The organism is Streptomyces sp. NBC_01296 (assembly GCF_035984415.1).
GTDB lineage: Bacteria > Actinomycetota > Actinomycetes > Streptomycetales > Streptomycetaceae > Streptomyces.
The window spans coordinates 344,846-455,478 of record NZ_CP130721.1 but is presented as its reverse complement, the minus strand read 5'-3'; the positions used below and the strand labels follow the sequence as shown (position 1 = coordinate 455,478).

115 protein-coding genes and 7 pseudogenes (1 of these 122 cut by a window edge) are annotated in these 110,633 nt (G+C 69.6%); 70 read left to right on the top strand and 52 right to left on the bottom strand.

Annotated elements, in window-relative coordinates:
- Positions 1-339: the 3' portion of an HNH endonuclease family protein gene (locus OG299_RS42185; RefSeq protein WP_442817618.1), read on the top strand. The gene continues 378 nt to the left of window position 1, outside the view; 339 of the gene's 717 nt are visible here — the last part of the coding sequence; its start codon lies off the left edge, out of view; the stop codon is at positions 337-339.
- 11 nt (positions 340-350) lie between these two features.
- Here the strand turns inward: OG299_RS42185 and OG299_RS42180 are convergent, their stop codons facing one another.
- Positions 351-542 (bottom strand): hypothetical protein, encoded by a 192-nt coding sequence (locus OG299_RS42180; protein ID WP_327364952.1) that lies wholly within the window; start codon positions 540-542, stop codon positions 351-353.
- A 347-nt stretch (positions 543-889) separates the two neighbouring features.
- Here OG299_RS42180 and OG299_RS42175 point away from each other — a divergent pair, with 347 nt between their 5' ends.
- Positions 890-1,522, top strand: a complete 633-nt coding sequence (locus tag OG299_RS42175) for a DUF2461 family protein (protein WP_327364951.1) — start codon at positions 890-892, stop codon at positions 1,520-1,522.
- 132 nt (positions 1,523-1,654) lie between these two features.
- On the opposite strand, the gene OG299_RS42170 is transcribed toward OG299_RS42175, so the two are convergent.
- The 3 genes from OG299_RS42170 to OG299_RS42160 form a co-directional block, all read right to left on the bottom strand.
- Positions 1,655-2,269, bottom strand: coding sequence for a cysteine peptidase family C39 domain-containing protein (locus OG299_RS42170; protein ID WP_327364950.1), 615 nt, complete (start codon positions 2,267-2,269; stop codon positions 1,655-1,657).
- Positions 2,262-2,738, bottom strand: a complete 477-nt coding sequence (locus OG299_RS42165; protein WP_327364949.1) for a pyridoxal-phosphate dependent enzyme — start codon at positions 2,736-2,738, stop codon at positions 2,262-2,264. Before OG299_RS42165 ends, OG299_RS42170 begins: the two co-directional genes overlap by 8 nt.
- Positions 2,739-2,950: 212 nt before the next feature.
- On the bottom strand, positions 2,951-4,285 hold the full coding sequence (locus tag OG299_RS42160) for an NsdA family TPR-like regulatory protein (protein ID WP_327364948.1): 1,335 nt from the start codon (positions 4,283-4,285) through the stop codon (positions 2,951-2,953).
- Positions 4,286-4,601: 316 nt separating this feature from the next.
- Between OG299_RS42160 and OG299_RS42155 the strand changes: the two genes are divergently transcribed.
- From OG299_RS42155 to OG299_RS42120, 8 genes are all read left to right on the top strand, one after another.
- Entirely contained in the window at positions 4,602-5,720 is a 1,119-nt protein-coding gene (locus tag OG299_RS42155; RefSeq protein ID WP_327364947.1) for a radical SAM/SPASM domain-containing protein, read from the top strand.
- 8 nt (positions 5,721-5,728) lie between these two features.
- Positions 5,729-6,688: a hypothetical protein gene (locus OG299_RS42150; protein WP_327364946.1), complete on the top strand. Its 960-nt coding sequence runs from the start codon at positions 5,729-5,731 to the stop codon at positions 6,686-6,688.
- A 39-nt stretch (positions 6,689-6,727) separates the two neighbouring features.
- The gene (locus OG299_RS42145) at positions 6,728-7,489 is read left to right on the top strand and encodes a creatininase family protein (protein WP_327364945.1); all 762 of its coding nucleotides are present in this window, start codon (positions 6,728-6,730) and stop codon (positions 7,487-7,489) included.
- A 41-nt stretch (positions 7,490-7,530) separates the two neighbouring features.
- Positions 7,531-8,733, top strand: a complete 1,203-nt coding sequence (locus OG299_RS42140; protein ID WP_327364944.1) for an arylsulfotransferase family protein — start codon at positions 7,531-7,533, stop codon at positions 8,731-8,733.
- A 5-nt stretch (positions 8,734-8,738) separates the two neighbouring features.
- Positions 8,739-9,695, top strand: coding sequence for a glycosyltransferase family 2 protein (locus tag OG299_RS42135; protein WP_327364943.1), 957 nt, complete (start codon positions 8,739-8,741; stop codon positions 9,693-9,695).
- Entirely contained in the window at positions 9,682-10,392 is a 711-nt protein-coding gene (locus OG299_RS42130) for a class I SAM-dependent methyltransferase (protein WP_327364942.1), read from the top strand. The genes OG299_RS42135 and OG299_RS42130 overlap by 14 nt, the downstream gene beginning before the upstream one ends.
- Positions 10,393-10,434: 42 nt before the next feature.
- Positions 10,435-10,989 carry an AAA family ATPase gene (locus OG299_RS42125; protein ID WP_327364941.1) on the top strand — a complete coding sequence of 185 codons (555 nt, stop codon included), beginning with the start codon at positions 10,435-10,437 and terminating at the stop codon, positions 10,987-10,989.
- A 139-nt stretch (positions 10,990-11,128) separates the two neighbouring features.
- Positions 11,129-11,428, top strand: coding sequence for a hypothetical protein (locus OG299_RS42120; protein WP_327364940.1), 300 nt, complete (start codon positions 11,129-11,131; stop codon positions 11,426-11,428).
- 522 nt (positions 11,429-11,950) lie between these two features.
- Here OG299_RS42120 and OG299_RS42115 read toward each other — a convergent pair.
- Positions 11,951-12,421, bottom strand: a complete 471-nt coding sequence (locus OG299_RS42115; RefSeq protein WP_327364939.1) for a hypothetical protein — start codon at positions 12,419-12,421, stop codon at positions 11,951-11,953.
- 311 nt (positions 12,422-12,732) lie between these two features.
- On the opposite strand from OG299_RS42115, the gene OG299_RS42110 reads away from it, so the two are divergent.
- From OG299_RS42110 to OG299_RS42100, 3 genes are read left to right on the top strand one after another with little or no spacing between them, the layout of a single operon-like run.
- A complete protein-coding gene (locus OG299_RS42110) occupies positions 12,733-13,626 on the top strand; it encodes an IS982 family transposase (RefSeq protein ID WP_327364938.1) in 894 nt (297 codons plus the stop codon).
- A gap of 10 nt (positions 13,627-13,636) precedes the next feature.
- Positions 13,637-13,807 carry a hypothetical protein gene (locus tag OG299_RS42105; protein WP_327364937.1) on the top strand — a complete coding sequence of 57 codons (171 nt, stop codon included), beginning with the start codon at positions 13,637-13,639 and terminating at the stop codon, positions 13,805-13,807.
- Complete coding sequence (locus tag OG299_RS42100) at positions 13,788-14,354, top strand: NUDIX domain-containing protein (protein ID WP_327364936.1); 567 nt, start codon at positions 13,788-13,790, stop codon at positions 14,352-14,354. Before OG299_RS42105 ends, OG299_RS42100 begins: the two co-directional genes overlap by 20 nt.
- A 13-nt stretch (positions 14,355-14,367) precedes the next feature.
- Here the strand turns inward: OG299_RS42100 and OG299_RS42095 are convergent, their stop codons facing one another.
- On the bottom strand, positions 14,368-17,538 hold the full coding sequence (locus OG299_RS42095) for a tetratricopeptide repeat protein (protein WP_327364935.1): 3,171 nt from the start codon (positions 17,536-17,538) through the stop codon (positions 14,368-14,370).
- Between the two features lie 48 nt (positions 17,539-17,586).
- Positions 17,587-17,940, bottom strand: a complete 354-nt coding sequence (locus OG299_RS42090; protein ID WP_327364934.1) for a hypothetical protein — start codon at positions 17,938-17,940, stop codon at positions 17,587-17,589.
- A gap of 320 nt (positions 17,941-18,260) precedes the next feature.
- Between OG299_RS42090 and OG299_RS42085 the strand changes: the two genes are divergently transcribed.
- The 7 genes and pseudogenes from OG299_RS42085 (at position 18,261) to OG299_RS42060 (ending at position 21,600) form a co-directional block, all read left to right on the top strand.
- Complete coding sequence (locus tag OG299_RS42085; RefSeq protein ID WP_327364933.1) at positions 18,261-18,452, top strand: hypothetical protein; 192 nt, start codon at positions 18,261-18,263, stop codon at positions 18,450-18,452.
- Between the two features lie 8 nt (positions 18,453-18,460).
- A complete protein-coding gene (locus OG299_RS42080; RefSeq protein WP_327364932.1) occupies positions 18,461-19,267 on the top strand; it encodes a phosphotransferase in 807 nt (268 codons plus the stop codon).
- A gap of 30 nt (positions 19,268-19,297) precedes the next feature.
- Positions 19,298-19,393: pseudogene (locus OG299_RS43000) on the top strand (DUF6233 domain-containing protein); the annotation flags it as partial.
- A gap of 549 nt (positions 19,394-19,942) precedes the next feature.
- Positions 19,943-20,326, top strand: coding sequence for a hypothetical protein (locus OG299_RS42075; protein ID WP_327364931.1), 384 nt, complete (start codon positions 19,943-19,945; stop codon positions 20,324-20,326).
- Positions 20,327-20,338: 12 nt separating this feature from the next.
- The gene (locus OG299_RS42070) at positions 20,339-20,548 is read left to right on the top strand and encodes a hypothetical protein (RefSeq protein WP_327364930.1); all 210 of its coding nucleotides are present in this window, start codon (positions 20,339-20,341) and stop codon (positions 20,546-20,548) included.
- 39 nt (positions 20,549-20,587) lie between these two features.
- The gene (locus tag OG299_RS42065; protein WP_327364929.1) at positions 20,588-21,205 is read left to right on the top strand and encodes a hypothetical protein; all 618 of its coding nucleotides are present in this window, start codon (positions 20,588-20,590) and stop codon (positions 21,203-21,205) included.
- Between the two features lie 230 nt (positions 21,206-21,435).
- A complete protein-coding gene (locus OG299_RS42060; RefSeq protein ID WP_327364928.1) occupies positions 21,436-21,600 on the top strand; it encodes a hypothetical protein in 165 nt (54 codons plus the stop codon).
- A gap of 483 nt (positions 21,601-22,083) precedes the next feature.
- On the opposite strand, the gene OG299_RS42055 is transcribed toward OG299_RS42060, so the two are convergent.
- Both OG299_RS42055 and OG299_RS42050 read right to left on the bottom strand, forming a co-directional pair.
- Positions 22,084-22,425 (bottom strand): hypothetical protein, encoded by a 342-nt coding sequence (locus OG299_RS42055; RefSeq protein WP_327364927.1) that lies wholly within the window; start codon positions 22,423-22,425, stop codon positions 22,084-22,086.
- An 83-nt stretch (positions 22,426-22,508) separates the two neighbouring features.
- Positions 22,509-24,140: an ISAzo13 family transposase gene (locus tag OG299_RS42050; RefSeq protein ID WP_327364926.1), complete on the bottom strand. Its 1,632-nt coding sequence runs from the start codon at positions 24,138-24,140 to the stop codon at positions 22,509-22,511.
- 271 nt (positions 24,141-24,411) lie between these two features.
- Here OG299_RS42050 and OG299_RS42045 point away from each other — a divergent pair, with 271 nt between their 5' ends.
- On the top strand, positions 24,412-25,560 hold the full coding sequence (locus OG299_RS42045; RefSeq protein WP_327364925.1) for a pentapeptide repeat-containing protein: 1,149 nt from the start codon (positions 24,412-24,414) through the stop codon (positions 25,558-25,560).
- 86 nt (positions 25,561-25,646) lie between these two features.
- Here OG299_RS42045 and OG299_RS42040 read toward each other — a convergent pair whose 3' ends face one another.
- The gene (locus tag OG299_RS42040) at positions 25,647-26,345 is read right to left on the bottom strand and encodes a hypothetical protein (protein WP_327364924.1); all 699 of its coding nucleotides are present in this window, start codon (positions 26,343-26,345) and stop codon (positions 25,647-25,649) included.
- A 450-nt stretch (positions 26,346-26,795) separates the two neighbouring features.
- On the opposite strand from OG299_RS42040, the gene mobF reads away from it, so the two are divergent.
- Entirely contained in the window at positions 26,796-27,992 is a 1,197-nt protein-coding gene (gene mobF / locus OG299_RS42035; RefSeq protein ID WP_327364923.1) for a MobF family relaxase, read from the top strand.
- Here the strand turns inward: mobF and OG299_RS42030 are convergent.
- Complete coding sequence (locus OG299_RS42030; protein ID WP_327364922.1) at positions 27,913-28,731, bottom strand: AfsR/SARP family transcriptional regulator; 819 nt, start codon at positions 28,729-28,731, stop codon at positions 27,913-27,915. The two genes, mobF and OG299_RS42030, sit on opposite strands and share 80 nt — an antisense overlap.
- Positions 28,732-29,046: 315 nt before the next feature.
- Between OG299_RS42030 and OG299_RS42025 the strand changes: the two genes are divergently transcribed.
- The 6 genes from OG299_RS42025 to OG299_RS42000 all read left to right on the top strand — a co-directional run bounded on the left by OG299_RS42025 (position 29,047) and on the right by OG299_RS42000 (position 34,711).
- On the top strand, positions 29,047-29,913 hold the full coding sequence (locus OG299_RS42025) for an alpha/beta fold hydrolase (RefSeq protein ID WP_030301088.1): 867 nt from the start codon (positions 29,047-29,049) through the stop codon (positions 29,911-29,913).
- Positions 29,910-31,178, top strand: coding sequence for an NAD(P)/FAD-dependent oxidoreductase (locus OG299_RS42020; RefSeq protein WP_327364921.1), 1,269 nt, complete (start codon positions 29,910-29,912; stop codon positions 31,176-31,178). Before OG299_RS42025 ends, OG299_RS42020 begins: the two co-directional genes overlap by 4 nt.
- Before the next feature lie 65 nt (positions 31,179-31,243).
- Entirely contained in the window at positions 31,244-31,522 is a 279-nt protein-coding gene (locus tag OG299_RS42015; RefSeq protein WP_030301092.1) for an acyl carrier protein, read from the top strand.
- The gene (locus tag OG299_RS42010; RefSeq protein ID WP_030301093.1) at positions 31,515-32,738 is read left to right on the top strand and encodes a beta-ketoacyl-[acyl-carrier-protein] synthase family protein; all 1,224 of its coding nucleotides are present in this window, start codon (positions 31,515-31,517) and stop codon (positions 32,736-32,738) included. The genes OG299_RS42015 and OG299_RS42010 overlap by 8 nt, the downstream gene beginning before the upstream one ends.
- Positions 32,735-33,928, top strand: coding sequence for a beta-ketoacyl synthase N-terminal-like domain-containing protein (locus OG299_RS42005; RefSeq protein ID WP_327364920.1), 1,194 nt, complete (start codon positions 32,735-32,737; stop codon positions 33,926-33,928). Before OG299_RS42010 ends, OG299_RS42005 begins: the two co-directional genes overlap by 4 nt.
- 90 nt (positions 33,929-34,018) lie before the next feature.
- Positions 34,019-34,711 (top strand): RNA polymerase sigma factor, encoded by a 693-nt coding sequence (locus OG299_RS42000; RefSeq protein ID WP_327364919.1) that lies wholly within the window; start codon positions 34,019-34,021, stop codon positions 34,709-34,711.
- A 137-nt stretch (positions 34,712-34,848) separates the two neighbouring features.
- Here OG299_RS42000 and OG299_RS41995 read toward each other — a convergent pair whose 3' ends face one another.
- The 5 genes from OG299_RS41995 to OG299_RS41975 all read right to left on the bottom strand — a co-directional run bounded on the left by OG299_RS41995 (position 34,849) and on the right by OG299_RS41975 (position 39,035).
- Positions 34,849-35,583, bottom strand: a complete 735-nt coding sequence (locus tag OG299_RS41995) for a 4'-phosphopantetheinyl transferase family protein (RefSeq protein WP_327364918.1) — start codon at positions 35,581-35,583, stop codon at positions 34,849-34,851.
- Positions 35,580-36,326, bottom strand: a complete 747-nt coding sequence (gene fabG / locus OG299_RS41990; protein WP_327364917.1) for a 3-oxoacyl-[acyl-carrier-protein] reductase — start codon at positions 36,324-36,326, stop codon at positions 35,580-35,582. The genes OG299_RS41995 and fabG overlap by 4 nt, the downstream gene beginning before the upstream one ends.
- Positions 36,327-36,397: 71 nt before the next feature.
- Positions 36,398-36,865 (bottom strand): ester cyclase, encoded by a 468-nt coding sequence (locus tag OG299_RS41985; protein WP_051833123.1) that lies wholly within the window; start codon positions 36,863-36,865, stop codon positions 36,398-36,400.
- A gap of 215 nt (positions 36,866-37,080) precedes the next feature.
- Positions 37,081-38,517 carry a DHA2 family efflux MFS transporter permease subunit gene (locus tag OG299_RS41980; RefSeq protein ID WP_327364916.1) on the bottom strand — a complete coding sequence of 479 codons (1,437 nt, stop codon included), beginning with the start codon at positions 38,515-38,517 and terminating at the stop codon, positions 37,081-37,083.
- A 44-nt stretch (positions 38,518-38,561) separates the two neighbouring features.
- Entirely contained in the window at positions 38,562-39,035 is a 474-nt protein-coding gene (locus OG299_RS41975; RefSeq protein ID WP_030301103.1) for an ester cyclase, read from the bottom strand.
- A gap of 229 nt (positions 39,036-39,264) precedes the next feature.
- Between OG299_RS41975 and OG299_RS41970 the strand changes: the two genes are divergently transcribed.
- Positions 39,265-39,816 (top strand): TetR/AcrR family transcriptional regulator, encoded by a 552-nt coding sequence (locus OG299_RS41970; RefSeq protein WP_327364915.1) that lies wholly within the window; start codon positions 39,265-39,267, stop codon positions 39,814-39,816.
- 336 nt (positions 39,817-40,152) lie between these two features.
- Positions 40,153-41,364 (top strand): IS110 family RNA-guided transposase, encoded by a 1,212-nt coding sequence (locus tag OG299_RS41965; protein ID WP_327365012.1) that lies wholly within the window; start codon positions 40,153-40,155, stop codon positions 41,362-41,364.
- A 27-nt stretch (positions 41,365-41,391) separates the two neighbouring features.
- On the opposite strand, the gene OG299_RS41960 is transcribed toward OG299_RS41965, so the two are convergent.
- Positions 41,392-41,685, bottom strand: coding sequence for a hypothetical protein (locus tag OG299_RS41960; protein WP_327364914.1), 294 nt, complete (start codon positions 41,683-41,685; stop codon positions 41,392-41,394).
- Between the two features lie 677 nt (positions 41,686-42,362).
- On the opposite strand from OG299_RS41960, the gene OG299_RS41955 reads away from it, so the two are divergent.
- From OG299_RS41955 to OG299_RS41940, 4 genes are all read left to right on the top strand, one after another.
- Positions 42,363-42,941: a hypothetical protein gene (locus OG299_RS41955; RefSeq protein ID WP_030301110.1), complete on the top strand. Its 579-nt coding sequence runs from the start codon at positions 42,363-42,365 to the stop codon at positions 42,939-42,941.
- Entirely contained in the window at positions 42,938-44,509 is a 1,572-nt protein-coding gene (locus tag OG299_RS41950; RefSeq protein ID WP_030301112.1) for an acyl-CoA carboxylase subunit beta, read from the top strand. The genes OG299_RS41955 and OG299_RS41950 overlap by 4 nt, the downstream gene beginning before the upstream one ends.
- 13 nt (positions 44,510-44,522) lie before the next feature.
- Positions 44,523-44,732 (top strand): acyl-CoA carboxylase subunit epsilon, encoded by a 210-nt coding sequence (locus OG299_RS41945; RefSeq protein ID WP_327364913.1) that lies wholly within the window; start codon positions 44,523-44,525, stop codon positions 44,730-44,732.
- Positions 44,733-44,897: 165 nt separating this feature from the next.
- Positions 44,898-45,893 carry a beta-ketoacyl-[acyl-carrier-protein] synthase family protein gene (locus OG299_RS41940; protein WP_327364912.1) on the top strand — a complete coding sequence of 332 codons (996 nt, stop codon included), beginning with the start codon at positions 44,898-44,900 and terminating at the stop codon, positions 45,891-45,893.
- 8 nt (positions 45,894-45,901) lie between these two features.
- Here OG299_RS41940 and OG299_RS41935 read toward each other — a convergent pair whose 3' ends face one another.
- Complete coding sequence (locus OG299_RS41935; RefSeq protein WP_327364911.1) at positions 45,902-46,876, bottom strand: GlxA family transcriptional regulator; 975 nt, start codon at positions 46,874-46,876, stop codon at positions 45,902-45,904.
- A gap of 125 nt (positions 46,877-47,001) precedes the next feature.
- Between OG299_RS41935 and OG299_RS41930 the strand changes: the two genes are divergently transcribed.
- Positions 47,002-47,325, top strand: a complete 324-nt coding sequence (locus tag OG299_RS41930) for a putative quinol monooxygenase (protein ID WP_136227353.1) — start codon at positions 47,002-47,004, stop codon at positions 47,323-47,325.
- Between the two features lie 24 nt (positions 47,326-47,349).
- On the opposite strand, the gene OG299_RS41925 is transcribed toward OG299_RS41930, so the two are convergent.
- Together OG299_RS41925 and OG299_RS41920 are read right to left on the bottom strand one after the other, a co-directional pair.
- Complete coding sequence (locus tag OG299_RS41925) at positions 47,350-47,496, bottom strand: hypothetical protein (protein WP_327364910.1); 147 nt, start codon at positions 47,494-47,496, stop codon at positions 47,350-47,352.
- Positions 47,497-47,681: 185 nt separating this feature from the next.
- Positions 47,682-48,677 carry a hypothetical protein gene (locus OG299_RS41920; RefSeq protein WP_327364909.1) on the bottom strand — a complete coding sequence of 332 codons (996 nt, stop codon included), beginning with the start codon at positions 48,675-48,677 and terminating at the stop codon, positions 47,682-47,684.
- Between the two features lie 838 nt (positions 48,678-49,515).
- Here OG299_RS41920 and OG299_RS41915 point away from each other — a divergent pair.
- The 3 genes and pseudogenes from OG299_RS41915 to OG299_RS41905 form a co-directional block, all read left to right on the top strand.
- The gene (locus OG299_RS41915; protein WP_327364908.1) at positions 49,516-50,082 is read left to right on the top strand and encodes a hypothetical protein; all 567 of its coding nucleotides are present in this window, start codon (positions 49,516-49,518) and stop codon (positions 50,080-50,082) included.
- Between the two features lie 58 nt (positions 50,083-50,140).
- A complete protein-coding gene (locus tag OG299_RS41910; RefSeq protein ID WP_327364907.1) occupies positions 50,141-50,314 on the top strand; it encodes a hypothetical protein in 174 nt (57 codons plus the stop codon).
- Between the two features lie 5 nt (positions 50,315-50,319).
- Positions 50,320-50,436, top strand: a pseudogene (locus OG299_RS41905) (WhiB family transcriptional regulator); the annotation flags it as partial.
- Between the two features lie 110 nt (positions 50,437-50,546).
- Here the strand turns inward: OG299_RS41905 and OG299_RS41900 are convergent.
- Complete coding sequence (locus OG299_RS41900; RefSeq protein ID WP_327365011.1) at positions 50,547-51,014, bottom strand: DUF6194 family protein; 468 nt, start codon at positions 51,012-51,014, stop codon at positions 50,547-50,549.
- A gap of 59 nt (positions 51,015-51,073) precedes the next feature.
- On the opposite strand from OG299_RS41900, the gene OG299_RS41895 reads away from it, so the two are divergent.
- A complete protein-coding gene (locus OG299_RS41895) occupies positions 51,074-51,814 on the top strand; it encodes a MerR family transcriptional regulator (protein WP_327365010.1) in 741 nt (246 codons plus the stop codon).
- Between the two features lie 35 nt (positions 51,815-51,849).
- Positions 51,850-52,431 carry an NADAR family protein gene (locus tag OG299_RS41890; protein ID WP_327364906.1) on the top strand — a complete coding sequence of 194 codons (582 nt, stop codon included), beginning with the start codon at positions 51,850-51,852 and terminating at the stop codon, positions 52,429-52,431.
- A 70-nt stretch (positions 52,432-52,501) separates the two neighbouring features.
- Here OG299_RS41890 and OG299_RS41885 read toward each other — a convergent pair whose 3' ends face one another.
- From OG299_RS41885 to OG299_RS41875, 3 genes and pseudogenes are all read right to left on the bottom strand, one after another.
- On the bottom strand, positions 52,502-52,693 hold the full coding sequence (locus OG299_RS41885; protein ID WP_327364905.1) for a hypothetical protein: 192 nt from the start codon (positions 52,691-52,693) through the stop codon (positions 52,502-52,504).
- Positions 52,694-53,269: 576 nt separating this feature from the next.
- Positions 53,270-54,103, bottom strand: a complete 834-nt coding sequence (locus tag OG299_RS41880; RefSeq protein WP_327364904.1) for a PIG-L family deacetylase — start codon at positions 54,101-54,103, stop codon at positions 53,270-53,272.
- A gap of 558 nt (positions 54,104-54,661) precedes the next feature.
- Positions 54,662-54,883 (bottom strand): annotated as a pseudogene (locus tag OG299_RS41875) (helix-turn-helix domain-containing protein); the annotation flags it as partial.
- A gap of 190 nt (positions 54,884-55,073) precedes the next feature.
- Here OG299_RS41875 and OG299_RS41870 point away from each other — a divergent pair.
- On the top strand, positions 55,074-55,322 hold the full coding sequence (locus OG299_RS41870; RefSeq protein WP_327364903.1) for a hypothetical protein: 249 nt from the start codon (positions 55,074-55,076) through the stop codon (positions 55,320-55,322).
- A 273-nt stretch (positions 55,323-55,595) separates the two neighbouring features.
- Positions 55,596-55,967, top strand: a complete 372-nt coding sequence (locus tag OG299_RS41865; protein WP_327364902.1) for a hypothetical protein — start codon at positions 55,596-55,598, stop codon at positions 55,965-55,967.
- A gap of 319 nt (positions 55,968-56,286) precedes the next feature.
- Here the strand turns inward: OG299_RS41865 and OG299_RS41860 are convergent, their stop codons facing one another.
- The gene (locus tag OG299_RS41860; protein ID WP_327364901.1) at positions 56,287-57,417 is read right to left on the bottom strand and encodes an NADH:flavin oxidoreductase; all 1,131 of its coding nucleotides are present in this window, start codon (positions 57,415-57,417) and stop codon (positions 56,287-56,289) included.
- Positions 57,418-57,606: 189 nt separating this feature from the next.
- On the opposite strand from OG299_RS41860, the gene OG299_RS41855 reads away from it, so the two are divergent.
- Positions 57,607-58,110 (top strand): MarR family winged helix-turn-helix transcriptional regulator, encoded by a 504-nt coding sequence (locus tag OG299_RS41855; protein WP_266637135.1) that lies wholly within the window; start codon positions 57,607-57,609, stop codon positions 58,108-58,110.
- 231 nt (positions 58,111-58,341) lie between these two features.
- On the opposite strand, the gene ligA is transcribed toward OG299_RS41855, so the two are convergent.
- The gene (gene ligA / locus OG299_RS41850) at positions 58,342-60,408 is read right to left on the bottom strand and encodes an NAD-dependent DNA ligase LigA (protein ID WP_327364900.1); all 2,067 of its coding nucleotides are present in this window, start codon (positions 60,406-60,408) and stop codon (positions 58,342-58,344) included.
- 276 nt (positions 60,409-60,684) lie between these two features.
- Here ligA and OG299_RS41845 point away from each other — a divergent pair, with 276 nt between their 5' ends.
- Entirely contained in the window at positions 60,685-61,026 is a 342-nt protein-coding gene (locus OG299_RS41845) for a HopJ type III effector protein (RefSeq protein ID WP_327364899.1), read from the top strand.
- Positions 61,027-61,264: 238 nt separating this feature from the next.
- Here OG299_RS41845 and OG299_RS41840 read toward each other — a convergent pair whose 3' ends face one another.
- The 3 genes from OG299_RS41840 to OG299_RS41830 form a co-directional block, all read right to left on the bottom strand.
- Positions 61,265-61,849, bottom strand: coding sequence for a hypothetical protein (locus tag OG299_RS41840; protein WP_327364898.1), 585 nt, complete (start codon positions 61,847-61,849; stop codon positions 61,265-61,267).
- A 17-nt stretch (positions 61,850-61,866) separates the two neighbouring features.
- A complete protein-coding gene (locus OG299_RS41835) occupies positions 61,867-62,055 on the bottom strand; it encodes a hypothetical protein (RefSeq protein ID WP_327364897.1) in 189 nt (62 codons plus the stop codon).
- Between the two features lie 167 nt (positions 62,056-62,222).
- A complete protein-coding gene (locus OG299_RS41830; RefSeq protein WP_327365015.1) occupies positions 62,223-62,441 on the bottom strand; it encodes a hypothetical protein in 219 nt (72 codons plus the stop codon).
- Here OG299_RS41830 and OG299_RS41825 point away from each other — a divergent pair.
- Both OG299_RS41825 and OG299_RS41820 read left to right on the top strand, forming a co-directional pair.
- Positions 62,392-63,069 (top strand): annotated as a pseudogene (locus OG299_RS41825) (DUF6207 family protein); the annotation flags it as partial. The gene OG299_RS41830 and the pseudogene OG299_RS41825 sit on opposite strands and share 50 nt — an antisense overlap.
- A 66-nt stretch (positions 63,070-63,135) precedes the next feature.
- Positions 63,136-63,597 carry a PPOX class F420-dependent oxidoreductase gene (locus tag OG299_RS41820; RefSeq protein ID WP_266637169.1) on the top strand — a complete coding sequence of 154 codons (462 nt, stop codon included), beginning with the start codon at positions 63,136-63,138 and terminating at the stop codon, positions 63,595-63,597.
- A 91-nt stretch (positions 63,598-63,688) separates the two neighbouring features.
- Here OG299_RS41820 and OG299_RS41815 read toward each other — a convergent pair whose 3' ends face one another.
- Positions 63,689-64,897 (bottom strand): FAD-dependent oxidoreductase, encoded by a 1,209-nt coding sequence (locus tag OG299_RS41815; RefSeq protein WP_327364896.1) that lies wholly within the window; start codon positions 64,895-64,897, stop codon positions 63,689-63,691.
- Entirely contained in the window at positions 64,894-65,355 is a 462-nt protein-coding gene (locus OG299_RS41810) for a hypothetical protein (protein WP_327364895.1), read from the bottom strand. The genes OG299_RS41815 and OG299_RS41810 overlap by 4 nt, the downstream gene beginning before the upstream one ends.
- Before the next feature lie 100 nt (positions 65,356-65,455).
- On the opposite strand from OG299_RS41810, the gene OG299_RS41805 reads away from it, so the two are divergent.
- A complete protein-coding gene (locus OG299_RS41805) occupies positions 65,456-66,070 on the top strand; it encodes a PadR family transcriptional regulator (RefSeq protein WP_327364894.1) in 615 nt (204 codons plus the stop codon).
- Positions 66,071-66,289: 219 nt separating this feature from the next.
- Here OG299_RS41805 and OG299_RS41800 read toward each other — a convergent pair whose 3' ends face one another.
- The gene (locus OG299_RS41800; RefSeq protein WP_266637120.1) at positions 66,290-67,282 is read right to left on the bottom strand and encodes a helix-turn-helix transcriptional regulator; all 993 of its coding nucleotides are present in this window, start codon (positions 67,280-67,282) and stop codon (positions 66,290-66,292) included.
- A gap of 312 nt (positions 67,283-67,594) precedes the next feature.
- Here OG299_RS41800 and OG299_RS41795 point away from each other — a divergent pair, with 312 nt between their 5' ends.
- The 4 genes from OG299_RS41795 (at position 67,595) to OG299_RS41780 (ending at position 71,182) form a co-directional block, all read left to right on the top strand.
- Complete coding sequence (locus tag OG299_RS41795) at positions 67,595-67,849, top strand: hypothetical protein (protein WP_327364893.1); 255 nt, start codon at positions 67,595-67,597, stop codon at positions 67,847-67,849.
- Positions 67,850-67,860: 11 nt separating this feature from the next.
- Positions 67,861-68,130, top strand: a complete 270-nt coding sequence (locus tag OG299_RS41790) for a hypothetical protein (protein WP_266637116.1) — start codon at positions 67,861-67,863, stop codon at positions 68,128-68,130.
- Between the two features lie 208 nt (positions 68,131-68,338).
- Positions 68,339-69,877: a C40 family peptidase gene (locus OG299_RS41785; protein ID WP_327364892.1), complete on the top strand. Its 1,539-nt coding sequence runs from the start codon at positions 68,339-68,341 to the stop codon at positions 69,875-69,877.
- 99 nt (positions 69,878-69,976) lie between these two features.
- Positions 69,977-71,182, top strand: coding sequence for a transglycosylase family protein (locus tag OG299_RS41780; protein ID WP_327364891.1), 1,206 nt, complete (start codon positions 69,977-69,979; stop codon positions 71,180-71,182).
- A 348-nt stretch (positions 71,183-71,530) separates the two neighbouring features.
- Here the strand turns inward: OG299_RS41780 and OG299_RS41775 are convergent, their stop codons facing one another.
- The gene (locus OG299_RS41775) at positions 71,531-72,337 is read right to left on the bottom strand and encodes a hypothetical protein (protein WP_327364890.1); all 807 of its coding nucleotides are present in this window, start codon (positions 72,335-72,337) and stop codon (positions 71,531-71,533) included.
- 172 nt (positions 72,338-72,509) lie between these two features.
- On the bottom strand, positions 72,510-73,676 hold the full coding sequence (locus OG299_RS41770) for an RICIN domain-containing protein (protein ID WP_327364889.1): 1,167 nt from the start codon (positions 73,674-73,676) through the stop codon (positions 72,510-72,512).
- 233 nt (positions 73,677-73,909) lie between these two features.
- Here OG299_RS41770 and OG299_RS41765 point away from each other — a divergent pair, with 233 nt between their 5' ends.
- Positions 73,910-75,733, top strand: a complete 1,824-nt coding sequence (locus OG299_RS41765) for an RICIN domain-containing protein (protein WP_327364888.1) — start codon at positions 73,910-73,912, stop codon at positions 75,731-75,733.
- A gap of 216 nt (positions 75,734-75,949) precedes the next feature.
- A complete protein-coding gene (locus OG299_RS41760; protein WP_327364887.1) occupies positions 75,950-77,446 on the top strand; it encodes a phospholipase A2 in 1,497 nt (498 codons plus the stop codon).
- Positions 77,447-77,593: 147 nt separating this feature from the next.
- Here OG299_RS41760 and OG299_RS41755 read toward each other — a convergent pair whose 3' ends face one another.
- Positions 77,594-78,133 (bottom strand): serine integrase family protein, encoded by a 540-nt coding sequence (locus tag OG299_RS41755; RefSeq protein WP_327364886.1) that lies wholly within the window; start codon positions 78,131-78,133, stop codon positions 77,594-77,596.
- A 132-nt stretch (positions 78,134-78,265) separates the two neighbouring features.
- Between OG299_RS41755 and OG299_RS41750 the strand changes: the two genes are divergently transcribed.
- Positions 78,266-78,451, top strand: a complete 186-nt coding sequence (locus OG299_RS41750; RefSeq protein WP_327364885.1) for an MmyB family transcriptional regulator — start codon at positions 78,266-78,268, stop codon at positions 78,449-78,451.
- On the opposite strand, the gene OG299_RS41745 is transcribed toward OG299_RS41750, so the two are convergent.
- Positions 78,391-79,353, bottom strand: a complete 963-nt coding sequence (locus OG299_RS41745; protein ID WP_327364884.1) for a LysR family transcriptional regulator — start codon at positions 79,351-79,353, stop codon at positions 78,391-78,393. The two genes, OG299_RS41750 and OG299_RS41745, sit on opposite strands and share 61 nt — an antisense overlap.
- 178 nt (positions 79,354-79,531) lie before the next feature.
- Here OG299_RS41745 and OG299_RS41740 point away from each other — a divergent pair.
- The 4 genes and pseudogenes from OG299_RS41740 to OG299_RS41725 all read left to right on the top strand — a co-directional run.
- Positions 79,532-79,735 (top strand): annotated as a pseudogene (locus OG299_RS41740) (dihydrolipoyl dehydrogenase); the annotation flags it as partial.
- A 17-nt stretch (positions 79,736-79,752) separates the two neighbouring features.
- On the top strand, positions 79,753-80,646 hold the full coding sequence (gene nadC / locus OG299_RS41735) for a carboxylating nicotinate-nucleotide diphosphorylase (RefSeq protein WP_327364883.1): 894 nt from the start codon (positions 79,753-79,755) through the stop codon (positions 80,644-80,646).
- Positions 80,634-81,506, top strand: a complete 873-nt coding sequence (locus OG299_RS41730; RefSeq protein ID WP_327364882.1) for a PhzF family phenazine biosynthesis protein — start codon at positions 80,634-80,636, stop codon at positions 81,504-81,506. The genes nadC and OG299_RS41730 overlap by 13 nt, the downstream gene beginning before the upstream one ends.
- 106 nt (positions 81,507-81,612) lie before the next feature.
- Positions 81,613-81,906 carry a DUF1330 domain-containing protein gene (locus OG299_RS41725; RefSeq protein WP_266637094.1) on the top strand — a complete coding sequence of 98 codons (294 nt, stop codon included), beginning with the start codon at positions 81,613-81,615 and terminating at the stop codon, positions 81,904-81,906.
- Between the two features lie 94 nt (positions 81,907-82,000).
- Here OG299_RS41725 and OG299_RS42995 read toward each other — a convergent pair whose 3' ends face one another.
- From OG299_RS42995 to OG299_RS41710, 3 genes are all read right to left on the bottom strand, one after another.
- The gene (locus tag OG299_RS42995) at positions 82,001-82,183 is read right to left on the bottom strand and encodes a hypothetical protein (RefSeq protein ID WP_442817625.1); all 183 of its coding nucleotides are present in this window, start codon (positions 82,181-82,183) and stop codon (positions 82,001-82,003) included.
- Between the two features lie 244 nt (positions 82,184-82,427).
- A complete protein-coding gene (locus OG299_RS41715; RefSeq protein WP_327364880.1) occupies positions 82,428-83,288 on the bottom strand; it encodes a GNAT family N-acetyltransferase in 861 nt (286 codons plus the stop codon).
- Positions 83,289-83,451: 163 nt separating this feature from the next.
- Positions 83,452-83,670: a hypothetical protein gene (locus OG299_RS41710; RefSeq protein WP_327364879.1), complete on the bottom strand. Its 219-nt coding sequence runs from the start codon at positions 83,668-83,670 to the stop codon at positions 83,452-83,454.
- A 545-nt stretch (positions 83,671-84,215) separates the two neighbouring features.
- Between OG299_RS41710 and OG299_RS41705 the strand changes: the two genes are divergently transcribed.
- The gene (locus tag OG299_RS41705) at positions 84,216-84,413 is read left to right on the top strand and encodes a peptidoglycan-binding domain-containing protein (protein ID WP_327364878.1); all 198 of its coding nucleotides are present in this window, start codon (positions 84,216-84,218) and stop codon (positions 84,411-84,413) included.
- Positions 84,414-84,746: 333 nt separating this feature from the next.
- Here the strand turns inward: OG299_RS41705 and OG299_RS41700 are convergent, their stop codons facing one another.
- Positions 84,747-86,102 (bottom strand): MFS transporter, encoded by a 1,356-nt coding sequence (locus OG299_RS41700; RefSeq protein ID WP_327365008.1) that lies wholly within the window; start codon positions 86,100-86,102, stop codon positions 84,747-84,749.
- Positions 86,103-86,340: 238 nt separating this feature from the next.
- On the opposite strand from OG299_RS41700, the gene OG299_RS41695 reads away from it, so the two are divergent.
- From OG299_RS41695 to OG299_RS41680, 3 genes and pseudogenes are all read left to right on the top strand, one after another.
- Positions 86,341-86,820, top strand: a complete 480-nt coding sequence (locus tag OG299_RS41695; RefSeq protein WP_327364877.1) for a MarR family winged helix-turn-helix transcriptional regulator — start codon at positions 86,341-86,343, stop codon at positions 86,818-86,820.
- 373 nt (positions 86,821-87,193) lie between these two features.
- Positions 87,194-87,579: pseudogene (locus OG299_RS42990) on the top strand (Tn3 family transposase); the annotation flags it as partial.
- 326 nt (positions 87,580-87,905) lie between these two features.
- Positions 87,906-89,216 (top strand): PIG-L family deacetylase, encoded by a 1,311-nt coding sequence (locus OG299_RS41680; RefSeq protein ID WP_327364875.1) that lies wholly within the window; start codon positions 87,906-87,908, stop codon positions 89,214-89,216.
- Positions 89,217-89,352: 136 nt separating this feature from the next.
- On the opposite strand, the gene OG299_RS41675 is transcribed toward OG299_RS41680, so the two are convergent.
- Positions 89,353-90,603 carry an MFS transporter gene (locus tag OG299_RS41675; RefSeq protein WP_266637083.1) on the bottom strand — a complete coding sequence of 417 codons (1,251 nt, stop codon included), beginning with the start codon at positions 90,601-90,603 and terminating at the stop codon, positions 89,353-89,355.
- 347 nt (positions 90,604-90,950) lie between these two features.
- Between OG299_RS41675 and OG299_RS41670 the strand changes: the two genes are divergently transcribed.
- The 7 genes and pseudogenes from OG299_RS41670 to OG299_RS41640 all read left to right on the top strand — a co-directional run bounded on the left by OG299_RS41670 (position 90,951) and on the right by OG299_RS41640 (position 96,830).
- Positions 90,951-91,829 carry a hypothetical protein gene (locus OG299_RS41670; RefSeq protein ID WP_327364874.1) on the top strand — a complete coding sequence of 293 codons (879 nt, stop codon included), beginning with the start codon at positions 90,951-90,953 and terminating at the stop codon, positions 91,827-91,829.
- Positions 91,826-92,398 carry a hypothetical protein gene (locus OG299_RS41665; RefSeq protein ID WP_327364873.1) on the top strand — a complete coding sequence of 191 codons (573 nt, stop codon included), beginning with the start codon at positions 91,826-91,828 and terminating at the stop codon, positions 92,396-92,398. The genes OG299_RS41670 and OG299_RS41665 overlap by 4 nt, the downstream gene beginning before the upstream one ends.
- A 137-nt stretch (positions 92,399-92,535) precedes the next feature.
- Positions 92,536-93,237: a 4'-phosphopantetheinyl transferase family protein gene (locus OG299_RS41660; protein WP_327364872.1), complete on the top strand. Its 702-nt coding sequence runs from the start codon at positions 92,536-92,538 to the stop codon at positions 93,235-93,237.
- Positions 93,238-93,270: 33 nt separating this feature from the next.
- Positions 93,271-94,695 carry a 3-isopropylmalate dehydratase large subunit gene (gene leuC, locus OG299_RS41655; protein WP_327361551.1) on the top strand — a complete coding sequence of 475 codons (1,425 nt, stop codon included), beginning with the start codon at positions 93,271-93,273 and terminating at the stop codon, positions 94,693-94,695.
- A gap of 3 nt (positions 94,696-94,698) precedes the next feature.
- Positions 94,699-95,220: pseudogene (leuD, locus tag OG299_RS41650) on the top strand (3-isopropylmalate dehydratase small subunit); the annotation flags it as partial.
- An 81-nt stretch (positions 95,221-95,301) separates the two neighbouring features.
- Positions 95,302-96,330, top strand: coding sequence for a 3-isopropylmalate dehydrogenase (locus OG299_RS41645; RefSeq protein WP_327365007.1), 1,029 nt, complete (start codon positions 95,302-95,304; stop codon positions 96,328-96,330).
- 107 nt (positions 96,331-96,437) lie between these two features.
- Entirely contained in the window at positions 96,438-96,830 is a 393-nt protein-coding gene (locus tag OG299_RS41640) for a cupin domain-containing protein (protein ID WP_266636455.1), read from the top strand.
- Between the two features lie 81 nt (positions 96,831-96,911).
- Here OG299_RS41640 and OG299_RS41635 read toward each other — a convergent pair whose 3' ends face one another.
- The 11 genes from OG299_RS41635 to OG299_RS41585 all read right to left on the bottom strand — a co-directional run bounded on the left by OG299_RS41635 (position 96,912) and on the right by OG299_RS41585 (position 109,653).
- A complete protein-coding gene (locus OG299_RS41635) occupies positions 96,912-97,673 on the bottom strand; it encodes a thioesterase II family protein (protein WP_327365006.1) in 762 nt (253 codons plus the stop codon).
- A gap of 5 nt (positions 97,674-97,678) precedes the next feature.
- A complete protein-coding gene (locus tag OG299_RS41630; protein WP_266636457.1) occupies positions 97,679-98,932 on the bottom strand; it encodes an aminotransferase class I/II-fold pyridoxal phosphate-dependent enzyme in 1,254 nt (417 codons plus the stop codon).
- Positions 98,933-99,068: 136 nt separating this feature from the next.
- Positions 99,069-99,296 carry a phosphopantetheine-binding protein gene (locus tag OG299_RS41625; protein ID WP_266636459.1) on the bottom strand — a complete coding sequence of 76 codons (228 nt, stop codon included), beginning with the start codon at positions 99,294-99,296 and terminating at the stop codon, positions 99,069-99,071.
- Positions 99,297-99,337: 41 nt separating this feature from the next.
- Positions 99,338-100,291 (bottom strand): chlorinating enzyme, encoded by a 954-nt coding sequence (locus OG299_RS41620; protein WP_266636461.1) that lies wholly within the window; start codon positions 100,289-100,291, stop codon positions 99,338-99,340.
- A 109-nt stretch (positions 100,292-100,400) separates the two neighbouring features.
- Positions 100,401-101,960 (bottom strand): amino acid adenylation domain-containing protein, encoded by a 1,560-nt coding sequence (locus OG299_RS41615; RefSeq protein ID WP_266636463.1) that lies wholly within the window; start codon positions 101,958-101,960, stop codon positions 100,401-100,403.
- An 83-nt stretch (positions 101,961-102,043) separates the two neighbouring features.
- A complete protein-coding gene (locus OG299_RS41610; RefSeq protein ID WP_327364871.1) occupies positions 102,044-102,697 on the bottom strand; it encodes a hypothetical protein in 654 nt (217 codons plus the stop codon).
- A gap of 64 nt (positions 102,698-102,761) precedes the next feature.
- On the bottom strand, positions 102,762-104,552 hold the full coding sequence (locus OG299_RS41605; RefSeq protein ID WP_266636467.1) for a 2-isopropylmalate synthase: 1,791 nt from the start codon (positions 104,550-104,552) through the stop codon (positions 102,762-102,764).
- A 158-nt stretch (positions 104,553-104,710) separates the two neighbouring features.
- Positions 104,711-105,988: a cation:proton antiporter gene (locus OG299_RS41600; RefSeq protein WP_327364870.1), complete on the bottom strand. Its 1,278-nt coding sequence runs from the start codon at positions 105,986-105,988 to the stop codon at positions 104,711-104,713.
- Between the two features lie 59 nt (positions 105,989-106,047).
- Positions 106,048-107,889, bottom strand: coding sequence for an AfsR/SARP family transcriptional regulator (locus OG299_RS41595; protein WP_266636471.1), 1,842 nt, complete (start codon positions 107,887-107,889; stop codon positions 106,048-106,050).
- 248 nt (positions 107,890-108,137) lie between these two features.
- Positions 108,138-109,157: a DMT family transporter gene (locus OG299_RS41590; protein WP_327365005.1), complete on the bottom strand. Its 1,020-nt coding sequence runs from the start codon at positions 109,155-109,157 to the stop codon at positions 108,138-108,140.
- A 64-nt stretch (positions 109,158-109,221) separates the two neighbouring features.
- Positions 109,222-109,653 (bottom strand): DUF2000 domain-containing protein, encoded by a 432-nt coding sequence (locus tag OG299_RS41585; RefSeq protein ID WP_053789750.1) that lies wholly within the window; start codon positions 109,651-109,653, stop codon positions 109,222-109,224.
- Positions 109,654-109,702: 49 nt separating this feature from the next.
- On the opposite strand from OG299_RS41585, the gene OG299_RS41580 reads away from it, so the two are divergent.
- Positions 109,703-110,527: an AraC family transcriptional regulator gene (locus tag OG299_RS41580; RefSeq protein ID WP_266636477.1), complete on the top strand. Its 825-nt coding sequence runs from the start codon at positions 109,703-109,705 to the stop codon at positions 110,525-110,527.
- Positions 110,528-110,633 lie beyond the last annotated feature (106 nt).

The window sequence follows — 110,633 nt, the reverse complement described above, 5'->3', positions numbered from 1 at the left end:
GTGGACCACCTGGTCCCGCTCGCCGAGAGCTGGGACTCCGGGGCCTCGGCCTGGACCGCCAAGCGCCGCGAGGCCTACGCCAACGACCTCGCCACCCCGACCTCGCTGATCGCGGTCACCGCGAAGTCCAACCGCGCCAAGGCCGACAAAGACCCGGCCGAATGGCTGCCCCCGACCGCCACCTACCACTGCACGTACGTCACCAGCTGGGTCGAGACCAAGCTCCGCTGGTCCCTGACCGCCGACGACCGCGAGCGCGAGGCCCTCCTGGGCCTCGCCGAAGACTGCCCCGGCGCCACCGTCACCTACGAGACCGTCCCCTTCGACACGACGAAGTAGACGCACCCCTTCTACAGGGGCACGGCCAGGCGCGACCCGATGCGAAACCGCATCTCCCCGGCGGCATGACGGACCTCCTCGGGCTGCTCGTCATCGTCGAGCACTCCGAGGAGGACCATCAAGGCCCTCGCCTCGTCCTCGCTGATCAGCTTCAAGCGCGGCTCGGTGACCCCGTCGAGGAGCACGTCCAGCATCTCGTCCATGCCCAGAACAACGCTGAGCCGGCCGGTCCGTCACCAAGGGCGCCTGGAACCGGGCCAGCTACGGGTACTCGTGTGCGCACGAGCGGGCCGAGTGCGCCGCGTCATTCGCCGGGTACCGCCCCTCCGGGCGCGAGGATCAGCAGAGCCGAGGTCCTCACCTGGCCCGGACCCGGGCGTGCGACACACCTGGTCCAGCAGCCGCCGCACGTGCCGCGCAGCCCATCCGGAGGCCGCCACTGTCGACTGGCCGATGAACCCCACCGCAGCATCTCCCATCTTGTCTTGGGTCACGCCCCCTACCTGTCTCACTCTCCGTGCGCGGACTATGGGTGAGCTAACCTGCCCGCATGCGTGGACAGTTCACCGGCTGGCCTGAGCAGGCTATGGACGTGTTGTGGCAGCTCCAGGGCGAACCGACCCACGCGACCCGCGAGCGCTATCGCGCGGACCGCGAACGCTTGGTCCGACAGCCGATGATCGCTCTGCTCAACGAGGTCGCGGACGCCGACCCCCGATATGAGGACTTCTCCGTCTGGCACTACCGCACCGACTCCTGGTGGTGGCAGCACCAGAGCGCGGTGATCCGGCTCGACCGCAAGATCGAGATCGGTCTCCGGTTCGCCCTGGACGGCCTGCGGATCCAGGGCGCCTGGTGGTACCCCGATCCCGGCCAGGTGGACAGGTTCCGCAAGGCCGTGGCCTCCGAGGGAAGCGGCCGCGAACTGTCCGCCATCGTCGAGGACGTGCGGAAGAAGGGCTACATCATCTCCGGGGACGTGATGAAACGTCCCCCGCGTGGCTATCCGACGAACCACTCCCGTACGAACCTGCTGCGCCACCGTTCTCTGATCGCTGCCCGTCCCCTCGGCTGCGAGGAATGGCTGCACACCCCCGAGGCGGTCGACCGGGTCCTCTCGGCTGCCGCCGACCTGGACACCCTGCTGATGTGGCTGGTCCGCCACGTGAAGCACGCCGCCTGACACAACCGCGGATTGCGGGCAAGCTCGGTACCCACGGCGCTTGCGATGGACTCCCTTGCCCTGGCGGAGATCCACTAAAAGCGAATCTTGGGGCCGGCGCAGACACTGTCCCCAGCCAGTCCGCGGCTGCGTTCAGGCCAGCGATAGTCCACGGCCAGCGAAGAAGTTGATGAACTCGGCGAGAGGCAGGTTCGCGGTGCGGGCCGGCTCCGTGTGGCCGGACGGATTGCGGAAGTACACCGTGTCGCCTTGGCGGCCGGTGACGAGTACGAGGTGTCCGCCCTTGCCGGGTGCCGGGTTCTCGGGGCGGCGGATCTCCTTGTGTACCGAGGCCATCACCAGCCGGCCGGAGTCGAGCAGTGCCAGGAGGCCCGACTCCGTGATGGTGGGGTGAACCTCGCCGTGCAGGCGCTGGACGTCGTGCACGTACTGGGCGAACGGGGCGTAGATCAGGCCGCGGATCGCTCTGCTGTCCGCGTCCTCGGTGTAGGCCCCGTACTTTCGGGCGCCGTCGAGGAGTTCGAACAGGGTGGGTGCGTCACCGGTACGGGCGAGGAGGGCCATGCGCAGGCAGGCGATGCCGCACATGTGGCCGCACCAGGTGCGGCAGGTCTCCAGGTCGGGGGCGCCGCTCTCGGCCCAGCGGGGATCGTCTCCTCGGTCGTGGCCGTCGTAGACGATGGCGGCGATCAGGTCCGGGCTGGCGTACTGCGTGACGGTGGGGAACGGGAGGTCGAGGTCAGGCATGTGCGGGGTCCTTCCGGTGGGCGGGCTGGCTGATGAGCCGGTGGAAGGTGGGCCAGTCCACGCCGCCGCCGGAGATCACTACCCCGATCGTCCCCGACTCGTGGGGCACGCGACCGGCGAGCACGGCGGCCAGGGCGCAGGCGCCGCTGGGTTCGGCGACGACCTTCAGGTGCCGGAAGGCGAATGCCATGGCGGTGGTGATGTCCTGGTCGGTGACCGTCACGATGCCATCCAGGAGCCGGGAGTTCACGGCCCAGGTAAGTGGGGAGGGGCTGGCATGGCCGAGGCCGTCGGCGATGGTGGAGGGCGCCTCGGGCAGGGCGATGCGCTGGCCGCAGCGCATCGACAGCAGGGTGTCCGCGCCGTCTTCGGGTTCCACGCCGATGACTGTGATGCCGGGTTGGAGGTGCTTGGCGATGGTGGAGGATCCGGCGGCGAGTCCACTGCCGCCGACGGGGACGACGAGCATCTCGATCTCGGGGCCAGCTCGAGGAGAAGTGGGCCGCGATCCTGGCCCACCGCAGCGAAGCCGCCAAGAAGCGGCCCCTGCCCGGGATCCTGGCCCGCCTGCCGACAGAGGTACGGGAGTCGATCACCGGGACCGAGCACTACATCCGCCTCGGCGTCCAACCCTCCGAGCGGCCAGGGCGAGCTGACCACCTGGCCTAGAGTGCGGACGGTCTATGCGGCGGCAAGGTCCAGCAGCTCTTGAACGCCATTGGCCGAGCTGTAGGGCTGGAAGGCTAGGAGGAGTTCTCGGACAAGGTGCTCGCAGCGCGGTGCTCCGATGCGGCGGGAGAGGTTCAGGGCCTCGGTAGCAGCTTGGGCTGCGCGCTCGGGTTCCTTGAGCTGGAGGTGGCTGGCTGCCTGGTAGGTGAGGAAGACACCGCGGGTCTTGTCCCGGGTGGTGGGCAGGAGGGCCTGTCCGTCGGAGATGAGCTGATGGGCTTGCCGAGTTTCACCGAGGTCGAGGAGGGCTTGGCCGGAATCGACGGCGAGGTCGGCTTGGGACATCCAGGCACACCAGGCGGGCAGGGGGCGGCCGGTGGTGGCTCCGAGTTGGTGTTCTGCCGCCTTCAGCGCGCGGAGGGCGGGCCGTTTCTCCCCTTGGGAGGCGAGGGTTCGGGCGAGGCGGAGGTGGAGGAGGGACCGCGCGGCGGGGTGTTCGGTGCGGGTGAGGGCGTGATGGAGGAGGCTGGCTGCGGTGGTGTGGTCCTTGCGCCAGGCGGCCTGGTAGGCGAGGTCGCCGAGCATAGCGGCGCCGAGGTCGGGGTCGCCTGTGGCGTGGGCGCTGTGCAGGCCAGCGATCCAGAGTTTGGCGGCGGCGGTGTGGTGTCCGTGGTCGAAGCGGTGCCAGGCGACTGTCTGGGCCAGCGAGGCGGCTAGGGCGTGCAGGCGCAGGCCGGTGGCGCGGTCGTAGCGGCCGTTGGCGATGAGGTTAGCGACGGTCTCGAGGTGGGCGTCGAGCAGGGCGGTGACGTGCTGGCGCTGTTCGGTGACGAGGCCGTTGAGCTGTCGGCTGGTGTCCTCGAGCAGGGTGACCGTGTCATCGCCGACGCGCTTGTCGCCCTGCAGCTGCGCGGCGAGCGCGGTTCCTCCGCCGGCAGCCCAGGCCGCGGCCAGGGCTGTGAGTGCGGTGCCGGAGATGGTGAGGAAGGTGCGGCGTTCCAGGCGTTCCATGGCGGTACTGAGGGCCTCTCGCAGGGCGGTGACGGTGCTGCATGGTCCGAGGGGGACGACTCCTCCGTCGCTGCCGGGCAGCCAGTTCGGCCAGTCGTCGGGGGCGACCAGCTCGACGGGCAGTGCTAAGGCTTCGGCGATGTAGACCTGCGTTTCGGCCTCGGGGGTGACCCCGCAGACCTCCCACTTGCGGACCCGGTGTTTGTCGGTGCCCGAGCGCAGGCCGCGGCGCTTTGCCGCTTCGCCGATGAGGTTCGCCAGGTCGACCCGGGTGAGGCTCTTCAGCTCGCGGTGGTAGGCCAGCGGATGGGTGTGCTCGGTCACGTATTCAGTCAAGCACTCACCGTGTCCGCGCGGAGCGGGTTCGCCGGGGCGGGACCCCCGCGGGACCCCCGCGACCCTGTCGCCTAGGTCGTACGACTGCCCGACACTCGATCTTCCAAGCGACCGGCCTGTGTTGGCCCGAAGCCGCTTGTCCGCTCCCCTGCTCCTCGTTGCAAGAAAAGGGGCCCAGATGTCGCATTCCACGTTGGCCGTACCAAGCGCACTGCCGCTGGCGGGCACCAATTGCCCCGGCAGCGCCGGCAGGCTGGCCCGGCTGCAAACCTCGCCTTACCTCTCGACCGTTCAGCCTGGAGTTGAGCCGGTTCTGGTGTACCTGTCGGACACCACCGGGCCCGAGGCCCCGGCCGGTGGGCCGCCGCCGGAATCGGCGGCGTTCGGGCTCGTGGGCCTGGACCGGACGATCATCTGGCAGGACGACCCCGAAGTCCTCCGCCTCCTGCACCACGCCGCCACCCCGCAGACGTATGGCGAGCTGGCCGCCCGTTTCGGGGCCGTCCGGGTCGCCGCAGCCGTGCGCGAGGGATGGCTGCAGGATCCTGCGGTGCTGTGCCGGGAGTACCGGCTGGTGTCGGGGGAGATCGAGGTGACGGCCCATTGCAACTGGGGTTGTGCCTCGTGTCCGGTGGCCACTGACCCCAAGCCGCGCCGCACGATGCCGATGGGCCTCTTCAAGGAGGTCGTCGACAAACTCGCCGGGGTCGGCGCCGCGTACGTGACGTTCCAGTTCTTCAACGAGCCGACCCTGGACCGGCACTTCACCGACCGGCTGGAGGTTCTCGCCGGGTACGGGATGCCGCTGGCCTTGTACTCGAACGCCTCCGCGCTGACGCCAGCCAAGATCGCCGACCTCAAGCGGACCGGGGTACTCAAGCACCTCATCGTGAACATCCCGTCCGTCGACGAGGCCGAGTTCGCCGAGCTCACCGCCTCGCGCAGCTACCGGCACACCATCGGCAACACCGACGCGGCTCTCCGCGCCGGGCTGCCGGTCCAGGTGGTGGTCAACGGGGTCGGCGAACGCCTGGAGCGCAACCTCGGCGGAGTCCGGGAGCGCTTCGGCCCGCTGGGCGCCGAGGTGTACGCGAGCCTGACGTGCGACCGGGCCGGCGAGCTGGGCGGGGAGTACGCGCAGAACGTCTACGTGGACGGGCGGCTGACCGGCTGCGGCTGGCCCGTGCACCACGTCAACATCTCCGTGGCCGGCGACTTGTTCCTGTGCTGCAACGACTACTACCAGCGCGAGGTCTTCGGCCATATCGGCGACGGCACGATCGACGAGCTGATGTCCAGCAAGCGGGCGGTGGCCCTGCGTCGCAAGGTCTTCGGTATCGACGACGCCCCCGCCGACTTCCTGTGCCGACGCTGCCACAACCAGCAGCCCGACTTCCCCGGCCGGGACTTCCGGCCGATCGCTACGTTCGGCTAGGAGCGACGATGACCACCCCCGTCCCCCGTCCGGTGCGGATCTGGTACGTGGCCGGCCAGCGGTTCTGCAACCTGAACTGCCCTTCGTGCGTGTCCATCGGCGACTGGGCCAAGAGCCGCCGCTACGACTGGAAGAACCCCGAGGACCGGCACACGTACGAGCAGGTCGTGACCTGGATCGGCACCCGCCCGCACCCGGCGAAGGTCCGGCTCGGCACGCTCGGCGAGCCTTTCGCGAGCCTGTTCTTCCTGGAGAAGGCGGCGTGGCTGACGCTGCAGCCCGGCGTCGAGCACGTCGAGCTGCTCTCCAATGCGATCCTCGTCCCCCGGCGGCTGCGCAAGCTGGAGGCGCAGGCCAACCTGGGGAAGCTGTCCCTGTGGCTGACCTGGCACGACGGGCAGGCCGACCTCGACCGCGTCATCAAGGCCGCCGCCTTCGCGCAGGAGACTTACGGCTGCTTCGTCGTCGTCAACGCCCTGCTCTTCGAGGACAACGCCGCCGCGGTGGCCCGCGCCCGCGACGCCGCCCGCGCGGGCGGCCTGCGGTTCAACGTCGACCTCGGATACGACCCCACCGCCCCCACAGGGGTCGGAGCGGCGGCCGTCCCCGTCATGAAGGCCGAAGGCGCCCTGGACACCCTGGCCGAGCTCGGCGGGAACCGGGCGCTGGCCGAGACCGCCCTGCTCGGGCTGTCCTCCTGCCAGGGCATGCTCTGCCGGGCCGGTCACGACGCGTTCTTCATCGACATCCACGGCCAGGTCTTCCGCTGTTCCAACTACTCCGCACAGGACATGAAGCCCCTCGGCAGCGTCCTGGCCCCGGGGTTCGAGCTGCCGCTGCGCGCCGAGACGTGGGCGCCGTGCGCCGCCCGTGGCGGGTGCGGCAACAAGGAGGACTTCCTCAACCTCCAGATCGCCTCCCCCCTGCGCCCCGAGACCGTCCCCAGCCTCGGCTGGACCGACGCCTGAACCCCAGCCCACGCGCCCCTTCCGCAAAGGGAGACCCCCGTGCTCATCGGCGACATGACCTGGCCTGACCTGGCCCCGGCCCCCGACGACTTCGCCGTGGTGCCCGTCGGAGCCCTCGAACCGCACGGCCCGCACCTGCCGCTCGGCTCCGACACCATGATCAGCGAACACTTCGCCCGCCACCTCGCCGATGACCTCGGCGCGCACATCGCTCCCGCCGTCGGCTACGGCGTCGCCACCCCCGCGCAGCGGCTCGGCGGCACCTTCCCCGGCGTCATCAGCATCACCGGAACCACCTTCACCGCCCTGATCACCGAGATACTGACCTCCCTGGCCGGCCACGGATACCGGCGGCTGGTCCTGCTCAACTCGGCCATCGACAACATCAGCTTCCTGTGCGAGGCCGCCCGCGAGGTGACCGACCGCGTGCCCCGCAGCAGGGTGATGATCGTGAACTGGTGGGACGTCGTCGGCGAGGACTTCCGCGACGCCCTCGCCGCGGAAACGGGCACCGCCCGGAGCGACGACCACCACGCCGGGATGGTCGAGTCCAGCCTGGTGATGCACATCAGCCCGCACGCCGCCCAGCCCGACCGGCTGCCCGCCGACGGCGGCCAGGAGCACCCGCGCCGGATCCGCTACCACCTTTACCCGCCGCCGGCCGACACGGCCACCAGCGCCGGCATCGTCTACTCCGCCGCCCACGCCAGTAGCGACCTCGGCAAGTACATCGCCGAGCAGGTCGCCCGCGAGCTGACCGACGCCGTCCGCCGCGAGTTCAACGCGCCCCTGCCCAGCTGACCCATCCGTTCTCGCGCCACATCTACCTGAGGAGCACCCGCATGCCGTCTTCGGGCGAACGCCTGTTCCTGCTCTCCCCGTCTGCGTCCTACCCCCGGCCGTTCGCGTGCGTCATCGACGACCAGGCCCGCCTCGTCCACGCCTGGGCAAGCCCGATCGGACAGCCGGACATCGAGACCAGGCCGCCGTCCTACCTGCGCGGCTGGAACCACGTCGAGCTCGGCCCCGACGGGTCGCTGTACGCGATGGTGCCGCTGCACACCCTGCTCAAACTCGCCCCCGACTCCACCCTCACCTGGCGGGCCGACCTCCCCGTCCACCACGACCTCGACATCAGCCCCAACGGCGAGATCTACGTCCTGACCGAGGAGCCCCGACCCGTCCCCTGCACGGGCGGCCAGCACCTCCTACTGGACAACTCCATCACCGTCCTCGGACCGGACGGACAACTGCGCGACGCCCACTCCCTGTACGAGACCCTGACCACCGACCCTGCCCTGGCAGCCATGATCACCGAGGCGATCGACCACCATCGCGCCGCAGGCCGGATCGCCGACCCGGCCGCGCTCGCCCCGCGGCTGGAAGGACCGAACGGCTGGCTGCGCGGCCGTGAGATCTCCCGTTTCCTGCGGGCCCGGCCCGGCTCCCCCAGCGACATCCTCCACACCAACACCCTCGAGATCCTCACCACCGCGCACCCCGCCGGGCTATGGGCAGCCGGGGACGTACTGGTATCGCTGCGGAACCTGGACCTGATCGCCGTACTCGACCTGACCACCCGGACGGTGCGGTGGTGGTGGGGGCCCGGCGAGCTGTCCGGGCAGCACCAGCCCTCCGTCCAGCCGGATGCCACCATCCTCGTGTTCGACAACGGCCGCGCCCACGGCCGCTCCCGCATCCTGCAGGTCGAGCCGCGCACCCGTACCGTCCCGTGGCAGCACAACCTGGGCCTGTTCTGCGAGATGGCCGGCGGCTGCGAGCGCCTGCCAGACGGCAACATCCTCATCAGCGACGCCCAGGCAGGCCGCGGCCTGATCATCAACCACCAGGGCCAGGAGCAGTGGAGCGTGCAGGTGGCCACCAAGGCGACGGTCGAGGGCCGCTCGCGCGCCGAGTTCTACCGCCTCGCCGCCGTCCACCCTTCCGCCACGGCCCGCCTGGGCGAGGGCGACCTCCCCGCCCGCACCCTGGCCGAGGCGAAAGTGTCCTTCCGACTTGGCACCCCCGTGCGGAGCGCACTGTGATCAGCGTGATCATCCCGACCCGCGACCGCCCTGGCCCGCTCCATCGCGCCCTGCGCAGCCTCGCCCGCCAGACCTACCGCCACTTCGAGGTCATCGTCGCCCGTGACGGCGGAACCCCCGTTGACCAGGTCGTCGGCCGCTGGCAGCACGAGCTGCCCATCACTCTTCTCGACACCGCCCAACCGCGCGGCGTCTCTCACGCCCGCAACGCGGCCCTCATCTACGCCCAGGGCGAGCACGTCGCGTTCCTCGACGACGATGACGTCTTCCTGCCCCAGCACCTCGCGGACGCCGCCGACATCCTCCGCAGGGGTCAGGCAGACGCCGTCTACGGCCAGGCCCTCGTCAGCCCGACGTGGATCGAGGACCTGCCGCGCATCTCTCACGGCCTGCCCCGCAAGGACTACCCCTTCGACGCCGCCTTCCTCGCCGTGGCCAACACCATCCACACCGGCTCCCTCGTGATCCGCAACCCCTCCTCCGCCCCGGTCCGCTTTGACGAGACCATGACCCACTGCGAAGACTGGGACTTCCTCCTCGCCCTCCACCACACCGCCGGCTACCGCTTCACCCGCCTCAACACCCTGACCTGCATCTACCACCAGCTGCCCCGCCCCGGGGCCGTCGCCAGCGCGTACCAGACCAGCCCCACCCCCTTCACCCGTGCCCGAGCCACGGTCTATCAGCGGTGGCCAGCCCCGGACCGGCGCACGGAGGCGTACCGGCAGTGGTTCCGGGAGTTCGACCACCGGCTCGACACACGTGTCGCCGGGGGCCTGCCCGTCGCCCCGCACCTGTTCGAGCACGCCATCCGCAGCCTCCACGCCACGTTCAGCGCCGGGCGTGAACCGGACCGAACGCTCCTCGATCAGCTGCTCCCGTCCTTGGGGCAGTGGAGCCGGGAGAGCTCTCCCTTGCCGGCAGTCCCGACGCTGTCCGGAGGCACCCATGCCACGAAGTGAGGCCCCGTACGACGGGTTCGCGGACACCTTCGCCCGGGAGGCCGCCGACAGCCCGTACAACGCCCACTACGACCGCCCCACCGTCCTCGAACTCCTCGGCGACGTACAGGGGAAGCGCATCCTCGACGCCGGCTGCGGCCCTGGCCTCTACCTCGCCGAGCTCAAGGCCCGCAGTGCCAACGTGGTGGGGATCGACCAGAGCGCCGACATGGTCCGTCACACCCGCACCCGCCTCGGGCCCCACGTCGAAGTCCGGCAGCACGACCTCAACGAACCACTCACCTGGGCCGCCGACTCCCGCTTCGACATCGTCCTGCTCGCGCTCGTCCTCCACTACGTCGAGGACCGCGTCCGCACCCTGACCGAACTATCTCGCGTGCTGCACCCTGCTGGCCGGATCATCGTTTCCACCAGCCACCCCACCGCCGACTGGCTCACCAACGGCGGCAGCTACTTCGACGCCCGCCGAGCAGAGGAAACCTGGTCCAACGGCATGACGCACCGCTACTGGCGCCAGCCCCTCCAGGCGTGGGTGACCGAGTTCTCCGCAGCCGGGCTCACCATCGACCGCCTCGTCGAACACCGACCCGCCGCCTCAATGCCCCACGAGTACCCCGCCACGTACGAGAAACTGAACCGACAGCCCGGATTCATCGCCTTTCAGCTCATCAAGACTCCGGCCCGGCCCCTCGCCTGACCAGGCGCCGACGTACCGGCTCACCCCTCGGGAGCTCAGCGAATGCCAACACGGCCGACCCTCGCGGTGGTCAGCGGTCCCCCCGGCACCGGAAAGACCACCCTCGCGCACAGCCTCGCCAAGGAACTCGGCTGCCCCGCGATCATCCGTGACGAGATCAAGCAGGGCATGGTCATGAGCACCGCGGCCTATGAGCCTGGCGGGGACGACCCCCTCAACATCCCGGCCATGCACGCCTTCTTCGACACCCTCAGTGTGCTCCTTGAGGCCGGCGTCACCGTCGTCGCCGAGGCCGCTTACCAGGACCGGCTCTGGCGCCCCGGCCTCGAACCCCTCACGAAGATCGCCGACCTTCGCATCATCCGGTGCACCACTCCAACACCGACCATTATCGAGCGCATGACCGAACGTGCTGCCTCGGACAGGCATCGCGCGGCCCACGGTGACCGGCAGCTCCTCACCGACATCGCCGTCGGCGCCTACAGTCCCGAGGGGTTCGTCGACATCTCCCTCGACGCGCCCGCCCTGATCGTGGACACGTCCGACGGCTACCGGCCTGGGACAGCCGAGATCGGAGCCTTCATCCGAGCGCGTTGATTCCCAAAGAGGGGGCGGCCGCCTCCACGCGGCCGTTTCCCGGCATCTGAGGGACCAGGTCGCACCCCGCCTCGTCGACCCCGCCAGCGGTACGGGCGTCTTCGCGGCGGCTGCGGCCCTCACGGAGCCGGCCGGCTGGATGGCTCACGACTCCGCCCACGACGAGCTCGCCGTCAAACACCTCACCCGCGCACTTCCGCTCGCCCGCGTCTCCGGCGACGCCCCGCTCGCCGCCAACATCGCCGCGAGCGCCAGCCACCTCGCCCTGCACACCAACGACGTGCCCGGAGCGGCCCGCTGGGCCAAGACCGGTCTCCACCTCGCAGCCCAAGGCCCCCGCATCCCCGCCCTGACCGCCCGCTTGCACACCATGACCGCCCGCGCGCTGGCCGCAGCAGCCCAGCACTCCCCGCCCAGCGCGCTCTCGACCAAGCCCTAGCCGACATCGCGGGAACCTCAGACACCGTCCACCCCTGGCTCAGCCCCTTCGACACTGCCGCGCTGGCCAGCGAATCCGCACTGATCCTCAAAGACCTCGGCCGCTATGACCAAGCCCTCGCCCAGGCCGAGCAGGCCCTCACCCTGCGCGAGGCCGGCCGTGCCCGCTCCCTGGCCCTGACCCGGATCACCCTGGTCGACATCCACATCCGCCGCCGCGACCTCGACGCCGCAAGGTCGGCCACAACCTCCTCACCACCAGCCCCACCCTCAGCTCCGTACGCGTCATCCACCAGCTAGACGAGTCATTCCGAAGTGATCGTGCTCAGCTTGCCGATGGGCCAAGGGGCCGTTCGATGGCGTGCTGCTGGCCCGTGGACATGCATGCTGCCTGCGCCAAGGCGGGCTTTGCGTCCCTCGAGAAGCCGGCGAAGTAGATGACGCTCGCCGCACAATGGAGGCCGGAGCTGGTGCTGCTTGTCCCGGGCCGCTCACGGCAGCTGCCGAATCCCTCCCCGGGGCTTCAACCTAGCTGGTCGCGCACGAGATCAAGGAATGCCTGTCGGCTCGGATGGATGTGCGCCCAGACCTTCTCATCCTGTGGCTCTCCCGGGTCTTCGGGGCCCTTCCTGATCACCTCCTGTACTGCCCACGCGAGGCTGCGTGCCGCTTCGCTGACCTCGGACGCGCACAGTACGTGGATCGTCTTCTGCGTCACCCACACCCTGTCAAGGACCTGCCTTGCCCGGGCCTGCCACTGCTCGTCAGCCAGGTTGTGGTGATACCGATCCACCGCGACTCGTTCTGCTTCCTGCACCGCAGACAGAAATGCGATGAGGTGCGTGAGACGCTCGTTGCGGCGCGCCTCGGCAAGTTCACGGACACTGCGGCGCGCCTCGCCGCGTTCCAAGGCGCGTCCTGCCGAGCGTTGGGCCAGCATCGACATGAGCCCGCCGAGCAGGACGCCGATGAGCGGCGCAAGCGTTGTCCACACAACGTCCGATTATGACATCGATGGCATGAACACGGCCCGGGGTTCGGGCAATATCGGGCCGGGACCGGGACGCGCAGACGGCCAGGTTGTCGCAGCCTTCGACAACGGCGGGCAGCAGACGGCGGAAGATCTGAGATCTTCGCGCTGCCCTGGGCGCTCTTGGCCACAGCGCGGACCGGGAGGTCCGGTACTGGGCATGAGGTGGCGTCCGGTCTCCCGTGTCTTGTCGGCCTGCTCAAGCGTGAAGCTGGGCAATCGGGCAGCCCCCTGCCGGCGGCCGGAGAGACAGAAAGGGCGGCCAAGATCGTTCTGTGACGAATGACCTGGACGCCCTGCTCACCGCACTGTATGTGAAGATCGACGACGAGATCACGGACACCCGGTGGCTGGGACGCCCTCCCCGGCTGACCGATTCCGAGCTCGTCTGCCTCGCCGTCGCCCAGGCGATGCTGGGCTTCACCTCGGAGTCCAGGTGGCTGCGGTTCGTCCACTCCCGCCTCGGCAAGATGTTCCCCTTCGTGCCGAAGCAGCCGGGCTGGAACAAGCGGCTGCGGGCTGCGCTGCCGCTGGTCAAGCGGGCTGTACGGCTCCTTGCGACGGACACCGACTTCTGGTTCGACAACCACTGGATCATCGACTCCACCCCGGTCGAGTGCGGCCGGTCACGCCCCACCGTGAAGCGGTCGGACCTGGCCGGCTGGGCCGGATACGGGTACTGCGCCAGCCATTCCCGATTCTTCTGGGGCCTGCGGCTATACCTGGTGTGCACCCCAACCGGCATGCCGATCTTGTGGTCCCTTGCGAACCCGAAGCTGGACGAGCGCGAGGTGCTGACGGCGATGTTGGATCGTGAGCCGGACACAGACACCGACCGCCCCGGCCTGCTGGTGATCACGGACAAGGGCTTCGCCTCCAAGGAATTCGAGACCGATCTGGCCATGCGCGGGGCAGAGCTGCTGCGGCCCTCGTTCAAGCGGGAGAAGCGCCGCAAGGGCGAGTCACTGCTGAAATCGGTGCGGCAACTGATCGAGTCGGTGAACGACACCCTCAAAGGCCAGCTCGACCTGGAACAACACGGCGGCCGGACCTTTGAGGGCGTCACCGTCCGCGTCGCCCAACGCGTCCTCGCGCTGGCCGCAGCAATCTGGCACAACCACAAGACCAGACAGCCAATCACACGGTCCCTGATCGCCTACGACCACTGATCACTTCGGAATGACTCATCTAGACGACCTGCGCCGCCACCTCGAGCCCCACAAGGCCTACAGGCCGGTCGGCCAGTACCTGGTGCGGTTCGACGACGCACGCCGGGCCAGAATGCTCCTGATGGCCGACATCATCACCGCGCCCAGGAGAAGTCCCGCCCATGAGGCCCACGCCCAATGACCCCGATGCCTGGTACGCCTACCTCGCCGAGGGCAACCGCACCCAGGCCCGCAAACGCGTCGCGGCCGACGCCCTGATCCGCAACCGGGCCGGCCACGTACTCCTGGTCAAGCCCACCTACAAGCCCGGCTGGGACCTGCCCGGCGGAATGGCCGAGGCCAACGAGGCACCCGAAGCCGCTCTCATACGCGAACTGCGCGAGGAACTCGGCCTGAACGCAGCCCTCCGCCAGCTCCTCGTCGTCGACTGGGTACCGCCCCACGGCCCATGGGACGACCAGATCGCCTTCATCTTCGACGCCGGCACCCTGGACGACACCCAGGCCACAGCGCTCCGCCCGCACGACAACGAGCTCGCCGAGATCGCCTTCGTCCCCATCGACAAGGCCCCCGCGCTACTCCGCAGCCGGATATGCAACCGGCTCCACGCTGCAGTGCAGGCCTGTGAGACCGGGTGCCCCATGTACCTGCACGACGGTCATAGAAGCGGCCACCCGCATCCGAACCGAGCTGTCCCCCGTCCTGGACCTGCGGGAACGCCAGGTTAATCTTCGTGTCTCACTAACGATCGCTACCCGACACTCGGCCCGTCTCCGCCGTCTCCCCGCGCCAGTGGGCGAGGCTGCCTCGGGTGGCGCGGGTGCGGGGATGGTCGTCGCCCAGCACCCGCACTTGGTCGGCAAGTAGTTCGGTGAAAGCGGCAGCGGCGCCGGCCGCATCCCCCGCATTGCCCCGCCACAAGGCGGCTTTGCCTCGGGTGGCGAGGGTGCGGGGATGGTCGTCGCCCAGTACCCGCACCATGTGCTCCAGCAGTTCGGCGAGGTCGGCGGCGGCGCCGGCCGCATCCCCCGCCTCCCCCTGCCAGTGGGCGAGGTTGAGCCGGGCGACAAGGGTGTCGGGGTGGTCTTCCCCCTGCCTCCGTATGCGGTCGGCGAGTAGTTCGGCGAAAGCGGCAGCAGCGCTGGCCGCATCCCCCGCCTCCCCCTGCCAGTAGGCGAGGTTGTGCCGGGCGACGAGGATGTCGGGGTGGTCTTCCCCCAGCAGCTGTATGCGGTCGGCGAGCAGTTCGGCGAGGTCGGCGGCGGCGCCCGCTGCGTCCCCCGCCTCTCCTTGCCAGTGGGCGAGGTTGTGCCGGGCCGCGAGGGTGTCGGGGTGCTCTTCCCCCAGCAGCTGTATGCGGTCGGCGAGCAGTTCGGCGAAAGCGGCAGCAGCGCTGGCCGCATCCCCCGCCTCCCCCTGCCAGTAGGCGAGGTTGTGCCGGGCGACGAGGATGTCGGGGTGGTCTTCCCCCAGCAGCCGCGCTTGGGCGGCGAGCAGTTCGGCGAAAGCGGCAGCAGCGCCGGCCGCATCCCCCGCCTCCCCCCTCCACAAGGCGAGACTTCCCCGGGCAGCGAGGGTGCCAGGGTGGTCGTCGCCCAGTACCCGCGCCGTGTGCTCCAGCAGTTCGGCGAGGTCGGCGGCGGCGCCGGCCGCATCCCCCGCGTTGCCCCGCCGCAAGGCGAGGTGATGCCGGGCGACGAGGGTGCTGGGATGGTCTTCCCCCAGCAGCCGCACCTGGTCGGCGAGCAGTTCGGCGAGGTCGGCGACGACTCTGGCCGCGTCCCCCGCATCGCCCCGCCACATGGCGAGATTGCCCCGGGCGACGAGCGTGTCAGGGTGGTCGTCGCCCAATACCCGCACCATGTGCTCCAGCAGTTCGGCGAGGTCGGCGGCGGCGCCGGCCGCATCCCCCGCCTCCCCCTGCCAGTGGGCGAGATTGTGTCGGGCGACAAGGGTGCCGGGGTGGTCTTCCCCTTGCCACCGTACGCGGTCGGCGAGCAGTTCGGCGAAAGCGGCAGCAGCGCCAGCCGCATCCCCTGCCTTCCCCCGCCACATGGCGAGATTGCCCCGGGTAGCGAGGGTGCCAGGGTGGTCGTCGCCCAGTACCCGCGCCGTGTGCTCCAGCAGTTCGGCGAGGTCGGCGGCGGCGCCGGCCGCATCCCCCGCCTCCCCCCGCCAGTAAGCGAAGTTGTGCCGGGCAACGAGGGCGTCAGGGTGGTCGGCGGCGAGACGGTCTCGGGCGACGTCGGTAAGGTGTCGGAAATGGTCGCGGGCGGCGGTCACCTGGCCAGCCTGGCCGTAGCTGTTGCCGGTGCGGGACAGCACCGCATGTGGGTCGGGCTGATACAGGGCGTCCTCGGCGCAGGTGACGAGGGCTGTGCTGTTGACACGAAGAATCTGGGTAAGGGCGGCGTCGCGCTCGATTTTGGGCCAGGCTGCTATGAGGGCGTCGGCGGCGGTGCGGGCGGTTTGGTTGTAGTGGTGGGGTGTGAGCGTGTCTCGGATCGTGCGCTGGATGAGCTGATGGACGCGCACGGCTTGGTTCGGGGTGCCGGGTATGTGCTCGAAGAGGCTGAGCCGGTGCAGAGTCCGCAGGGCCCCCATCGCGTCCTCGCGCGTGGCCTGCGCAGCGAAGCGCTGCAATCTGCCCGGTCGCCACTTCAGCCATCGCGCGAGTCCAGGACTGGCCTGGGTGCGGTGGGCGGCCAGGTAGGTGAGGGCTGGGGAACTAGTCAGAACTTCGTGGGGGATGCCGTTGGCGTCGAGCATCGCGGCGAGTTGGAGCATGGGGCGGGCCAGGCCAGCGGGTCGCAGGGTGTCAGCGCGGTCGATGGACAAGGACCAGACGGCGGCCAAGGGGAGGGCTTGGTCGTCGGGCAGGCGATCGGGGGCGGTGTCGGCGAGTGTGGTGGTGCGGTCGGCCAGCAGCTGGCGGTAAGTGGCGATGTCGTCGCCGGAGTCGATGAGGTAGGCGACGGCCTGGGCGAGGGCCAGCGGCAGGCGCCCGAGATCGGCGACCAGGCCCGTGATCTCGTTGGCGGGCTCGACTCGGCCGTGTGCCGTCAGGGATGTGGTGACGTAGGTGCGGGCTTCGTCTTCGGTGAACAGGCCGATCTCGACCGTGTCGCGGCTGTCTGCGGCGAGGGCGGCGTCACGGCGGCGGGTGGTCACCAGGGTGCGGCCGTTGGGGCTGGCGGGCGGCCACAGGCGGTGCAGGTCCGCCGGGTCGGTGACGTCGTCCAGGACGATCAGCCACCGGCAGGGCATGGCTGCCGTTTTGGGGGTGAGCCAGGCCAGGAAGGAAGCGGCGGCCTTCTCCGGATCACTGGGATCGGCCCGGCACAACTCGATGCCGGCCTGAGCGTATCCGCTCACGAGGGCCTCCCGGCTGCTGGCGGTGAGCCAGACCAGAACGTCCAGGCCGCCCACCTGGCTGCCGTCCCCCCATGCGGTATGTGCGTAGTCGGCAGCGAGTTGGGTCTTGCCCACCCCGCCCATACCGGTCAGGATCTGGCCCAGCACCGCGGTGCCACCGCCGTCGACCGTCACCCGCAGCCGTTCTGCCTCGGCGCGGTGCTGGAAGGACCGTGCCCGGGGAGGGATGACCCCGACCTGGTGCGGCCACGGGGCCGGTTCCCGTGGCGCGCTGGGTTGCACCATGGTCAGCTTCTCGACGCTCACCTGGTGGATGTAGCCGGTGTTGGCAAGCCCGCCCTCGGACGCGGCCGCATCCCCCGTCCGGGATATCCGTACCGGAGCAGCGGGGGCGCCGCCGCTTCCCGGTACTGGTCCGCGGTAGCCGCTTACCGCTATGGCCCCCGACACGGCTGCAGCGTTCCCGGTATCGGTCACCGCGACATCAGCGCCGGCAGCGTCGATGGAGCCTTGCTGGTCCTTGTCTCCTGCGGTCACGCGACCGAATTCCCCCCGCCTTCTCTTTTCTGACTGGGCCGGGTGCTGTCAGGTGTAGTCGATGCCGCTGACGGCGTTGCTGCCGTCGCCGGTGGCGGTGGCGCCGCCGGTCCTTTCCGCCTGTGCCGAGCCACTACCCCGGCCCTGCGGGCGCCTGACCCCCGTCAGCGCTGTTCCACCATCGTCCGCACGGGCCGGCCCGGTCCGCACGGCCGTATCGTCCGCACGATTGCCCGGGTGCTGAAACAACGCCCAGACCAGAGCCGCGATACCAGCGGCGGCCTGAATGCAGGCTCCGGCCAGCTGTCCCGCATCGGGGCCGTCCAGCAACCAGACCAACGGCGTCGAGACGACCCCGGCGGCCCCCAACACGATGACCGTGATCTTCCACCCCTGCGACATGCCCGCTCCCCCTCGCCACGACACGGCCCCCCAGCTGACGGTCCGCCACTTCATAGTGCGGCAGGGCGGTTCGATCTGGAACAGGAACGCGACCCGCAGCATCCTGGTTCCAGCACACCCAGGCCCCTGGGAGGAAGGCGGCTCCGGGCCAGGATTCACACGGAATCACAGCATCTCGGAGTTCGCCGCCTACTTGGACGCCCGCGACCTCGGCCGCCCGCCCCTCCCTGCCGTACATCGGCGACGTCCCCGCCGCCCCCGGCCTGGTCCTAGCCCTCACCACCGCCCGGGCCGCGCTGGAGGGCGCCGACGAGGCCGTCGTGCTGCGCGCCGCCGGGCACGAATGGGAGCTCCACACCTCCGTCCGTCCCGCCTTGGAGGCCCTGGTCTCCGGCGCACGCCTCACCTTCGGGGACCTGGCCGAGCGCTCCGGCCTCACCGTGGAACAGGTCGCGGCGCTCGCCACCGAGCTGGTATCCAAGGACGCGGCCGCCGTCTCCCAACCGAGGTAGGACCCGCCATGTTCGAGGCCCCCGCCCCCACCCCCGTCGACCGGATGCTGGCCGCCCAGCGGCACGCTGCCGACCAGTTCGGCCTGCGTGCAACCGGCCGCCGGGCGTGGGGGTACCGGGGCCGAACCCTCTCCTCGGCCGCCGGCCCGCACTGGCTCCGCGTGGTCTGCGCCGAGGCCGGCGCCGAGGGCGGCAAGCTGTGGGACGGCCCGTCCACCTCCCGCGCCCTCCCCGCGTCGGTGCCGCGCCCCGACCTGTTCCGCATCCGGGACTGGACCACCGACGGCTACGCCTACCGGGCCGAGCTGTACGCCTTCGCCCCCGACCCGATTGTCTCCCCGCGCCCCGTCCTCGACCAGGACCCCGGCCTGCCCGAGACGTGGTGGAAGGAGATGACGACCGCCCTGGACGCTCTCGCCGACGTCCCGCCGCCGACGGACCGCGAGGCCGTACGCGAGGAATACCTGCGCCGCGTGATCCCCGAGTTCACCGGCCACCAGGTCGACCACGTCACCTGGACCACCGCCCACGGCGACCTCCACTACGGCAACATCACCCGCGGCCCACACATCCTCGACTGGGAAGGCTGGGGCCGCGCCCCGTACGGCTACGACGCGGCCACCCTGTACGTGTACGCCCTGCTGACACCCGAGACGGCCGCTGGCATCCGGGCCCAACTGGCCCCCGTCCTGGACCGGCCCGAGGCCCGCACCGGCATGCTGACCATCTGCGCCCAAGTCCTCCAAGCCCAGGACCGCGTCGACTTCTACGCCGAGCTGGCCAGCCCCGTACGCGAGTACCTGGCCCACCTGTAGCGCCGCGCTCGTTGGGCCACATGGCCCGCCACCCGCGCCCAGGCCCTCCACGCGCTGCGCCATCCCGCAGCTGAAGCATGTGCGGTCTGCGGCGCGGGTCGCGAGCTCGGCGTCACCGATCCCTGACCCGGCCTGGCGCTCGGCAGGAGGCCGCTGTGGACCTGCCAGTGGTCAGAGCCGCGAGAGGCTTCACCCCGGATTCGGGGAGCGCACGGGGTCGGCGGCGGGCTGAGCCCTTCCAGACACCATGCTGTGCGGCCGGAAGGCGGTGCATGGGGAGCGCGGCGGCCATGGTTCGCGAGGTTCGACCAGGACCCGGCGTGATGCTGATGACCCAGGTGGGGTCCCTGATTTACGTGTGATGAAGCACGGAATCTCTCCGCCGGAAACGCCGAGATTCGTATCTGATTATGTGCGGTCATTTAAGGAGAGTGCTGGCTTGAATCAAACATCGCTCTTGAGGTGAATCTGAGATTCCCGTGTGACCTGAGGCGCAGTCTGATGAAAAGGATTGATAGGTAAGCGTGAAGCCGTACAAGCTCTGAGGGACGGCAAGATCACCCGCCAGCGAATGTCGAGTACGAGGCGGGCGGATCTGAATTGAAGAGACCTGGGAGCGAAATGAAGCGCGTACATTTTTCACCTCACCGGCGTGGAATCGCCACGGTTCTGGCCATGGCGGGCGTGGCAGTCGCGCTGACCGCGACCACGGGTGCCGGAGTGTCCTATGCGGATGACGGCAAGCCGTTAGGCGTCCCCGAAAGCTCGCTGTCCGCGGACGGCAAGTTCTTCACGCCCGGACCCAACACGCTGGTCAAGCGGAACTCCAGCGCGGCCGAAAGCGGCGAACTGTCAACTGAAGCCCCGAGCTCCATATCCCCTGCGCCCGCAGGGACGACTGACTTCTACAGGATCAAGAACGCGCACTGGATCAGCCAGTCGTGCGGAACCGATGTGATCCAGGCGACCAGTGGCGGGGGCAAGACCACCCTCGTCCTGACGGTCGACAAGAGTGTCTCCGCCACCGTCACGAAGGAGATCAACGTCGACCTGAAGTAAATCTCGGCAGGCATGGGCTGGAGCGTCACCAGCACCTACGGCGTCAAGAACGAGACGCGCTTTGAGGTGCCCGACGGCAAGTTCGGGACCGTCCAGGCCTTCCCGCTCTACGACGTGTTCGAAGGAGAGGCCTGGTCAGGCGCCGGCGGCGAGTTCCCCACGGGGAAGAGGATATGGGCCTACAAGCCCGTGGGTGTCTGCTTCAACCAGTGGGTACAGTGATCACACACTGAAGATACGATCAGAATGAGGTGCAGCCCCATGGCCTGGAAAAAGAAGCCCTTAGTCTTTGGGGCTGCCTTCATTTTCTTACTTACCGGATGTGAAAGCGGAGCTGATTCGGACGCTGAACCCACTTCGACCGGCGTGCAGGTTACTGCTCTGAGTGAATTGGAAGCGATTAGCGTCGCCGACGATCCGCTTGCCGATGCAGAGAGCGCCTCCTCCGGTACTCTCAAAATCCTCGCCGAACTTCGGGATGGGCAGGATCGCATCATCATGTTCGCGAACGGCGACTCCTGCGGAATTCAGGTCGACGCAAAAGGAGACCAAAAGGCCAATCGGATTCACCTCGTGTCGAAGTGGCCGGCTGGCGGTGAGGGCAGTAACATCTACCCTGCCGGACCGTACAACAGCGCCTCCGGCAGCGGCCCCCAAAAATGGGTATCACTGCTCTGCAGCAAGAACGCCATGGTGATCGAATACGCCTCCGATAAATCCGAAGCACCAGTGAATCCGCGTGGCCATGTCACAGTCACACAGGTCTCCGACCGTCCAGTGACCTCACGGATCATCGTCGGAGAGCGGAAGGTACGCGAACAGATCGCGGACGGAGCGAAAGCACAGGGAACCCCGAACGCCAGCCCTCCTCCCCGATAGCGCACCATGCGCAGCGCGCTTCCGAACCAGACCCGGCGCAGGGCTGATTCAAGGCATGGGTGGTCACGACCATCGGCATCGCGGGCCTGTGGCTCCTGCCCGCAACTCTGTCCCCGCAGCTGCTCGACACCATCCGGAAGCCGCAGCCAGCGGACCCGTCCTGACGACACCCAAGGGAGATCGCGACGAGACTCGTCTGGCTGGCCGCGCTCGGTGTCCTCGCCGTCGTCATGGCGGTGTTCACGCCGCACGTGTTCCGCACCGAATCGACCTGGCAGTTCATCGCCTGGTCGGTCATGCTTCTCGGCACGGTCGGCTTCATCGCCGCGCTGGTCCGTGCCGAGCTGCTCATCCGCTCCCTGAACCGGCGGAACAGCGACATTTCCGAGACCTGATCGTCCCGCCAGCCTCGCTTCCGTGCCGATGCGGACCTGCCGACTGGTGCCGACGCTGCCGAGGCGGATCCGGTGGATGTACCAGCGGTCGATCAAGGTGTCCCGGTCCACGGGCACCGACACCCCCAGCACCGGCTCAAGGCCGTCCTCGTCCCGGCGCGACCGCCTGGTCCAGGTGCACGCGCAGCCCCCGCTCCTGGAACCGGATGGGGTCACCATGCGGCGGGCTCGCACCACAGACACCAACGAGTGATCAAGCGGGCAGTGTTGACGATGATGGCGGTCACGAGAGCGTCGGGCATCACCGCTCTGGATATAGGGATCAAGTCCCCGGACGACTCAAGGCGTCAGCCCGACGCCCACGTGACCGCCGTCGCGACCAACCTCTGCTGCTCGAACAGCCTGGGCGTACGTCTCTCAGGGCTGTCGCTACCACCGGATTAGGACGGCTCCGACGCCGTGATCACACCAGCCACGGGGAGATCATTCCACTGCTTCCCGCCCGTCCTGCTCGAACGCGGCGCGGCAGCGTGCGACCTGCTCGGCCACCTGCTCCATGAACCAGCGCATGATCTCGTAGGGGATGACGTGTTCATCATGGCTGTGGATGTGGACGGTCGGTTCCAGATCCGGATCCTCGTCCGGAACAAACGCCACCAAGAAGGCGACTCCAGGCAGGTGCCTCGCGGCGCTAGGGTTCTCGGCCCACACGGCCGGCGCAGGTACGGCCTCACTCAGCTCCACAGCCCAGGCATCGTCGGGCAAGGCGTAGTGGAACTGGATGGCGTAGTGACGCCCTGCATGTTCTCGCAACTCGGCTGGCATGACGGCAGGCTGCCACAGGCGCGAGGTCCGAGTTGCTGCGGCCCCACCAGATTTGCGGGACAGCCCTTAGGGATTGCAGATCATTAACCCGTTGTTTTGATCTTGTTTTCTTCGCCGGTCTGGGCCTGGATCCGGGCCTGGAGGGCGGCGAGGGTCGTGGGTGGGGTTGTCGCGGGTTGGATGGTGATGCCGTGTGTCTCGAGCAGTCGGCGGTTCTTCTGAAGGGTGCGGTGCATGGCGGTGCGGCTGGTGCCGAACAGCACGGCGAGGGGTTCCGCGGCCAGGGCGTCCCGTAGGTGGAGCACGGTGGCCAGGACCTGGTCGGGGAAGGTCAGCCGGGGCGGGCGGCCGCGCCGGGTATCCCCATCTGGGGCCAGGATCTCGGTGAGGTCGTTCAGTTGCCGGCGGGTCATTCCGGTAAGTGCGGGATCTGAGAGCAGGGCCTGGTGCCACTCCGGCTCCGGCTCCGGCGTCTGCGGGGCCCGGGCCGCCGGGATTACCGGGGATGGCTGGGGGTGCAGGGCGTAGTTCCAGTCGCCGTGGAAGGCGTGCCGGGTCAGTGGCAGGGCGGCCATGTCCGCGTCTTTGACGCGGACTCCGGTCGGGTAGGTGTTGGTGTCGAGTTCGGCCCTCACGTGCAGTCCGGTGCGGGTGGTGGTCGCGGCGATCGACTGCACGATGACTTCGTGGCTGGTCAGCGGGCGGCCGCTCCAGTTCATCGTGATGTGCGAGAAGAGCCGGTGCTCGATCTTGTTCCACTTCGATGTGCCCGGCGGCAGATGACACACGGTGATCGTCAGCCCGGTCTCAGCGGCGAGTTGGGCCAGCTCGAGCTTCCAGGCCCGGGTGCGGTAGCCGTTGGATCCGCCGGCGTCGGCGGTGATCAGCAGCCGTGTCGCCCGCGGGTAGGCAGCCCGGCCCTGGCCGAGCCACCAGCGGCGGATCGATTCCACGGCGAACGCGGCGGTGTCGTGATCGGTGCCGACGTTGACCCAGCCGGTGTTCGCGGACAGGTCGTAGATCCCGTAGGGGACGGCTTTACCCAACTGCGGATCGGCAAAGTCGTGGACGCCTACCGGGACAGGCTCACCGGCGGGACGCCACTGGCGGCCACTGTTCTTGAACTCGCCGACGAGTTCCTTCTTCTTGGTGTCCACGCTGATCACGGGTTGCCCGGTGTCCCGGTGCTCACGGGCCTGCTCGTTGAGGTAGCGGAACTGGGCGTCCCGGTCCGGGTGCTGACTGCCCTCGAGCGTCTTCGCGTTCGCCTGCAGACTGAAGCCTTCCTCCCGCAGCAGGTCGCCCACGGTATCGGCGCTGATCCGGTGCCCAGCCCGGGCCAGCTCCGCCGCGATCGTACGTGTCGATTTCACAGTCCACCGCAGCGGCGACATCGGGTCGCCCCTCTCATCGGGCTCGACCAGCGCCAGCAGTGCCGGCCGCACCCCCGGATCCAGATCGGCGACCCGTTTGCGTCCTCCGCCGGGACGCCGGACCCGTCCCAACGGCTCCTCTCCGGATTCCAGCTCGAACACACCATTGCGGACCGTCGTCTCGCTGACCTGGGCCGCCCGAGCGACAGCGCGGATGCCACCGTGCCCAAGCAGCCGGGCCTCGGTCCCCATCAGCAGCCGTCGCTGCCGCTCGTCCAGATGTGGGAACAACACCGCGAACTTCGCAGAGAGTTGGTCACGGGTCTCGTCCGGGATGCGCATACCAGACCAACGAGCCCCAGGTCGGGAAGCAACACCTTGATGATCTGCAAGCCCTTAGGTAAGAGAGCCGTCCGCGGAATACGCGGCTCCTGAACATGCGAGCTCACCCGTCCTGGGGCCGAAAGAGAGGAGGCTACGCGTGCATGTCACGGTGGGCGGTCCTTCCGATTGTGCCGTGTCCCGTCCATCCGTTCGCTCGGGCTCTCCCATGCGGGTGGTCTCGCGGTGTGGCTCCTCAGCCGCTTTCGCCGTGGGGTGTGGCATAGGTGGAGTGACCGGGACACGTGGCATCGGCTGGCTCCGCTGGATCGCACATCGGCGTGCCGCGAGGCGCAGGCACCAGCTGCGGAGGGGCCGGTTCGGGGCGCGTGCGGCCGCTGGAGGCAACCCGACGCAGGGGATCTCACTGCTGATCCTCAGCCTGCCAGGGCTGGCAGCCCTGGCGGCGCTGCTCTTCACGTGGATGCAGGTGAGCCAGACCGGCAAGGAACTGCGGATCAGCGAGCAGGGCCAAATCACCAGCAGGTTCAACGCAGCGATCGGCAACCTGGGGTCGACCTCGGTGGACGTGCGCCTGGGCGGCATCTACGCGCTGGAACGCATCATGCACGACTCCGCCCGGGACCAGCCGACGGTGGTCTCGGTGCTGTCCGCGTACGTACGGCGGCGCGCTCCACTGCCGACGGGCACCAAGTCGACCGAGGGGCCCCCGCCCGCCGAGATCGACGCGGTGATGAACGTCCTGGCCGGGCGCCGCCCCGAATACGATAAGGGGCTGTCGATCAACTTGAGTCACACCGACCTGAGCGGGTGGACACCTTGGTACGCGCATGGCGAGCGTGGCATCTCCCTGGTGGGTGCGGACCTCACCGGGACCGACCTCAGCGACACCAACTTCAGCGATGCGCAACTTCGCGGCGTCTACCTCTCCGAAGCCAACCTCCGCGGGGCGGACCTGAACGGCGCGGACCTGAGCGGCGCGGACCTGGGCATGACGAATCTTCGCGAAGCGAGTTTCCTCGACGCGAACCTCTCGGACGCGTCCTTCTGCGGCTATTCCGATCCCGTCCAGTGCGCGGACCTGACCGACGTGATGTTCGACAACGCGAACCTGACCGGTGCCGTACTCGCCAGCGCGGACCTGACCAAGGCGACTCTCTGTTCAGGCAATTTCTTCATTGATATTAGGACGGGAAGGAAACGCGGTGGGCATTGCGCTCGCCTGAGAGACGCAGACCTCGCCAATGCGAACCTCTCGAAAGTGGACCTTTCCGGGGTGGACTTGAACGGTGCAGACCTCTCGAAGGCCAACCTCAGCAAGGCCAACCTCACGGGCGCCGACCTCACCGGGGCGAAGCTGGATGGCGCCAGACTGGACGGAGTCCGTGGCCTCCCGCCGTCCCTCCGCCGAGCGCCCTAAATTAAGGGCTGCGGCAGCTCAGTGCTGGTAGCGAGGCCGGTTGTGGAGTTCTGGCGTGTATCGAGCTCAATGTCCGCCGGACTGTGTCAAGGCGGTGGCGGTCTCGAGGCTGACGCCCGGCGACAGGTGCCCGGACCGCAAGGCCGTTCGAACTGCACGGTGACGATGGTGGAGGCCAAGCGCCTTCGCGGCCTGCTCCTGTGAGCCTTCCATTCCAAGCGGGCTGGGAGTGGGCGCGTATTGTCGAGGCAGCCATCGAGTCGTACGAGAAGGCCGTAAGGCCGCTGACGACGCCTACGCATGACGGCGGCCAGCCGCGAGGCCAAAGCGATCTCGGCAGCCGCCGCGGTGACCGTCATGCCGCTCTCCAGGCAGGTGAGGAAGGCGTGGCGGCGCTCGGGGGTGAAGCGAGGCGCCCGGGCAGGGGCTGCCGCTGTGACCGACATGTCCTTCACTGCCTCGCAGGCCCGGGCGAACGCCGCGTTCTCCTGCCGCCAGTGGCCGGCCGTGCCCGCCCCGTCGAAGAGGATCTGCGCGGCCAGGCTGGGAGTGGCACCGAGGGCGAGCAGACGAAGGTAGTCCGCCCGCGCCACGACTCCGCCAGCGCCCATCTCATCGGGGTCGGTACCCGCCAACGCCAGCGCGAGGGCGGTATCGGTACGCGCCGCAGTGAACACGTTCTTCACTTCGACACCCGTGGCCTGCGCGGCGGCTGCGACATCGCGCCCGTTGCGCAGGTGGCCGAGCAAGGCCGACCGTTTCCGGGCAGGCAGGGGATCGGACATGAGGGCACGCTAGGGCAGCCCGGATCCGTGCGCCCCGGCGACAGGCCGGGCACTACCTGCGCCATGAAGGCTCCCCGGCGCGGTACCGGAGGGCGTGGGTACAGATTGGCGTGTGCGGTGAACTCGGCTCACCGGTGTGCTTGGTCGTGCTCAATCGCGTTCGGTGGGATTCGGTGTGGTGAGTCACCGGTGAGTGGTGAGTGGTGAGTGGTGAGTGGTGAGTGGACTGGCGACTCACTGGTGCGTAGGGGCCGGTGAGCGGTGACCAGATGGGCGAGTCACTGGGGTGCGGAAGTTGGGACCGGAGAGCGATGACATTCACTGCCGGGGCCGGTGCCGCTTCCCGCCTGGCGGGCACTCGGGAAGAAAGTTCGTCCGCTGGTCCCGCCTGGCGGGACGTATCGCTGCTCGGCCTTTTGTTGCAGGTCAGGGCCGTGTGGTGTGGTCTGCATGACAGTGGATATCAGGGTCGTCCGGGCCGGTCAGATGTACCGCTACTACCTGCGCCAGGTCGTTGTCGGCGACGGCCGCCGCCCGGCTCGCACGCCGCTGCGCGAGGCCCAGGAGCAAGCCGGTGTCCCGGCCGGGCGATGGATGGGCCGCGGCCTGGCCGTGCTCGGACTGACGCCGGGTGAGGAGGTCACCGAGAGCCAGCTGCGGAACCTGTTTGGCGAGCGGGGCCGGCACCCGTACGCGGACCGCATCGAGGCCGAAGAGCTGGCCGCGGGGAAGTCCCCGAAGGCGGCGGTGAAGGCCGGCGCTCTCGGGCGCCGGGTCACGGTCACCGGGTTCGATCTCGTCTTCCGGCCGCAGCCGACGATCTACCTCCTGTGGGCGCTGGGGGATGAGGAGACCCGGCAGGTGATCGAGGCCGCGCACGAGCGGGCGATCGTACGGGTGCTGGAGTGGATCGAGGACGAGGTCGCGGTGATCCGGTACGGCAAGGACGGCATCTACCGGGTGAGGCCGCCCGGCGGTCTGGTCGCCGCGCGCTTCCGCCACTACGAGGCACGCTCCGGGATGCCGCTGCTCCATGACCATCTGCTGCTGTCGGTGAAGGGACAGCGCCTGGACGGGAAGTGGGGCTCGATCCACACCACGGCCCTGCACGAGGCCACCGTGTGCGCCTCCGCGCTCTACAACGAGCTCGTTGCTGCAGAGGTCTGCGAGGCGCTCGGGCTGGCGACCGAGCCGCGCATCGTCACCCCGGGGCGCCGGCCTGTGATGGAGATTGCCGGGGTGCCGCACGAGCTGATCCGCTGGACCTCCCGGCGCAGCGACCAGATCGCCGCCTGCCTGGAAGAGCTGGAGCACGAGTACGTCACCGCCGTCGACGACGACGGCGAGCTGAAGTTCCTGCCCGTGGTCTCCGAGCGGGCCCGCGCCAAGCTGAACGCCATGGCCGCCCGCAAGACCCGCCCGCCCAAGCAGAAGACCCTGCCGCTCGCGCAGTTGCGCGCTTGGTGGAAGACGAGCGCGATCCTCACCTCCGGGGTGGCCGCCGACGTCCCGCGCGTCCCCGGTATCGCAGACGAGGCACACCGCCCCGTCGACTGCGCCGGGCGCCTCAGGAGGCGGTCTGGGCGGCGAGGGGCTTGTCGGGGGTGGTGGTCGGGGTGGGTCTGCGGAGGGACTGGTCGGAGTTGAGGACCGCCCGGTAGAGGGCGTGGATGTGGGGAGAGGGTTCGAGGCCGAAGCGGCCCGAGAGCTCGTTGCGCAGGTCGCGGTAGATCTCCAGGGCTTCCACGCGGCGCCCGGCGCGGTAGAGGGCCAGCATGAGGTGGGCGTGCATCTGCTCGTGGGTGGGGTCTCCAGCCGCGTGGGTGAACAGTTCGCCCAGGAGTTCGTAGTGCCGTCCCAGTCGGAGTTCGGCGTTGATGCAGCGGTCGAGTACGGCCCGGCGGCGCTCTTCCAGTTCCCTCGCGCGGATGGTCAGCAGCGGTCCGGTCGCCAGGTCGGCGAGGGCCGGGCCGCGCCACAGGGCGAGGGCCTGGCGGAACCGGGTTGCGGCCGCGGCGTCGTCGCCGGCTGCGACCGCGCGGTGGCCGCGCTCGGCCAGGCGCTCGAACTCGTCGGAGTCGACCTGGGTGAGTTCCGGGTTGAGCTGGTAGCCGCCGGGCCGTGTGACGATCACGACTCTTGGGTCGGTGGCGGGCGCGCCTGTCGTGGCGAGTGCGCGAAGTTTGCCTATGTAGGTGTGGATGGCTGCGCTCGCGCTGCGCGGAGCCTGCCCGGCCCAGAGTTCCTCGGTACATTCCGTGAGGGACACCAGGCGGCCGCGGTGGAGGGCCAGCAGGGCGAGCAGTTTGGCCTGTTTCGTTGCCGTCGGGGTGACATCGACTCCCTTGATATGCGCAAGTAACGAACCCAGCACCGAGATATCCATCAACCCCCCCGAAGTTAGTGGTTAGCCACTAGTCACATAGCCTAGAAACTTCTGAACTGAGTTGTCAATGCACATTCATGTGACGTGGGCGGCATCGGCGCAGGTGGAAGGCTCTTTCGCGTACCGCCGGGCCGGTGCTGCGAAGCGGAACTAAAGCCTCACGCAAGCCCGCCTCCACCACGCCGCGAGTGTCCCTCCAGCTGGTCTCCACTGCTCCGGAACTCCCCCTTCATCCAGCTCCTCATCGGCGCGTTCCTGTCTCTACGGTCTCGTCAACTGCACCGACCACATCGGCGATGACGAGGAGTGAGGCCCGTGCCGGCACAACGAGGCTCACCGTCCGGGGCCTCCTGGAAGCAGTACGCGGACCGTGAGTTCGACGGTGAGACGCTGCGCATCTGGGAGCGCCCCACCGACGACCCGCACGCACCGCGCATCGCTCTGGTGCACGGGTTCGAGGAGAGCCGGCAGAGCTGGGAGCCGCTCACCGCACACCTGTCCCCGGATCTGCGCCTGTACGCCCTGGACCTTCCCTGGCGCAACGGATCGCAGCACCGGTGGGCGAGCGGCGGGACCTCCCCGGCCTGGCTGGAACGCGCCCTGTCGCTCCTGCCCGGACGGCCGGACCTGATCGTGGCGCACTCCTACGGGGCGACCACCCTGCTCGACCTGCTGACCCGGCGGGTCGAAGCCGCCCGGGTCCCGTCCGTGCTGGTCGCGCCGGTCTTCCGGCCGGACGACCGCCCGATGGACCCCGGCTTCTTCGACGAGGCGGTCCAGCGCTTCCGCGGGGTGCTCGCCGACGGGCTCCGCGCCCAGATGGGGCCGCGTGCGCAGACCGTTCCCGTGGACATCCTCGCCTCCATGGCGGACAAGGTCCGCGAACGGGTGGAGCCGCACGGCTTCCTCCAGTTCTACGCGACCCTCGCGCGCTGCCCTGACCTGCGGCTTGAGGACGTCGACGTACCCGTACTGATGATCAGCGGAACTCGCGATCCGTCCGCTCCCCCGCAGGCCGTCGACGCGCTCCGCTCGCGCATCCCGCACTTCTCCCTCCATCAGGACCCCGGCTTCAGTCACTTCTGTCAGTTGCAGCAGCCGGGCCCGGTGGCAGAGGCGATCACCGCCCAGCTCACCCGGCTGGGTCTGCGCCCCATCGAAGAGGAAGCGAACCACGCATGACCGCACCCGAAGACCGCCTGTATGACGTCGTCATCAGCGGGGCGAGCATCGCGGGCTGCGCCGCCGCCGTACTGCTCGCCCGGCGTGGCGTGCGGGTCGCCCTGCTGGAACGCCGGTCCGACCCGGCCGCGTACAAGGTGCTGTGCACGCACTACCTCCAGCCCTGTGCCTACCCGGTCCTCGACCGGCTCGGGCTGGTCCCGGCGCTGGAGAAGGCCGGAGCCGTCCACAACGAGGCGCGCTGGTACACCCGGTGGGGGTGGATCGAGCCGAAGGCGGCGCCCGGCGAGCCCAGGCTGCCGTACGCCTACAACGTCCGCCGCAGCACGCTCGACCCGCTGATCCGCGCCCACGCGGCGGACACCCCGGGTGTCGACCTGCTGCTCGGCCACAACGTCACCGGTCTGCTCCGCGAAGGCGGGCGGGTGGCGGGCGTGAAGGTCAACGGGCCGGACGGCGAGCGGGAGATCCGGGCGCGCCTGGTCATCGGCGCCGACGGCAAGGACTCGGCCGTCGCCAAGCTCGCCGAGCTGCCCACGCGTACCCATGAGAACCAGCGCTTCAGCTACTTCGCCCACTTCCGCAACCTGCCCCTGAAGGACGGCATCACCCACTCCTGGTTCCTGGAGCCGGACGTGGCGTACGCGATGCCGAACGACGACGGCGTCACGATCGTCGCCGTCATCCCCGACAAGAAGCGGCTGCCTGCCTTCCGTGAGGACCTGGAGGGCAGCTTCATGCAGTTCGTACGCGACCTGCCCGCAGCGCCCGACATCGACTCCGCCGAACGAATCACCAAGATCACCGGAACGGTCAACTATCCGCTGCAGTCGCGCAAGCCGGTCGGCCAGGGCGTCGCCCTCATCGGGGACGCGGCCGTCACCGGCGATCCCCTCTGGGGTGTCGGCTGCGGCTGGGCGCTGGAGTCCGCCCAGTGGCTGGCCGATGCCGTGGGGCCGGCCGCGACCGGCCGGGGCGATCTCGACGGTGCGCTCCTCGCCTACGCCAAGCGTCACCGGCGCAAGCTCGGCGGCCATCAGCACCTGGCCGCCGACTACGCCACCGCCCGGCCGTTCAACCCCTTCGAGCGGCTGATGTTCTCGGCGGCGGCCCGCGATGACGCGATGGCCCGCCACATGCACATGTTCGCGTCGCGGCTCATCGGGCCGCTGCGCTTCCTCAATCCGATCGCGCTGGCGAAGGCATCCGCGGTCAACCTGCGTTACCGCGGGGCTCCCGCGCACCTGTCGCACCGCGCTTCGTGAGCCGGTTCCCGCCGCTCACACCCACGTCGCGACGCACCTCCCGTCACTGAGAAAGGCATTTCACCATGAGCACCGACACGACCTACGCCCTCTCCGCCGAGCAGGACACCATGCTGCGCGAGATCATCATCGAGGTCCTGGAGCTGGAGGCGGGCGAGCTCACCGACACCAGCGGCTTCATCGAGGACCACGACGCCGACTCGCTGCTGGCCATCGAGATCCTCGCCCGCATCGAGAAGGACCTCGGCGTGGTCATTCCGCAGGACGACCTGGTCGAGATGGGCAACCTCAACGGCGTCCGTGCCGTGGTGACCCGCAGTCTCGCGGGTGGCAGCAATGTCTGAGCCGGGCACCCGCAGGGTCGTGGTCACCGGGCTCGGCGCGGTCAGCAGCGCCGGCATCGGAGCCGCCGAGTTCACGGCGGCGATCCGGGCGGGAGCGCCCACGACCTCGGAGATCAGCAGCTTCGACACCACCGGGTTCCCGCACGTCCACGCGGGTGAGGTGAAGGACTTCGAGCCCCGCGAGTGGCTGCGCCGCATCGACCCCGGCCAGTGGGGCCGCAGCAGCCAGTTCGCGGCGTCCGCGGCGCGACTGGCAGTCGCCGACGCCGGGCTGGCGGAGGAGGACCTCGCGGCGGCCCGGGCGGGTTCGGTCATGGGGACGACGAGCGGTGAGTCCGCCGTGATCGAGGAACTCGTCGCCGAATGGGCGGCCGACAGCCTCAAGTCAATGACTCCGGGGCGGGTGGCCGCGGCCCCCGCCGGGCGCATCGCCGCCGCGGTCAACCACGAGCTCGGCCTGACCGGGGAGGCGCTGACGCTGGCCACCGCATGCTCGGCCAGCAACTACGCGCTCGGTTACGCCTACGACATGGTCGCGGGCGGCGACGCCGACTACATGCTGGCCGGCGGCGCGGATTCGCTGAACCGCTGGGCTCATGCCGGATTCTTCCGGCTGGGCGCGCTCGCGGAGGAGGTGTGCCGCCCCTTCGACGTGGACCGCAGCGGCATCCTGACGGCCGAGGGCGGGGTCGCCCTACTGCTGGAGCCGTACGAACGGGCCGTCGCCCGGGGCGCCCGGATGTACGCGGAAGTGCTCGGCTACAGCGTGAACTGCGACGCCGAGCACATGGTGCACCCCGACCCGACCAGCATCGCCGCCTGCATCCGGGACGCGCACCGCAACGCGGGCGTCACCCCGGAGCAGATCGACTACATCTGCGCGCACGGCACCGGCACCCGCACCAACGACGCCACCGAGGTGGCCGCGGCCCGCGAGGTGTTCGGCGACCGCATACCGCCGATCAGCTCCATCAAGTCGATCATCGGTCACACCATGGGCGCGGCCAGCGGCTTCGGCGCGCTGATCTGCTGCCAGGCCCTGTACGAGGGCTTCCTGCCGCCCACCGCGAACGTCGAACAGGTGGACCCGGCGCTCGGTGCGGGCGTGGACCCCGTACCGGGCAGTGCGCGGCCGGCCAGGCCGCAGGTCGTGGAGAACCACGGGTTCGCGTTCGGCGGCAACAACGCCATCACCATCCTCGGGAGAGTCTCATGAGCAGCGCCACGGCCATGGTCGCCGCGGAGGAGGTCGCGTCGCGGCACGCCCTCGGCCGGACGGCGGCGCTCGCCGTCACCGCGGTCGGCGTCGCGACGCCGGCCGGCCTCGACCCGGTGGAGCTCGCCCGCGCCGTGCTCGCCGGGCGTCAGGGCTCCGCGGACACGGAGGGCCTCGGTGACGAGGCGCTGCCGCCGCGGGGGGCCCGCGTGGTTCCGGAGCTGCAGAACGCGTTCGCAGAGCACATCGGCCGCAAGGGCAACCGGCACCTGGACCGGACCACCCGGCTCGGGCTGCTCGCCTGCCAGTTCGCCCTGGAGGGGCACACCGGGCCGGTGGGTCCCCGTACCGGGGTGGTGCTCGGCACCAGCACGGGCAGCATCCGCAGCTCCAGCGAGTACTCGATGGAGACGCTCCGTCAGGATCGCCCGTACCTGGTGAACCCGAGTCTGTTCCCCAACACGGTCATGAACTGCGCGGCGGGCCAGATCGCGATCCGGCACGGCCTGAAGGGTGTGAACGCCACGCTCGCGGGCGGCCACCTCGCCGGGGTGCAGGCCTTGCGCTACGCCCGCAACGCCCTGCGGCAGGGGCATGCAGACCGTCTCCTGGTCGGCGGTGTCGAGGAGTACTGCGCGCAGAGCGCGTGGGGCTGGCACCGCTCGGGCGCGCTCGGCATCGACGCCCCGGTGGGCGAGGGAGCGGCGTTCCTGATGATCGAGCCGGCCGCGGCGGTGCACGCGGCGGGCCGCCGGGGTCTCGCCCGGATCCTGGCCTGTGAGACCGCTTTCGCCGGCGGGCGCGGGCTGGGCGACGCGCTGGCCGCCGTGATCGGCGCCGCGCTGGTCCGCAGCGGGAAGGACCCGGCCGAGGTGCAGGCCGTGTCCCTCGGCTCCACGGGCCAGAGGGGTCTGGAGCTCGTCGAGCAGCGCGCCGTACGCGCGGCGCTGGGCGGGCGGCTTCCGCAGCGGGTCATCCGGGTCAAGGACACCGTCGGTGAGTGCTTCAGCTCGGGCGGCGCGCTCCAGATCGCGGCGCTGCTCGGTGCATGGCAGGACCAGGGTGCGGCCGCCGCGGGCGAGACCGCGGTGGTGACGGCGGTGTCCCAGGAGGGCCAGGTCGGGTGCGTGGTCCTCGACACCAATGAGCTCGGTACCGGTGAGCTCGGCGCCGGTGGGCTCGGCGACTGACACCGGCGGAACGTGAACGGCGGGGGCCGCGAAAGCGGCTCCCGCCGCATCGGTTGACGGCTTGCAGGCCGGAAGGGCGGAGAGGTACCCATGATGTTGACGCAGTCGCGACCCGCGCCTGTCCTCCGTGAGCTCACGGACGTACCGGAGCAGGATCCGGGGCAGCTGGTCGCACGCTGTCTGGCCGGCTCCCAGGAGGCGTGGACGGCGCTCGTGGAGAGGTACGCACGGCTGGTCTGGACGGTTGCCCGGTCCCACCGGCTGAGCGACTCCGACTGCGAGGAGGTCTTCCAGCTGACCTGGCTGCGCGTGCACCAGAACCTGGCCCGCATGCACACCCCGGAGCGGTTCCCCGCCTGGCTGACGACGTGCGCGCGGCGCGAGAGCCTGCGCCAGTACGAACGCACGGTGCGCTACGTGCCCGTCGAGGACATGACCACCCTGGACCGGGACCGGGACCGGCGCACGGAGTCCGGTCCTGAGGAGGCGCTGCTCGAGCGGGAGAGCCGCGCCGAGATCCGTGCCGCGCTGGCCCGATTGTCCGAGCGGGACCAGGCGCTGCTCGCGCTGGTCAGCGCCGATCCGGCGCCCAGCTACGACGAGGTGAGCCTGCGCCTCGGCATAGCCCGCGGTTCGGTGGGGCCGCTGCGCGGTCGGGCGCTGCGCCGGCTGGCCGGGCAACTGGACCGGGAGCGGGAGCGTCAGGCGGAATCCGCTTCGGCCCGGGGGACGCATGCCGGGTGGACCGAGCCGCCCGAGGGCGCGGGCCAGGCACTGATCTGACGTACCAGTGCGGCGGAGGGAGTGCCCACCGCCGCCCGCAGCCGGGCGAGCAGGGCCTCGGTGTCCGCGTCCGTCTCCGACGGCCGTGTCGGCGTCGGGGTGCTGTCATCCGGCATACCGGTGCTCCTCGCTCTGTCTCATACCGCCGTGTCGAGTATCCGTCCCGGCGGTATCCGTCTGTGGCGGATGTGACGCGTGCCGGCGGGGGCGGCGGCACTGGCCGTGTACCCGTCGGGGACTTCGAGATCGATGATCTGCGGCCCGCCCGGCACCTGGACGGGCGCGGGCCCCATTCCGTGCGCCAGCCCCGTTCCGGCGGCCTTGAGCCATGCCTCCCGGCGCACCCAGGTACGCAGGAACGCCGCGGGCCGCTCGCCCTCGGGCGCGGCTTCGATGGCGCGGAGCTCGTGGGGGGCGAGCCACCGGGACACGGTGTGCCGCGTGCGGTCCAGGACGGGACCGGATTCCACGTCCACGCCGACGGCGCCGCCCGTCGTGAAGGCGTAGAGCACGCCGTCGCCGGAGTGGGACATGGAGAATTCGAGGCCCTGGTCGTTGCTGACGTACGGGCGGCCGTGGGGTCCTGCGCAGACGGGGCACGCCGCGCGGGCCGGTGTCGGCTCCCCGCGTGAGGCGGGGAGGTAGCCGGAGAGCAGCAGGCGCAGACCGGCGTGTGCGAAGGCCCGGCGGTGGCGGTGCAGGGACCGGCCCGGCCGGGTGGCCCGCTGCCACTGCCGCTGTCCGTCGCCGTCGCCGTTGCCGTCTTCGTCGCTCGGGTGCAGACCGGGCCGTGGGGTCGCGCCCGGCGGCGGCACGGAGAGCCACCACGTGTGCAGTTCGCCCGTGCCGGGCGCCGGGTGCGCGGAGGTCACAACGCCACGCCGCCGTCCACTTGCAGCACCTGGCCGGTGATGTAGGAGGCCTTGTCGGAGAGCAGGAAGGCGGTGAGGTCGGCGACTTCCCGGGCGGTGCCGAAGCGTCGCAGCGGTACCGATGCGAGGGCTTCCTTGGTCGCCTTCTCGCTGAGCTGGTCCGTCATGTCGGTCTCGATGAAGCCGGGGGCGACCACGTTGACACGGATGCCGTGACGGGCGAGTTCCTTGGCGAGGGTGCGGCTCAGGCTGTTCACGCCGCCCTTGGACGCGGCGTAGTTGGCCTGGGTGGCGTGTCCGTAGACGCCGGCGACCGAGGAGATGTTGACGATCGCGCCGGCGCGCCTCTTGAGCATCCCGAAGCCGACGGTGCGGCAGAAGTTGAAGGTTCCGGTGAGGTTGGTGTCGATCACGCTCTGCCAGTCGTCGACCGGCATCATCACCAGGTGGTTGTCCTTGACGATCCCGGCGGAGTTGACCAGCCCGTAGGCCGGGCCGAGGGCGGCCTCCGCGCGCTTGACGAAGGTTTCGACGGACTGGTGGTCGGCGACGTCGCAGGGCTCGTGGAAGCAGTTCGCCCCTTGGGCCCTGACGAGTTCGGCGGTCTCCTCCGAGGCGGCGGACGCGCTGCGGCCGCAGAAGGCGATGTCGTATCCCTCGGCGGCGAGTTGGACGGCGATCGCACGGCCGATACCGCGTGATCCTCCGGTGACGATGACGAGACGGCCAGAGCGCTGCGGCATGGCGGGGGTTCCTTCACAGATCGGGATCAGGTCGGGGTGCGGCGGTGGAAGCAGGGGGGACGGGGGCCCTGTCAGGGGCTGGGCAGCGGGGCGCCGAGGCCCACGTACACGTCGAGCAGATCGTCGGAGAGCCAGTACTCGGCGATGCGTCCGGTGTCGTCGAGGCGGAGGATGTCGGCGCCGCGCAGGGTGACCGGGGTCCCCGGGGCGGCGGTGACTCCGGCGGGCCGGCCGTGCTGCCAGCTGCCCTGGAAGATCCACCGGCCGATGACGTGGTCGCCGTCGGCGAACGGCCCCAGGTCCGTCCGGATACGGGCGTTCTCGTAGGACGAGCGGAAGGCGTCGATCCAGGCGACGAACTGCTCGGACGTGCGGAGGGTGGCCGGGTCGGGCATTCCGTACTGCGGGAGGTGCAGGACGAAGCCGGGGGCGAGGATCTCGTCGGCCCGTTCCCGTCGGCCGTTCCAGAGTTCCATCCACTTGTCCCACAGCTCGGTGTGCCGGTCGTGCTGCCGCGGAGTGGTCGCAGTGCTGGGCATGGTGCTCCTGGGGGTGCGGGCGGATCGTCCGTCCCTACAGAGCGCTCGGAACGCCGCTGGATACACCCGTGCGCCGGAAGGGGCGCGTACGCACGGAAGCCGGGCGGGCACGGCGTGGTGAGCCGTGTCCACCCGGCTTCCGTGTGACGGATCCGGCGTTCGGGGGCCCGAGGGGCAGGCCTCCGGGCGAAGGGTCTGGTGGGGCAGGCCGGACGTCAGCCGGCCTTGGGGCGATCGGACCGGAGCACCAGGGCGACGAGGGCGGTGGCAGCCGATGCCGCGGCGGTGAACCACCAGCCGTAGCGGAACGCGGTCAGTGCGGCGTCGGAGCCGACCGGGTTGCCGATGAGCACCACCAGGATCGACACCCCGAGCACGAAGCCGACCTGACGGAACATGTTGTTCAGGCCGGAGCCGGTGGCCACGGCGGTCGGAGGGAGGTCGCGGGTGCTGGCGCCCATCAGCGGGGCGAGGGACAGGCCCATGCCGATCCGGGTGAGCAGGACGCCGGGGAGCATGCCCAGCAGGTAGTTGGACTCCACGGATATGCCGAGGGCCCACCAGGCGGCGCCGATCGCGATGACCGTCGACCCGAGGACGATCGAGAGCACCTGCCCGATCCGCGCCACGAGCTTGCCGGACAGCACCGACAGGAACGGCAGCAGCAGGTTGCCCGGCGCCATGGCCAGGCCGGTGGAGAGCGCCGACCATCCCCAGACGTTCTGGCACCACAGCGACACGGACAGGACGGTGGCGGCGAAGCTCATGTAGTACAGCGCGGCGGCGAGGTTGGCGATGGAGAAGTCGCGGATCCGCAGCAGGGCGAGGTCGATGACCGGGCTGGCATGCCGGCCGGAGCGGAAGAGCAGTGCGGCGACGAGGACCACGGCGGCGGCCAGGCAGCCGAGGACCCGGGCCGAGGTCCAGCCCCAGTCGGGTGCCTTGATGATGCCGAGGGACAGCAGTCCGATGCCGCTGGCGAGCAGTACGGAGCCGAGGAGGTCGGGCATCGGCCGGCGCTGTCCGGCGGGGCCCCGTCCGGAGGCGAGCACCTTGCCGCCGACGACGAGGGCGACCACGCCGATCGGGAGGTTCACCAGGAAGATCCACGGCCAGGAGACGTTGACGAGGACGCCGCCGACGAGGGGCCCCGATGCCGCGGCGACGCCGGCGGCGGTGGCCCAGACCCGCATGGCCTTGGCGCGTTGCTCGGGTCCGTAGGTGACCATCAGCAGCCCCATGGAGGTGGGGCCGAGCGCGGCGGCGCCGACGGCCTGGAGCACGCGGGCGGCGTTGAGCATCTCCACCGATCCGGACACGGCGCACAGTCCGGAGGCGAGGGTGAACAGGAGGAGGCCGGTCAGGAAGACGTTCTTCATGCCGAAGCGGTCGGCGAACCGGCCCGCGGGGATCAGCAATGCCGCGAAGACGATCGCGTAGCCGTTGAGGATCCAGGACAGGTCGGCTACGGACGCGCCCGTGAAGTCGGCGCCGATGGCGGGGAAGGCGACGTTGACGATGGTCAGGTCGAGGGTGGAGACGATGATGCCCGCCGAGATCGTGCCGGCGGCCAGGATGCGGCGCCAGTCGCGGCGCGGGGTCCGGCCGGGCGCTGCGGGGGCCGGCCGTTCGGTCACGGGGTGGGTGCTCATAAAAGTCCGTTCAGGGTGCTGGGGTTCAGGGGTGCCAAGGCCGGTCAGTCCTTGATGAGGCCGAGCTGCGTGAGGAGCCCGAGGGTGTCGGCGACGGTCCAGTACTCGGTGAAGCGGCCGTCTTCGATGCGGAGGATGTTGATGCCCACGTGCTCGGTCGGCGTGCCGATCGGAGCGGTGGCGCCCGGGGTGCCGCCCCGGTGCACGGCGGTCGCCCGGTAGCGGCCGGCGACCATATCGCCGTCGACGATCGGACCGGGCTCGTCGGTGAAGTGCAGTTCCTCAAGCGCCCCGCGGGTGCCCTGGATCCAGGCGACCAGACCCGCGCGGTCCACGATCTGGTCGACGTTCGCCGTCTTCATGCGGCCCGCGAGGCTGGTGCCGTGGACGGTGAACTTGTCGGCGAGCACCTCGTCGGCGCGGGAGAAGTCGAGCTCGCCGTTCCAGAGGGCGTTCCACTTCGCCCACAGGGCGCGGGCGGCCTCGGGGGACGTGGTGGCGGGAGCGGATCCGGACATGTGGGTACCTCGCAAGGCTCGTAACGGAAGTCGGGGTGGCTGGGGGGGAGGTGCCGCCTGGGGACGGCGGGGGTCCCGAACCCCAGGCGACAAGAGGTGACCGACCGCTTGCAGAGCGGCGCCACAACCGGGAAGATAGTACTTAGTCACTACTCAGTCAACGCCGCCCGTCGCCCCCCCCCCCCCCCGCCGGGCAAGGCAAGAAGCAGGTGCGTGGTTACATATGGGCATGCAGAGAATGACGGGCGCCGATCGGCGGAAGCAGATCTTGGGAATCGCCTCTGAAGAATTCGCCCGAACCGGCTTCTACGGAACATCGGTCGAAGTAATTGCCCGGGCAGCCGACATCAGCAACCCTTACGTATTCCGGCTCTTCGGAACGAAGCGTGGTCTCTTCATCGCAGTTGTCGAGGCGATGTTCGACGAGATCGTCGAGAACTTCAACCGGGCCGCCGCCGAACTCGGAGGTACGGACGCCCTGATTGCGATGGGCGAGATGTACCGCACGCTCGTCCGCGAGGACCGCACGTTCCTGCTGATTCAGCTGCACGGTTTCGCGGCGTGCGACGACCCCGAGATCCGGGCCGCCGTCCAGACCGGGTTCGGCCGCATGTGGCATGCGGTCCAGAGCAGGTCCGGGGCGGACGACGTCACGGTCAAGCAGTTCCTGTCCCTGGGAATGATGCTCAACGACATGGCCGCCATGGACCTGTGGAACCTGACCGAGCCCTGGGCCGAGGCCTGCGTGGCGGTGCTGCCCGTCGAGAACTGGTCGCCCTGACGGCTGCGAACGGCCCCTGCCACACGGCGGCCCTCGTGTGCGGACCCGTCTCCCGCCGCCCAGGGGCCGTCCCCCGTTATCTTTTTCGCGGTCCTGCAACGGGGCCGCTGGCCTCCGGTCCCGGTATGACTGTGTCCCCTCTGTCGAAGCGATGACCTGGGGGGTGGTGTCGCCGGGTCCGGAAGGTGCCGTCGGAGACGCTGATGAGAGGTCCGACCACCGCCTGGCCCGGCGCAATGCCGGGCAGTTCGCGGGCGGCAGGTCTGCATAACGTGGATGCGCGAGCACGGTGCCACCGCCGAGGCCGGCAAGGTCAACCACCTTGGAAAGGGCGCGATGTTAGACACCGGAGAAGTGGGTGTGTTCCTCGGTTTGGACGTCGGCAAGACAGCTCACCACGGCCACGGGCTGACACCGGCGGGCAAGAAGGTCTTCGACAAGCCGCTGCCCAACAGCGAACCGAAACTGCGGGCCGTCTTCGACAAACTCGCTGAGAAGTTCGGCACCGTGCTGGTGATCGTCGACCAGCCCGCATCGATCGGCGCCCTGCCCCTGACCGTCGCCCGGGACGCGGGCTGCCAGGTCGCCTACCTGCCCGGACTCGCGATGCGACGGATCGCTGATCTGTATCCCGGCGAGGCGAAGACCGACGCGAAGGACGCCGCGGTGATCGCGGACGCCGCCAGGACGATGCCTCACACTTTGCGCTCGCTGGAGCTGACCGACGACATCACCGCCGAGCTCACTGTCCTGACGGGCTTCGACCAGGACCTCGCCGCCGAGGCAACCCGCACCAGCAACCGGACACGCGGTCTGCTCACCCAGTTCCACCCCAGCCTCGAGCGGGTCCTGGGCCCGCGACTGGACCACCGGGCCGTCACCTGGCTGCTCGAGCGATTCGGATCCCCGGCCGCCTTGAGGAAGGCCGGCCGCCGCAGACTCGTCGAACTCATCCGGCCCAAGGCCCCGCGGATGGCACAGAGGCTGATCGACGACGTCTTCACCGCACTCGACGAGCAGACCGTCGTCGTTCCCGGCACGGGCACCCTCGACATTGTGATCCCGGCCCTGGCCGCCTCGCTCGCAGCGGTCCACGACCAACGCAGGGCACTCGAAGCCCAGATCAGCACCCTGCTGGAGGCCCACCCTCTTCACCCGGTCCTGACCTCGATGCCCGGAGTCGGAGTCAGGACCGCCGCCGTCCTGCTGGTCACCGTCGGCGACGGCAGCGGCTTTCCCAGCGCCGCCCACCTCGCCTCCTACGCCGGCCTCGCCCCCACGACGAAGTCGTCGGGGACCTCGATCCACGGCGAACACGCACCCCGCGGCGGAAACCGGCAGCTCAAACGCGCCATGTTCCTCTCCGCCTTCGCCTGCATGAACGCCGACCCGGCCTCCCGCACCTACTACGACCGCCAACGCACCCGCGGTAAAACCCACACCCAGGCGCTTCTCCGGCTCGCTCGCCAACGCATCAGCGTGCTGTTCGCAATGCTCCGCGACGGCACATTCTACGAACCCCGCCTCCCCCAAGCGGCGGCTGCATGAACCAGCCCACGGGCACATCGGTTCAGGTCAACAGCTTGTGCCGTCCATCCACGCCGAGATCTCCGCGGCACCCCGCCGGACAGCTTCTTCCTGGTCCAGTGCGAGCTCCCCGCAGGCCGCAGCGACGTCCGGCGCACCGTCCGGTCCCACGAGCGCGTCATGAACCCCGGTCTGCAGCCAGTCAGCCTGGCTGCCGTCAGCCTCGACAACCGCGAGAGCGATGAGCCTCACCGCGGCCGCCGTCCCCACACGGGCCAGGGCCTCTGCCGTCTGGCGCGTCACCGCAGTGTCCTCGGCATCCAGCAGCAGCCCCACCAGCACTTCCGCAGCTTCAGGAACATCAGCGAAGGAAGCAAAGTCACGCCCAGCGCGAGCACGTTGCCTCCACGAAGGAGACGACGCCTCAGCCAAGGCCGACTCCAACCCACCCATCATCTCTGGCACGACCAGACAGTCTCATGCCCCACGGAGAAGATCGAACCTCGGGCCAAACCTGACCACACGCTTGACGAAGAACATAGAGGCACCCCCCCCCACAGGCCGGGCGGACCCGCGCCGCGCACACCGCGCCGCGCGCACCCGGCCCAGGTGTATCCCGGAGCGGTCCGGTGAGCTCTGTTCCCCACGCAGTGGCCCGCACGGGGCCACTCGGGTCGAGAGACCGAGTCCGGGACGGGAGCCTGTTGATGCGCTTCAGCGAGGCCGTGACGATCAACGCGGCCGTGACATGGCTGCCCGAGCCGAGCGGGAGCCCCGCCGCGAGGGCGGCGGAATTACTGGGCCCGCAACCGCCGTCCGCGCTCGACATGGCCGTTTCGGCGGCCCGCGACGCATTGACGCTGGCGGGCGTCGAAGGCGTCGAGATCGACCTGCTGATGCACAATTCGCTATCCCGGCACGGTGATGATTCTCGCTGCCCCGCTCACGACGTGGCATGCCGAATAGGCGCGATCGCCGCCGTTCCTCTCGGAATTCAGCAGGGCTGTCACTCCGGAACGATGGCCCTTTACAGCGCCGCGATCCAGCTCGTCACGGACCCCGCGGTCGAAACCGTCCTGGTCACGACCGCCGACGCACATGCCCCCGCGGATTCCGGTGGGGGGACGAGCGGACACGCCGCACATCACGACGGTGCCGCCGCAGCGGTTCTGAGCAGCTCCGGGAGCGGTCTCCGGCTCGTCGCCCAGGTGGTCCACGCAACGGCGGACGGGGACGCGTCCGCCGACGCCGGACCGGACGCGGTACGCAAGGTGCTCACCCAGGCGCTGGCCGAAGCCGGGCTCGCCGCCGGCGACCCGCGGATTCGCCAGGTCGCCCTGCCCCGGCTCGGAGCCCCGACGCTGGAGTCCGTCTACCTGCCGGTGGTGCGCGAGACCCTGACGGGCACTCCGCGGCCGGTGCCCGCGCGCACCGGTCATCTCGGGTGCGGGGACACGCTCGCCTGCCTGGCGGACATCACGGACCAGCGGCTCCTCGATCCGGGTGAGTTCGCGCTGGTGCTCACCGGAGACGGCGGCTTCACCTGGTCCTGTCTCGTGGTGCAGCAGCCGGAGCGCGGCGAAGGGAGCCACCGATGAGCGGGACCGGGACGCCGACGGAGTCGAGGGCGCGGACGGCGGAACTGCAGGCGATCCGCGAGCAGGCCAGGCGCGGGCCGAGTGAGAGGGCGACCGAGGCGCAGCATGCCAAGGGCAAGCTGACGGCGCGGGAGCGCATCGCGCTGCTGCTGGACGAGGGTTCGTTCCAGGAGGTCGAGCAGTTGCGCCGGCACCGGGCGACCGGGTTCGGTCTGGAGGACAAGAAGCCCTACACGGACGGTGTGATCACCGGCTGGGGCACGGTCGAGGGCCGTACGGTCTTCGTCTACGCGCACGACTTCCGGATCTTCGGCGGCGCGCTGGGCGAGGCGCACGCGACGAAGATCCACAAGATCATGGACATGGCGATTGCGGCGGGTGCTCCGCTGGTGTCGCTGAACGACGGTGCGGGTGCCCGTATCCAGGAGGGCGTTTCCGCGCTCGCCGGGTACGGCGGGATCTTCCAGCGGAACACGAAGGCTTCGGGTGTGATCCCGCAGATCTCGGTGATGCTCGGCCCGTGTGCGGGTGGTGCGGCGTACAGCCCCGCGCTCACGGACTTCGTGTTCATGGTGCGTGAGACCTCGCAGATGTTCATCACGGGCCCGGACGTGGTCAAGGCGGTGACGGGCGAGGAGATCTCGCAGAACGGGCTCGGTGGCGCCGACGTGCACGCCGAGACCAGCGGCGTCGCGCACTTCGCGTACGACGACGAGGAGACCTGCATCTCCGAGGTCCGCTACCTCATCTCGATGCTGCCCTCCAACAACAGGGAAAACCCGCCCTCGTACCCGAGCGAGGATCCGGCCGGACGGCGCAACGACGTACTGCTGGACCTGGTGCCCGTGGACGGGAACCGTCCGTACGACATGGTGAAGGTGATCGAGGAGCTCGTCGACGACGGCGAGTACCTGGAGATCCACGAGCGCTGGGCCCGGAACATCATCTGCGCGATGGCCCGGCTCGACGGCCAGGTCGTCGGCATCGTCGCCAACCAGCCGCAGGCCCTCGCAGGCGTCCTCGACATCCACGCCTCGGAGAAGGCCGCACGTTTCGTGCAGCTCTGCGACGCCTTCAACATCCCCATCATCACGCTCCTGGACGTTCCCGGCTTCCTGCCCGGCGTCGACCAGGAACACGGCGGAATCATCCGCCACGGCGCCAAACTCCTCTACGCGTACTGCAACGCCACCGTCCCGCGGATCTCCCTGATCCTGCGCAAGGCCTACGGCGGCGCCTACATCGTCATGGACTCGCAGTCCATCGGCGCGGACCTCACGTACGCCTGGCCCACCAACGAGATCGCGGTCATGGGCGCCGAGGGCGCCGCCAACGTCATCTTCCGCCGCCGGATCGCCGAGGCCGACGACCCCGAGGCCATGCGGACCCAGATGGTCAAGGAGTACAAGGCCGAGCTGATGCATCCGTACTACGCGGCCGAACGCGGTCTCGTCGACGACGTCATCGACCCCGCCGAGACCCGCGCCACCCTCGTCAGCGCCCTCACCATGCTCCGCAACAAGCACGCCGACCTGCCGTCCCGCAAGCACGGCAACCCACCGCAGTAGGAGGAAGAGACACGTGAGCACTCCCGCCGTCGCCGCTCCACTGCTGCGCGTCGAGAAGGGCAACCCCGAGGCCGAGGAACTGGCTGCGATCACCGCGGTCCTCCTGGCCCGGACCGCTCCGCAGCCCGGGGCGCCGGCCGCCCGGTCCGCCGGCTCCACGGCGGGCCGACGACGGCCGCAGCCGATGCCGGCCTTCCGCGCGCCGCATTCCTGGCAGAGCTGAGCACTCGTCACACGGCCTTCGTCCCCCTTGCCTTCCGGGTGAGGCGGATCACGGTGGCGCGGTGTCCTCGCCGCCGTGACGGGCCGCCCTGTCCGGGCGACCCGGGAACAGAACCTCGACAAAGGAGCCCGAATGCGTTTCGGGAACAATCCCACCATCCGTGCCGTGTCCACCTGGCTGCCGGACACCCGCCAGACGGCGGAAGCCGCCGTGCGCGCCGGACTCGTCTCCGAGGACGACGCACGGGCGACCGGTGCCCGTGAGGTGCCCGTGTCCGAGGACGCCTCCGGCCCGGAGATGGCCGTACGGGCAGCCCGGCGAGCCCTCGCCCTCGGGGGTGTGGCCGGCGCGGACCTCGACATGGTGGTCCACGGCTGGATCTACCACCAGGGCCAGGACTTCTGGTCCCCGGCCCACTACGTGGCCCACCAGTTGGGAGCGGTGGACGCGATCCCGATGGGCGTCCAGCAGATGTGCCACGTGGGCGCGATGGGCCTGCACACGGCGGCGGTCCGGCTGGAGGCCGACCCGTCGGTGCGCACCGCGCTCGTCACCACCGGCGACCGGTTCACCGCGCCCGGCTTCGACCGGTGGCGCAGCGACTACGACGCGGTCTTCGGCGACGGCGGCACCGCGGCTGTGCTCGCCCGCTCCGGGCCGGGGCTGCGCATCGTTTCGTACGCCACCTCGGCGGCTCCGGAACTGGAGACGATGTACCGCGGGGACGACGGCTTCAGCCCGGCTCCGCTCACCCACTCCGCGCCGATAGACGCCCGGCGTACGAAGAAGGCCTTCCTCGCGTCGGGCGGCATGGCCCGGTTCGGCGAGATCGGCCCGCAGAAGGTGCGCAGCACGCTGATGACGGCGCTGGCGGAAGCGGGCCTGACCCCGCACGATCCGCGGATCCGCTGCGCGACGCTGTCCCGGCTCGGGCCGAAGACGATCGAGCTCCTCTACCTCCCGATCATGGAAGACGTCCTCAAGGCGGAGATCCTCCAGCTCGGTGGGCAGACCGGACACCTCGGCGGTGGGGACGCCCTGGCCAACCTCGCCCACGTCTGGGAGGAGGACCTGCTCGCGCCGGGTGAGTACGCCATCAGCTTCAGCGGTGGCGGCGGCTTCACCTGGTCCTGCCTGATCGTCCAGCGCGTGGTGGCCTAGAACTCCCGTCACGGGCGGGGGGTGTCCGGGGTGCGCAGGCGGCCCGGGGTGGTGCCGAGGCGCTGGCGGAGCAGGGTGGTCAGGGTCGAGGCGTTCTCGTAGCCCACCCGGCGGGCGACGGCATCCGTGGGGAGATCCGTGGTGCGCAGCAGGTGGGCGGCCTGTTCGAGCCGGATGGTCTGGGCGAAGCGCAGGGGCGACACCCCCAGCACCCGGTCCACGGCCCGCTGCAGGGTCCGTTCGCTCGCGCCGACCGACCGGGCCGCGTCGGCCATCCGCAGGGGTTCGTCGATGTGCTGCCGCACCCAGCGTTCGAAGGCGCTGACCGTGGGATCCGTGCGGGCGAGGTGGCTGGGGATCGCGTAACCGGCCTGGGTGGGCCGGTCGTCGACGACCAGGTAGCGGGCCGTGAGCTCCGCCAGCACGGGGCTCGCCTGCCGGACCAGGGCGAGCGCCAGGTCGAGGTGGGCCATGGCGGCGCCGGCGGTGATCACCCCGTCGGCGTGGGCCAGCATGCTGCTCTCCTCCAGTCCCACCAGCGGGTAGGCCTGCCGGAAGGCCGGGGCCAGCCACCAACTCGTGGTGGCGGAGAGCCCGTCCAGGACCCCCGCCTCGGCGAGGAGGAACGTGCTCGTGCAGGCCGCCGCCAGGGGAATGCCGTCGGCCCGGGCCTGGCGCAGGGCCTCGCGCTGCGGACCGCGCTCCGCCGACGCCACCCAGTCCAGCAGCGGCTCCGGCTGCTTGGGGCCGGCGCCCGGCACGACGAGGAGATCGGGCCGTGGGGCGTCCTCGACGGCGACGGCCTCGATCACGTGCCCGGAGGCGGTGCGCACGGCGCCGGAGCCGCTGACCCGGGTCAGCTCCCAGCGCGGCGGGGGATGGGGCAGCTCGCCCCGCAGCTCATTGGCCATCTGGAGGACGTCGAGGACCGTGGCCAGCCCGGAGTCGAAGAGGCCGTCCATGACCAGCACCGAGATCCGCATGTCGGAAACGGTAAAGCATCCGGCGGATCCGCCACTGAGCGTGGTCAGGGGCCCGCTCCTACGGTGGGCGTACCGCACGGCGCGCACCGCACGGCGCGGTCCGCCACCGTAGAAGGAGAGCCTCCATGACCAGCGCTTCCGTCCCCGAGACCACCCGCGTCGGCCTGCTCGCCCGGATCGAGGCCAAGCCGGAGCACGCCGACGACGTCGAGGGGCTGCTCACCGGAGCCCTCGCTCTGGCCCAGGAGGAAACCGGTACCACCGTCTGGTTCGCCCTGCGCCTCGGCCCGACCACGTTCGGCGTCTTCGACGCCTTCGGCAGCGACGAGGCCCGCACCGCCCACCTCCAGGGCAGGATCGCCGCAGCCCTCATGGAGAACGCCCCGAAGCTGCTCGCCGAGGCCCCCGAGATCCTCCCGGTCGACATCCTGGCGGCCAAGCTCGCCTGAGCCGCGGCAGCGGTACGAGCCTGCTCAGTAGTCCTTGAGGGTGATCGCCTTCGCCGCTTTCTGGACCGGCTCCATGACCTTGGCCATCATGCGCTCCTTGCCGGGCAGCCGCCCGAGCACGGAGAGCATGGTCAGCTGCACCGAGATCTGCATCTTGGTCGGCAGCACCATGTGCTTGATGTTCGCCGGGCTGGCTACGTAGGCGACTTACAGAAACGGTTGTCGCCGGATTCGGGGAACGGCCGCGCCCTGTTGCTGCGGAAGATGTCGGCGAGAAGCAGGAACAGTGTTCTGTGCGTGTCGGGCGACGGCGCCCCGCAAGGGCGCGCGCTGGCCGAACCCGCCTCTGAGACGCATCAGGAGAGCACCCATTGGGGCGGGTGTCCCGGGTCGGTCGGGCAGGTGAAGACGTGGAGGTCTCGGTCACGGCCGAAGCGGAGCCGGGTGGGCTGGGCGACGGACTGGCCGCCCCGGACGGAAGCCATCCCCTGCAGGGACGGATCGCGGTCTTCGAGCGGCATCCAGCTGTGCGAGTCGGGGTCCATCTCGTCGCCCCCGGCTGTCAGCAAGAGCCACATCGGGGCGACACAGGACGCGCACCTGATATCCATCGGGCCCGTCGACGCCCAGCTGGGAAAGCCGCCGACCCGCCAGCCGGGCGGGATTGAGAGAGCGCCCTGATAGTTCGGTGCGTCACGGCCGCTTTCAGCCGTCTGGGCATCGTCCCAGGCGTCGATGCGGGCGATCAGAGCTGAGGGCAGCGTGTCGTCCTCCGCCCACGGATAGGTGTCCACCTCCTCGGGGTGCACGACACAGGGTTCGGGGAGTTCGGCCTCCCACGGGAGCAACGGCACTTCGGGCGCGGCGGCAAGGAAGTGGTCCGTACGCTCGGTCTGCGCGGCCTGCCGCCACTGCAGGAGGTACCGGCGCTCCAGGTACGGGCTGTGGGTGAGCGGGCAGCGGAAGAGCTGCACCAGGTCAGCGCCGCCGGGACCGGCGGCCAGGCCGGGGACGTCCCGGCCGAAGAACTGGGCGAGCCCCACGAAGGGCACCGGCCCACCCTCCCCCGGGCTGCCAGCGCCGGGCCACGGGCGGCTCCGAGGCCACACGCCCGCGGCCCGGGCGGCGCGGATCTCCTCCGGTGCGTACCCCTCGGTCTCGGGCTGGTGCGGCTCGCGGCAGACGGGCCACGGCTCGTCGCCCGGCCACAGGAACGGTCCGCCGACATGGCTGTCGTGCCGCCCGGGCTGCCCCGGCCGCGGGTGCAGGCGGGTCGTCCGCCCTCGATACGCTGCCAGCTCCGGGAACACGGCCTCCACGGCAACCGGTCTGGCCGGCGTTGTCCTGGTCATACGCGGAACGTACGCGGCTGGAGCACGTCACGCGAACGGGTTACCGCGAACCCTCTCGTGAAGACACCAGGTCTGGTCGAAGCAGCGCGCGCCGCGCCAAGCACAACCACCTTCCTGGCTCAAGCACGTAGGCGTTCCCAAATCTCGGCGACATCAATTCCCGGAGGAGGCGAGCGTTCCTGTCACTGAGCAACAGACGTTCTCGAAACCAACCAACAGAGCCAATGGTGCCGAGCACGGTCATTGGCCACCAGCAAGGATCAAGCCGTCATCCATCGACTGGCCTCGGGCCCAGGCCGGCCAGCTGCGTGAGCAGCTCGATAGCCGATGCGGGGCGGGACAGCCCGGTGGTACTGCCCCCAGAGCGCTCTGGGCACCGGGCCTGACCCGTACACCCATGCTGGCACGAGCTGCCCCGACCCTATCCGCAGCGGCCCCACCAGGAGCGGGTTCTCCCAGACGGGGGCAAAAGAGCGCCTCGCCGAAGTTACCGGCGTTTGCCCAGCCAGCGGAACAGTCCCTTGCGCCGCTGAGGAGGAACTGGCGGCGGAGGCTCGGCAGGCTTCGGAGGGATGAACACCTCGGCGGGTTCGACCGGTGCCGGTGCTGGTGGCGGGGTCGGGTGCTGGGCCTGGGGCGGCACGGGCGGCGGCGCGTGGGTGGGTGCCGGAGTGAGGGGAGGGGGCGGTGCAAGGACGGCCTTGATGCACGACGACTGCGTGCACGTTGAAGCGCAGTGCGCTGTCTGTCCTGCGGGACGCCCGGCTTGCCGAGCGGCTTGGAGGGCGGAGAGAGCATCGCGACGCGCCCCCTGCCACTCCATTCACGAGGAGTCCAGATGCCTGCTGCCACCATCGAGCGCACCGCCCGTCCCCGTAAGAGCCGGACCCGCTCCCGGAACATCAACGACCGCCCGGCGCTCGTCATCTCCACCCTCCGCCCCCACCAGTACGACCTGCGCCCCGCCTGCGCGTCGCTGATCTGCCCCGACTGCAAGACGTGGGTGCCGATCACCGGCATCCAGGCCAAGAAGCACAAGCTGGTTCCGCACGACACCGGCCGTGCGGGGAGGGACCCGGCCGTCCGCTGCCAGGGCAGCAACCGCCTGGTCACAGTCGACGTCGAGTTCGAGAAGTGGCAGGAGCGCCTCCAGGACGGGGGCGCCGAGACCTCCAGCCGGCGCCCGACCACTGTGCTCCCGAAGGCGTTCAGCCCCCGAACCAACCAGACCCTCCGCGCTCGTGCGGAGCGCACCCCGGCCGGACGCGTAGCCGACTGGAACGCGGTGCTGGGCCGGGTTGGTGACGTCGATGTTGCCCGCAGGAGGGTGCCCGCTGGCGACGCCCCGCTGGACGGCCCGTCGGTCCCGTTGACCACGCTTCACCCTCAGCGCCCGGCCTGCTGAACCAACCGCACGAACGACCACGGCCCCGGCCGCCCCGCAGTAAGGGGCGGCCGGGGCCGTGGCTGCTCGTACGAACAGCCTGAACAGCACGACAGCCCCGGCGACTTGGAACCCTCCGGGGCTGTCCAGGACCTATGTGGAGGACCTGATGCAGCCCAGCATCGCACGGAACGACGGCGACTCCGACCCGATCATGGACGAGGCCCTGCGCCGCGTCCGCGAGGGGCGGTGACCGGCATGGACTGGCGCCACCACGCGATCTGCCGCGAAGAGGTGGACCCCGAGCTGTTCTTCCCCATCGGCAACACCGGCCCGGCGCTCCTGCAGATCGAGGGAGCCAAAGCCGTGTGCCGCCTTCTCTGGGGGTAACCGTGTGGCGCGAGGCGAGTGGAGAACACTTTGTGCAGCTCAGTGCCAGTGTGACCGACACTATCTTGTACAACACCTGTGGAGCCAGAGCTGTATCAGGCAGGTTCTGGTTCGTGTCGCCGCGCGAACCGCGCACGAGCAGCCTCGTGAGCGCTGCGTAGTAGCTGCACAACCGTGTCCGTCGTCCTCTCCCCGGGATTGACGACGCAGATCCAGCCGAGCGCCCCGTATACCGGGTGCGGCATCACACTGTCGGCGGCTGCGTAGTCGCGAGGGCGGCTGATGCTGCGTGGCTCCTCTCCAGTGAGTTCCTGGAAGGTCGCACGGTCGACGTGGACGTTCACGCGCCAGCGACCCGGAGGGTCGAGGTCGGAAGCGGCGTCGTCGGGGTAGTTCTTGGTGACGATCGTCCCGTAGGGCTGAACGTTCTTGGGTGTCTGGCCGTCGGGGGCGTAGTAGAAGAACGCGTCCCCCCATGCGAGTTCGGGGAAGTCGCCTCCCGGTTCCGGGACAAGCACGAGCGCGCCGTCGAGGCCTCGCACGGTCGTGATGATCTGTTCCATACTCATGGTTCAAGCATTACCTTCAAGTGCTTATGTGGGGTTGGCTGGTGGACGAGACCATGAGCGGTTCGCGACGAGTACCGCTGAGAACAGTCGATGTCGCCAGAGAGTCGGGGTACTCGCTGCAACAGGTGCGTGACCTGGAGCGGCTGGGAGTCATTCCCTCAGCCGCTCGATCGAGCAACGGTTACCGTTCATACACATCAGCTCACGTGCATGCTCTTCGCGCCTATCGCGGGCTCGCCGGCGCTGTCGGGCCTGTCGCAGCCCGGCAGATGCTCGCGGAGCTGCGGACGCAGACGATCGCGGCGGCAGCCTCGGCGATCAGCGCGGTGTACGTTCGGCTCGCGCGGGAACGGGACGAGGCTCTGCGTGCTCAACAGGCGTTGCGTGCGATCCAGAGTGAGACGAACACACCCGAGTTCGAGCAGGAGAGCGACGCGATGACGATCACGCAGCTGGCCGCAGCGCTTGATGTGCGTCCCTCAACCCTGCGGTTCTGGGAGCAGGAAGGGCTCGTCATCCCCGAGCGAGTGACGTCACTGCGAGCACGTCGCTACGGGCTTTCAGCGATCAGAGCGGCCCGAATCGTCGCGGCCCTCCGCGGCACCGGTTATGGCATTCCCGCAGTGCGCGACATCATGGTCTCCCTGCGCCAGCTCGACGGCCTGGGAGAAACCCAACACATCCTGCAACAACGTCTTGACCAGATCGCCATGCGGACCGTGGCACTGCTTCGAGCGGGTGCAGACTTGGCAGCCGTTGTCACGTCCGCTCAGGAAGCGCCGATCGCCCGATAAACCCGGATCGCCTCGCGTGCTGACGATCCGGGTCGGTGACTGACTCAGCTTCGTTGGTTCAGGGCTCTGGTCAGGTCCCGGTTGGCCTCCCTCGCGGCATCGAGATCGGATCGGGCCTCCCCCAACGCGGAGGTCAGTTCGACACTCCGGCGGTCTACCTGCCCCCCTTCGCGGCGGAGGAGCGGGCGACGGACCCAGGCCTGCGCGGTCTGCGCAACGACTACCCCGCACCGATCTCGATAGGCGAGGTCAGCTACCCCTCGGTCGCACACGCCTACTGGGCCCTGTCGCTCGCGCGCCAGGAGGACCACGACGCGGTCGCGACGGCGGATTCCGGAGCCGCCGCACAGGAGATCGCTGCCGACGCGCCGCGGCGCAATGGCTGGGAGCACGCCCGTACCGCCGTCATGACCAGCTTGCTCCGAGCCAAGTACGACCAACATCCCGAGCTGGCCGAGATCCTGCTGGCGACGAACGACGCCACCCTGCTCTACGAGGACGTGTACTCGAGCTTCTGGGGTGAGAGCGGCGGCCGGGGCCGCAACTGGCTCGGCCGGCTCCTCGAGCTCGTCCGCTCCGAACTCCACATGCACCGATCCGGGATGCCGGTGCTGTAGGCGGACCGCGGTACCGGTCGTCCCTCAGGGAGACGGGACGCCGGCACTCCTCCCGGCGTGGCGGCGTCGCTCACAGGTCCTCGACGAGCACGTTGACGGCTCGGCCGCGCAGGCGCTCGGCGAGGTACGCCATCTCAACCGCCGTGCCCATCAGGCCCGCTCCGGCCAGGTCGGCGGCCGCCCGTCGTGCCTCGCCTAGGGAGAGAGGCTGCGTCTCGCTCAGGGCCCGCAGCACGGAGACGAGACTCGCGCCCGCATCCACGAGTCGGAGCCGGACAGCCCCGTGCTCGATCAGCAGAGCCTGCCTGACCTCATCGGGAGCTGGCCCCTCACTCGTCTCGCACCACCCGGCCGCACAGCCCTGGCAGCCCGCTTCGACACCCCGCTGAAGTCGGCCCGGTCGATGAACTGACCGGCGTCGCGGACCAGCTCGCCACCGCAGTCCTCACACCGCGCTGTGAGCTTCACTCCCTGAGTGGCAGTGACCCCTGACTGATCCCGCCCTTCCCCCCGATGCCGATCCGCATGATCCTGCCGTAGGCCGGCGGATCCGGCGAGCAGACCCGGAACGGGGTGTCCTGTCTCAACTTTGACCGATCTCACTGAACTCTGACCGCTCGCCGCTGGCCGGCAGGCAGCGGTCAGGGCTGCGGATCGCTGGCCGCCCCGACACCGATCCGGTCCGATAGGCGAGTCAGTCAGGGTCGGTCGGGGCGTCGCTGAACAGGGGGTCGAGGGGATCGCCCTCGTACCCGACGACGAGACAGGCCGCAGCAGGCACCTCACGTCGTGCATCCGCAGTTTGCGGCGCCCGACGGGGCCCGGCCGGACGGTCGGGTCAGCGCAGGCCGGTGAAGAGATCGTTCTCGGGCACGGCCGCGCCGGTAGCGTCCTGGACACGTACGAAGGTCTCCATGCCCATCAACTCACCGAACCGCTCCTTGCCCATCCTGAGGAAGAAGATGTTCTCGCCCTGACTGGCGTGTGCGGCCAGCGCGTCGAACTTCTGACCGCTGAACGCGGTGGTGTCCACCCACGTGGTGATCTCATCGTCGGGGAGGCCGATCTCGGCCAGCGCGGCGGCCTCGGCAGGATCCTGCTCCGGCATGTCCTCATGGAACTCGCGCATGATCTTGCCGAACCGCTCCATCGCCGAACGCGGCATCGTCGTCCAGTACACCTTCGGTGTCAGCTCGGTCATCTCGAGCGCCGCCATCGTGATGCGGTGGGCCTGGATGTGGTCGGGGTGGCCGTAGAAGCCGTTCTCGTCATAGGTGACGACCACATCGGGCCGGTAGTGCCGCATGAGGGCCGCGAGCCGGGCAGCGCCTTCTTCCACGGGGGTCTTCCAGAAAGATCCAGGGGCGTCGTTGCTCGGCCAGCCCATCATCCCGGAGTCGGCATAGTCCAGCATCTCCAGATCAGTGACATTCAGGACCTCGCAGCTCGCCTCGAGTTCTTGTCGGCGCATCGAGGCGACGGCCGCCGGATCGTGCCCGGGATCACCGGGCTTGACACCCCCCGGCCCGTCACCACAACCGCCGTCGGTACACGTCACAAGAACCGTGCGGATACCCTCTGCCGCGTACCGCGCGAGGACTCCTCCAGTTCCCGTGGCCTCGTCGTCGGGGTGGGCATGCACTGCCATGAGCGTCAAGGGCCGGTCAGTCATGAAGGAGTCCTCCTGCAGAGACATGTGTTGGTCCGAGTGCGCGGCGGTCGTTCCGCGATCCCGGGAGGCCGGATCCTGCCGGGGCGGATGACATTGTTCCCACCCCCGCAGCGCCAGACCCCCGGTCGATGCAACGATGCCGGCCGGACCGGCTGTTCCCGGCACGCTGCTTGGCTTTCCTCGGCATCGGCATGACCCCCGCCCACTACGGCGTCGACGCCGAAGCACGCGGGCCCTTCATCCTCCGCCTCCATCACGACGTAGGAGAAGGACACCACCATGCGCACCGACGTGCTCACCGGCTGGACCTCGGAAACCCTGGGCAGCCTGACCGTGCTCACCGCAGGCCCGGGAAGGCCGGCCTCGATGCTCCACGGTGGCCGTCGGCGCTCTCGGTTGAGGCGTAGAAGGCGACGGCCGGGGCGGGCGCCACCATGCGTCGACCGAGCCCCAGACCGAGTGAGTGCGGCCTCGGATCGCCGCGCTGAGAGCGGTCCCGGAAGGTTGCCCCTGCGGGCAGGCGATGTCGAGGTCAGGCGGCCGCCCCACTGGCCGGACTCACTGTCGCCAACCCTCAGCGCCCGACTTCCCGGCATTCAGCGCACGGAATTCGCTGGGGCTGAATCCGTACGCTTCGCGGAAGGCCCGGCTGAAGACCGACGGCCCGCTGAAGCCCCAGAGGGCCGCGATGATCTGTACTCGGTCGGCGCCGGCGTCGGGGCGGGCGAGGTCGGCACGACACTGCTCCAGGCGGCGTCGTCGGATCCAGGAATGGACGGTTGGGTTTCACCGCGACCCTGGAGTTCGAGGTGCTGCGGTCGGACGGGGCGTTGTGGCGGGGGCAGGTGCTGCAGAGGCGGGTGTGAGCCGTTGCCCCTCCGGTCCTGGGCATGCGTGGTGGTGGGTCAAAATCCCAGGGTCGATCCAGATGTGAGAAGACAAGCCCGTCGCCGTTACCTCGGCCGCCGATGTGTACGCCCTCGCCGGGAGCATCTGTGCCTGCACCACCGGGAGGTGGCCGCTGGGCTACCAGGCCACCGGGATCAACCGGAAGACCTGGAGCCCACATGAGCTCCGCCAGCACATCGCCACCGGCCGCGTCTCCGTCACGGCCGGCCGGCCCTGGCCCGACCTTCAGAGCGTCCTGCTGCCCGTACTGCTGGACGATCCAGCCGACCGGCCCAGCGCCGGCGAACTCGGCAAAAGGCCAGGCCCGTAGAAGAGATCGTTGCCGTGGTGCTGGCCGGTGCGTGGCCCTGAGGCGACCTGGGCCTTGCGCAGGCGGCCCACCGGCGCGGGAGCAGGCGGCCCAAGAGCGGTAGATGGGGCTGCTGAAGGCGGTGGGGGCTGCGGATGACGGGAGTGGCTTGTTCCGGGTTTCGGTAGGGGGAAGGGGAGGCAGAGGAGGGAACGCCTCCGTTGCGGTCTGCCTCTCCCCGGGCGAACGCCGCCTCTCGGCGGTTTCGACCGGCTGTCTGACAGGAGAACCGCCGTGCCGCTCTCGTTCCGTAGCACCCGCCCTCGTACTCCTGCCCGCGTTCCCCGCCTCGCCCTCGTCGCCGTCATCATGGTGCTGCTGTCGGCCGGGGCCGTGATCGCTGTCCGGGAGGGCCGCGCGTCCGGGCTCCTGCCGGAGCGCAGCTGGGGGCCTTGGACCGACGGGGGGATCGAGGGCTGGTCGACGCACGTGCGTCTCAACAGGTGGGGCGACGCGGCCGAGGCCGACGTCCACCTCGGCAAGGCCGAGGATCTCACTCTGCGGGCTTATGGGAAGACGGCCAGTGTGACCAGCATGATGGATCCCACCGCCTTCACCCTCACCCCCGACGGCAGGCTTACCGCCCGCCGCCTGTCTGCGCCGTGACCGGCGGGGGGAAGTACAGGACCGGTCGGCGACGCCTGCACACCTTCCGGGAAGGGCATCCGGGCTCGGGCGGGAGGTTCGTCCGTCGCCGCCCGGCCATACCGATCGCGGTACCCGACTCTCCCCGTCTGGTGGCCCCACCTCGTGGCCGCCGGGGCGGACAGGGCGGTCGGCTGCCGCTGCGGACCCGCCGCGGAGCGGCGAGCCGGGCCGGGCCGGGCCGATGGCGAGGCTCGACGGTCTTTGACCGGCGCGCGAACGCCCCGTGACGTCGGCGGATCGGCGTCACGGGGCGTCCTCGGACCGGCCGTCCGGACGGCTACCGGCTGAGCGACCTGAGCGCCGCCGCGTCGTAGGGCTTCAGCTCGTCGAAGCGGTTGCCGAGGACCTTCGCCGCCCAGTGCGGGTCCTGGAGCAGCGCCCGGCCGACAGCGACCATGTCGAACTCGTCCCGTTCCATACGGTCCAGGAGGTTGTCGATGTCGCCGAGCGCTGCACCCTCGCCGACGAAGGCGCGGAGGAAGTCGCCGTCGAGGCCGACCGAGCCGACGGTGATGGTCGGCCGGCCGGTGAGCTTCTTGGTCCAGCCCGCCAGGTTCAGGTCCGAGCCCTCGAACTCCGGGAGCCAGTAGCGCCGGGTGGAGGCGTGGAACGCGTCGACGCCGGCCTCCGCCAGCGGGGCCAGGATCGCCTCCAGCTCCTCCGGAGTCTGCGCGAGCCGGGCGTCGTAGGCCTCCTGCTTCCACTGCGAGTAGCGGAAGATCACCGGGAAGTCGGCCGGGACGCGCTCGCGGATCGCGGCCACGATCTCCGCGGCGAACTTCGTACGGGCCACCGCATTGCCGCCGTAGGCGTCGGTGCGGCGGTTGGTCCGCTCCCAGAGGAACTGGTCGAGCAGGTAGCCGTGGGCGCCGTGCAGTTCGACTCCGTCGAAGCCGATCCGCTCGGCCTCCGCAGCGGCGTCGGCGAACGCGCCGATGACGTCGTCGAGGTCGGCGCGGGTCATCGCTTTGCCGGTCCCCTCGGTGCCGTCGACGCGGACGCCGGAGGGGCCGACGGCGGGCGCGTCGGCGTACGGTGCCTCGCCCTGCTTGCGCACCATGCCTATGTGCCACAGCTGAGGCACGATCGTGCCGCCCACCTCGTGCACGGCGGCGGCGACCTTCGCCCACCCCGCCAGCTGGTCCTCGCCGTGGAACCGCGGCACCCGGTCGCTCTGCCCGGCGGACTCGTGGCCGACGTAGGTGCCCTCGGTGACGATCAAGCCCACACCCGCGGCGGCCCGGCTGGCGTAGTACGCCTGCACGTCCTCGCCGGGCACGCCGCCGGGCGAGAACATCCGCGTCATCGGAGCCATCGCGATGCGATTGGGGACGGTCAGGCCGTTCAGCGTGACGGGCCGGGACAGGATCTCGGCCGCGCGGGAGGCGGTGGACGTGGTGACGGTCATGCGGGTCCTCCGGGTTGAGCTGTGGCTCGTCAGGGTGACAACGAGGAGTGCATAATACACATGCTATGTATTATGCATATCTCCGCGGCTCGGCCGTCGCGCGGAGCCGTCCGCAGACCACCCCGGCAGGGCTCCGCCGGTCCACAGGTCGGCGATAATGGAGCGCCGGAAGGAGCGGGAGGCGCAGTGATGGAGAAACTGGAGCGGGAGCTGATGCTGCTCTCGCGGCACCAGGTGCTTGCCCGGCGCGAGCGCGACCCCGAACGCCTGGAGCGGTCGGCGTACCTGTTGCTCAGCCGGATCGAAACACAAGGCCCCATGTCCATCGGGCAGTTGGCAGAGGCCTTCGGGCTCGACACCTCGACCGTGAACCGCCAGACGGCCGCACTGCTGCGCTGCGGACTGGCCGAGCGCGTCGCGGACCCGGACGGCGGCATGGCCCGCAAGCTGCGCATCACCGTGGAAGGCGGGCGCCGTCTCGCCGGAGATCGTGAGGTCAACCAGTCCTGCCTGGCCCGGGTGGTCGCCGACTGGTCCCCTGAGGAGGTACGGGAGCTGGAGGACGTCCTGGTCCGGCTCAACCGCAGCGCCGAGGCCCTCGAAGGACGATTCTGGCCGCGCACGGAGGAAGACGACACCCGCGCCGCATGCCACCCGCCGGTCCCGCAGGAATCCACGCCGCGAGCCACGTAGGAACCCGCGACTCCCACCCTGTAGGAACGCCCGCGGTCCATCCCGTGGAAACGCCCGCGCCGCCTGCTGCTCACGGACCATGGCCCGGTCGCCGCGATCCGGTCCGTGCCGTGCCCGGCCAAGGCAGCCAACAGCCCGGGCAGCAGTTGACGTACCGGGACACCGGAACCGGATGACGGCCATGTGATCGACGGGCCGGGGGCCGTGCCGAGGGCCGGCGGGCTGCGATGGCTAGGTGGTGGGGAGGAGAGCGGCGACGAGGACGGCGAATTCCTCGGGGTCGAGGATGCGGATGCCCAGTTCTTCGGCCTTGGTGCGCTTGGAGCCGGCCTTCTCGCCCGCCACCACGAGGGTGGTGCGCTTGGACACCGACGACGATGCCTTTCCGCCGGCCCGCTCGATCAGCTCGTTCATCTCGTTGCGGGACAACACCGCAAGGGGGCCGGTCATGGCTCCGGTCACCACGACGGCCTGTCCGGCCAGTGGGCCGCCCGCCGAGCCCCCGCCGTCGTTCGCGTCCTCGTCGTCGTTCGCGTCGGTCGCGGGCTTCTGCGGCTCGGTGACCTGCGTGCCGACCTGCTGGGCCTCGAGTCTGTCGAGAAGCGGGGCGAGTTCGACGAGTTCGGCCGCAATGACGCGGGCCTTCTCGGAGCCGATGCCGTCGACCCCGGCCAGCGTGTCCGCGTCGGCGGCCCGGATCGCGGCCATCGAGCCGAAGTACGCGGCGATCCGGCGGGACATCGTGCGCCCGGTGCCGCGGACACCAAGGGCGCAGAACACGCGGCTCAATGCGGCCCCGCGGGCGGTCTCGATCGCGGCCAGGAGGTTGGCGGCGCTGGTCTCACCCATCCGCTCCAGACCGAGGAGCTGCTCGCGGGTCAGCGTGAACAGGTCGGCGACGTCCTTGACCAGACCGGCCTCCACCAGCTGGATCGCGCGCGTGCCGCCGAGACCTTCGATGTCGAGCTGGTCCCGGCCGGCCGCGTAGATCACCGAGGCCACGGCCTGACAGCTCCGGCCGCGCACGCACCGCCACCGCTGCTCGGAGGTGTCGATCGCGTCGCCACAGCGGGGGCACGCCTCGGGGAAGACGATCGGGCTCTCGGCGCCGGTGCGCTGGTCGACCAGCGGTGCCTCGACCCGGGGGATCACGTCGCCGGCCCGGTACACGAACACCTGGTCGCCGATCATGAGCCCGCGACGGGTGATGTCGGACGGATTGTGAAGCGTGGCGTAGGTGACCGTCACCCCGTCGATGACCACGGGCTCCAGGACAGCGCGCGGGGCGATGATCCCGGTCCGGCCGACGTTCCACTCCACCGCCAGCAGGCGCGTCACCTTGTGTTCGGCCGCCAGTTTCCGGGCCACCGCCCACCTCGGGGCGCGCGAGCCGCTGCCGGCCTGCCGCTGGTCCTCGGCCGTGTCGGCCTTGACGACGACACCGTCGATCCCGAACGGCAGGTCTCCGCGCAGGCCGGCGATCACGTCGATTCGTTCCTGCACCTGCTCCACGGTCTCGCATCGCATCGGGGCGACGGCCGTACCGGCGGCCGTGTTCGCGCCGAGCGCGGCCAGGTTCTCCAGCAGAGCCACGTGGCCGAGGTCGTCCAGGCCGATCGCGCTGTAGGCGAAGAAGGTCAACTCGATCCGGTAGGGGCGGTCCTTGGCCCGCAGCGTGCCGGCCGCCCCGCTGCGCGGGTGCGCGAAGGGCGTGGCCTCGTGGGCGAGCCGGATCCGGTTGGCCTCCTCGAACTGCGCGGTCGTCAGCAGCACCTCGCCGCGCAACTCGACGTCGATCGGCTTGGTGAGGAGCGGCGGCAGACCGAGGACGGCGTCGGCGGCGTGGGTGATGTCCTCGCCGGCCAAGCCGTCGCCGCGGGTGAGGACCTGAACGAGCCGACCACCCCGGTACCGGGCGGCCACCGCGAGGCCGTCGAGCTTCGGCTCCACACACCACCCGGCCACAGGGTGCCCGAGACGCCGTTCCAGCCCTGCGGCCCACTCGGCGAGCTCGTCGGCGTCGAAGACGTTGTCGAGGGAGAGCATCGGCACCGAGTGCGGCACGTCACCCTGTACGGCCCCGCCCGCCACCTTCCCGGTCGGCGATTCGGCAAGCGCCTCGTCCGGGTGGGCCTCCTCGTAGGCCGCGATGGCGCGCAGCAGCCCGTCGTACTCGTCATCACCGAGCGGGGTGGTCCCGTCGCCGTAGTACGCGGCCGACGCCGTCACGGCAGTGGTCACGGCCTCCACGTAGGCGGCAGGAGAGAGCAGGGCACTGTTTTCGGTCATGCAGGTCATCATGCTGCCCCGCACTGACAACGCGGCCGCCCGACCCCGCCGTGCCGCGGCACGCAACCGAGCCGCCCTGCGGAACGGGGCGGGAACGGCAACAGCCTGCTGATCAGCACGGCCCTCGCGGCCGATCGCCCGGCCCGGAACCGGCTCTCGGCGAATCGCACAGGCGCACATCGTGACCTGCGGAGATGCCGCTCATTACCGGCCGGCCTCAAGGGGGTTATTGTCGTCCGGTCACGGACGGCAACGGGATCGTCTGTTCAACCCAGGGGAACCACCATGACTGATCTGAACTCGCTGCGGGCAAGCCTTGCGTCAGGTGAGCACGAGTTCGCCAACACCTTGGCCTTCGTCGCCGCGCATTACGAGTATCAGCCGCAGGCGTTCCGCAACGGGGAACTGGAAAATGCCGCAGGTGCGAACGAGGGTTCCTGCAAGACGCTGGGACTGGCCCTGCTGGAAGGGCTGAGCGACCAAGAGGCGCTGCTGGCATTCGGTGAGCACTATCGCAGTGTGCTGGCGACGCCGAACGACACTGATCACGGCAACATTCGCAACCTCATGGCCCATGGCCTGGCAGGGGTGAGCTTCGCCGGCCAACCGTTGGCACGCAAGAGCTGAACAGCGAAATCCGGGCGAGCACCAAAGGTCACGACCACCACCCCGTTTCTGGAGGCCTCGCCTCGTGCCGCGGTCGCCGCCCGCAGCGTCATACGGGCTGCGTAGCCCTTGCCTTCCCAAAGGCGTTGAGGCGGCGGTTGAGGATGTCCCGCCGCGCCTGGTGGGAGCCGGCGGGCAGGGCGCGCTCGGCGTCGGCCATGGCAGGGCACACCGTGTAGGAGAGGGCGCCTGGGCGCGCTCAGCGTGGCGGGGTGGTCAGCCAGGACTTGATGACTTCGGCCGGCACCGGCACCGGTACGTACGGGGTGAGGGCCTCGGCGATGGCCGCCGCGAGTTCATCGACGGTGCGGACCTGATACCCGGGCGGGGTGATCCAGATGCGGGGCGCGGCATCGCGGTCGTCCTGGTTCGCGAAGAGCTGGGCGTACAGGCAGTCCAGTCCTTCGTCGTAGCCCCAGCTGCTGTAGTGGTCCCAGCCCGGCATCCAGAACGCCTGCGGACCGGCCCGGAGCGCGTCGGGGGTCACTGGCCGGGGCCGGGGCGGCTGGGTGTACGTCGGCCCGTAGACGATCTCCCACAGGCCGTCGGAGTGCTCGAGGACGTCCATCCGCACGTGCTGCTTGAGCGTGCGCAGCTGGCGGCGGAACTCGTCCGGGCCGAGGCCGGCCCGTTGGGCGAGTGCGGGGATGTCGGCGTCCCACAGGTTCAGGCCGAGGATGTCGCCCTCCCCCTTGCTCTGCTCGGCGACGGCCAGGAACACCCGCCGGGCCTTCTCATCGGCGATGTTCCTGCTGTGTACGTACGCAATGGCGTGCTGGCTCACGTTGGCCTTCCTTCCTGTCAGCGTTCGATGATGTGGCCGGCGGCGCCCGTGAAAGGTGTCGAGGAGGTCGGCAAGCACGACATGGTCTTGGGCTCGTACCGAAGGATCTGGTCTGTGATGGCCAGCGCCTGAAGCGTCGGGGCCAACTGGTTGAGCAGCGCCAAAGCGTCGGGCAACGTCCGCGCGTAGAACTGCTGGGAGGTCACATATCCCTCCAGGTCGAACAGATGCTCCAGGCCGGCGCAAGGATGAACGCCCCGATGGCCCGGACGGGCCTGGAATGGAAGAGTCTCGGCCCCAGGTCCCACGAATGCGAAGGCGCAGACAGTGGGTGACGGCTTCCACAGCGCGGGCTTTCTCGCTGCCAGGCCGTTTAGCCCACCGCCGACCCCAGCGCCACCGGGCTCACCCTGGCCGGCGCGGCGATGAAGGCGACGGACGCCCCCTTCGCGTGATGCCGTCGGCTGTTCGTCGGCAGGTCGTGGATCGTGTCGCCGATCCGGCTTGCCTTCACCCGGGCGATCTTCTCGTCTGTGGCCTCGATGAGAATCGAGCCGCCGCCGTCCAGTGGAACCCGTGCCAGCTGGCCCATGCTTCCCCTCCCCCTACTGACGCCAGACTGCGACAGCCTCAACACTTTACCCACGAAAGCAGGGCGAACATCGGCCAACTTCCCTATAGGCCAAGGCAATCGGACCGATTCACGGCTCCAAGCTCAGCGGATGACCGTCACCGAAGCCTCCAGTGGCAGCCGGCCAGTGAGGATCGTCGGCGTCCCCACGGGGCGCGGTGCGCTTCCCGATCCAGGACATGACAGGAAGCCCTTCGCTTGTGGTCCGCGGCGGGCCTGGGCGAAGTGGGAGGACAGGTGCCGGCCCTCTCCGGCCGGCTTCCCCAGTGCTTGCCGGCTACCGGCCACCTCCCCGCACGGCCGGTTCAGCTCTGACGGAACCGTCACGGCGGGCAGGCCGCGCGTCTCGGGTGCCGCTCGCTCTTGCGGGTGGATCTATGGTCTTGGGCGAACCTCTCTCTGGTACTTCGTCGTCGGTGGGGAGATCGAGCAGATCGACGAGCAGCACATCGCAGAGCCTGGACTGGTGGTGCTGGGCATCACCGGCAGGGACGAGGACACCGTCCGAGCCGTCATGACCTCGCTGGAGGGGTGGTGGGGTACCTCGGGCATGGTCCCGGTGCGCCGGGATCCCAGTGAGCCGGCTGCCCGGACCCGGAAGGTAGGGCACAAGAGGGCTTGGAATGCCGGGGAGTTCACGGAGGTTGATCACAGCATGACTCAAGGACCAGCGCCTCGCTCCCTGTCCGACGAAGCCCTCTCCGCCCTACTCGCCGGGCAGCAGTTCGGGACCCTCGCCACTGTCAAGCAAAGTGGCCATCCGCACCTGACCACCATGCTCTACAGCTGGGACCCCGAGGCCCGCATCGTGCGGCTGTCCACCACGGCCGACCGCATCAAAGTCAAGCATCTGCAGCGCAACCCGCGCGCGGCGCTGCATGTGCAGGGGGGCGACGTTTGGTCGTTCGCTGTCGCCGAGGGTGCGGCGGAGGCGTCCGAGATCACGACGGTTCCCGGCGACGCAGTCGGGCGGGAACTGCTCGCGATGATCCCAACGGCCGCGAAGCCGGAGGGTGAAAACGCATTCTTCAAGCAGGTGGTCGCCGAGCGCAGGATCGTCATTCGGTTGAGGGTGGAGCGGCTGTACGGGACGGCCTTGGACATCAAAGAGCGCTAGCGCGACGCTGACCAGCGCAGATGCTCGCGTCTCACGGGCGGTCCCCCACACGTCCACTTCCCGGGCATTGCGGCCATGGACGGGCTGGAGTTCAGGTGAGCGGGGCTGCCTTCGCGTTCCAGTCGATGTGGTGGTCGAACTGCCAGGCCATCTTCTCCGGGTTGATCAGCTTCATGGTCGCCGGCATCACGAGGTCGCGCAGTACGCGGCCGACCGGGCCCGCGGTCTTGTTGCTGTTCGTGCGGGCGCCGAGTTTGATGATGCGTTCGACGCGGGGGCGGCGCAGTTGTTCGTACGTCGAGAAAGCCTGGCCGTAGGGCAGGTCCCTGAGGCAGCGCGCCAGTTCGACGGCGCTTTCGACGGCGATGGAGGCGCCCTGCCCGGAGCTGGACGAGGCGGCGTGGGCCGCGTCGCCGATCAGGGTCATGCGGTCGCGGGTCCAGGTCGGGACCCTTGGCATGTTCTCCATCGGGCCGGTGATGAGGAGCTGGCGGGGGTCGGTGCGGCTGATCATCTCGAGGGCGGGGGTGCGGTCGTCGGCGAAGGCGGTCTGCAGGGTACGCATCCACTCCTTCGTGCCGATCGCCTGGGCCTCGGCGACTGTCATCGGGAGGACGTGGGGCAGGTTGACGAACCACACCGCCGAGGAGTCGTCGAAGACCTGGTAGCCGAAGAAGGCGCGCTTGCCGAAGCACATGTACATGACGCCGTTGGTGGAAGGAAGTCCGGATTGGTGCATCCGGGCTCCGAAGCAGACCAGGCCGGCGTAGTTCGGCTGTGGCGCGACCGGGTCGATGAGGGGGCGGACCGTTGAGCGGATGCCGTCGGCGCCGATCAGGATGTCGGCGCTGGCCTGCGTACCGTCCGCGAAGTGCGCGGTGACGCCGGAGTCGGTGTCCGTCGTGTCGGTCAGCCGCTTGCCGTGGTGGATGGGTACCGAGCGGCGCTCCGCCTCGTCGTAGATCGCACGGTAGAGATCGGCGCGCCAGACGAACTGCAGCGACGGGAGGCGGGAGGGCGGGGCGAACTGTGCGAGGTCCTTGCCCGTCCAGCTCCGGAGGCCCATGGCGGTGACCGGTGTGCCGATGGCGCGGACGAGGTCGCCCGCGCCGATCGCGTCGAGGGCGTTCTGGCCGTTCGGGGCGATGGTCATGCCGCCTCCGGCCCCGTCGGCCGTGGAGTCGTACGCCTCGTAGACGGCGGCCTCGATACCTGCGCGGTGGAGGGCCATCGCGGCGACGGGGCCCGCGATACCGCCGCCGATGATGAGCGCTGTGCGGGCTTTGCCGGTGCGGGTCATGACTGGTGCCTCCTGGTCGGGTCGTCGATCGTCGGTACGCCGCCGGTCTCGTGGGCGCGGCGCACGTCCTGGACGTATGCACGGGAGAACATCGCCGACAGGATCGCGATGCCACCGCGGTGGATGCGGATCTCGCTGTTCGTCGCGGAGCCGGACAGATGGATGCGGCGGCCGGTCTCCTTGTCGCTGCTGGATGAAGGCCGGGAGTCCTTGATCTTGCCGCGGGCGGTCCACCTCAGGTTCCAGTGGTCGATGGCGGTGCTGTCGTCGACGAGCAGCTTGACCATGGCCCGGTCCATGTCGAGGTGAATCTCGATGTCGTCGGGGAGGTAGGGGGAACGCAGGTCGAGGACTGCGGCCCCATGGCGGGCCTTGACCGCGAAGCGGCCGGCCTCGGTCCAGCTTCCCAGGTGCTTGACGAGGCCGTGGTCGCAGTGGATGCGCTCGGTGAGGGACATGTCGGTGGTTCCTTTCTGGGCGGCGTTGCGCTGACCCTTTGATAGTTGCACTGCAACTAGTGGCGCGTCAACTAGTTCTTCCGGGGCTAAAATGGAGTCCATGACTTCATCTGCTCCCCGCAGCTCGCCCCTCGCCCTGACCGTCCTGGCTCTGCTGCACTACAAGCCGCTGCACCCGTACGGCATCCAGCGCCTGGTCAAGGACTGGGGCAAGGAACAGGTCGTCAACGTCAGGCAGCGTGCGAGCCTCTACCGCACGATCGAGCGACTCAATGGCGACGGGCTGATCGCGGTCCGCGAGACAGAGCGCGATCAGCAGTACCCCGAGCGGACCGTGTACGAGGTCACCGACGCGGGGCGCGAGACCGCCCGCGCCTGGCTGGAGGAGATGCTCTCCGCGCCCAAACAGGAATTCCCGGAGTTCCCGGCCGCCCTGTCAAATCTGCTGCTGCTCACGCCGGAAGAAATGGCGAACGTACTGGAGCGACGGGCCGTCGCACTCGCGGAGAAGCTCGACGGACTGGAAGCGGCACTGGCCGCAGAGGCGGATCAGGGGCTGCCGCGCATCACCCGCCTGGAGACCGAGTACCTGCGAGCCGTAACGGCCGCGGAGCTGGAGTGGGTGCGCGCGGTGGTCGAAGACCTGCGAGCCGGCGGGCTCGCGTGGTCGAAGGATCAGCTCGACGCCCTCGCGGCAGGTCCGGTGCATCAGTGAGCCCGCCCCCGGAGGTTCCGGGGACGGCCTGAGGCTTTGCGCTCTCGCGCGGTCAAACCCCGGCCGCTCGTCTCACTTCTGTGACCTTCGGACCCGGCAACGGACATCGCCTGTAGGGGTCGTGAAGGATGTGACAGTGAAGATCCCCTGGCCCGCGGGCCAGGGGATCTTGCCGGTGAGGCCCCCGAGAGAACAAGCCCGCGAGAAGACGTGCCCTCGTCAGAGCCAGCCGTTCTGGGCGGCTTTCAGTCCCGCTTCGAAGCGGCTGGAGGCATTGAGGCGTTCCATGAGCGCGGCCATCTGCCTGCGGACAGTGCGCACGGAGATGCCGAGGCGTTTACCGGCGTTATCGTCGGTCATTCCGGCAGCGAGGAGCCTCAGCAGTTCCTGCTCGCCGGGGGTGAGACCTGTGTGGGTGCCCTGCGGCTGGGCAGTGCCGAGGGGGACGGCGGTGTGCCAGGTCTGTTCGAAGAGGGCGACGAGGGAGGCCACGATGCCAGGCTCTCTGGTGCACAGCGCGCCCAGACGGCTGTTGGACGGATCGAGGGGCACGATGGCGACTTCGCGGTCGAAGACGAGGAGGCGGGGCGGCAGGACGGGACAGGTGCGGACCATTCCGCCCTGGTCCGTCATCCACCGGGCATAGGCGTACGTCGCCGGGTCGTTTCTCGCGCTGTCCTGATAGAGCGTCAGGATGCTGACTCCGCGGCCCATCGCCTCTTCGTCCAGCGGGCGTGACGCGTCGAGGCTGGCCTGGGACTGGGCGGCACCCGGCATGACGGACAGGCACTCCTGGGTGAGCGCCTCCGTGAGCACTTCGAGCTTCGCCTGGATGGCGTCGAGCCCGACCAGCCGTTCCGTGGCACCGGCACCGGCAGAGGCGTCGGGGTGCAAGGAGGCGTACTCGGCCACGACCCGCGCCGCGGCCGCCTTGCCGCGCGCCAGTTCCTGCTGGCGGCGCAGGAGCTCGTCCTCCTGACGGCGCAGGATCAGTTCCAGTCCGCGCTCCGGGCTGACTACCCGCAACGCGCCGGGGTCGTCCCGCGAGGATCGCAGCAGCTGCAGATCGGCGAGCTGGTCCAGGCATCCCCTGACCGTGCTCTCCGGCAGGCCCAGCAGCTCGCACAGCTCGGCCACTCCGCCGGCAGGTCTGGCGAGCATCTCCTGGTAGACCGCCTCTGTACGACTGTCCAACCCTAAGAACTCCAGCATGCGTTCAGCCCCCCAGCTGCATCGAACAGACCAAGGTGCCGTCTGCTGCGAGATCATCTCAGGGCGCGGAAGTGAACCACAAGCGCACGCGAACCATCAGTTGCTCAGGGCGACTTGGCAGCATGCGGTCAAGCCGCATGCTGCCAGAATGAACGCCTTCCGGACGACGGTTCGCTCGAACAGGATGGTGCTCACCAGAAGGGCGGCGGGGAGCACGGATCCCACCGGGCCACCTGGCCGCTGATCCGCACTCGTCACTCGTCACGCGTCGCACTCCACCTCATCGCCGCACGGCCATCCCGGGGGACCGCCATGTCTTGGACCACTCGCTTGCTCGCTCCTGCCGCCCTTGCGCTGACGCTGTCCGCGCTTGCTGCACCCGTCGCGCTGAACAGAGCATTCGCCACCGGCCTCACGGGGATCGGCTGGGACGGCAAGCCGGTGTCCACCGTGACGGCGACCGCGTCCGGTCGGCCGCTTGGCGGCGGCATCGGATGGGACAGCGTCGGGGCGTCGGTCGGGGCGCCCACCGGCGCATCCCTCGGCGACGGCATCGGTTGGGACTGAGGCTGTTGCGATTGGTCCAAGCTCACCTTCTCAGCGCGGCCGGTAGCGCGGGCACCCATACGGACGCCCACCTGATACAGGACCTCCTCTGGGCGTACGCCCACGCGGACCACGCCGTGGAACACATCCGCGCCCGCGCCGTGCCGCACGGTGTTTCGCTCGCCCTGTTCGTCCGTGCCGAAACCGAAGCCGTCGCGGCGGACCGGGCCCACGGTCTCCTGTCGAACGCCGAAGCCCCCATCGGCCGCCTCGGATACGTCGTCGGGCCCACTTCCGACTGACGTCCCGCGGGCTGAAGCCGAAGGCCGGGACTCCGCGCCACGGCCTCGCTCCAGGAGGGCGCATCGCGCCCCCTCTCCCGGCGTTCACGATCCTCCGGATCGCTGCACCTGCAGGACAGCGATCCCTCCCACTCTCTTTGCAGTTCCGCCTCTTGGATCTCCGGTACCCGGAGAACCTCCGCTGCTTGCTCTCACCAAGGATTCTGACATGCGCATGATCAGTCGCCTCGCCCTGTCCATAGCGGTTGCCGGCGCGGTCACCGCCGCGACGCTCGGCCAAGCCGTCGCCGATACCCCGACGCCGTCCGCCGCCGCGTCCAGCACGGCGAACCCGGGCTTTCTGACCCACTTCACCCCGACCGTTCCCAACCCGACGACCGCCTCGGCGGCGCAGCTGGCCGCAGCCGCCAGTTCGGGGAAGGTCGCGGCACCCGCAGCTGTCGGTTCCTTCGCCACTCTGGCCGCGGATTCCTCGGCAGGCGGCAGCATCAGCCGGGCGGAGGTCATCGACCGGGCCCAGTCATGGGTCGACGCAGGCGTGCCGTACAGCATGACCAGCTACCGCACGGACTCCAACGGCAAGTACCGAACTGACTGCTCCGGCTTCGTCTCCATGGCCTGGCACCTGAACGCCTCCAGCGGGACCAACTGGGGTGAGACCACCGGCACCCTGCTGAACTACACCTCCTCCATCGCGAAGGAGTCCCTCAAGCCGGGCGACATCCTCCTCAACCCCGACTCGGGCGCCAGCGGCCATGTCGTCATCTTCAACGGATGGACCAGCTCCGATCACTCCACGTACGACGCGTTGGAGGAGTCCGGCAGCAGCGGCGCAGTCCGCCACAGCATCCCCTACCCCTACTACAGCGGCCACGGCACCTTCAGCCCCCGCCGCTACGACAACATCCAGGACACCAGCAGCCGCGCGGACATCACCGGTGACGGCAAGGCCGATCTGATGGTGTTGAGCACGGATGGGACGATCGGACTCCGGCCCGGTTCCGGAACGAGCTTCGGTGCGAGCACCACGGTCAGCGCCGGCTGGCAGAACTACCTCGGCGGCGCGGGTCAGGGCCGGCTGTACTACGCCGACATCAACGGCGACGGAAAGAAGGACCTGCTCGTCCTCGGCACCGACGGCACGCTCGGCGTCCGCTTCAACAACGGATCCGGCACCAGCTTCGGTGCGAGCGTCCCGATCTCCTCGGGCTGGCAGAACTACCTCGGCCAGCCCGGCCAGGGCCGGCTGTCCTTCCCCGACATCAACGGCGACGGCAAAGCCGACCTGGTCATCCAGGGCACCGACGGGACAATCGCCACCCACCTCGGCTCCGGCACCAGCTTCGGCGCCAACCTCCCCCTGTCCTCCGGGTGGCAGAACTACCTCAGCCAGCCCGGCCAAGGCCGCCTGTCCTTCCCCGACATCAACGGCGACGGCAAAGCCGACCTGGTCATCCAGGGCACCGACGGGACAATCGCCACCCACCTCGGCTCCGGCACCAGCTTCGGCGCCAACCTCCCCCTGTCCTCCGGGTGGCAGAACTACCTCAGCCAGCCCGGCCAAGGCCGGCTCTACTACGCGGACATCAACGGCGACGGCAAGGCCGACCTGATCATCCAGGGCACCGACGGCACCGTCGCCACCCACCTCGGCTCCGGCACCAGCTTCGGCGCCAACCTCCCCCTCTCCTCCGGCTGGCAGAACTACCTCAGCCAGCCCGGCCAGGGCTCCCTCTCCTTCGAGTAGTCGACCCCGTGTTCCGGGGGGACTGCACCGTCCCCCCGGAGCATCGGCCTGCCCGCCCTGTCCAGCCCGGCGCACCTGCTCCCTGATGGGAAGAACCCTGTGTCCATATCGCCCCGCGTCCGCAAGGCCTTGTTCGCCCTGGCCGCCGCCCCCTTGGCGCTCCTGCCGCTGCTCGGCTCCGGCACCGCGCAGGCCGCGTCCGTCACCACCTGGGACAAGGTCGCCAGCTGCGAGAGCGGCGGCAACTGGTCCATCAACACCGGCAACGGCTTCTACGGCGGACTGCAGTTCACCGCCGGCACCTGGAACTCCTACGGCGGAGCGGACTACGCCGCCCGCGCCGATCTGGCCACCAAGCAGCAACAGATCCTCATCGCCGAAAAGGTGCTCGCCTCCCAGGGCCAGGGAGCATGGCCCACCTGTGGCCCCAAAGCCGGCCTCGGCGACGACCACGCCGACCCGTACCCTCCCGCCTCCACCCGCGCGGACATCACCGGTGACGGCAAGGCCGATCTGATGGTGTTGAGCACGGATGGGACGATCGGACTCCGGCCCGGTTCCGGAACGAGCTTCGGTGCGAGCACCACGGTCAGCGCCGGCTGGCAGAACTACCTCGGCGGCGCGGGTCAGGGCCGGCTGTACTACGCCGACATCAACGGCGACGGAAAGAAGGACCTGCTCGTCCTCGGCACCGACGGCACGCTCGGCGTCCGCTTCAACAACGGATCCGGCACCAGCTTCGGTGCGAGCGTCCCGATCTCCTCGGGCTGGCAGAACTACCTCGGCCAGCCCGGCCAGGGCCGGCTGTCCTTCCCCGACATCAACGGCGACGGCAAAGCCGACCTGGTCATCCAGGGCACCGACGGGACAATCGCCACCCACCTCGGCTCCGGCACCAGCTTCGGCGCCAACCTCCCCCTGTCCTCCGGGTGGCAGAACTACCTCAGCCAGCCCGGCCAAGGCCGCCTGTCCTTCCCCGACATCAACGGCGACGGCAAAGCCGACCTGGTCATCCAGGGCACCGACGGGACAATCGCCACCCACCTCGGCTCCGGCACCAGCTTCGGCGCCAACCTCCCCCTGTCCTCCGGGTGGCAGAACTACCTCAGCCAGCCCGGCCAAGGCCGGCTCTACTACGCGGACATCAACGGCGACGGCAAGGCCGACCTGATCATCCAGGGCACCGACGGCACCGTCGCCACCCACCTCGGCTCCGGCACCAGCTTCGGCGCCAACCTCCCCCTCTCCTCCGGCTGGCAGAACTACCTCAGCCAGCCCGGCCAGGGCTCCCTCTCCTTCGAGTAGCCACAGCAGAACGCCCACCTGAGCGGCCGGGACGACGAACACGTCGTCCCGGCCGCACTGCTGTAGGCCTCATCCACGGGTCGCGTGTCAGTCCGACCGACTCGCTGACGAGGACCGAGACGGTGCCGGGGCACGTGGGAAGATCCGCTTTGGTACGCCCGTCGAGGGCTACGGAGCCGCCGCCGGTCATGGCGGGCGGGGAGCGGCTCAGACGCGGGGCGCGGGTCTCGGGGGCCTTCACAGAGAGGCCGCAGCGGGACCGTACGAGTCGTGCCGATCTCCGATGGAGACCGCCCCTCGTCCATCTGACGCTGCGCAGATGGACGAGGGGCGGACCAAGGGGTCGGCTCAGTACCACCCGATCAGGTCGATGGTCATGCCGGGGTCGGGTCCGCTTCCGACGGGCTTCTTCGTGTCGTCGGTGAACGTTTCGAAGGCGAGCGCGGGGTCGCCCGTTGCGCCGTTCGTCTTGAGGAACCAGCCGGCGCCGTTGGAGAGGAGTGTCTTGGTTCCGTCCGGACTGGTTACCTGAGCGCCCCGATCAGGGTGCACGGCAGCGGGCCGCTTGACGACTTTGCCGTCGGCTGCAAGGTCCCAGAGGAGTTCGCTTCTGCCGCCGAAGAAACTTCCCTGCTCGAGGGTGGCTTCTTCGGTGAGCTGGTCCGGGGAGGCGGGGTCGGCGGAGTACACCTTCTCGTCGTTGGCCAGGACGTAGATCTTTTTGCCGTCCGCGCTGAAGCGGGGCTGGCGGTAGGCGCGCTTGCCGCCGTTGAACGTGGGCTTGCCACCGATCTTTGTGCCCGGTGTCTCGTCGTACCGCGAGACCATCGCCGAGCCGGTGAAGCTGCCGACGAACAGGTCACCGTCTTTCACCCAGGCGTACCGCTTCCAGTCCGGCGAGAAGCTGTAGCGCTTCCACGGATTCTCCTCGGAGTACTGCGGCAGCCACGTGCCGAAGGTCTGCCGGCCCGTCGAGGGGTCGTAGAAGGCCAGCAGGGTGAGGTTGCCCCTGGTCAGCGAGGCGATTCCCGTAGCGACCGGCGCGTTCAGCTCCTTTTCCCTGTCCGGGGTCGAGGTCGTTCGGGCGGACTGCGGCGCTTGTCCTCCCGGCGGCTTGTCCGCTGACCCTCCTGCGCCACAGGCGACGGCGCCCACGAAGACCACGGCCGCCAGTGCGACCGATCGCAGCCCCCTTCGCCACGTCGCATGCTGCTGCGGGGATAGATGTGTCATTTGGGCGTCTCCCTTCGTGTGTCATTCGATTTCTGCCGGTAGTCCGAACCGCGCCAGGCTCGGGCTCCCGCGTCTCCGCGCGTTCTCGGAGCCTTCAGTTCCAGGTTTGGGTGGGGGTGCCGTCGCAGGGCTGCTGGGTGGCCAGGACACCGTCGCCCTGGCCCCGGATGGTCAGGCACTTCCCGGAATTCGCGTTGACCAGGCTCCACCCACCGCCCGGCTGAGCCTGCCAGCGCCAGCTCTGCGTGGCCGAGCCATTGCACGTCCACTGATTCGCGGCAGCACCGTCATCCACGGAATCACGCCGGATCTCCAGACACTTCCCCGAATCCATGTGCACCAGCGTCGTCCACCCGGCCGGGTTGGTCGTGGACCACTTCTGACTGGACGAGTTGTTGCAGCTCCACTGGTTCGCCGTCGCCCCGTCATCACCCGAACTGCGACGGATCTCCAAGCACATCTGCGTACCCGCGTTCACCCACGCCCGCGGCCCCGACCCCACCACCGCCGAAGCCGGCGGCACAGGCTGCGGCACCTGACTCCTCGACGCCACCGCCGACGGCCCCTCCGACTTCGGCTTCGCGGTCGGCTTGGCGGCCGGCTTCGCCTTGGGCTCGGGCACGGCGGTCTTCGTCGGTGGTGCCGAGGGGGACGACGCGGGCGCCGCCGGGGCGGGTTCGGCTGGGTCGTCGACGATGCGGGTGTAGCGCAGCGCGGTGTAGCTGTTGCGGGGGTGGCCGGCGAGGCGGTCGGCGTTCAGGCTGCCGGTCGATTTGTTCGTGGGGGTGCGGGGGTTGCTCTCCTGGTAGTACGTGAAGGTGCCTTTCGCCTTGTCGGTCCACCCGGCGAAGAGCACCACGTGAGCCGGCGAGTTCAGGATGTCGCCGGGGCGGAGTTCGGAGGTGCTGATCTGTTTGGCCGAACCCGGGAGGGTTTGGGTGGTCTCGCTGGCCGGGAGCATCCAGGCCATGGAGACGAACCCGGAGCAGTCCTGTCTCCATGCTCGCCCCGTGGCTTTTTCGGGCCATGAACTCGCCTGGCTGTAGGGGACCTTTTGGTCCACCCACGACTGGGCCCTCTGGATCACCTGCTCGCGGGTGATGGGGCCACCGGTCTTGGCCTGCAGCGATGCCGCCGCCATGTCGATCGTGCCGCCGGACTGTATGCCGGGGCGGGCGGGCGGCGCCGTCACGAACGCGGCGACGAGGCAGGCCAGGACGGCCGCCACCGCGACGGCCACCGGCACACGTATTTGAGACAACTGGACTCCCCCTGGTGGACGGCGGCTGCCGGGGCCTGTTCTGTGTCGCCTGGAACCGGTATCGCGCACGGGACAGCAACGCGCGGCGGCTTCGCGGACGGCAGGGCCCGGGCACTGCACCCAGATTGGGTGCGCGGCGGGGTTGGCCGGTGTCCGGTACGGCATCTGGGCAGTTCAGGGGTTCGGCGGGAGTGGACAACAGGGATTGTCCGCGGACAACGCAAGGGGGAGAGATGGTCAAGGCAGGGCGCCCGCAAGGGGACTCGAAGGGGGCGACGGAGGCGGCCAACGCTTTGGCTCGGTTCCTGCGGGAGCTGACCGACGGCATGAGCCTGCGTGACCTCGCCGAGAGCTACGAGGGCGGTAAGACGCTCTGGGGCGAGTACCGGTCGGGGGCCCAGGTCATTCCCCTGCCTCGGCTCAACAGCGTGGTCAAGGACCGCGTGCGCGATGCCCGCGGCCGGGCGGCCATGCTGGCCAAGGCCCGTCACCTCCACGAGCTGGCCATGACTGCGAAGGCCGAGAGCCGGCCCGCCACAGGATGGGGCGAGGCGCTGCAGCGGGCCCAGCAGGACATCGCTGATATGGGCCGTCTGATCAAGGTGCTCCTTGCCCGGATCGACGTGCTGCAGGACGAGGCGGCGAAGCAGTCAGCCGACCCGGGGCCCACGGACTTTCCCGGCGGACCGATGGAGACCATCGCGGCCCAGCTCGACGTACTGCGCCAGCACGTCGCCGAGGCGCGCCGGGTGCGGGACGCGACGCTGAAGGCGTACGGTGCGGCCCAGTCCGAGGCCGCGGACGAGACCGCCGATGAGGACGCGGCTGCCGCAGCGGGGTCGGGCAGCGAACTCGTGGGCAGCCTCGCCGAGCTCCACGACACCGTCGCCCGGCAGCAGGACGCCCTGCGCCTGTGGACCGCTGGCAGCCCGGCGCCGGACGCCGAAGCCCCTGAAGCGGACGCGACGAGTGTCTCGGGTGACAGCGCAGAGGAAGACGACGGCGGCAGTGCGGCCGTGCGCGGCGACGACAGCCGGGACGGCGGCGAGGACCAGGACGGCGACGAGAACCGGGACGGTGGTGCGGGCGCAGGCGAGGAGATCCTGGCGCCCGGCGCGTCCCGGAACGCCGTCGAGGGAAAACATGCGGGAGACCGGAAGGCGACGGCGGGTGGGGGCGGGATCGCGGACACCCCGTCGGCCGACAGCCCGGCCGTCAGCTCCGCCGACAGCAGCGACGCCCGGGACTCCCCCGATGCGAAGACCGGCCCCCCAGACAGCGGCGAGGAGCCGGCAGCCACCGGCGGCGGGCGGCGGCTGCTGACCGGAGCCGGCGTCGCCGTCCTGATCGCCGCCTGCGTGCTCGGCGGCGTACTCATCGGCGGCAACCAGAAAGGATCCGCCGAGGACCGCAACCCGGAAGCCCGCCTCAACACCCCCACCGCACCCGTGACCGGCCCCACGACACCGTCCACCGGGATCCCCGACCTCCAAATACCCGCACCCTCCACCGAACCGACGCCCACCCCGTCCGCATCGGACCTGTCGGAGGAGGACACCCAACCCGTCGCGAAGCCGAAGTCGGAGGGGCCGTCGGCGGTGGCGTCGAGGAGTCAGGTGCCGCAGCCTGTGCCGCCGGCTTCGGCGGTGGTGGGGTCGGGGCCGCGGGCGTGGGTGAACGCGGGTACGCAGATGTGCTTGGAGATCCGTCGCAGTTCGGGTGATGACGGGGCGACGGCGAACCAGTGGAGCTGCAACAACTCGTCCAGTCAGAAGTGGTCCACGACCAACCCGGCCGGGTGGACGACGCTGGTGCACATGGATTCGGGGAAGTGTCTGGAGATCCGGCGTGATTCCGTGGATGACGGTGCTGCCGCGAATCAGTGGACGTGCAATGGCTCGGCCACGCAGAGCTGGCGCTGGCAGGCTCAGCCGGGCGGTGGGTGGAGCCTGGTCAACGCGAATTCCGGGAAGTGCCTGACCATCCGGGGCCAGGGCGACGGTGTCCTGGCCACCCAGCAGCCCTGCGACGGCACCCCCACCCAAACCTGGAACTGAACCGGCCGCGCAAACACGACCGTCCGCCGGCCAGGCCGACACGCCTGGCCGGAAGCGGACACGCCCCTGCCCCGGCCCGAGGGCCGCATAGTCCGCGGACTATTGCATTTGTCCACCCGCTGACCTGGGGTTTCACCCTTCCGGACAACGGACAAACGGGCCTGCTGCCCACTGTGGCGTCCAAGTCGTCAGGTTCGACACAGGAGGCCACCCGAAATGACTTCGCTCTTCCGCAGCCGGCGTACGGGGCAGGGCGCCAACGCGCACCACCCCGTGCCGGCCCCCCGCCGCAAGGCATCACGCATGCTGTGCTGGTCGCTGGTAGCCGCCCTGTCGGGCGGCGTGGGCTGGGGCGCCACCCACCTGGGCACCACCCAGAGCAGCGCGGTGCAGGGCAAGCCCGACACCGTGGCCATCGCCGCCGCGTCCACCGCCCACGACGGCATCGCCGCCGTGGACTTGGAGCAGATCGTGGCCGCCTCGGACTCCGTCTACGCCCTGGCTGCCAACCACCAGGCCGTCTACGAGTGGTCGCCCGACCAGAACAACTGGCTCAAGGTGCGCGGCGCCACCCAGAAGCTCTACGCCGGCGGTGACAGCGTGTACGCCATCGCCACCGGCAGCGGCGACATCACCAAGTACAGCGGTGAACCGGGGGACTGGCCGCGCATCGGCGGCCCCGGTGCCACCTTCGCCGCCACCACCAAACATCTCTACGGCATCAGCACCAACGGCTCCATGGTCATGGAGTACAGCGGCCGGGGCGAGACGTGGAAGAAGGTCGGCGACCGCGCCAAGGACCTCTACGCCGGCCCGGACAGCACCCTGTACGCCACCAACCCGGACACCGGCAACATCTACAAGTACGACGGAAAGTGGAGTGCCGTCGGCGGCCCCGGCGCCACGTTCGCCGTCACCGACAACAACTTCTACGGACTGACCCCCGACCGGACCTCGGTGGTCGAGTACGACGCGGACAAGAAGAAGTGGCGGACCGTCGGCGGGCCCGCCGGAAACATCTTCGCCAGCAACACCCTCTACGCCACCGACCGAGGCGGCGACCTCTACAAGTACAACGGCCGCCCCGGCCTGTGGAACCGCCTCAGCGGCCCGGCGGCCGCCTTCGCCACGAACGGCAACCTGCTCTACCGCCTCGCCCCCGACCACCGCTCCGTCCAGAAGTACACCGGCAACGGCGCCACGGAAAAGTGGACCACCCTGGGAGCACCGGCTGCCGGCCCCGCCCCGTCCCGCGCGGAGAAGACCGCCCGCTTCAAGAGCATGAACCAGAGCGGCGACGAAAGCCGCAAGGTCTGGACGACCGCCAACGACGAACACCTGCGCGGCGTCCCCGACCCCTTCGAATTCCGGTGGTCCACGAACTACTGCAACGTGGTACGCGACATCCCCTTCCAGGAGTACGACTTCCGCAACGCCTGCGCCCGACACGACTTCCTGTCCCGCAACTACCGCGACATGTACGGGGAGCAGGCCTTCCTCGACGACCCCGACGGTCAGAGGCACATCGACACGATCCTGCGGGACGACATGCTCGAGACCTGCAAGGACCGGTTCCCCGGATCGCAGCAACTGTGCCAGTCCACCGCCATGGCGTACTACAAGGGTGTGGCAGCCGTCTCGGCCGTCCCCCACAGCTTCATCGTAGACATTTTCAAGGGCCTCGGCGGGCCCCCGCCAGGGGCACGGCGGTGACCTGAGCCTCGGGGTCACGACCTGGAGGCCGTCGCGTTCCAGCTGGCCCCAGCTGGAACGCGACACTGCTTGCGCCGGCCGGCGCGACGGCCCGGCCTGCGGGGGTGGCGCTGACGCGGAGGGTGTAGCCCTGGCCGCGCCGCACCTTCACACCTTCAGCAAGCGCGGTGCGCTCGGCGGGCTCCAGCGCAGCGGTGCGGAGGAAGTCGGCGACCCTCCCCGGCATGTCGAGGATGATCGGCAGCTCCGGGGCCGGGCATCTTCGGCGCCGGCGGCAGCGGGTTCGGGCAGGAGGTCGGCGACGGCGGTGCGGATCGCGCCGCGGCTGACCGCGTATTCGCGGGCCAGGGCGGCGATGGACCGGCCTTCCAGGTAGGCCGTACGGACGGCGTCCGTCTTCTCGGCCGTGACGGCCGGGCGTCGGCCGCCCTTGTTGCCCTTGGCCTCGGCGGCCCGCAGCCCGTCGTAGGTCAGCTCGCGCTGCAGGTCGCGCTGGAGCTCGCCGGCGGCCGCGAGGGTCTGCACCATGAACTTCACCGCGGACAGCAGCTCACCGGTGCGCGGGTGGCGGGCGGTGAGGTCCATCGCGGAGAACGCGCCGTCGTGGATGCGCAGCGCGAGACGGTCGCGGTGGAGGACGTCGAGCACGTCGAGGATGTGCTGCGTGCCGCGGACGAGGCGGAACATCTCGGAAATGTGCACGGTATGGCACGGGTTCATTGGACGCGGCGGCGCCCTGTCGCCAAAGGATCGTTTGCCGCCAGGGGCACAACGATCCTGGACGAGTAAGTCCGAACCCACGCCCGCACCGGGGGGCGTGTGCATCGCCGCGAGGTACGGGTGCGGCGCGGCGAACCCAAGCACTTCCGGCGCCCCGAGGTCGGCGACCTGACGCTGGTCATCGAGGTCGTGCGATTCGGCGACGACGGCCAGCGGATGACGGTCTACCAGGCCGAGCCCGGCAGCGCCGACGAGGCGGCGCTCGGGAAGCTCGCCGCGCGCTGACCGGTTCCACCGATGCCGCCGTCATCGGATGACCGGCCGCCCAAGCGAGCCAACAACCCCGCCCAAGGGCTGTCGCCGAGAGTGACCAGGACGAAGCGTTCGCGCGGCGGGTCGGACACGAACGGTCGCCATGCCATCCCGGCATCCGCCGTGACGGCGCTCCGGGCTCGCAGGGTGATCAGGTTCTGGCTGTTGCGCAGGTGGTGGCGGTACAGGGCCCGACTGTGCGCGTCGACGGTACGTAGCCGTGGCGACCAGCCGTGGCCGGAGAGGTGGGCCAGGACGCCTTCGGCGAAGTACGGGTTGCGCTCGGCCGGGAACCACAGCAGTTCCTGGCCCGCGAGGTCGGCCCAGGACAGGGCCGCGTGGTCGGCCAGCGGGTGGTCGGGGCGCAGCAGCACGCCAAGCGGCTCGTCGGCCAGAGTCAGCGTGGCCAGGTCGTCGATGTCGTGGAAGACGCGCATCACCCCGAAGGCCAGGGTGCCGGTCCGCAACAGGTCGAGCTGCTGCCGGGAGTCGGCCTCGGCGAACTCGACGTCCGGGGATCCGTCTTCGGCCAGGACCCGCTCGACCCGCGCCAGCAGGTGCTCCGGAACGGTGCCGCAGACCCCTACGTGCACCGGACAGCGCGCGTCGCGCGCCTGCACCAGCGACGACTCGATCTCGGCCAGGGTACGACTGGCGCTCGCGTACAGGATCCGGCCGCCCTCGGTCAGCTCCATCCCCTTGGGCCTGCGGTGGAACAGCTTGGCCCCGACTCGGCGTTCCAGGGCGCTGATCTGCTGGCTCAGGCTGGGCTGCGCGATCCGCAGCACCCGTGCGGCCTCCGTCATCGTGCCCTCCTCGGCGACGGTGACGAAGTAGCGGAGATGACGAAGTTCGACGCCTTGGTGGTCGTGCATGTCCGCTCCTTGCTCTCGCGATAGGTCCGAGCCTATGGGGTGGCCTCGTGGGGCTATTGGCGTGGACCGGATCGCGGGGGTTTTGATGGGGCCGAACCATCGATCCGGTCCTGTTGAACGGAGCAACACGTCATGGACGATGCCTTTTCCCACGCTGGCGTCGGGTTCGTTGCCGCCGCTCGGCGACGCCGAGCGCGGCGAGTTGCTGGGCGCTCATATGACTGGGCCGGAGGTCACCGAGCTCCTGCCCGAGCTGACGCCGGCACGGATGTGGGATCTCACAGCACACGAGATCGCCAGGAACATCCATGCCCACCCGACGCTCGGGGAAGCCGTCAAGGAAGCCGTCCACGGCCTCGTCGGTCCGATGATCAATCTCTGAGAGCTGAGGAACCGCCCATGAAGATCGCCGATTTCTCCGCGTCGGCAGCGCGGGCCAGTGTGGCCGCCGCCTTGACGCAGGACAGGGCCGCCGACGACATCACCACCTTGTGGAGCGTCCCGGCCGATCTGATCGCCACCGCCGAGATCAGCACCCGCCAGCCCGGTGTCGCCGCCGGAATCCCCGTGGTCCACGAAGTCTTCGCCCAGACCGCCCCGGAGGTCGAGGTCGAGACCCTGGTCGCGGACGGCGAGCGGGTGCAGGCCGGGGACGTCCTGGTGCGGCTGACCGGATCGGCTCGCAGCCTGATCACCGCCGAGCGCACGGTGCTGAACTTCCTGCAGCGCCTGTGCGGCATCGCCACTGTCACCGACGGCTTCGTCCAAGCCGTGGCCGGAACCCCGGCGCGGATCCTGGACACCCGCAAGACCGCCCCGGGGCTGCGGGCGCTGGACAAGTACGCCGTCACCGCCGGCGGCGGCAGCAACCACCGGCTCACCCTGGCGGCGATGGTCCTGCTGAAGGAGAACCACATCACCGCGGCGGGCGGGGTGACCGCGGCGATCAATGCGGTCCGGAAGGGAATGGCCGATTCCGGGACGAGCCTACCGATCGACGTCGAAGTGCAGACCGTTGCGCAGGCCCGCGAAGCCATGGACGCGGGAGCCGGCTGGCTCATGCTCGACAACATGGAGGTGGCCGACGTCGAAGAAGTGATGCGAATGAGGGCCGGCCGTTCCGGCGGTTCGGAGATCCTCCTTGAGGCCTCCGGCAACGTCACCCTGGACCGGGTTCGCGCCCTTGCCGATGCCGGCGTCGACCTCATCTCGATCGGCGCCCTGACGCACAGCGCGCCCGCGCTCGACCTGACGATGCTGATCACGATGGACGCGGCGCCATGCCCGAGGTGACGATCGTCGACGCGTGCCGGCGGCAGGGCCAGGGCGGCAGTCCGACCGCCGTTCTCGACGACGCGCCCTTCACCGTTGCCGAGCGACGGCGCATCCCTGCTGCGACAGGCACCTCGCACGCGGTCTTCATCGCTGCGGTGGACGGCGGGGATCAGGCTCGACCGTCGTATCGGCTCCGGTTCTTCACCGGCGAAGGCGAGTTGCCCGCCTGCGGTCACGGCACAGTCGCCGCACTGGCGCTGCTCGCTCTGCGCTACGGCGGCGACGGCGATTACCGGGCCGCGCTGCACACCACACATCGCGTATTCGAAGGCTGGGCGACGCGTGAACACGACGACCTGACGGCCACTTTCGACCCGGGCCCGATCAGCCCGCGGGACGCCGGGGAACCCGAACTCCGGGCGATCGCGACCGCCCTCGGCCTGATGAGCGAAGCCCTTCCCGACGGCGCCTGTGTGGCCTCACCCGGCCGGCCACGGCTCCTGTTACCCGTGCGATCGCGCACCGTGCTGGCCGAACTCCGTCCGGACTTTACGGCACTGCGCCATGCCTGTGACCGCTACGGACTGCTGGGCTGCTACGCCTACTCGATCCCCGATGCGGACGGTCGGGCGGCGGCCCGGATGTTCGCCCCGTCGATCGGCGTCCCCGAGGATGTCGCCAACGCCAACAGCACCGCATGTCTGGCCGCGTATCTCGCGGATCAGGGCGTCACCGGCATCGCGGTCGACATGGGCGATCACCTCGGCCGTCCGTCTACGATCATCGCCAACGCACAACGCAGCGCGTCCGGCACCCTGATCCGCCTGGGCGGCGCCGCAGAGATCGCGCGCGCCGTCCGCCTTCCCCGGCTCGGCTGACACGAAGGCGACTCGCGGTGGTCAGCAGACCAACAAGGACGGCCGCCGACGCTCGTCCGAGACCAACCCGTAAGTCAGATGCACTCATCCCAACACTGGAGGTTCCATGCCCAAGGGCTACTGGGTCAGCGTCTACCGCACCATTTCAGACCCTGAGAAGCTGGCTGCTTACAACAAGCTGGCCGGTCCGGCCGTCAAGGCCGGGGGCGGTCGGACCTTCGTCCGTGGCGGTCGCGTCGTGGCGCATGACGCCGGAATCGCCGAGCGCACCGTCCTGATCGAGTTCGACAGCTTCGAGCAGGCCGTCGCGGCGCACGAGAGTGCGGCCTACCAGGAGGCGCTGGCCGCCCTCTCCGACGGCGTCGAGCGCGACTTCCGCATCGTCGAAGGCATCGACTGACCGAGGTCCGGTCGGATCTTCACTGAAGCAGCAGGATTCTGGGGTATACCGGCCCGCTCCCGTGAAGGGCGTCACCAGCTGGTTCCCTCACGGCTCAGGCAGCCTGGCCGACACCGGCGGCGGTCAGGTCCTGCTCGCGCAGCGGGGTGAAGTCGACATCGAGTTTCGGGTCGTACGCCTCGGGCTGGATGCCGGGTTCGTGGATGCTGTACTCGCCGAACCGGTTGATGTGTTCGGTCAGGTACGGCGAGATGTGCGCCAGGTCTTCCGGGTCGATCTCCCATCCCTCTTCCAGCAGCTGGCGGACGATCTCCGCGATGCGCCGGGAAACACCCCATAAGCCGCCCCAGACGACGCTCTACATCACCACCAATGACACTGAGCCGAATGGGTGACGGCCGACGGGCGCTCAGGGCTTCAAGATCATCCCGTTGCCCCTTTGGCGCGTATCTCGGTCATACCCCACAGAGCCCGGAAATGTTGGTGAGAGGCAACACCGCTGCGGAGCGGACGGAGTGGACCTATTCGACAGGCTCGGCGATCAGCGCCGTGCCGATCCGGCGGAAGCCGAGTCGGGCGTAGATCTGCGCGACGTCGTCGTCACCTGCCGACAGGAAGACGGTTTCCGCTCCCCGTGAGCGGGCGTCGGCCACCAGTGCCGCGGTGACCGCGAGTGCGAGACCGCGACGGCGAGCAGAGGGAAGCGTTCCGACGCCGACGATCTCGCTGACTCCTGCGAGCGGTTGGTGCTGGCCCGCGGACAGCGCCAACCCGTGTTCGACAGCTGCAGCGACCACCGTCAGACCTGCCCGGATACGCACCATCGCGCGTTCCACCGATCCGTCGGCGACACGGGTGTCGACCGCTTCCGCCAATTGCGGTGTTCCCGCGAGACCGACGTGGGTTCCAGGCTCGGCGAAGGCGAGGTGAGGAACGGCCAGGGCGCTGGGCAGTACGGGGTCGTCCGCGCCTACGACCTGCACCGATATGTTGCCGGACAACCAGTCCGCCGACGCTGCCGGAGTACATGGATCGAGCACCATCAGCGGATGTTCGTGGACCACGAGTCCCGAGGCCTCGACTGCTGCCCGCAGCCTGGGCGTGGTCTCGGCGACCCATTCGAAACTTTCCGGGATCCCCAGCTCCCGCTGGCGGGCACGGACCTTCTGCACGTCAGTGACCTCCAGCGGGCCGGACCATCCCCGTGCGGGACGTGCGTAGAAGGGCCAGCCCTGGCCTTCCCGCACGAACAAGGTGAGCGGCCCGTAGTCCTCGACACGGGCGCCGTGGCGCGGGACTGCGTCGTAGTACTCCTCGAGCCGGTCCAGCAAGGCCCGCTCGGGATGATCGTCAAAACCGGCAGAAGTCACGCCGGCATCCAAGCAACAAGGCATCATCAACGCCACTTCATTTTCGCACTGCCCGCAGGGATGCTCGGCCGGGAATCGCTCACCAGATCGTTGGCCCGCGCTGTCTTGTGCGCGGCGGCTCGGGCTTGGGTGAGGCCAGGCAGCCGACTCTGTACCTGCGCTTCAGGGCCAGGTTCTACTCGACGGTGAAGTCCATGGCCTCAACGTCGGTGCGGGACTTCTCCCGTGCCCGGACGGCGGTCAGGCCGATGACCGGCTCCTGCCCGGCATCGGTGTCGGTGTCCGTGTCGTCGGGACCGGTCGGGGGCCTGTGGTCCGGGGCGGCTGGAGGCGCCGCCGCGCGGGTCGGCAGGGACCGCGGAAGCACGGCGAGCGCCGTCGCGGCCGTAGGCATCAAAGTGATCACCACTCATTGGCGGTCTGGAGCTGTCCCGTCACGCAGCCGCCGAGAAGACGCTCACCGCGTTCTTCAATCCACCTCGTGCGGCGCCACGGTCATCGAGGCCCCACACTGACCGGTCGCAGACGCGACCGCGCCGCATGCGCTGGGGCGGGGGCCCTGCGAAGATCTGGGCGCCTCAGCGGGAGGCGGACGAGTACCGGAAGAGCCGCTGGGCGCCGGTAAGATGATCATGAACTGGCCTGAAGGCCACTTCTGTTCGGGACATCACGGGGGTCTCCCGGATTCTCTTCTGCACCCCGTATCAGGAGAGTCTGGGAAGCGTCGTCTCACCGCTCTGAGCATGACTGCTGCATCGATAGGCGCCCTCATCGGTCTTGCCCCGTCCGCGAGTGCCGCGACCCCGACGTGTACCTCGTACAACACGGTTGCGGTGGCCGGCGGCCGAATCGAGGTTCCAGTGAGTTCGGACGGTTCGGTGAACTGCATCATGCGCCAGGGCCTGGGTCTGGGGGCCTCTGAATCTGGGGGTGTTCAAGATGCAGACCGCACTCCAGTGGTGCAATGGAGCCAACGGCCTCAGTAAGGACGGCCAGTACGGCCCTCAAACGACTCAGGCCGTACGTGACTTCCAGGCCCGGGTTGGGCTCCCCGTGGACGGCGTGTACGGCCCCCAGACCCGGGCGGCCATGTACTGGCCGAGCTACTCCTCCCAGATCACCTGCCTGAAGTTCTGATCCTCCGCCCGGAGCCAGAAGCCTGTTCGGCCTCCACGCGGGCTGCCGCAGCCGGCCAGTCGCCCTTATGAGCTGCGGCGGCGGGCCACACCGCGAGCCGACCGGCTGGGGCCGTGCCCCGAGCCAGCAGGATGGTCACCAGAACCCGGGGCGGGACCCGTGGGCCCGCCCCGGGTGGGCTCCTCCACCGTCTGCGGCTCCTCGTGCGTCGGCGGCTTCCCGGTCGGTCGGGGTACAGCTCCCTGATCGCGCGAACGTTCCAGGGCCTCCACGTCGGTGCGGGCCTCTTCAGGTCCCGCACCGCAAATCAGGTCGATCGCTGACTCCTGGCCGTCAGCGGCGCGGGCTCCGCAGGAGGGTTGCGGCGAGGGTGGCGGCGGTCAGGAGCAGGCCGGCGCCGACTGCGAAGGCCAGGTGGTAACCGCCGGTCAGTGATGCGGCCGTGGTGTGGCCGGCGGATTCCAGGCTTTCGGTGCGCGAGGCCGCCAGGGTGGAGAGGACCGCGACTCCGAGGGCCATTCCGATCTGCTGGGTCGTGTTGAAGAGGCCGGAGGCGAGTCCCGCGTCCTGTTCGCCGGCGCCGGACATGCCCAGTGTGGTGAGGGCGGGCAGGGCGAGGCCGAAGCCGGCGGCCAGCAGCATCACCGGCAGCAGGTCGGTGACGTAGTCGGCGTGGACCGGCAGTCGGGTCAGCAGGCCGAGCGCCAGGATCAGCAGGGCGAGACCGGCCAACAGGACGGCGCGCTCGCCGAAGCGGGCGTTCAGCCGGGCCGAGACCCCGAGGGAGACTGCGCCGATGACAGCGGCGGCCGGGAGCATGGCCAGGCCCGTTGCGGCGGCCCCGTAGCCCAGGACCTTCTGGAGGTAGAGGGCGACCAGGATCTGGAAGGAGAACAGCGCGGCCACCATCAGCATCTGGACGAGGTTCGCGCCGACCACGGTGCGCGAGCGGAAGATGTGCAGCGGCATCAGTGGGGTCCGGGTCTTGGCCTGGCGCAGGGTGAAGGCGGCCAGCAGGGCCAGGGTGAGCGCCCCGCCGCCGAGGGTGTGCGCGGAGACCCAGCCGTACTGCTCGACCTTGACGACGGTGTAGATGCCCAGCATGAGCCCGGCGGTGACGAGCGCGGCGCCGAGCACATCGGCCCCGTCGCGCAGGCCCGGACCTCCCCGGGTGCTGTCGGCGGGGAGCGCGGGGGCGGCCAACAGCAGCGCGGCGAGGCCGATGGGCAGGTTGATGAAGAAGATCCAGTGCCAGTCGAGGGCGTCCGTGAGGATGCCGCCGAGCACCTGGCCCAGGGAGGCTCCGGCCGCGCCGGTGAAGGAGAAGACGGCGATCGCCCTGGCACGCTCGCGGGACTCGGTGAACAGGGTGATCAGAATGCCGAGACTGACGGCCGAGGCCATCGCACTGCCGAGCCCCTGGAGGAAGCGGGCGGCGATGAGCACCGCGGGGGAGGCGGCGAAGCCGGCGAGCACCGAGGCGGCGGTGAAGACGGCGGTCCCGGCCAGGAACATGCGCTTGCGGCCGATCAGGTCGCCCAGGCGACCGGCGAGCAGCAGCAGGCTGCCGAAGGCGATCAGGTAGGCGTTGACCACCCAGCTGAGGCCGCCGGGGGTGAAGTCCAGGTCGTTCTGGATGGCGGGCATGGCAACGGTGACGATGCTGCCGTCGAGGACGGTCATCAGCATGCCGGTGGAGAGCACGGCGAGGGCTGTCCAGCGGGAGCGCAGCCGGTGAACGGCCGCCGGGGAGGAGTCGGAGGTGGTGTCGGAGGTGGTGTCGGAGGTGGTGTCGAGGGGGACGGGGGCATCCGTGACGGCAGGCATGGGCTTCTCCGGTCGGTGTCAGCGAGGGCGACTGGTGAGACCGTAGCAGATAGTTTCGTTGCAGACGATTTATTTCGGATCGAATTGCTAGACTGGAGGCATGACTGCGATGGCGCCCGCCCGGACCGAGCCCGACCTCTCCTTCCTCCTGGACCACACCAGCCACGTCCTGCGGACCCGCATGGCCGCCGCCCTCGCCGAGATCGGCCTCACCGCCCGCATGCACTGCGTCCTCGTGCATGCCCTGGAGGAGGAGCGGACCCAGATCCAGCTCGCCGAGATCGGCGACATGGACAAGACGACGATGGTCGTCACCGTCGATGCCCTCGAGAAGGCCGGGCTGGCCGAGCGGCGGCCGTCCAGCAAGGACCGCCGCGCCCGCATCATCGCGGTCACCGGGCAGGGTGCCGCCGTCGCCGTCCAGAGCCAGCGCATCGTCGACAAGGTCCACGCCGACGCCCTCGCCTCCCTTGCGGCCGCCGATCGCGAAGACCTTCTGCGCGTCCTGAAGCAACTCGTCGAAGGCGACCTGGAATCCCCCTCCGAAAGCCCCCGCCCGGCGCGCCGCGCGCGGATGTGACGCGCCGGCCGAGGCCTTGCAGGACGGCGAACCGCGGACCGCTGTCACGGTGTACGGGTGGCCGAACGCGTGAGCGTGAGCAACCCTGTCAGGCTTCGTGGCCGCAGCTGGAGTTCAAGACTCATGAACTGCTGCAGCTACGAAGCACTTCCCGGCTGGGTGCAACCACCAGCCCGACCGCTACATCCAGGTCCGTGATCATCAACCTGCTGCGGCGCCGCCACCCTCGCCCTGACCCTCCCTCTGGAGTACGGACCTGCGCTCGTCCCCGATGCACGACGGCCAGACGCTGCCGGTGCGCGGGTGCGGCACGGTGTCGGGGCTGGGCAGACCCAGGTGCGCGAACCAACGGGAACGCGTGCTCAGGGTCGAGAGGGATGTACCACTTGCCGCCGCCTGTGTCAGTCATGGGCAAGAGCGCGTGAAGACCCTGCACCTGCTCCGAGTAGTCGACCCGGTCGACGACACCTACCGGCGGCGGATGAACCGGCTGCTCACCGTCCAGGAGTCCCGCCACAAGCCGGCCGACCCGCTGCCTGGACGCCGCCGTCGCCCAGTTACAGGCCCTGCCTGACAACCAGCGCGAGCACGACGTACTCGACGAGGACGTCCCCCCGGCTCTCCCCGCTCAAGCACATGAATCTCGACGTACTGGGCCGCTACAGCATCCGTGCTTCGGTCCCGGCCGGCAGCGGGTTGCGTCCGCTGCGCGACCCGGTCGTGACCGGGCTCGACGACGAGGATGGTGCGGAGGACTGACAGCTGCCGTCAGGGTGACGGCGGATCGCGGGGTCACTGTCACACGTCGCTCTTACTCGGAGAATGCCGCTGCCGCGGGAGGGGATGGGCCGTGTTCCGGCTCGTCCACCGGTCGGCCCAATCGTGTCGCAGCCATCGGACGCTCATTCGTAGAATCGGGCGCAGGCGGCCCGACAGCGCGCGCCGTGCCGCTCGCGGTACGGCGTGCCACGCGTCAGCCGAAGGGATCCGAGGTGAGGTCTGAGCCGCTCGACGGCAGCAGATGCGCGGGGTCGGGGCGCTCCCCCTGCTCGCCGCCGCGAGGAGTCCAGCGGTATCGCTCGCGGGTGCGTCTGGTCGCTCTGGGGCTGGCCCTCGGCGCGGCGATCACTTCGACCCTGCCGGTCGGGATCGGCCATGCGCACGGCGTGGGAAGCGCCGGGGTCCGCCGGGGCGTGGAGCCGGACACGGGGTGTCGGCCCACGCTGGCGGGCGTGGCGCACCAGGACGACGACCTCCTCTTCATCAGCCCCGAGGTTCAACGGCTCATACGCGCCCGGTGTTTTGTCGGCACCGTCTATCTGACGGCTGGGGACGCCGGGCGCCCGTTCGCCGGCGGCGACTCCTACGTACGCCGTCGGGAGCGGGGTCTGCGGGCGGCTTACGCGCGTATGGCAGGCGCCGCGAACCACTGGTTCCGGGCAGATCTCACGGTGCGCGGGCGCGACCTGGTGTCCTACGTCCTGGCCGGCCGCCCCGACGTACGGCTGGTCTTCCTGCGACTTCCCGACGGGTTCCCGAGGGGGGTCGGCAGTCCGCGGTACGCGCGGCAGAGCCTGCTGAAGCTGTTCCGGGGGCAGTCACCCGCCATGAGACCGGTGGACGGGACCAGGCCCTACACGGAGGCCGAACTGACCTCTGTCCTGTCCGGGGTACTCACCCTGCGCAAGGCGGAACACGTTCTGACGCTGGACTACGACAGCGCCACGTTCGGGGTCGGCCCGGTGGATCCGGCCGATCACAGCGATCACGAGATCACCGGACGGCTGTTTCGGAGGGCTGCCTTCCTGTCCCCCGCCCGTCCTGCCGTCACGCCGTACGTCGGCTACGGTCTGCCGCTGCTGCCGCCGAACCTCACACCGCGGCAGCAGCGCGACAAGAAAGCCGTATACAAGACCTACGCCGCGTACGCAGGATGCATCACGCTGCCCTGCCCGCCCCGGATCACACTGAGCCGGAGCTATCGGCAGTGGATGGAAAGGGAGCACAGCAGGATGCACCGGCGGCCCACCCCCGGGGAGGTCATGTCGGTCATCGGCCGTACCGCAGAGCGGGTCGCCGTCGAGCGGTGTCTGACTCTCGGCGTCGGGCGGCCCGCGGGCGCGGTGACGACGGAGGACTGTGACGGCAGCCCCGCCCAGCAGTGGGCCTTCGTCGATGGCGCCCTCAAGGCCGCCGGGTCCGACGGCTGCCTGACCGCCGCTCTGGGCGTGGCGTCCTGCAACGGGTCGAGCGGCCAAACCTGGTGGCGCGACGCCGACGGCAGGATCGGGTCGGGCGAGCGGTGCCTCCACCAGGACGACCTGGCAGAACTCGCCCCCCGCCTCACCCTGCAGGCGTGTTTCCCCTATCAGCCCGAACTGCGCTGGCTCTGGTAGGAGGCTGGGGTGGGCCCGTGCGGCGACAACTCAATGCGGTGGACCCGCGGGCCCGGCCCACATCTCGCCGTACGGGCGGCCAGGCCACCCATGCCATGTCACTGCTCCACCGGAAGCGTGATGCACTGCTCCCCGGTCATCCCGTCACCTCTGCAGCAACGTCAGGCTGCGGCCGGGTGCGCATGCCCCAACGGGCAAGAGAGGGGCCGGCAGCACCCAGCGCCGCGAAGAACAACGCCAGCACCAGCCAGCCCGCCGTGCCAAGGCCCAGCACCACCGTGGTGAGGATCGCGGGCGCAAGAGCCTGGCCCGCGCTGAAACCGAGGCCGAGGAGACCTTGGTACTGACCCTGGGCGTGTTCGGGGGCAAGACCGAAGCCCAGGGCGAAGCCCGCCGAGGACTCCCAGACCTCTCCCAGGCTATGGACGAAAATCGCTGCCAGGACCAGCCCCGCCGCCGCCCAGACCGGGGTGTACGCCGCCAGCGCCATCATCGGGCAGCTGACGAGGAAGAGCAGTCCCGCGGTGCGAAACGCCCTGCCGCCGTCGTACGGGGTTTCGATACGGGAGCCGATCCTGGTCTGCATCAGTACGCAGAAGGCGGCATTGACGGCGAACAGAGCGGCCACCGTCCAACGCGGCGCTTCGGTGTGCTCCGAGATCCAGATCGGCAGGAGCAGGGAAACCACCGGGTATTGCAGTCCCATGGCCCCGTAGAGGGCGGCGAACGTCAGGAACGGGCGGTCCGTGAAAGCGAGCCAGCGACGCAGCTGCGGCGGTGCTGCCAGCACCGGATAGCGGGGCAGCAGGAGCAGAAGCACCGCACACAGGGCGAAGCTCGCCGCGTTGCCGATGATCAGCGTGACGTAAGCGCCGCGGGTGTCCGCGGCCAGCGCCAGCCCGGCACCCACCGTTCCGAGAATGACGCCCAGGTTGACGAAGGTGCGCAACTTCGCCCGGAACAGCGCCGGGCGATCGGCCCCGACCCGGGCCACCAGAGCGCCCCAGGCCGCCCCGCCGGCCGCCGCGGCGATCTGGTCGACCGTCGCGATGATCGTGAGCGCGGCCCAGCTCTCGACGAGGACGAGGGCCGCCATCGACATCGCCTGGACCGCGAGGGCCAGCATCATGATCGTGCGCGCCCCGCGCCGGTCGGCGAGATGTCCTCCGGGTATCCCCGCGCACAAGCCGATCACTCCGGCGATGGTGAGCGCGGCGCCGACCTGAACCGCGGGCAGGCCCACGACCAAGGTGAAGTACAGCGCCGACGCCGCGTTGAACAGGCCGTTGCCGACCCGGTTGACGAAACTGGCAGCGATCAGCACGCGCTCCGGTCGGCTGTCCCCCGCCATGCGGCCTATTCGGCCTGCCAGGCCGCCTTTGATCATGGACGGCAGGCTAGCAGCGGTCGCAGAACCATCCGCAGCACCTTCCCACTGGACATGGACAGCGGCCCGAGCGGTTCACCCCGTGCTGTGAGGAAGCATGGAGTCCTGGTACAGGTCTTCATCCCGGCGGACGCCACCACGTTCAGGGCGACCGCGAGCCCCTCCACGGCGGAGCGGGCCTCCCGTCCCGTCCCATCCCAGGGGCAAGCTCGCGCAGTTGGCCGCGCTCGAGCTTGCCGAACGTAATGAAGCCGTACAGATGATCGATCACCTGTGGTCGGGCTTTCTCCTGGCGGTTAGCGTGGCGGGCGGGGCAGCTTTGCGGCCACAACACGGGGGTGTCGACGATGTCGTTCGAAGAAGAGTGGGTCGCTGACAAGGCGGCCGTCACCATGAAGTTAGACCAGGCTGACAGCACAGGCGGTTCGACGCCGCCGAGCGGGTCGGCCGACTACGTGGTCGAGGACGACGATCTCGGCGAGATAGGCCACGCCGCCCACGGCCTCTTCGACGGCCTGGAACCCGCGGGGAAGCACGCGAACGCGGCGAGTGAGAGTGCCGGGAGCAGCCTGAAGGGTGACGGCTTCGACGCCGGTGCCGCGCTGTCGGAGGTGAACAAGACCTGGGAGACGCGGGTGAAGACCCTCCTGCAGGCATGCGCGCACATCTCCAACCACCTCGACTTCGCCTCGGACGTGCACCAGATCCTCGGCAAGAACATAGACGGGCACACCACGTTCAACGACCTCGACATCGATCGGGGCGACCTCACCCGCGTCATCCGCGGCGTCGCCGAGGACCCCAAGGCGTTCGGCGTCATCCACCACTCGCAGAGCGTGGTCATCGCCGACGGCCTCAACAGCTTCCCCGAGGACTCGAACCGCCGGCAAGACCCCCAGCTGCGCGCGTGGGTCAAGCAGTCGGCATCGGTACTCGGCCACCTCGACGGCGTGCGCGGCGACGTCATCTACGACCTGGGGCAGGCGCAGAGGGACGCCAACGTTACGCAAACGGCGAGAACGCTCCCCGACAAGGCCGAGGCCCAGCTGCCGGCGGGCTGCGCCCAACGCATGGGATCGACGGCGCCCTACACCACCGTGACGCTCAGCGCTCCCTCACAGGCGGAGAAAAAAGGCATCGTGGACCGGGACACGGCAATCCGCAACGCTGCCGCGGTGGTGCGCGAAACCGCTGTCAACCTCGCTCGCATCTCAGGCTGCTCATGAACAAGAAGTACCTGGTGCTGCCGGCCGTGCTCGTGGTTGCGGCGGCGGTGCTCGCCGCTGTCCAGCTGTGGCCCAGCCCCCTGAAGGAACTGCGTGCGCAGAACCTCTGCCTCGGCATGCTCACCGAAACGACGGCGGGTCTGCTGTACGACGGCAAGGGTGGCCGGCTCACCGTTGACGAGCACGAGAGCGGAAAGTCCGGGGCGGACCCCGTCTTCTCCACCATCTGCTTCGTCAACCGTGGCGCGGAGGGGGGCGCTGCGGACCGGCCGCAGTACACCGTCGACGCCCGGCCCACCGATACTCTGAACGATCCCGTACAGGGTGCCACTCGGCTTTCCGGCGGCCGTTCGGGGTGGGTGAGCCCCCGGCAGAGCGAGGTCCAGCTCCCTGCCGGGTGCCCGAAGGAGATGAAGGCGAGCGCCGAGTACGTCACCGTCACGCTGAAGGTCGCACCCGGTGTCGTCGTGGCGGAGAACTGGGACGACACGGCTCTCGTCGCGGCCTCCCGCTCCGTGGTCCTGGAGGCGGTCGACAATCTCGCCAAGCAGTACGACTGCAAGGCGTAACGCCGGCGCCGGTCCCCCGCGTCCCTGCGGAGCCCGCCCGGGCGCACCCGGAAGGTGCGCGTGAGGACGGTTTGGGGACGGTAGGGGTTTGGCTTCGGCGCATGATCCGAACGACCCTGTTGCCGGCGTCTCCGCCGGTGCCCCTTTCCGTGTGGCTCGTCGATGGTCGGCGGGCCGGGGGCCGGGCGTTGCGCCTGGCTCCCGGCCTGTTGGACGGGGGTCAGCTCGAGCGGCTGGCTGCGTTGCGCCACGCGGCGGACCGGTGGACCTACGCGGCCGGGCACGTGGCGCTGCGCCGGCTGCTGGGTGCGCGCCTGGGGCTGGCGCCGCAGGCCGTACGGTTCACCCGCCGGCCCTGCGCGGGCTGCGGCGGGCCGCACGGCCGCCCCGAGGTTGCGGGCGGTGGCGACGTCCGGTTCTCCCTGTCCCACAGCGGCGACTTCGCCCTGATCGCGATCGCCACCGAGCCCGTGGGCGTCGACATCGAACGCGTCCCGGCAGCGGAGACCGCCGACTCGGTGTCCGAGGTCCTGCACCCGTACGAGGCGGCGGAGCTGGCCGCCCTCCCTGCGGATCTGCGGCCCGCCGCGGTGACCCGTGCGTGGACCCGGAAGGAGGCGTACCTGAAGGGGACCGGCGCGGGCCTGTCGCGCAGTACCACCCTCGACTACCTGGGCACGGGCCCCACCCCCGGGGCGCATCCGCAGGACTGGACCGTCCGGGACGTGTCCGTTCCCGACGGCTACGCGGCGGCGGTCGCCGTCGCCGTCGCCGTCGCGGCGGTTGAGGACCGATCAAGGACGGCTCGGGGAGGGGTTCACCTAGCGTCAGCAAGGTGACAGGAACGATCAGCAGCCAGGGGGAACGTCATCATGGGTAGGACACTCGCGGAGAAGGTCTGGGACGACCATGTCGTCCGGCGCGCCGAGGGCGAGCCCGACCTCCTCTTCATCGATCTGCACCTGCTGCACGAGGTGACCAGCCCCCAGGCCTTCGAGGGCCTGCGGCAGGCCGGCCGCAAGGTCCGGCGGCTCGATCTCACCATCGCCACCGAGGACCACAACACCCCCACCCTCGACATCGACAAGCCGATCGCGGACCCGGTCTCCCGGGCCCAGCTGGAGACGCTGCGCAGGAACTGCGCGGAGTCCGGCGTGCGCCTGCATTCCCTGGGCGATGTCGAGCAGGGCGTCGTCCACGTGGTGGGACCGCAGCTGGGCCTGACCCAGCCGGGCACCACCGTGGTCTGCGGTGACTCCCACACCTCCACCCACGGTGCTTTCGGTGCGCTGGCCTTCGGTATCGGCACCAGCCAGGTCGAGCACGTGCTGGCCACCCAGACCCTGCCGCTGGCCCGCCCCAAGACGATGGCGATCACCGTCACCGGCGAGCTCGCCGACGGCGTCACCGCCAAGGACCTGATCCTGGCGATCATCGCGAAGATCGGCACGGGCGGCGGCCAGGGCTACATCCTGGAATACCGCGGTGCGGCCATCGAGAAACTCTCGATGGAAGCCCGCATGACCATCTGCAACATGTCGATCGAGGCCGGCGCCCGCGCGGGCATGATCGCCCCCGACCAGACCACCTTCGACTACCTCAAGGGCCGCGACCACGCCCCGACGGGTGCGGACTGGGACGCGGCGGTCGGCTACTGGCAGACCCTGCGCACCGATGAGGACGCGGTCTTCGACGCCGAGGTCGTCATCGACGGCGCCACGCTGTCGCCGTTCGTCACCTGGGGCACGAACCCGGGCCAGGGCGCGCCCCTGTCCGCGAACGTCCCCGATCCTGCTTCGTACGAGGACGCATCCGAGCGCCACGCCGCCGAAAAGGCCCTGGAGTACATGGGGTTGACGGCCGGGCAGCCGCTGCGCGAGATCAAGGTCGACACCGTCTTCGTCGGCTCCTGCACCAACGGCCGCATCGAGGACCTGCGCGCCGTCGCCTCCATCGTCGAGGGCCGCAAAGTCGCCGACGGCGTACGGATGCTGGTCGTCCCCGGCTCCGTCCGCGTCGCCCTCCAAGCCATGGAGGAGGGCCTGGACAAGGTCTTCACCGAGGCCGGCGCCGAATGGCGGCACGCGGGCTGCTCGATGTGCCTGGGCATGAACCCCGACCAACTGGCCCCCGGCGAGCGCTCCGCATCCACCTCCAACCGCAACTTCGAAGGCCGCCAGGGCAAGGGCGGGCGGACCCACCTGGTCTCCCCGCAGGTGGCCGCCGCCACCGCGGTGCTGGGCCATCTGGCCTCGCCCGCCGACCTGTCCGACGCCACCGCGACCGCCGGAGTCTGAACCATGGAAGCCTTCACCACCCACACCGGCCGGGCCGTCCCGCTGCGCCGCTCCAACGTCGACACCGACCAGATCATCCCGGCCCACTGGCTGAAGAAGATCACCCGTGACGGATTCGAGGACGGCCTCTTCGAGGCCTGGCGCAAGGACCCCGAGTTCATCACGAACCGCCCCGAGCGCCAGGGCGCGACCGTGCTGATCGCCGGCCCCGACTTCGGCACCGGCTCCTCACGCGAACACGCCGTCTGGGCCCTGCAGAACTTCGGCTTCAAGACCGTCATCTCCCCCCGCTTCGCCGACATCTTCCGCGGCAACTCGCTGAAGAACGGCCTGCTCACCGTGGTCCTGCCCCAGGAAACCGTCGACCGGCTGTGGGAGCTGACCGAGGCCGACCCGACCGCCGAGGTGACGGTCGACCTCGTCGCCCGCCAGGTCCGCGCGGCGGGAATCGAGGCCGAGTTCGAACTCGACGACAACGCCCGCTGGCGCCTCCTCGAAGGCCTGGACGACATCTCGCTCACCCTTCAGAACGAAGCGGACATCGCCACCTACGAAACCACCCGACCCAGCTTCAAGCCACGCACGACCCGTCCGGAACCCCGCGTCATCAACCTCGCGGTGATCCCCGGTGATGGCATCGGCCAGGAAGTCGTGGCTCAGGGCCTCAAGGTCCTTACCGCGGTCCTGCCCCAGGATGTGAAGCTGGAGACCAAGCAGTACGACCTCGGCGCCACGCGCTGGCACCGCACCGGTGAGACCCTCCCGGACGACGAGCTCGAGGCGCTCAAGCACCACGACGCGATCCTGCTCGGCGCCATCGGCGACCCGTCGGTCCCCTCGGGCGTCCTGGAGCGCGGCCTGCTGCTCAAGCTCCGCTTCGCGTTCGACCACTTCATCAACCTGCGCCCCTCGAAGCTCTTCCCGAACACGGCCACCCCGCTCGCCGGCCGCCCGGAGATCGACTTCGTCGTGGTCCGCGAGGGCACCGAGGGCCCATACACCGGCAACGGCGGCAGCCTGCGCACCGGCACCCCCGCCGAGGTGGCCACCGAGGTCAGCATCAACACCGCCTACGGCGTCGAGCGCGTCGTACGCGACGCGTACGAGCGGGCGAACGCCCGCCCCCGCAAGAAGCTGACGCTGGTCCACAAGAACAACGTCCTCGTGTACGCGGGCCACATGTGGAAGAACATCTTCGACAAGGTCGGCCAGGAATACCCCGAGGTCACCACCGACTACCTGCACGTCGACGCCGCGACGATCTTCTTCGTCACCCAGCCCGAGCGCTTCGACGTCATCGTCACGGACAACCTCTTCGGCGACATCCTCACCGACCTGGCCGCCGCCGTGACCGGCGGAATCGGCCTCGCCGCCTCCGGGAACATCAACCCGACCGGCACCTACCCGTCCATGTTCGAGCCCGTCCACGGCTCGGCCCCGGACATCGCCGGCACCGGCAAGGCCGACCCGACCGCCACGATCCTCTCCGTCGCCCTCCTGCTGCGCCACCTCGGCCACGAGACCCAGGCCGCCCGCATCGAAGACGCCGTCACCGCCGACCTCGCCGAACGCGACGGAACCTTCCGCACCACGGAAGAGATCGGCGACGCGCTCGCCGTGCGGGCCGCCGTCTAGCCGGCCCGCGTTGCGTATCTCCCACCATCCCCGTGTGCCGCCCCGGTCGCTCCGACCAGGGCGGCACACGCCTGTCCGAAACCGCGGCATTCAAGGAGCACGAACACATGATGACCGGACCGGTGAACATCCAGAAGACTCTCGATTCCTTCAGCGAGCTGTGGAGTCCTCGCATCGTCGCCCAGTTCAACGGCTACGACGTGCGGGTGGCGAAATTCCACGGTGAATACCTGTGGCACTCCCACCAGGACACCGACGAGCTCTTCATCGTCGCGGCCGGACGGCTCGTCCTCCACCTGCGGGAAGACGGGGTGGAGCGCTTCGTGACCCTCCACCAGGGAGACACCTACGTCGTGCCGCGGGGCATCGAGCACAAGCCGGAGTCCGATGACGAATCGCACATCATCATGGTCGAACCCACGGGCACGCTGACGGTCGGGGACACCCACGAGGACATTCCCGACCACGTCGACGCAACCACCGGACACCACGTCGGCTGAGCGCGACGCCGGCCCGAACACATGCGAAATGGCGCCGGGCCCTCGGGATCTTCCCGAGGGCCCGGCGCCATTTCGCACGGTTCATGCATCAAGCGGCTGTCGGCCCCGGCGCGCTGCCAGAATCTCCGCGCAGACCGCTCCGAGCACGTCGTCCTCGCACTCGCGCAGGTAGTGGTGGCCGCCGGGAAACGTCCGCACCCGCACGTCGGCGGTGGTGGCCGCGCTCCAGGCGGACAGCTGGGAGACCGGGCACGTGTCGTCGCTCTCGCCGCCGAACACGGTCAGCGGTGCCCGCAGCGGGGTCAGCCGCTCGGGCCGATACCGGTCCAGCAGCGCCAGATCCGCCCGCAGGGGCGGGAGGATCAGCGGCAGCAGCTCCGGATGGTCGAGCACCGCCGCGTCCGGACCGCCGAGCCGGCGCATCGCAGCGACGAGGTCCTCGTCACTCAACCGGTGCCGGTACTCCCCGTCGATCAGGTGGGGCGCCGGCCTCGCGGACACGAAGATGTGTTCCGCCACGAAGTCGTCCTCGCGCTCGAGGATGCCGGCGACCTCGTAGGCCAGGCCGGTGCCCATGCTGTGCCCGAAGAAGAACATCGGGAGGTCCAGCAGGGGCCGCAGCGCCTGCGCCACCTGCTCGGCCATCGTGGCCATGTCCCCGATCGGCTCCTCGCCCAGCCTGTCCTGCCGGCCCGGGTACTGCACGGCGATCAGCTCCACCCCGGCCGGCAGCCGACCGGCCCAGCCGGCGAACGACGCGGCGGTGCCGCCCGCGTGCGGCAGGCAGACGAGGCGGCTGACCGCCGTCTCCTGCGCCTCGCGGCGGCGCAGCCACTTGCCCATGGTCGTCACTCTCCGGTTCCCGCGCTCGCGCGCAGCTCTTCGAGCGCCTCACCCAGCCGGACGATGCCGTCGGCGACGGCCCATTCGTCCGGACTCAGGCTCAGTCGGATGCAGCGCTTGCCGTGCGTGCCGAGGAACGGTGTGTCCAGCGGCTCGACGAAGAAGTGCCGGCCGGGGACGATGAACATCTGCTTGCGCTTGAGGAACTCGTACAGCGTCAGGTCGTCGAACCAGTCGTGGTCGATCCACAGCCAGCAGAACATCCCCCCGTCACTGGAGTGCAGCCGCCAGTTCAGGTCGTCCGGGAGGGATTCGGCGAGCAGGGCCTCGGCCATCGCCCGCTTGGCCTGGTAGTAGGGCTTGATGTGGCGCTCGGAGATCACGTCGATCTCCCGGGTCGTCAGTGAGCGTTCGACGACGGCCTGGAGCAGTTGCGGCGCGTGCAGTGTCGTGTTGGCGATGAACGACACCATCGGGTCGATCAGGTCGGCCGGGCCGATCGCGAAGGCGATCCGCTCGCCGGGCAGCCCCGCCTTGGACAGCGTGAAGAGGTTGATGACGTGCGAATGCAGCACGGGGGCGAGCCTGGTCCGGACCACCTGGGGGAAGGGCTCCCCGTAAGCGTGGTCGAGCACCAGAGGTACGTCGCGTTCCTCGGCGGTGGCGATCAGCGTCTTCAGTTCGGACGCCTCGATGCTGCTGCCGGTCGGGTTCGCCGGGTTGGACAGCAGCATCATGCCCATGCGGGTCTGCCGGGCCAGGGCCTCGGTGTCCAGGCTGTAGTGGAACGAGTGGGATCCCTCGGGCACGATCAACGGCTCGATGCCGACCGTGTTGCCGGGGTCCGGGCTGAGTCCCTGGTAGCCGGTGTAGTCGGGCAGGCGGGGCAGCACCAGCGGCTGCAGCACGCCGTCCGCGTCGGGGCCGGTGTACAGGCTGGTCGCGATGAACGACAGCATTTGGCTGCCGGGCCCCACGACCACGTTCTCCGGCCCGATCGACCAGCCGTAGGTGAGGTTGAAGTAGTCGACGATCGCTTCGACGAGGGTGGCGGTGCCGCGCGAGGGCCCGTACCGGGTGCTGGACTCGACGAACCGGTCGTCCAGGGCCTCCTGGGTGAGGCGGCGCCAGGCCGCGACGACCTCGGGGATGTGCGAGGGGTTGCCCGGGCTGAGGTTGAGCCATTCGCCGTCGCCCGCGTCCCGGTCGGCCGCGGCGATGTCCTCCATGATGCTGCGGATGCCCGACAGGCGGGACATCTGCCGGCCCCGACTCGATAGCTGCACTGGGGGATCTTCCTGTAGTGGTGGGAGAGGAACCGCTGCGACGCCGGGGACAGGGTGTGGAGCCCTGTCCCCGGCGTCGCAGCAACGTCTGGCGGCAGCGGACCCTGGATCAGGCGGCCGCGAGGGCCGTCTCGATGTGCTCGGAGATCGCCGCGACCGTGGACTTGCGGAAGAGCTGGTCCATCGAAACCTCGATGCCGAGCTCGGAGAGGATCTCGCGCTGGATCCGGGTCATGATCAGTGAGTGCCCGCCGAGGTCGAAGAAGTCGTCCGTGTCGGCGAACTGCTCGAGCTTGAGCTCACGGCTCCAAATGGCGTGGATCTTCGTTGCAATCACGTTCTGTGGTCCTTTTCGGTGAAGGGGGAAGGAGAAGGGGGTCAGCTCGCGGTCCAGCCGAACGGGGTGCCGTGGTTGTTCTCGGTACGGATCCGGTTGTGCTCGTAGCGGTTCTCACCGGCCACGACGACGCTGCCGTACTCGGACAGGTCGAACGTCGCACCGTGGGCGCTGAAGGAGTCCTGCTCCGGGTAGACGCGCACGTGCGTGGGGACGTACCGGCTGGCGATCGCGAAGCGGGTCTCGCGCTCGGTGTTGTTCGGGGTGGAGCCGTGCACGCACGACGCCGTGAAGATGACGGCCTCGCCCGGCTGCATCTCCAGCTCGACGACGTCCTCGGGGCGCGGCTCCCACTTCGGGTCGATCTTGAAGTCGGCGAAGTCGTAGCCGAAGAAGCCGGTGTTGGAGTGGGCGACGTCGTAGTCCGCGCTGCGGCCGGCCTGGGTGGCCTTGTGCTCGTCGAAGATCCAGTCGCGCTGCGAACCGCGCACGAACTTCATGCAGGCCCTGTCCTTGGTGGCCGGCGTGAAGGTCGTCCAGACGGTGATGTCGATGTAGGCGTTCCAGTCCGACTCGGTCGGCAGGAGCTGCGGCTTGCCGTTGGCGTAGCTGTAGTCGCGCACCTGGTGCCACTCGGTCGCCTTGGCGCCCGGGAACTTGGGGAACCACTCGGTGCGCCAGTTCAGTACGTCCGGGCCGAGGATGGCCGTCAGGTACTTGACGATCGTCGGGTGGGTGATGTGCCGGCTGAGCTCCGGGATGTCGAAGTGCCGGTCGTAGTTGACGCTGTTCTTGTACAGGGCGCGCGAGGCGTCCTGGTTGTTGATCCGGATCTCGCGGATCAGGGCAGCGGCCTCCTCCGGCTCGTACAGCTTGATCGGGCCGGTGAAGCCGTCGAGGCTGAACTGCTCGATGTTCGCCTTGATGTCCTCGGGGACGATCGCGTTGCCGGAGATCTGGGCGGCCGGGGTCGGGCGCTGCTGGTCGATGGTCATGCGGATGCTGTTCCTTTGCTCGAGAGCCACGCGTGCGGAAATGAAGGTTTCTGGAAGCGCTCGCCGGGGACGTGGGCGAGCGGGCAGGTGGGGCCGTTGACGGTCTGCGTCAGCCGGCGGCCCGGGCTGCCAGGGCCCGCCGGTCGGTCTTGCCGTTCGGGTTCAGCGGGAAGGCGTCGAGGACCGTGAACTCCTGCGGCACCATGTTCCGGGGCAGGGTGGCGAGCAGGTCGCGGTAGAGCGCCCGGGTGTCGAGGCCGTCGGCCGCGGGCAGTACGAAGCCCACCAGACGCAGCTCGCCCGAGTCGTCCGCAACCGCCAGGACCACGGTGTCGTCGACGAGCGGGTGGGACCGGACCCCGTGCTCCACGTCCCCCAGGTCCATCCGCATGCCGCGGATCTTGACCTGGGCATCGACGCGGCCGACCACCACCAGTTCCCCGTCCGGGGTGACGTAGCCGCGGTCACCGGTCCGGTAGGTCCTGACGGTGCCGTCGGCCGTGTGCCGGTCGGTGAACCGCCGGGTGTCGGCCGGCGAGGCGTTGAGGTAACCGGCGCTGACGCTGAGGCCCGAGATGCAGATCTCTCCGGTCTCGCCGTCCGGGACCTCGTTCGACTCGTCGTCGAGGAGGTGGATCTCGGTGTTGTACACGGGCTCTCCCACCGGCGTCGCGGTGCCCCGGTAGCGGGCGTAGTCCGCGAGCACGTGGGAGGTCGCCACGTCCGTGCATTCGGCCACCCCGTACTGGTGTAGCAGGACGCAGGAGTTGCCTTCCCGGCCGGCCCAGTCCTCGACCCGGGAGACGGTGAGCGGCTCCCCGCCGATGAAGACGTGGCCCACCCGGGTCAGCGCGTCGGTCCCCAGGGCCTGTTCGTGCTCGATGAGCACATACAAGGTGCTCGGCGCGCAGTGCAGCTGCCGCACGCCGTGGGTCTCGATCAGGCGGTAGGCCATGCCCGGGTCGAAGACGCGGCTGGGCAGCAGGTGGAGGGTGGCACCGCAGAACAGCGGCGCCATCAGTCCGCGCTGGCTGATGTCGAAGCCGAAGGAGCTGACGGTGAGCCCGCTCGAGCCGCTGCCCAGACCGTACTCGACCCGCAGCCACTCGAGGAGGTTGTACCAGCCCTCGTGGCGCACGGCGGTGGCCTTGGGCGTTCCGGTGGAGCCGGAGGTGAACACGACGTAGCACAGGTCGTCGTTGGAGAGGTCGACGACCGGATCCGTGGTGGGCAGGGCGTCGAGCTGCCCACCGAGCTCGTCGATGACGACGAGGTCTCCCGGCGCCCCGGCGACCAGGGCGCGCGTGTCGGCCGAGACCACGTTGAGCTTGATCTCGTCGACTTGGGAAACCATGAGCCGGAGCCGCTCGGCGGGGTACGTCGGGTCCAGCGGTACGTAGGCGGCGCCGGCCTTCATGGTCCCGAGGATCGCGACCATGAGCTCGGGCGTACGGTCCAGGCATACGCCGATCACGGAGCCCCGGCCCGCGCCGAGGGCGATGAGGTGGTGGGCGAACCGGTTGGCCCGTGCGTTCAGCTCGGCGAAGCTCAGCTCTTCGGCGCCGCACGTCAGCGCGGGCCGGTCGGGGTGCTGCCGGGCGTGGGTCTCGAAGACCCGGTGCACGAGCAGGTCGTGTGGAAGCGCCAGGCGCCTGCCTATGAGGGACATACGGGGTCCGTTCCTGTCCAGGGTCCTGGACTGCGGGAATGCGGGGAATGAGGGGGTGCGGCGAAGCGGGAGGGCCGGCGCCTTCAGGCGACGGCGAGGGCCGACCTGCCGATCAGCACGCTCTCGTCGTACTCGAGCAGGTACCGGTAGAAGGGGTGGCTGGCACGGAAGCCGCGGGCCACGAGGCTGCTGACGTTCAGCCGGTACACCGTGGGTGCGCCTCCCGCTCCCGAGCCTTCCGCCGGCGCGAAGCCGAGCTGGGTGAGCTTGTCCACGGCCCGCCGGTCGGCGACCTCCACCACGACATCGCTCACTTCGTGCGACACCGCCCACTGCAGACAGCCCTTGAACAGGCCTCCGAGGACGCCGAAGGGAAGCTCCGGCAGGACCGTGTCGGCGAACTCGGGGCGCACCACCGGAAGGCGGCACTGCACCAGCCGGCCGCTGTGCCGCAGCACGCCCGCCAGCTCGGGCCACTCGGTCAGCGGCAGCCCCAGCGGCGAGTAGGCGACGAGTTCCGCGCCGGCGACCAGAGCGCCCTCGACCATCACCAGCATGTGGGTGGTGTGCGGGGCGAACGTGTCGCCGACCGGCGCCGCCGGGGGGAAGCCGAACAGGTCCCGGTCGCTGCGACCGCGCAGGCTGTCGATGCCCAGCAGGTCGAAATCGCTGTGCGCCGTGTACACGAAGCAGTCTCGGCCGGGGTCCTTCTTGCTTTCGATGAAGGTGAGGTCCATCTCTCAGCTCACAGAGTGCGGGATGCGGGATGCGGGATGCGGGATGCGGGGCGGAGGTTGACGGTCAGGCGCGGGCGCGGTTGACGGCCGAGGTGATGGCGCCGAGCCGGGCGCTCTCCTCGTCGCCGGCGATCGCGGCCCCGTACCCGGTCGTGCCGTCGAGGCTGATCTGCGCGTAGGCGGCGTACCTGGTGCCGAGGCTGTCGGTGAGGGCGTGACCCGTGGTGTCGGCGATCTCCACCGCCAGTCCGCCACCGGCCAGGGCCGCGGCGTAGGCGGCGGCCGCGTCCTCGCCGGAACCGGTCAGCCGCTCCTCCCGGCCGTCGGCGTCGACGACCAGGGCCTCGACGGTCGCGGTGCTCCCGTCACCGGTCAGCTGAAACTCCTTCAGCAGCAGGGACGGGTGCTCGCATTCGAGATACATGTCGGCGAAGATGGCGCGCAGCTCCCGGGAGGTGAGCTCGATGCCGTCGCCGTCGGCCACCTGCTGCACCTGGCGGGCCAGCTCCACCCGCATCCCGCGGGGGAGGTCCAGCCCGTAGGCGCTCTTGAGTACGTGGGCCACCCCGCCCTTGCCCGACTGGCTGTTGACCCGGACCACCGACTCGTAGGTGCGGCCGACGTCCTTGGGGTCGATGGGCAGGTAGGGGACGTCCCACGCCACCTCGGTGGTGGAGGTGCCCGCCTCGGCGGCCTGCCGTTCGATTGCGGCCAGGCCCTTGGCGATGGCGTCCTGATGGGTGCCGGAGAAGGCCGTGTACACGAGGTCGCCGCCGTACGGGTACCGGGGAGGAACCTGCAGCTGGTTGGCGAACTCCACGGTGCTGCGGATCTCGTCGATGTCGGAGAAGTCCAGCTGCGGGTCGACACCCTGGCTGAACAGGTTGAGCGCCAGCGTGGCCAGGCAGACGTTGCCGGTGCGCTCGCCGTTGCCGAACAGGGTCCCCTCGATGCGGTCGGCGCCGGCCATGACGGCCAGTTCCGCGGAGGCGACCGCGGTTCCCCGGTCGTTGTGGGGGTGCACCGAGAGGATGACCGCGTCGCGGCGGTCGAGGTTGCGGTGCATCCACTCGACCTGGTCGGCGAACACGTTCGGCGAGTCGGTCTCCACCGTCGTCGGCAGGTTCAGCGTCACCGGACGGTCCGCGCTCGCGTCCCACAGCGAGGTGATGGCGTTCGACACCTGGAGCACGTATTCGGGCTCCGTGACGTTGAACGTCTCCGGCGAGTACTCGAACCGCAGCTGTGTGCCCTTGGTCGCGTCCGCTCGGCGCGCAATGTGTTCCGCCGAGCGGAGGGCCATCTGCTGCACCTCGTCCGCGCTCATTCCGAAAACGACCTCGCGCCACAGGCAGGCGGTCGCATTGCAGAGGTGCACCATGGCGCGGTCCGCGCCTTCGATGGCCTCGAAGGTCCGGTCGATCAATTCGGTCCGGGCCGGCGTGAAGACGGATATCGTCACGTCGTCGGGAATCTTGTCCTGCTCGATCAGAGTGCGCAGGAACAGGAAGTCCGCGTCGCTGGCCGACGGGTATCCGACCTCGATGTCCTTGAATCCCATGCGGACGAGGAGGTCGAACATGCGGCTCTTGCGCTCGATGTCCATCGGGCTGCTGAGGGACTGGTTCCCGTCGCGCAGGTCGACCGAGGCCCACAGCGGCGCCTTCACCAGGGACTTCGCGGGCCAGGTGCGGTCTGCCAGGTCGTACGGGAGACGGGATCCGAGCCGCTCGTAACGCTGGAAGGGCATCGCCGATCCGCGCTGGGTGTTCCACCACAGCTGGTCGTCGCGACGCGGGCCGACAGGGGTCCTCAGCCGCGATACGGCGAGGGATTCCGGTGCAACCTCGATCATTTCTTGCCTCCCTTGGAAACTGCAGAACGGCGCAGTCTGCGGCGAGTTCGGATTCCTCGACCTGATGTCGGCAAACGTATGACGAGGCGTCCTCGATGCATCCCCGAGTGATCCTCATGCTGCCCTCAACCGGCACTCAAGCCGCCCTCATGTTGCTCTCAGCCCGTCTTCACGGCCTTTTCCGACGGAACGGCGGCACAGTCGGCGGCGGAATCGTCCGGCGGGAGAACCGGGGAGGCCTCGGGCAATACGCGGGTCAGCTTCAGCAGCGGCCCGGTCATGGCGGTCGTCACGACGGCCATGACGACCATCATGGAATAGAAGTCCTGGTTGATGAGACCCATCTCCAGGGCGACGGCCACGATGACGATCTCTGTGAGTCCACGGGTGTTCATGAGTACGGCGGCCGGCATGGCCGTGGCGTGCGGGAGCCCGGAGAGCCTGGCACCGGCATAGGATCCGGCCGCCTTCGAGACCACGGCGACGGCTATCACGGCGGCCAGGGTGAGCAGGGCGGTCAGGCCGAACGCGGAGAGGTCGACCTTGGTGCCGGCCACCACGAAGTAGAGCGGAAGCAAGACGTGCCCCACCTGTTCCATGTGCCGCATGATCTGGATCCGCAGGTCGCCCGGTGTGCTGCGGGGCATCACCGCGCCGAACGCGAACGCGCCGAAGATGAAGTGGATCCCGAGCCATTCCGTGACCGCGCAGGACAGCATCAGGCCCACGATCAGGGCGGGCACGATCCGCCCGGCGCCCGCCTCCCGTGCCCGGGCCCGCTCGACGAACGCGCCGAGAAGGGGCCGGATCACGGCGAACATGACGCCGAGGTACACCGGGAGCAGCATCATCCGCCACTGACCCGCGGCCCCCGCGTACGCGACGACTCCCGCCAGGCAGACCCAGGCGACCAGGTCGCCGACAGCGGCGGCCGCAAGGGTGAGGCCGCCGACCGGGTGCCTGTTCAGGCCGCGGTCCGCGAGGATCCGGGCCAGCACGGGGAACGCGGTGACCGACATGGCCACCCCCACGAACAGGACGAAGCCCGTGTGGCTGCCGGGAGCGTAGGTGCGGGCCAGGGGGACGGCCAGGGCGGCGCCCGCGACGAGAGGGACGGCCACGGATCCGGCGACCAGACCCATCGTGGCCTTCTTGCGGCTCCGCAGGAAGCCTGCGTCGATCTCGTAGCCGATGATGAACATGAAGGTGGCGAGGCCCACGTTGGCCAGGGCTCCCAGCAGGGGCTTCACCTCGGCGGGCAGAACGGCGTCGGCCCCCGCCTGGGTGAGGATCATCGGGCTGGCCAGCAGCCCGGCGCAAATCTCGCCGACCACGGCGGGCTGCCCCAGTCGGCGGGCGAGCGTCACGAAGACCTTGGCGGCGCCCAGGACGAGCGCGAACGTGAGGAAGAAGTCCGCGAGAGTGTTTCCGGTCATGGCAGAGCTCCGTGAGGGCGCAGTGGAGGACGTCGGAGGAGGGAGAACGGGCAGCGAGCTCAGGCGGCCAGCGGCTCGGCGCTCAGGGCGCCGCGTTGTTCCGGCTGCGGCCCGCTCGTGCCGTCCTGCCCGGGGAGCTGCGCGCAGTACGTCTTCACCAGCGGGTGCATGCGGTACTGTCCCGGCTCCGGCTGGAACAGGAGGTGCTCGTCGACCAGGCTCTCGAGCATCTGCTCGGCGACGAAGGGCGGCAGTCCGGCCAACAGCGAGGTGGACGCCACGTTCGTACGTTCCCCTTCGGCCGTGCCGAGGAGGCGCAGCAGCCGCTGCTGACCCGCGTTCAGATGCCGGTACGAGGCGTCGAAGCAGGCCTCGAGCCCGCCGTGCTCCGTCTGCAGGTCGGCTAGCCGCAACGCCGGGTCCGCGAGCCGCTGGGCCAAGTGCCACAGCTGCCAGGAAGGCCGTCGCCGCAGGCGCGCCGCGGCTGCGGCGACGGCCAGCGGCAGATCGCCGCAGTGGTCCAGAATGCCGCTGACCTCATCGGGCCGGGGCGCGGGGTGCCGCTTGCCCAGAAGCCGGCAGAACAAGGCGTACCCCTCCTCGCGGGGTAGGGGGTCCAGGGACACCACCCGGGTGGGAGACAGTGCGGTCATGGTCAGGCGGCGCCTGCTGGTGACCAGGGTCAGGCACTCGTCACCGGCCGGAAGCAGCAGTCTGATCTGCTCCGCGCCGACAGCGTTGTCGAGGACGACCAGCATGCGCCGGCCGGTGGTGCGACCGCGCCACATCTGGACCAGGGCCTCGACCGAGTCGGGTAGTTCGCCTTCCGGCAGGCCGGAGAGCACGAGCAGCCGGCGCAGTGCCGCCCGGTGGCCGAGCGGATCCTCGTGCCGGGTGTGGCCGCACAGGTCGAGGAAGATCCGGCCGTCCGGATACCGGTCCGCCACGCGATGGGCGACGTACACCGCGAGGGTGGTCTTGCCCACGCCTCCCATGCCGTCGACGGACAGCACGCGTCGCGCCCCGGGGGCCGTGCCTTCGGCGAGGAGGACCTCGACCTCCGCGGTCCGGCCGACGAAGTGCCCGCTCTCGAACGGCAGGCTGTCCGGTGCGGGCGCACCGGCATCGGCGGTGGAAACGGCGGGCTCGGCGGAGGCGGACACGCCGGGGAAGGGAACGGCCGGGGCGGAGGGCGCGGTCCGGGCGGCGGGTGTGGCTGCGGGAGCCGCCGCGTCGGTGTCCTCGCGCAGCATCAGCTGGTGGACTTCGAGCAGTTCGGGGCCGGGGCTCAGACCGAGCGACTCCGCCAGGTTGCGCCTGGCCTGTTCGTACACGGTGAAGGCGCGCGCCCGGGCGCCGGAGCGGTGCAGGGCGAGGACGTACTGGGCGACCATGCGCTCACGCAGGGGATATTCGGCCACCCAGGCCGCGAGCTCGCTGACGAGGCTCTTGTGCCGGTCCTGGGCAAGTTCCAGGTCGATGCACTCCTCGGCGACCGAAAGCCGGCCCTCGTTCACGCCGGCGACCTGGGCCTGCAGGGTGGCGCTCTCGATCCCCGAGAGCATCGGACCGGTCCACAGGGACAGCGCGGCGCGGAACTCCACGATCGCGTCCGGCTTCCGCCCGTGGCCGAGATGGGTGCGCGCCTGCGCCAGGTGACGGCGGAACTCGTGCAGGTCGAGCCTGGCCTCGCCGATGTCGAGCTGGTAGCCGTCGGCGACGGGAGTGATGACGGCTCCGCTGGGGGCCAGGATATTGCGCAGGTCGGATACGGCATTGCGGATCTGTTTACCCGCGGTGCTCGGCGGCGTGGTTCCCCAGACCGAGTCGACGAGACGTCCGATGGATGTGCGTCGGCTCTCTGCGGTCAGGAGCGATCCGAGCACAATCTGATGTTTCATACCTCTCAGAGGTACTGTGCGCCCGCTCACCTTGAGCTGAAGCGGCCCCAGCACCCGAAACTCGACTTCAGACATGAAGTTGAGACCCCGATCTTGCATTCCGTACGGATGAGCGTCTTATCCGTGCACACGACGCTGGGTGCACGTGGGGGTTGGGAAAGCGGGCACCCACCCAGGGCCGGGGCGAGGCCCTGAGCGGGTGATGAGCGTGCACATCGCCTTCCCCCCGGAGGCGATGCGGCATTTCTCTAGTTTTCTTCCAGCGTCCGGACGGCCGTGGAATCGGCCGTCCGGAGGGATTCCCGGCCGCCGGTTCCCGAAAGGGGAGCCGGCGCGGCCGACTCGGCCCCCCGCTCGGTCTCCTGCTCGGGCTGCTCCGGGGCCTGTTGACGCAGGCGGCCCTGCGTCACGGCCAGCAGGGCACCGGCCAGCATGACGGCGGCGCCGGCCAGTTGAAGTCCGCCGAACGACTCGCCCAGGAACACGACGGCGCAGGTCACCCCGAACACCGGCACGGAGAACATGACGACGGTCGCGGTCGACGGGCTGACGACCCTCAGGCCCCGGTAGTAGAAGAGGTAGGCCATGGCGGTGGGGCCGACGGCGAGGTACACGACGTTCAGCCAAGTCGTCGAGGACAGCGCGCTCCACTCGACGTCCGGGAACGCGGGCACGGCGAAGAGCAGCAGGGCCAACGCCCCGGCCAGGGTGCCGAACGTGGTGGCCCGTAGCGGGTCCATGCCGACCAGGACCTTCTTCGAGGCGATGCTGTACACCGCCCAGGAGAGTGCGCCGAGCAGGTAGACGAGGTCCCCGGTCAGCCGGGACCCGCCCGCATCCATGCCGGTGCCCCCCGCACCGATGAAGAACACGACGGCGCCCGATACTCCCAGCGCCAGTCCGCCTATTCGGGCGCCTGAAGCCTTTTCCCGGCCCAGGGCCAGGAGAATTCCCGTCGTGATGACCGGGCTCAGAACCGGAACGATGATGCTTCCGTCGATCGAAGGGGCCAGAGAAAGACCCCAGAAGAAGAACAGGTTGTACGCGAAAACCCCGACGAGTCCCACTGCCGCCGCACGCGCGATTTGCGAACGCGTAAGCGCCGGCCCCCCCGACTTCCGTCCGATGAAAGCGAGCAGAACCACCAGGATGACCGCGCCGCCACCGAAGCGGAGAACAGCGGCGACCTGATGGGGCATATGGCCGACCACTGATTTGGAGCTGGCGAAAGCACTACCGAAGAGCGCCATCGTCGCGAGCAAGTACACATACGCCTGTGCGGATTCGCTCCGCAGCGACGTTTCCTTTTCCATGCCACGCCCTAAGGAGACGTCACGGGTGCATTCGAGCGCCCTTGATGATCTTGTCCACCGCGTTGCGCGGCCCGTACACGGCCATGCCGACGAGGTCCAGCTGGTCCCGGTGGACGGCTGCAACGGCGGCCCGGTTGTCCCGGTCGTTGTTGGTGGTGAAGAGGTCGGTGGTGAACACCGAGAGGGGCAGACCCCGGCTGACGGCACGCTGGTGCGAGGTGGTCAGGGCCTCCTTGCTCGCCTCGAAGACCAGCACCGGCTGGCGGAACATCGGCAGGTACTCGGTCTCGTCGGCGTCCGAATAGGGCTCGCCGATTACTTCCGGAACCTTGCGCCCGATTCCACTGACGAGAAAGGCGGTCATGTTGAGGCGTTGCCACACCTGAAGATCGTCACGCAAGACCACGGCGATCTTTGTCTCAAAACGAACGGGTTCGTTCACGCTGTCCATGGATGAATCAAACCCCGAGCACCCAGGTCAAGTCTTGTACGATCTTTGCATGCTTGATCATCCGCAGGTACGCGCCTGGCGCCCCGCCCTGGCGGGAATCGAAGAGGTCTACCACGCCCGCATCACCGACCACGTCTATCCCATGCACACGCATGACTCGTGGACGCTGCTGATCGTCGACGACGGCATGGTCAGATACAACCTGGACCGGCACGAACACGGTGCCCTGGACCAAATGATCACACTGCTGCCCCCGCACGTCCCACATAATGGACACTCGGTCACTCCGACCGGTTTTCAGAAAAGGGTCGTATATCTCGACTCCTCACAGCTGGGCGACAGCCTCATCGGCCTGGCGGTGGACAGCCCCGTCATGGACGACCTCCTGCTGCGCCAGCGCATCAACCAGCTGCACCAGGCACTGGAGCACACCGGCGACGAACTCGAGGCAGAGAGCAGGCTGGCACTGGTGTCCGAACGCCTGCGCAGCCACCTGGAACGGCGCTTCGAGGACCACACCCCGACCCGCGACGCCGGCATCGCACACCGGCTCCGCGATCTCCTCGACGAGAAGTTCGTGGAGGGCGTCAGCCTCCAGGACGCCTCGGCGGCGCTCCACGTCCACCCCGCGCACCTCGTCCGGGTGTTCAGCAGGGAGTTCGGCATGGGCCCGCACCAGTACCTGACCGGACGGCGCGTGGACCTGGCCCGCAAGCTGCTGCTCGCAGGCATGGCGCCGCGCCTGGTGGCGGCCTCGGCCGGCTTCTACGACCAGTCCCATTTCAACCGGCACTTCAAGCGCGTGCTGGGCACCAGCCCGGGCCGCTACGCCCGCAGCGGCCCGGCCCGCCACCTGGCCGATCCACCGACCTGAACCACCCTGGAAGGAACCACCGCGGACCGGCCCACCCCGGCGTCCTGACACGCCTTCAGAGACTTTCGGCTCGCGCCTCGGGCGGTTTCCGCGACGAAAGTTGCCC

What these genes read in the sequence shown, in the direction of transcription:
- OG299_RS42180 (WP_327364952.1), bottom strand. Translation starts at nt 542, where the DNA reads ATGGACGAGATGCTGGACGTGCTCCTCGACGGGGTCACCGAGCCGCGC.
- OG299_RS42175 (WP_327364951.1), top strand. Translation starts at nt 890, where the DNA reads ATGCGTGGACAGTTCACCGGCTGGCCTGAGCAGGCTATGGACGTGTTG.
- OG299_RS42170 (WP_327364950.1), bottom strand. Translation starts at nt 2,269, where the DNA reads ATGCCTGACCTCGACCTCCCGTTCCCCACCGTCACGCAGTACGCCAGC.
- OG299_RS42165 (WP_327364949.1), bottom strand. Translation starts at nt 2,738, where the DNA reads ATGCTCGTCGTCCCCGTCGGCGGCAGTGGACTCGCCGCCGGATCCTCC.
- OG299_RS42150 (WP_327364946.1), top strand. Translation starts at nt 5,729, where the DNA reads ATGACCACCCCCGTCCCCCGTCCGGTGCGGATCTGGTACGTGGCCGGC.
- OG299_RS42140 (WP_327364944.1), top strand. Translation starts at nt 7,531, where the DNA reads ATGCCGTCTTCGGGCGAACGCCTGTTCCTGCTCTCCCCGTCTGCGTCC.
- OG299_RS42130 (WP_327364942.1), top strand. Translation starts at nt 9,682, where the DNA reads ATGCCACGAAGTGAGGCCCCGTACGACGGGTTCGCGGACACCTTCGCC.
- OG299_RS42125 (WP_327364941.1), top strand. Translation starts at nt 10,435, where the DNA reads ATGCCAACACGGCCGACCCTCGCGGTGGTCAGCGGTCCCCCCGGCACC.
- OG299_RS42120 (WP_327364940.1), top strand. Translation starts at nt 11,129, where the DNA reads ATGGCTCACGACTCCGCCCACGACGAGCTCGCCGTCAAACACCTCACC.
- OG299_RS42105 (WP_327364937.1), top strand. Translation starts at nt 13,637, where the DNA reads ATGACTCATCTAGACGACCTGCGCCGCCACCTCGAGCCCCACAAGGCC.
- OG299_RS42100 (WP_327364936.1), top strand. Translation starts at nt 13,788, where the DNA reads ATGAGGCCCACGCCCAATGACCCCGATGCCTGGTACGCCTACCTCGCC.
- OG299_RS42090 (WP_327364934.1), bottom strand. Translation starts at nt 17,940, where the DNA reads ATGTCGCAGGGGTGGAAGATCACGGTCATCGTGTTGGGGGCCGCCGGG.
- OG299_RS42080 (WP_327364932.1), top strand. Translation starts at nt 18,461, where the DNA reads ATGTTCGAGGCCCCCGCCCCCACCCCCGTCGACCGGATGCTGGCCGCC.
- OG299_RS42075 (WP_327364931.1), top strand. Translation starts at nt 19,943, where the DNA reads ATGGCGGGCGTGGCAGTCGCGCTGACCGCGACCACGGGTGCCGGAGTG.
- OG299_RS42070 (WP_327364930.1), top strand. Translation starts at nt 20,339, where the DNA reads ATGGGCTGGAGCGTCACCAGCACCTACGGCGTCAAGAACGAGACGCGC.
- OG299_RS42065 (WP_327364929.1), top strand. Translation starts at nt 20,588, where the DNA reads ATGGCCTGGAAAAAGAAGCCCTTAGTCTTTGGGGCTGCCTTCATTTTC.
- OG299_RS42060 (WP_327364928.1), top strand. Translation starts at nt 21,436, where the DNA reads ATGGCGGTGTTCACGCCGCACGTGTTCCGCACCGAATCGACCTGGCAG.
- OG299_RS42055 (WP_327364927.1), bottom strand. Translation starts at nt 22,425, where the DNA reads ATGCCAGCCGAGTTGCGAGAACATGCAGGGCGTCACTACGCCATCCAG.
- OG299_RS42050 (WP_327364926.1), bottom strand. Translation starts at nt 24,140, where the DNA reads ATGCGCATCCCGGACGAGACCCGTGACCAACTCTCTGCGAAGTTCGCG.
- OG299_RS42040 (WP_327364924.1), bottom strand. Translation starts at nt 26,345, where the DNA reads ATGTCCGATCCCCTGCCTGCCCGGAAACGGTCGGCCTTGCTCGGCCAC.
- mobF (WP_327364923.1), top strand. Translation starts at nt 26,796, where the DNA reads ATGACAGTGGATATCAGGGTCGTCCGGGCCGGTCAGATGTACCGCTAC.
- OG299_RS42030 (WP_327364922.1), bottom strand. Translation starts at nt 28,731, where the DNA reads ATGGATATCTCGGTGCTGGGTTCGTTACTTGCGCATATCAAGGGAGTC.
- OG299_RS42020 (WP_327364921.1), top strand. Translation starts at nt 29,910, where the DNA reads ATGACCGCACCCGAAGACCGCCTGTATGACGTCGTCATCAGCGGGGCG.
- OG299_RS42015 (WP_030301092.1), top strand. Translation starts at nt 31,244, where the DNA reads ATGAGCACCGACACGACCTACGCCCTCTCCGCCGAGCAGGACACCATG.
- OG299_RS42010 (WP_030301093.1), top strand. Translation starts at nt 31,515, where the DNA reads ATGTCTGAGCCGGGCACCCGCAGGGTCGTGGTCACCGGGCTCGGCGCG.
- OG299_RS42005 (WP_327364920.1), top strand. Translation starts at nt 32,735, where the DNA reads ATGAGCAGCGCCACGGCCATGGTCGCCGCGGAGGAGGTCGCGTCGCGG.
- OG299_RS42000 (WP_327364919.1), top strand. Translation starts at nt 34,019, where the DNA reads ATGATGTTGACGCAGTCGCGACCCGCGCCTGTCCTCCGTGAGCTCACG.
- fabG (WP_327364917.1), bottom strand. Translation starts at nt 36,326, where the DNA reads ATGCCGCAGCGCTCTGGCCGTCTCGTCATCGTCACCGGAGGATCACGC.
- OG299_RS41985 (WP_051833123.1), bottom strand. Translation starts at nt 36,865, where the DNA reads ATGCCCAGCACTGCGACCACTCCGCGGCAGCACGACCGGCACACCGAG.
- OG299_RS41980 (WP_327364916.1), bottom strand. Translation starts at nt 38,517, where the DNA reads ATGAGCACCCACCCCGTGACCGAACGGCCGGCCCCCGCAGCGCCCGGC.
- OG299_RS41975 (WP_030301103.1), bottom strand. Translation starts at nt 39,035, where the DNA reads ATGTCCGGATCCGCTCCCGCCACCACGTCCCCCGAGGCCGCCCGCGCC.
- OG299_RS41970 (WP_327364915.1), top strand. Translation starts at nt 39,265, where the DNA reads ATGCAGAGAATGACGGGCGCCGATCGGCGGAAGCAGATCTTGGGAATC.
- OG299_RS41965 (WP_327365012.1), top strand. Translation starts at nt 40,153, where the DNA reads ATGTTAGACACCGGAGAAGTGGGTGTGTTCCTCGGTTTGGACGTCGGC.
- OG299_RS41955 (WP_030301110.1), top strand. Translation starts at nt 42,363, where the DNA reads ATGGCCCTTTACAGCGCCGCGATCCAGCTCGTCACGGACCCCGCGGTC.
- OG299_RS41950 (WP_030301112.1), top strand. Translation starts at nt 42,938, where the DNA reads ATGAGCGGGACCGGGACGCCGACGGAGTCGAGGGCGCGGACGGCGGAA.
- OG299_RS41935 (WP_327364911.1), bottom strand. Translation starts at nt 46,876, where the DNA reads ATGCGGATCTCGGTGCTGGTCATGGACGGCCTCTTCGACTCCGGGCTG.
- OG299_RS41930 (WP_136227353.1), top strand. Translation starts at nt 47,002, where the DNA reads ATGACCAGCGCTTCCGTCCCCGAGACCACCCGCGTCGGCCTGCTCGCC.
- OG299_RS41925 (WP_327364910.1), bottom strand. Translation starts at nt 47,496, where the DNA reads ATGGTGCTGCCGACCAAGATGCAGATCTCGGTGCAGCTGACCATGCTC.
- OG299_RS41920 (WP_327364909.1), bottom strand. Translation starts at nt 48,677, where the DNA reads ATGACCAGGACAACGCCGGCCAGACCGGTTGCCGTGGAGGCCGTGTTC.
- OG299_RS41915 (WP_327364908.1), top strand. Translation starts at nt 49,516, where the DNA reads ATGCCTGCTGCCACCATCGAGCGCACCGCCCGTCCCCGTAAGAGCCGG.
- OG299_RS41900 (WP_327365011.1), bottom strand. Translation starts at nt 51,014, where the DNA reads ATGGAACAGATCATCACGACCGTGCGAGGCCTCGACGGCGCGCTCGTG.
- OG299_RS41895 (WP_327365010.1), top strand. Translation starts at nt 51,074, where the DNA reads ATGAGCGGTTCGCGACGAGTACCGCTGAGAACAGTCGATGTCGCCAGA.
- OG299_RS41880 (WP_327364904.1), bottom strand. Translation starts at nt 54,103, where the DNA reads ATGACTGACCGGCCCTTGACGCTCATGGCAGTGCATGCCCACCCCGAC.
- OG299_RS41860 (WP_327364901.1), bottom strand. Translation starts at nt 57,417, where the DNA reads ATGACCGTCACCACGTCCACCGCCTCCCGCGCGGCCGAGATCCTGTCC.
- OG299_RS41855 (WP_266637135.1), top strand. Translation starts at nt 57,607, where the DNA reads ATGGAGAAACTGGAGCGGGAGCTGATGCTGCTCTCGCGGCACCAGGTG.
- ligA (WP_327364900.1), bottom strand. Translation starts at nt 60,408, where the DNA reads ATGACCTGCATGACCGAAAACAGTGCCCTGCTCTCTCCTGCCGCCTAC.
- OG299_RS41845 (WP_327364899.1), top strand. Translation starts at nt 60,685, where the DNA reads ATGACTGATCTGAACTCGCTGCGGGCAAGCCTTGCGTCAGGTGAGCAC.
- OG299_RS41830 (WP_327365015.1), bottom strand. Translation starts at nt 62,441, where the DNA reads ATGGGCCAGCTGGCACGGGTTCCACTGGACGGCGGCGGCTCGATTCTC.
- OG299_RS41820 (WP_266637169.1), top strand. Translation starts at nt 63,136, where the DNA reads ATGACTCAAGGACCAGCGCCTCGCTCCCTGTCCGACGAAGCCCTCTCC.
- OG299_RS41815 (WP_327364896.1), bottom strand. Translation starts at nt 64,897, where the DNA reads ATGACCCGCACCGGCAAAGCCCGCACAGCGCTCATCATCGGCGGCGGT.
- OG299_RS41810 (WP_327364895.1), bottom strand. Translation starts at nt 65,355, where the DNA reads ATGTCCCTCACCGAGCGCATCCACTGCGACCACGGCCTCGTCAAGCAC.
- OG299_RS41805 (WP_327364894.1), top strand. Translation starts at nt 65,456, where the DNA reads ATGACTTCATCTGCTCCCCGCAGCTCGCCCCTCGCCCTGACCGTCCTG.
- OG299_RS41800 (WP_266637120.1), bottom strand. Translation starts at nt 67,282, where the DNA reads ATGCTGGAGTTCTTAGGGTTGGACAGTCGTACAGAGGCGGTCTACCAG.
- OG299_RS41795 (WP_327364893.1), top strand. Translation starts at nt 67,595, where the DNA reads ATGTCTTGGACCACTCGCTTGCTCGCTCCTGCCGCCCTTGCGCTGACG.
- OG299_RS41785 (WP_327364892.1), top strand. Translation starts at nt 68,339, where the DNA reads ATGCGCATGATCAGTCGCCTCGCCCTGTCCATAGCGGTTGCCGGCGCG.
- OG299_RS41765 (WP_327364888.1), top strand. Translation starts at nt 73,910, where the DNA reads ATGGTCAAGGCAGGGCGCCCGCAAGGGGACTCGAAGGGGGCGACGGAG.
- OG299_RS41760 (WP_327364887.1), top strand. Translation starts at nt 75,950, where the DNA reads ATGACTTCGCTCTTCCGCAGCCGGCGTACGGGGCAGGGCGCCAACGCG.
- OG299_RS41755 (WP_327364886.1), bottom strand. Translation starts at nt 78,133, where the DNA reads ATGTTCCGCCTCGTCCGCGGCACGCAGCACATCCTCGACGTGCTCGAC.
- OG299_RS41745 (WP_327364884.1), bottom strand. Translation starts at nt 79,353, where the DNA reads ATGCACGACCACCAAGGCGTCGAACTTCGTCATCTCCGCTACTTCGTC.
- nadC (WP_327364883.1), top strand. Translation starts at nt 79,753, where the DNA reads ATGAAGATCGCCGATTTCTCCGCGTCGGCAGCGCGGGCCAGTGTGGCC.
- OG299_RS41730 (WP_327364882.1), top strand. Translation starts at nt 80,634, where the DNA reads ATGCCCGAGGTGACGATCGTCGACGCGTGCCGGCGGCAGGGCCAGGGC.
- OG299_RS41725 (WP_266637094.1), top strand. Translation starts at nt 81,613, where the DNA reads ATGCCCAAGGGCTACTGGGTCAGCGTCTACCGCACCATTTCAGACCCT.
- OG299_RS41710 (WP_327364879.1), bottom strand. Translation starts at nt 83,670, where the DNA reads ATGCCTACGGCCGCGACGGCGCTCGCCGTGCTTCCGCGGTCCCTGCCG.
- OG299_RS41705 (WP_327364878.1), top strand. Translation starts at nt 84,216, where the DNA reads ATGCAGACCGCACTCCAGTGGTGCAATGGAGCCAACGGCCTCAGTAAG.
- OG299_RS41700 (WP_327365008.1), bottom strand. Translation starts at nt 86,102, where the DNA reads ATGCTGATGACCGTCCTCGACGGCAGCATCGTCACCGTTGCCATGCCC.
- OG299_RS41695 (WP_327364877.1), top strand. Translation starts at nt 86,341, where the DNA reads ATGACTGCGATGGCGCCCGCCCGGACCGAGCCCGACCTCTCCTTCCTC.
- OG299_RS41675 (WP_266637083.1), bottom strand. Translation starts at nt 90,603, where the DNA reads ATGATCAAAGGCGGCCTGGCAGGCCGAATAGGCCGCATGGCGGGGGAC.
- OG299_RS41670 (WP_327364874.1), top strand. Translation starts at nt 90,951, where the DNA reads ATGTCGTTCGAAGAAGAGTGGGTCGCTGACAAGGCGGCCGTCACCATG.
- OG299_RS41665 (WP_327364873.1), top strand. Translation starts at nt 91,826, where the DNA reads ATGAACAAGAAGTACCTGGTGCTGCCGGCCGTGCTCGTGGTTGCGGCG.
- leuC (WP_327361551.1), top strand. Translation starts at nt 93,271, where the DNA reads ATGGGTAGGACACTCGCGGAGAAGGTCTGGGACGACCATGTCGTCCGG.
- OG299_RS41640 (WP_266636455.1), top strand. Translation starts at nt 96,438, where the DNA reads ATGATGACCGGACCGGTGAACATCCAGAAGACTCTCGATTCCTTCAGC.
- OG299_RS41635 (WP_327365006.1), bottom strand. Translation starts at nt 97,673, where the DNA reads ATGGGCAAGTGGCTGCGCCGCCGCGAGGCGCAGGAGACGGCGGTCAGC.
- OG299_RS41630 (WP_266636457.1), bottom strand. Translation starts at nt 98,932, where the DNA reads ATGTCCCGCCTGTCGGGCATCCGCAGCATCATGGAGGACATCGCCGCG.
- OG299_RS41620 (WP_266636461.1), bottom strand. Translation starts at nt 100,291, where the DNA reads ATGACCATCGACCAGCAGCGCCCGACCCCGGCCGCCCAGATCTCCGGC.
- OG299_RS41615 (WP_266636463.1), bottom strand. Translation starts at nt 101,960, where the DNA reads ATGTCCCTCATAGGCAGGCGCCTGGCGCTTCCACACGACCTGCTCGTG.
- OG299_RS41610 (WP_327364871.1), bottom strand. Translation starts at nt 102,697, where the DNA reads ATGGACCTCACCTTCATCGAAAGCAAGAAGGACCCCGGCCGAGACTGC.
- OG299_RS41605 (WP_266636467.1), bottom strand. Translation starts at nt 104,552, where the DNA reads ATGATCGAGGTTGCACCGGAATCCCTCGCCGTATCGCGGCTGAGGACC.
- OG299_RS41600 (WP_327364870.1), bottom strand. Translation starts at nt 105,988, where the DNA reads ATGACCGGAAACACTCTCGCGGACTTCTTCCTCACGTTCGCGCTCGTC.
- OG299_RS41595 (WP_266636471.1), bottom strand. Translation starts at nt 107,889, where the DNA reads ATGAAACATCAGATTGTGCTCGGATCGCTCCTGACCGCAGAGAGCCGA.
- OG299_RS41585 (WP_053789750.1), bottom strand. Translation starts at nt 109,653, where the DNA reads ATGGACAGCGTGAACGAACCCGTTCGTTTTGAGACAAAGATCGCCGTG.
- OG299_RS41580 (WP_266636477.1), top strand. Translation starts at nt 109,703, where the DNA reads ATGCTTGATCATCCGCAGGTACGCGCCTGGCGCCCCGCCCTGGCGGGA.